Below are 115,343 nucleotides of genomic sequence, written 5' to 3'. Positions count from 1 at the left end.
GATTATTTCGATAAAGAAGGCTTAACCCAGGACGAGAAGGATAAGCTGATGGAAGAAACCCTTCAGAAAATGGGCGAAAGTCTAGAAGGGACCGACAACGCCGAAAAAACCCTGTTTACGTTCCACCAGCGCGGACTAAGTGGCCAGCCGGTGGGCGGGGTAATTATTACGCCACTCAAAAATCCGATGTCGGATGATGCCTATGTGGGCTTATTCAACACGGCCAACGTGGCCCAGGCCAGCGGCCACGGTGTTCTTCCGGCCCTGGCGGGAATCGATACGGGCGGCAAGCTGGGCGGATCCGGGAAGGAACTGGAAGCGGCCGCCAATTACCAGCAAGGCTTTTTAACGTACGTGGATCGGCTGATTTTGCTTCAGGTGCTTCGGATCGCCAAGCGGATCAACGGCTGGCCGGAAGAAATGGATTTTGATATCCGCAATATTTCGCTGTATACCTACGATGTAACGCCCAGCGGAAGCGGGCAAAACCCGAATTCGGGTAAAAAATCCACCGACGAAAACGACGAAGAAGATGCTGTTTAACGATACGAAAACGGTCGGCGACGAAGGCGGCCTGAAAGAATACCTGGGCGGGATCCACAAAACGATGGAGTGGAAAACCTGGAAGCCCTTCGTGGCCGGAGCGGAACTCACCTATCTAATCCCAGCCATCGGCCAGGAATTGTACGATCTGCTGGCCGGATCGGAAAATCTGAACCCGCTTCAGCTGGAGCTAAAGCACAAGCTGAAAATGGCGCTGGCCTGGTATACGTACCTGGATGCCATGCCTTCGCTGATCACGGTTACGGGCGAAGGCGGTATGGTCATGAATTCCGTGCCGAATACCCAGGCCATGCCCAAATGGCTCTACGTGGCCACGACGAAAAGCCACCAGGATAAGGCCGAACGCTACCTGGAAGCGGCCCTGGCCTGGCTGGAGCAAAACGCCGATGGCTTTGAAACCTGGAAGGGGTCGGAAGCCTACACGATCCAGAAAAGCCAGCTGATCAGTTCGGCCAGTGAAGCCACCAAATACTTTCCGCCGATTCAGAAAAGCCGCCGGTTGTACCTGTCGATCCGGGAGTATTTCAACCTGGCCGAAGAAGAATACATCCGGCCGGTGCTGGGCGCGGCTTTGTACGATGCCCTGAAGGCGAAGCTGGCGGGGGCTGAACTGCCTACGTACGCGGAAATTGAAGTGCTAAACCTGGCGCGGAAAGCGGTGGTTCACTACGGCTTCAGCCTGAAAATTCCGTACCTGAACCTGAACACGGATTTACGGCTGGTATCGGAAACCGATGGGATCGTAAACGAAAACGCCCTAACCGGCGAACGCCTGAACCAGATCCGTAGCGATGCCCTGGCAAAAGGAGAGCAGAAAGCCGCCGAATTGCGGAACTACCTGAACGCGAACGCTTCGGCGACTCAGCTGGCGCTGTATTTCAATTCGCCGTTGTATGTCGCGCCAGCGGCCGGGGGCTACGTTCGGCGGCCGAAGAATGATCCTAAAAACCCCTATTTCGTCTTATGAGCTTTAAAACGTTATTTCTGATCGGGGCGCTGGAAGTGGCGTTCCTGCTGGCCCTGGTGCTGAAGGTGGCCGGGATCCTGAAACTTTCCTGGATCTGGGTGTTATCGCCCGTTTGGCTTCCGATCGCTGGGATCCTGCTGGCGGTGGTTCTGCTGGTGGTCTACCTGGCCGCTGTGGCCCTGATTAGCTTTTGTATTCACTGTTTAAAACCACGTTCAAACCAATGAAACCCCAAGTAACCAGCGGCCCGATCGTGGCCAGCGAAACACAAAAAACCACGGTAACGACCGGCCGTATCGATGCCGCTCCTACGGATGCCCTTCAGGAGAAGAAAGCCCTGGCCCAGCAAGCCATTATGGAAGCGGAAGCCGAGCTTCAGCGGATCCACGAAGAAGAACAGGCCGAAGCCCAGGCCGCTCGCGCCCAGATGTTGGCGGTACGCGAAGGCCATTTGATCGATGCCGAAGGAATTCGCCAACTAGCCCGCCACGAAACCGATGAAGAAGAAAAAAAGAAGCTTCTTAGAATCGCCCGCCAGTCCGAAGAAGAAGCGTATCGAATCGGCGCGGCCCTAGGCCTGGATCAGAAACAGCTGGCCGAAGGACTGGCCGAGCAAAAGCCGAAACAGCCCTTCCTGAAGCGGCCGGTGGTGGCCATGCTTCAGGTGGCCGGGATTCTGCTGGCGATTAGCTTCTGTTACAACCGCTTCAATCAGTTCCACAAGTCGATTCTGAAGCTGAACGAAAGCCTTCCGATGGAACAGCACCTTCAGCCGTACGATCTGACCAGTATTCAGAAGTTCTTTTTTGAAAAGCTGGTGGTGTTTACGGATCTGCCGGTGGCGCTTCTGATTCTGTTTATGATCGTGCCGTTCGTGGGTTTTTATGTCCTACCATTCGTGAAGTCGAAGAAGGACTTTTACACGGAGTTTTACGAAGATCTAACACCGTGGCAACGATCCTTAATCACTACCGCTTTTTGTTTGGGCTTACTGTTTTATCTGGCCTTATCGCATTCAGTCAAACCGTAATCGCGCAAACTTCTAAAAAGGCGGCCGCTTCGGGGCTGGCAAAGAAGGCCAGTGAGAAGCGGCCGCCTGTATTTCCAACCTTTCAAAGTGAAGCCCAGCTTCGCCAGGCCGTATACGATTCGGCGGCTACTTTCGTCGGCAAAACCGAAAAGACGAATCAAAATGATGGGGCGTGGATCGCGGCCATTAACCGCTTTAACCACCTGCCCAAAAACGCCCACTATTGCGCGTCGGCCTTTTATTACGTTCACGCCATCAACGGTGTAAAACTGCCGGTGGTCGGGGTCGGAATGGTGCGTTCCTACTTCAGCCAGGCGAAGAATATCATCTACAAGCGGAACGGGCGGGGAAACCAGCGGATCGGCAAAAAGCCGGGGCGGATGGATGCCGTATCGATTTTCGCCAGCCACGTCGAAGGAATCGCCCAGGATCGGTATGATCCCGATGAAGATGATCGGGTTAAGTGCATCGGCTTCAACACAACCGGGGGCAAAGGCACAAAGGGCGGCTGTTACATCAACTACCGCCGAACCGCCGAAATCAAAATGATCGCCAACTGGATCACGCCGTACTTCACCAGCTTACAATCCACTTCAATATGATCGACTTTTTGCATGATCTGGCCGATCTGCTGTACGTGACGGCCCAGATCAGCCTGGCGCTGGGCTTTCTGTTTGTAATCGCCGTGGCGGCCGTTCTGTGGGCGCTGATCCGGGGCGGATCATCCGATGGCCCGGCTTCCCAATCTTTTCCAATCAGTTCACCTTTTAATCAACCAACCAATGCAAAAGCTTTTAGTCCTACTTCAAAAAATGCCCTTCCTGAAGGGTACGATTGGCGAACTTCTATTCCGATTCATCGCGCCATCCAGCCCGTTCTTCCAGCCGCTAATCAAGGCCGGTGCGGTGCTGGCTGTGCTGGCGGGGGCGCTGGTGTTTGTCAAAGATCAGGGAATTCCGGCCCTGGGCTGGTCGGTTCCCGCCTGGCTTCAGCTGGCGATCGAAATCCTGGGCCTGGTATCGGGAACAATCGCGGTAATGGCCAGCCTGACGCTGGACGAAGAAGCCGTGGCGGATCTAAACGAGAAGAAAGCGAATGATCTGGTTTAACGACCTGATCCAGCTACTTCGCCAGAATGGCCGCCTGATCGGGGCGGCCATTCTGGTCCTGGTGATCGGCGGGGCCGTGGGCTACCTGGCCAGCCAGCGCCAGCTTCAGGCCTGCCAGGCTGAACGGGTGGAACTGCTGAAGGCCGCCACGGCCGCCGAAGCGTTTCGCCAGGCCACGATCTACGGCCAAAAGCTGAAGGAAAAAGATCTTCTACTTCAAGAAAAAGAGAATGAAAACCTGGAACTACGCAAGAAAGCGGCTCTGGATTCTGCTGATCGTTTGTCCCTTATCGAATCTATGCGGGCAGTCAACGGGCGGTATAACGGCAGAAACTGATTCGGCCATTCGCGCCGAATTCCTGGCCAATGCAAAGAAGATTCACGCCGATCTGATTCGGGGCGATTTTGCCCAGCACCAGGCCGAAAAAGCCCAGGCCGATCTTCAGGACTGCAAAGAAGTTTTAACCGCCAGAACGGCCGAAAACGACCAGCTGAAGGACGAAGTGAAGCAATCCCAGCAAACCGCCACGGCCGAAGCCGATCGGCGCAAGAAATACCAGCGCGAAGCCTGGGGCTGGCGCGGCCTAGCCGCCCTAGCCGTATACCTTTTGATCAAATGAAAACGATTCAAATCGATACCAAAACCTTTCAGATGCCCCAAAGCTGGGAAGAATGTACGCCCGAACAGATTCAGGCGCTTCTTCCGCTTCAGCTTCTACAGCCCAGCGACCGGAAAGATGGCGCTTCGGCGGTCATGAAAGACGCGGCCGCCGAAGCGGTGCTGAAGTATTCGGCCGCTAAAGTGCTTTTAGGAGCGCCTTCAACATTGCTGGAGCAATTGACTACGGAACAAAAATGGCGGTTGATGCGGCTGGCGCGGTGGGTGTTTACCACGAAGATCCAGGCGAAGCCCTTCGAGAAATTCACCTTCCAGGGCGTGGATTACTGGCTTCCGGAATCGGGCTTTTCCAATACCAGCGCCATCGAAATCGCAATGGCCAATATTAATTATCTGGCTTATGTCCGGAACGATCTTCCATCCATTCGGGCGGTGTTTCAGTTGGTGGCCACCCTATGCCGCCCGGCCAGGAAAGATGCCCAGGCCTGGCGGAAATCGACCGATTTCAACGGTGATATCCGCCAGGCTTATAACACGATTCACGCCGACGAGAGGGCGAAGCTTTTCCAGGCTCAAAATCTGCCGGTGGGTGTGGTGATGGCCGTGCTTCAGTACTTTGAGTATACGAACAATCGGTTTTTAGAAAACTACAAACTGGCCTACGATCCGGCCGAAGTCGATGAACCACCACTGTATCAGAACGGCGAAGGCCTGATCACGACGTTTATGGATATCGCCAAGCTGGGCGTTTTCGGCGACTTCGATCAGGTATGTAAGCAGAACGGCCACACGGTATGGCTGTTTCTGCGGGATAATAACCTGAAGATCCGGCGAGCAAACGAAAGGGCAGAACAGGCGGCCGAAACCGACTAAAGTAACGCATATAGAACGATAGATAACCTGGATAGTTAGGAAAGCCAGCGGGATCTTCCGGCTGGCTTTTTTGTGTCCTATACGTTGCGCCGTGTCGGTGGGATCTTCGGTGAAAAAACCACGTTCGTATGATCATCGGCGATTTAAAATCGTATATCAACTACTTCAAGGCCTGGGCGGATGCCAGTCCGGAAGTAAAGTTCTTCTGTTTCGGATCGGTGGAAAAAGGAATCGAGTTCGCCCGAAGCCTTCCCGATTTTGATTATCCGTTTGCCTGGCTGGAACAGCCCATTCTTCAGCCCTGGGATAACGGCGCGGGCCATTTGTGCCTTCGCTACAATACCGGCTTTACGATCCTGCAAAAAGCCCCACAAGATGAGAATGAAAAGCAGATCGACGCGTACGCCGAAAGTCTAGCCCTGCTTACGGATCTGATGGGTAAGCTGATGAAAGACAATAACAAAGGGCTGATTCACTTCGACCTGAATTCGCTGAAGATTGAATCGGTGAATCAGCTGTGGATCGATAGCCATTACGGCTTTCGGATGGAAGTACAGCTGGATCTTAACATCAATTCCCGCTTATTCAAATGATTCACCCACTGGCCACCCTGGATTACTTATCGGCGAAGCTGTCGATGAATCCCATCGTAATGAACATCGAAGCGGCTGATCCGGATCTTTATCCGAATCGCTTCGATCTGCGTTATTACTGCCAGGTAATGATTCCTGAATCGTACCTGTCCGGAACCTTTAAACAACTCGTTCGCCTGGAAGCGGCCGAACAGCCGCCCGTACCGGCCGGATCCGGCCTTTTGTACCAGGGCGCTTTCTTCGAGATCCAGAACCAGCTGGATCCACTCTTGGAGCGAACAGCGCCCGAATTCGAGCAAAGCCGGATATCGGTGGCCGATCGCCTGGTGATGCCGTATTACTGCATTCTATCGATCGAAAACGATGGCGTGGAAATCTATTCGGAAACTACGCCGGTTCAGTACGTGGTGAAGGCGGGTATATCGGAAGTCGATTATTCGGAGTACAAAGACCAGTTTTTCAGTGAGTTTGTGGGGAAGGATCGGCGGTTTCTGACCTGGGCAAGTAATCCGAAAACGATTCATCCGGATCATCCCGAATTCCTGTACTTTCTGACCAACTTCAGCCCAGCGCCCCAAACCCTTCGGCTGTATTACCAGGTGATGTACCGGGACTACACCACCGAAGAAGCCCTGGCTTCCAAGCTGGATAATATCTTTCCCTTTACGACCTACTGCGTACCAGTCGGGCCGAAAGCCCTGGGCCTGGATCGGAAGGAAAAGGAATTTTTGTCGTATTCGGTCTGGCTGACGAACGAAAACGATGGGCGGATCAGTGAAGTTCGTTACTACCGGATGGATCAGGATTACCACCGTAACCTTCGGCACGTTGTTTTTGCCAATAGCCTGGGCGGCTTCGATACGCTGTGTTTAACCGGCCAGGCGGAAGAATCGGTTTCGTTTAGTCGAACAATCAGCGAGCGGTACAACGGCTGGGAATTCCTTCCTTCCTACAGTGAACGGGTGATCCATTCGGCTACGGGCGTACGTCAGCTGGTGGTGAATACGGGCTGGCTTTCGCCCGAAGCCCTGCGGTACCTGGAAGATCTGCAACTATCCAAAGAACTGTATTTCGTGACGGATCGGGCGCTTCTGCCGCTTCTGCCGCTGGATGATAAACTAACGGGCCGCATTGATGATGAAGAAATGATCGGCCGCCAGCTGGTATTCCAGTACAGCAACGCCCAGCATAATTATTCCGAATTGCCCGCCGTTTCGGGCCTGTTTCAGCGGGCGACCGGCTGGCGGCCCAAAGCCACGGCCTGTCTGCTGGATAGCTACGGAAAACGGTCGGGAATGCTTCAGGTAACGGTACTGGAGAAGTATTACCTGGACGATGATAAAAAGGTGGTGGGCGTACCGCTGAAGGCCAACGTTCCGGGAACGGAAGGCTACATTCCGCCGATCCTGTCGGATCTGTGCAGTGTAACGCCGTACGTGAACACGCTGATCAGCAAAGCGGGCAGTTACAACAAAACCGGCTGTGTTTCGCCGTTAACGGGCGGCCCGGCCACGATCACGATTCCGGCCGGAACGTATGGATCCGAAGTCAGCCTGGCGGATGCTCAGGCTAAGGCAGAAGCGGCCTGGAACCGGCTGAATACTCAGGCCTACGCCGATCAGTTTGGAACGTGCGTTCTGGAGCCGGAAAAATATACCTGGGACGTTCCGGCGAATCACTGGCACTACCGGGCGGCCAATCCGAAAGCCGTGGCGGTTCAGGGCTTAATCGTGGGCGATACGAATGGCAGTCAGCAAATCGGAAACGCCTGGATGGTGCAACAAGGCCCAGCCCGGCCGTATAAATTCCCGATGAATTCCAATGATCTGGATTTCCCGACTACGTACGCGATCTGGGACCGCTGGCGGATGCTGGTGTACGGCCCGGCGAATACGCTTCGGCGGATCCAGATTTACGTGGATGGTGTTCTGGCGCTGAATTACACGGTCAGAATGAACGGCGATGGTTACGAACAGCTATTCCTGACCGAGCATAACGGCCAAAGCTTCAGTTTAGCCAGCGGCAATAAACTCTACATTGTAAACGATCCGGCCTAATGGAACTTAGCGAGATTTACGACGATCTGGCGGATCTGGTGGAAGAAATCGCCAAAGATGCCATTGAAAATTTTCAGGATCATATTCAGGCGTACGGGCTGGTATTAACCGATGGGCTGAAGCGGGATTTTCAGTACCATATCCTACGAACGGCGACCACCCTGGCGGCCGAAATTGACTTTCGGGGCTACGGACGGTTTAAGGATATGGCGCTAATCCGGTACGGGGCGCATAATGCGCCGGTTGACGCGATGGAATTCTTCGTGGAAAAGATCGGGCTGGATCGCTTCGCCTACATTCACGGCTACAAAGGCCACCAAGTACCCACGGTCAACAACGCCGTCAAGCGCCTGGCCTGGGCGCTGGCCATCGGTCGGCGGAAGGTTCCATCGATCAAACGGGGCTACCGGGGAACCTGGTACAATTCCGGAAAGATGGAAATGATCAAGAACGCCCAGAAACAGCTTTCGTGGCGTTATTCGGAATTGATCGCGCCGTATCTGGCCCGCAAATGGGAAGAAGATCGCCAGGGCTAAAAAAGATCATTTAATGCGGTTGATGTAAGTTCTGAACGCTATTATTTGTCATCTAATAAATAATAGCGTTCAAGTAGATAAGTTGTTAGTTGTCAGTCGTTATGTGTGGTGATTGAACTCCATATTTAATCCTTTTCACCATGAAAAACATGAAGGTAATTTCCGGCTTAATTGTAGGAGTAGTCACTTTGGGACTTCTATCTAGTTGTAGTTCAAAAATTAACTCTGTACCTCCTACGCCTGCCACTTTTAGCAGTTTGTTGAAAACTCATCCACCAGTTTCAGTAACGTACGATGTTAATGCTCCTAGTTTTTTTGCAAAAATGGGGTCAACAAATCAGAAAACCGTACGTGTTCATTTTGTTGTGCCAGCCACAAAAGCGAACAATTAATAACAATAGTAGACTGCTTTTGTGTCCTATGAGGTGTTTGGTTTGGTCCGGATCTTCGGCTTAAACCAAACATTTTTATTTATGGCTTCCCGTAGAATTGACGATCTGGATCCGGTGCTGGCGTACGCTTTTGGCAAAGCAGAAGCCGAATGGCGGATCAAATTTCCGGAATTGTCCCAGCCGTTCCTTACCTGTACGTACCGATCGAAGGAAGAACAAACCGCCCTGTACAATCAGCCCTTTGATAAGAAGGACAATGATGGGGATGGCAAAGTGGATGAAGCGGATGAGAAGGTGACGAACGCGAAAGCGGGTCAATCCGCCCACAACTACCAGCCCAGACTGGCCTTCGATGTGGCCTTCAAAAAGAAGAATGGGCAAGCCGATTGGAATACGGAGTTATTCACGCTGTTTTCCAAACTGGTACTTCAAACAGCCGGAATTACCTGGGGCGGCCATTTTAAGAGCCTGAAGGACGCGCCACATTTTGAGCGAACCGGCTGGGAAAAGCTGGTGAAGAAGTGAAATAAAACCCCCGCTCATTTTTGGGCGGGGGTTTCTTTATTATTGTCTAACCACTCTTTTACGGCTTGCCTAACCAACTCACCGATTGAGATCTTCTCATTTTCGTTTACATCCTTCTCATACTTTATCCGCATAAGCTCTTTGTATATGTCGTCGGGTAGGTCAATGCTGATTTTTCTCATGGCAATTATTTTCTACAAATGTATGGCAATAATCTATGTTAGAAAATATTTCTGTAAATAACATATATTATATAATAAATAATATATAACATTGTGGTGTCTAATCAAACTTTAATTCTTATGACTACACAAATTATTGAATGCTTGTATGACGACAAGGTTATTGAATTCGACTTGTCAGCTGCTAACATGATGGTAAATGCCACGGAAATGGCGAAGGCCTTTGGTGAAAAACCTTCAAATTATTTAGTCACAGATAGGGCAAAAGGTATTATCCAAGCCTGCCTGAGTTTCCAGATTTCTGGAAACTCAGAAGCAGGAAACCCTTTTAATGGGGTTAATTCTGAGGAAAATTTAGTAAGAGTGAACTATCGTCACGGTACATGGATGCACCGTATCGTTGCATTAGATTTTGCGGCCTGGTTGAATCCTAATTTTGCCGTATGGATGTATGTAACGGTTGACCAGCTATTGATGGGAACCGTTCGGGATCGATTAAAGCGAAAGGCTTTTGTCGATGCTAAGATTGCTCGAATTAAGAATAAGATCTATGAAGCCAACCGAAGCGATATGGAAGATCTGGCAAAACTAGAACTGGAGTCGAAAGCCCTTTCGCGTCAGAACACTCAGGAAACGCGCGATCATTACAAACTCTTCCGGGATGAGTTTAAGAACTCTGATAATTAAATAAAAAAGCCCGGTGTTACGAGCACCGGGCTAAAGAATCAAACCGCCACGGCGGACCGTCGAAGTTTTACCCTTTATTGTAATTCAAAATTATGCTTTTGGATATAGAAATCAAAGATCCGATTCTGGTTCATAATCCACATACAGGTCAATTGGTCAATGTGGCACCGCTGTTTGATGCCATGAAAGAGTTTGATGATTCCGTTGTCGGCACCCCTTTTCAGAATATGCAGCTTGCGCTTCGGCAAGCATTTCGGATTATTAACATCATGGGGTATGATCCTGATATCGTTCCGCTGGCTGAATACCGGGATACGAATCACCGGCTGTTCCTTCTGGAAGATATGTTTGAAACAATGGATAGAAAGTCGCCTTAAACCCTTAAATGGCGTCCTACCATAAGAAAATGCTTTCGGCGAAGTTCGTCGGAAGCATTTTTTTTTCAAGGCAAACTATGAATGAATTTGAAGTCAGTCGAATAAAGCTAATCATCGATGGCGACGAAGGCGAAGCCACCCTGAAGGAGCTTCAGGGGGCTATGTCGGAAGTAAACAAAGAGCTTCGACGCATGAAGGAAGCGGGCGAAGAAGGATCCGAAGGCTGGAAGGAACTGAAGAACCTTCAGGCGGATCTGAAAGCCGAAATCAAGGAATTCACTTCCGCCATTGATCTTTCGGATGCTTCCATGCGGGAGCTAAACGCCCGAAGCCGCCAGCTGAACGCCGAACTGAAAGATCTGAAAGTGGGATCGGATGCCTGGATCGACAAAATGAAAGAAGTCGATGGGGTCGATAACCGGATCCGGGAAGTGCGGGAAGAAATGAACGCCCTTCGTACACCGATCGATGACGGAACTACGGCGATGGGCCGGTTTAAGGAAGCCTTCGCGGCCACCTTTGCGGCCTTCAGCCTGGAAAACATCATCGAAGAAGTAATCAGCTTCGGAAAGCAGTCGATTACATCGGCGGCCGAAATGTCCGATGCGATCGCGGATATCGCCAAATCTACGGAAATGGAGATTGAGCAGGTGGAAGGCCTGATGGAAGCCATCGGGAAAATTGACACCCGTACGGCCGTGGAAGATCTGGCGGATATCGCCAAAGTGGCGGGCCAGTTGGGTATCGCCAAAGAGGAAGTTTTAGGCTTCGTGGAATCGATTGATAAAGCCGTGGTGGCGCTGGGCGATGAGTTTACCGGGGGCGCGGAAGAAGTAGCCAGTACAATCGGCGGGCTTCAGAAGCTTTTTAAGGAAACGGCCGATATGAAGCCCGGCGAAGCGATCAACGATATCGGATCGGCTTTAAACTCCCTGGGCGCGGCCGGTTCGGCTACGGCTCCGGTAGTGGCGGATTTTACGGCCCGAATGGGCCAGCTGGGCGATTTAAGCCCACAAATCAGCGAAACGATGGGGTTAGGCGCGGCCCTTCAGGAACTAGGCTTATCGGCTGAAATCGGTGCGGGTGGTCTATCAAACATCCTGCTAACGGCGGCTGTCGATACGGCCACCTTTGCGACTCAGCTGGGAATTTCGGAAGCCGAAATGAAGAAGCTGATCAACACCAACCCGAATAAATTTCTTCAGGATTTAGCGGCCAGTTTGAAGGGCGTTCCGGCCGATGAAGTGGCGAAGCGCCTGGCGGATATGGGTATCAAATCCCAGGAAGCCACGAAGGTAATGTCCTTATTGAAGGATCAGACGGAGCTAGTTACCAAGTACCAAACCCTGGCCAGGGTAGAAATGGAGAAAGGTAAAAGCTTAACCAATGAGTTTAACACCAAAAACGAAACGGCGGCCGCCCAACTGGATAAGATGGGGAAACAGGTGAAAAGCCTGTCGGTGGAGTTAGGCCAGGCGCTTCTTCCGATTGTGATCAAAGCGGGCGCGGGGCTGATTACGTTCGTGAATACCATTCGCGCCATTCCGGCCTTCGTGAATGAAAATAAAGTGGCCATCGGGGCGCTGACCGTGGCGCTGGTGACGTTCAACGCCCAGGCGATTTATACCGAAGCCAATGCCCTACGAATTACGGCCGCTAAAAAATTGCAGACAATCGCAACGGGAGCCGTAACCACGGCACAAACTGCATTAAACGCGGTGATGGCCATGAACCCGATCGGTCTGGTGGTGGCCGCCGTGGCGCTGCTGGTGGCTGGGTTTGCCCTGCTGTACAATAACGTTCAACCGCTTCGGGCGGGAATTGCCGGTGTCTGGGAAGCCCTGAAAGTGGGGTTAAGCCTGGTAAAAGATTTCGGATCGGCTTTAAAAAACCTGGACTTCGCCGGGGCGGCTAAAATCTGGAGTTCGGGCGGTACCAAAATTGCCGAAGCGTACGGAAAGGGCTATTCGGATAAGATCAAATCCGAGCAATCCAAGATCGAAGCCGATCACAAATCCCACGTAGACAAGAAAACCGCCACCAGCAAAGCGGGCGCGGAAAAATCCGCCCAGGATGCCGCCACGGCCAATAAGGGCGGCCTGGCGGGTATGTCGAAGGATAACGCGGGCTATTTGTCGGATGATGAGAAGAAGCGCCGGGATCACGAAAAGAAGCTGGCCGACGATAAGAAGAAAGCCAATCAGGACGCAATTGAAGCGGCTAAAAAGGCCAACATCGCGGCCATTGCGGACGAACAAACGCGCAAAATCGCTCAATTGAAGTTTGAACTGGATCAGGAGAAAAAGAAGATCCAGGAAAGCCAGGCCGATCAAAAGCTGAAGCTGGCGCAATTCACGGCGGCCGATAAAGCGTACGAAACCGGAAAGGCGGCCATCGAAAAAGAGTACCGGGAAAAGAAGGAAAAGGAAGATCGGGAAGCGGCCGATAAACAGAAGAAACTGCTGATCAGCTTAATCGCCGACGAACACGAAAGGAAGCTGGCGGAACTGCAATTCCAGGCCGAAGGGGCAAAGGCCGAAGTGGAACGCACGATTACCGACGAAACCCGGAAAGCCCAGGCGCTGGATCTGATCAATAAAAAGCTTTCCAGCGATATCCAGAAGGAAAACGACGATCAGCGCCAGAAGGAACTTCAGAAGAATACCGAAAAGCGGGAAAAGGAACTGGCGGGCGAACGCCAGCTTTTTGATCTGCAATTCCAGGCCGCCGTGGCGAATGCCGATCTGAACCTAAACCTGGCCAAAAACAACGCCCAGGCGATTTACGAAGCGAAGCTGGATCGACTCACCGCCGAGTACAATTACAACCGTCAGAAGCTTCTGAACGAAGCGGCCGAAGAAAAGGCCAAAAACGCCGAACTGATCGCCGATTCGGATCGACGCGCCCAGGCGGATAAAGCGATCGATGATCGCCTGAAGGCTGAATTGTCGGCGAACGATCTGAATTACGAAAACCAGAAAACGGCGCTAACCCAGGAACGTACGGCCCAACGCCTGGCCAATCAGCAACAGTTTTTTTCAGCCATTGATGGGCTGATGAACGGCGATTACAGCAAGTTTTTGGACTTGCTGAACCTGAAGCTTTCCAACGAACAGGCTAAAAATCAGAAGGCGCTTCAGGACTTTACCGCCAAAGGCCAGGAAACGCTGAAGGTGGCGGGCCAGGTGATCAATACGCTTCAGCAACTCAATCAGAAGTATCTGGATAGTCAGATTGCCAAAATTACAAAGGAGAAGGATAAACAGCTGGCGGCCTGGAAAGAGCAGTACGATAAAGGGGTAATCGATAAGGACACCTATGATAAAAAGGTGGTCGAGATTACCAAAGACACGGAAGCCAAAATCAAAGATGAAAAGCTGAAGGCCTGGAAGCGCGAACAAGCCCTGAATATTACGATGGCGATCGTCAACGGGGCGCAAGCTGCCCTGAAATCGCTGGCCACAATGGGCTGGCCGCTGGGCTTGATTGGGGTAGCGGGTGCGGCAGCGGCCACGGCGATCCAGGTGGGAATGATCAAGAGCCAGAAGCCGCCCACCTTCGCCAAAGGGGGTAAAATCGGCCAGGGCTACTTTAAAAACGCGGGCGTACTTCAGGGCGGCCGCCACGGATCGCGCCCTGGTGAAGCGGGAATTTCGATGATCGACCGGGCAACCGGCCAGGAAGTGGGCGAAGCCGAAGGCGGGGAACCGTTTATGATCCTTTCCAGGGAAACGCGCCGGAATAACGGGCCAATTATCGATATGCTTCTTCACTCCAGTATGCACAAAAACGGCGCGAAGATCTTCCGCGATGGCGGCACCTACGGCGATTATGTTCCCAGATCGCCCAGCTGGCGGAAGTACGAAGATGGTGGGATTTCCTACAATGCGGATGATTACCTGGGCGATACGGGGGCAAATTACGGATCATCGGGCGATGGAACGGCGGGCGTGGAATCGGCTCAGGCCAGCGTGGACGCAACTCAGGAACAGATCGAGCAAAGCCAGGCGCTAATGGAATCGATCGCCGATAATACGGAAGCGACTGCCCTGGCGCTGGCGGAAATCGGCGAATTCCTGGCGGGTAAGTTTACAACCGGCCTGGCGAAACAGTCCGAAGATCTTCAAAAATCGGTGGCTTCCAGTCTGCTACTGATGCGGCTTTCAATGAACGCCCACCACTCCGAACTGATCAAAGAAATATCCGCCCTGCTGGATCAGCTGATCAAAGCCGAACAGGCTGGAAATACGATGGTCGTTCTTACGCTTCGCCAGAAGTTGGATAACCTGGCCGGTTCGATCGGGCAATCAAACGGCTACCTGAACCGGATCGCCGACAAAAATCTAAGTGTATCAACCTTTGTAAACGTGGTGAACCATGTAAACGTGGTGGCCGAAGCCAGCAACTTTAAATAATATGTTTGATATCAGAATTGAAGGGTATTCGGTGGATCTAAAACCGGGTACCCAGATTACCCTGGAAAAGTATAATCCGCTTCTGGACTTTGCCACGGTGCAAGGTTCCAGGGTCAACAGTTTCACACTTCCGGACACGCCCTTGAATCGCCGGGTGCTGGGTTATTTCTATGATCCGCAAGTGGGGTACACCAACCGGCGGTATTACTGTGAAAAGTACGTGGATAGCCAGGTGATCGAACAGGGGTACGTGAAGATCCAGGAATCGGCGGAAGGGGAAACGGTGCTGTACTTTACGCAAAACCTGGGCGAAATCTTCGGCGATCTGCAAGGGCTGGCGCTGTCGGAAATCAACTTCACCCAGCTGGCGCTTCCGGCGCTGAACGTTTCGCCCGCTGATCATCTGGTGGATCCGTATTGTTTGCCATCCATTGAAAACCCTGGCTTCTACGGAAACCAAAGCTTCAGCGGGATCGTCAACAAGTACGATTCGGGAAACGGCTGGTATAATGACGAAGCCAGGGTTCCCCATTTCTTTCTTCGCTGGGTGCTGGAGCAATTTGGCCAGCGGGTGGGCTGGAAGTTTAAAGGGGCGTTTCTGGATGATCCGGATCTTTCGCGGCTGGTGCTGGCGAACCTGTATTCCTTAGATTCCGCCACGGCGATCTTTCCGGCCAACCATTTGCCGGATCTGACGGCGGGCGGGCTTTTGCTGGAGCTTCGGAAGCTGTTTAATTTATTCCTGGATTTCGACGTTCGGCGGAAGGTGCTGGATATCGGCTTCGGGGAAGATGTCTTAAAATCGGCCTGTATAATAGATTGGACGCAAAAAGCGGATCCAGGTCACACCAAAACGCCGGAAATTGTTAACCGGCTGGAATTAGGGTATGAACTGGATGGAAACGATGCCCTAATGAAACCGATCCCGGCCGCAATGGATAAGTACATTACGCCCGAAACGGCCGAAAATGAAGGCGGTTCGGTGCTGTCGATCCGTTCCCGACTTTCGACGTACCTGAAGAATCCAGTTTCAGGCCTGGCCATGTGTAGCCAGCCAGGGATCAGCCCGCTAAACAAGGATAGCCAAAGCCGGGCGCTTCCGAAGCTGTTGTTCTGGAACGGGATGGTTTCGGGCGTACCCACGGCCACCCATACCAGCGGAACGCGAAGCCTGATCTGGAACGGAGAAAATAACCTGGTGGATTCGGGGTATCGGCGCTTTGAACGGTTTAAGGCCGGAACGTTCAAGCTGTCGAAAAATGTGGCTCTTACGCCCGCCGATCTGGCCACGTTTTCCTTCCGGAATAAAGTTCACATTAAAGGGGTAAACTACCTGGTAGGATCGGCGAAGATGAACCTGGCCAAAGATCAGCGGGTCATTCCGGCCCAGCTGGAACTGTGGCGGGTGTAATGGGTATTTTATCGCACTGGCGGGCTGGCCCTCGAACAAGTTGTTCGGGGGCTTTTTTGTAGGGTTTAAACGGGCGTTTTCTATCAGCGAAAACTATCCAATGAAATGTGGTTTGAATCTGGCTATAATTGCGTAAATTAATTCAGTTAAATGCGTTTAATCCTGCATCGCCAAAAATGGCTAATTTTAAGCTTGGAACTCTGCTTATATCACGGTTGAGTTTTAACTCTAAACCGCCGTTGATCCTGATGGCGGTGGAAGATACTTATCCGATCCCTGGCTTCTTTCGCGCGGTGGTACTAATCAATTTTCTGAACGATGATAAAAGTAATTCCCCTGGTGTGGTGGATTTCTGGCCAGTCGAGAAGTTTCAAGAGTCTACCTGGGAGGTAGTTCTTCCACTTGTTGAAATCATAAGTTCCAAAGATTGATGGATCAGCCAACCCACTCCAAAGAAGAAGCTCTAGAATTGCTTCGCTTTTGTCACTCGGAATCGGAGATTCTAGACCTTTTCAAGCTGATATTCATTCAGAGAAGAAGATACAGTTTAGGAGACTACTTAGAACTAGCCCAAGCATTCAATTTTCGGCTATACGTTATTAATAACTAGTGTATGATCTACGCTTATTTACGAGTTTCCACCGACGTACAAACTGTAGAAAATCAACGCTTCCAGATCCTAAAGGCTGCCGATGAAAAGCGCCATCACATTGATCGATGGATCGAAGAAACCGCTTCGGGCGTGAAGGCCGCCCAGGATCGCCAACTGGGCGAATTGCTGGCCAGTTTGAAAAAGGGTGATATCGTTTACGTAACTGAACTTTCCCGCCTGGGACGTTCCCTTCTGGAAATTATGTCTATTCTGAATGAGTGCATGAAGAAGGAAGTATTGGTGATATCCATTAAAGAAGGGTACGAACTAGGAAACACGATATCCAGTAAAGTACTAGCTTTTGCTTTCAGTTTATCGGCCGAGATTGAACGCCAGCTGATCAGTCAACGAACGAAAGAAGCCCTAGAGCGCAGGAAAGCCGAAGGTCAGATATTAGGCCGCCCGGCCGGATCCAAATCGAAGGAAACCAAACTGACCGGGAAGGAAGAAACAATTAGGGAGTTGCTAAAGAATAAAATAAGTCATTCAGCGATCAGCCGAATCCTGGGTGTGAACCGCCAGACCGTGGCGGATTTTATAAAAAATAGACTCTAAAGCTCATTTCTAAACAGTCTTTGACCTTTATCCTAATACATGAAGATTTGACTATTTTAAAATGAGAAACGAGATATTAAATAGCTTCAATAGAGATGTTATGGGGGCTTATTGCGATTTTGTAGAGTGCCTTCAAACTAATGAGGTTGGTGATGGAAAGTTACTAGCAGCTGGAAAGAAAGTAGCGGGTGAATTGTTTCATTTCAGAGAAATGATGCCAAAACCTTATAATGATTTTTATTATCTAAAGAATCTATGTTTAGAATATGCAATTGTAGGTGATGTTTTCAACGTCTTGAAACATCATGAAATTGAAGCCAAGCGTTTCCTCCCTTCAAAAGATCCTAAGCCTAAACATGAGAAATGGATACCTACTCTTAGGTATAGGACTCAAGTACGTGAGCTACTAATTAATAATAAGTATATAGATTCACAGGGGGAATATAGTAGTGATGATAAAGACGTAGCACTACTTTCTGATCGAATACCAAACAAAAGCTTGAATTACAACGTATGGAGAACCATGAATTTTTGGGAATCTGTGTTTAAAAAGCTTGGTTGGATATCAGGTGAAAGACAGTTTATCAATTATTCAGTTGAAGGATTTGTGAGTAGAGAAAATGCTAGAGTGATCTCTTTTAAAGCATCAACTGATTTTAGTACCGAAGTTGAAGTCGTTACACAAAGGTATAACCCCATGTTAGGTACTTTAAACCTCGTACCTAAAGAAGAAAGGGTTTTGGATCGGATTAAATTAACTTATAATGAAGACGGAGCTTTATGGATAGACCCAGGTCAAGAAGGTTTAGAAGTAAGACTAGTTGAAAAAGAAACAGGTAGAATTATATTACCTGATAAAAGCTTAGGAGATATGCACAATCCTCATACGGATGAAAAAAAATAAAAAGAAGGTGGCTAGGAAACCCGGCCACCTTACAGCATTCATCCTATAATTATAAATTGTCTTAAAGGTACGCCCACTTGCTAAAATGTGCGATTCCAGCCGAAAAAACGGCAATGTTTATACTAAGCGGCACCCTGGCCGCCTTTATCTTCCCTGGCCGTCTTAAAGATTTTATCGAACACGTTGATCCGTTCCTTCTTCCTGCGTTCGCTGATGTGTACGTACTTCATTGTAGTTTCTAGCTTGCTGTGTCCCATGTAATCCTTCAGGGTTACCACATCGCCACCTAATTCGATAAACAACGTTCCGAAAGTATGCCTGGCCGTATGCGTTGTCATTTTAAAATCAACGCCAGCCGCTTCGCCAATTTTCGCCAGAAGCCGGTTCGTATACTGATCGCTGTAGGTTTGGAATAGTTTTCCCAACGAGGTAGAAATTAAGGGCCGGGCCATCGGGTGAATCGGGATCCGGATGATCTTCTGAAATTTACGGCTTTTAAATGGCATAATTACCAGCCAATCGCCTTTAATATGCTCATGACCAACGGTTTTAGCGTCTGAAATCCGAAGGCCGGTAAAGCAGCTGAAAAGAAAGTGGCGAAGTACTACCACCCAGCTTTCGGGGGTCTTATTGTCGTTAAACATCTTCAGAAGTATTACCAGCTGATCTTCCGTCAAAACATCAGGATTTGTCTGTGGGTGCGATACTTTAACCACCTTAAAGGGATCATCAAACACGTTTCCATCCGCCAGCGCCCGCTTCACATACGTACGAACGTCTTTGATTGATTTTTCAACGGTACCCACGCCGTTTTCGTAGTGGTTTCTTAAAAACGCTCTGAAGTTTTCCAGTAGCTTCGGCGTTACTTCCATAAACGGAAGCGGTGGCTGATCCGATCCCGCTGGCGCTTTAATCTGTCGTTTGGGGGCTTCCTGCTTCCAGAATACCTTCAGTTTGTTTAACGTGGCGATGTGGCCCGCCCTGGTGTTGGCTTCGATCTTCTTCCGCTTCCAGCGTTCTTTTACTTCGGCTTCCCAGAACCGTAGAAAATCGTTTTTGGACGTAAACGAATGATAATCTTCTAGTAGCTGATCCAGATTCAGCTTTTTCCCCGCCAGGCGATACGATTTGAAGATTTCGTTCACCTTCGCCATTTCGGTTTCGATGATCAGGGTATAATCGTTAAAATCCTTATCGTTTCGGCTTCGGGCGATCAGCTTCCCGGTCTTCTTATCGAAGTGGGTTACTGGCCAGGTAATCTTCAGATTAATTCGTTCAAATTTGCCATCAATGCCCACGTAAATATATAACGTGCTGGTACCGTCTTTTTTCACATAATCATCTTTGATGATCAGCTTCTTAGTGAAATTTTGATGCTCTCCCATACCGGTTAGTAAGGCTCTCCCATTAGGAAATAATTAGGAAAAAAGAGGGGTGATAAAAGCATTAGGAAATGAATTAGGAAATGAAAAAGTGCCTTCACGCGCTGTAAAGGCACTTTTTACCCTGTTTCGTGGTCCCACCGGGAATCGAACCCAGATCTAAAGTTTAGGAAACTTCTATTCTATCCGTTGAACTATGAGACCAGAAAAAACCTGTATGGTTCTGAACGGCCATACAGGTCTGTATTGCAGTATTTACTGCAAAAATGCTTAGAAATCTGCTATTTACCAAAATCCTCGCTGGTGTCAGTTTCCTCTGCCCATTCGCCCAGGGGTACTTCCAGCCAGTTGGGGTAGATGCTGTAATGCTTCTCTTTTACTAAGGTATACAGCAGGTTACGCAGTTCGTCGAGATTTTCGCGCTTCTCGGCCGAAATGAAAACGACGTGTTCAGCTTTTTGCGTCAAATACGTTTTTTTTAAATAATCGAGAGCCGACTGCTTCCGGATCGCTACCGGCAGGTTATCGTCGAAATCATCATCCTGGTGCATCCACTCGTCGCGCGGCTCAAACTGGTCAATTTTGTTGAAAACCAGAATCATTGGTTTTTCACCGGCGGTGTTGCCTACACCAATTTCCGACAAAATATCGTTGACTACACCAATGTGCTCCTCAAACGACGGATGCGACACATCCACCACGTGCAGCAGAATATCCGCTTCGCGCACCTCATCCAGCGTCGATTTAAAGGCTTCGATCAGCGTTGTGGGCAGTTTCCGAATAAACCCGACCGTATCCGTGAGCAGAAACGGAATGTTGCCCAATACCACCTTCCGAACCGTCGAATCAACCGTTGCGAAAAGTTTGTTCTCGGCAAAAACATCGGCTTTCGCCAGCGTCCGCATCAGGGTCGACTTGCCCACGTTTGTGTAACCGACCAGCGCCACGCGCACCAGCCGGTCGCGTTCTTTCCGGCGGGTCACGCTTTGTTTATCAATTTTCTCCAGCTTATCCTTCAAAAACGCAATCCGGTCTTTCACAATCCGGCGGTCCGTTTCGAGTTCTTTTTCACCCGGACCCCGCGTACCCACCCCGGCTTTCATCCGGCTTAAGTGAGTCCACATCCGGGTCAGACGCGGATACATATATTGATATTGAGCCAGTTCGACCTGCAATTTAGCCTGGGCGGTTTGTGCCCGCATCGAGAAAATATTCAGAATCAGCAGACTCCGGTCCAGCACTTTGATGTTCGGCAGAGCCGCTTCGAGGTTCCGCACCTGTGAAGGCGACAGATCGTCGTCAAAAATAACCGTATCAACTGGATTGTCGATAACAAACGTATTGATTTCCTCCAGCTTTCCTTTCCCCACGTAGGTGCGGATATCGGGTCGGTCGAGCTTCTGAATAAACGATTTAACGGTAATGACACCCGATGTTTCGGCCAGAAAAGCCAGCTCTTCCAGATACTCCTGCGTTTTTTCGGCCGACTGTTTTTGCGTTACCAGGGCCACCAGAACCGCGGTTTCGGGCTGTTTGTGTGTTTCGATCATAGATGGAATGGATTTGTAAGGAGCCAAACAAGCCAGGCGTTGCTTACGTAAAATGCACGCAAAAGCCACCCGGACGGGTTTCGACAACCTTAAATTACAAATGAGAATAAGAATTACAACCGTTAGATGAAGAAACGGTTTTTAGCGGAAGCGGAAGGGGCCGTAAACGGCTAACATTTTCATTGGCGTACTACCTTTTAGAGGGCACAAATATATTATATAACTTTTAAAAGAGAAATACCGTTCCCTCAATCTTTCTTTTCCGGTAAAAAACTTTCTGTACATTTGCGGTCTCAAAGCGAAACGCCAATGAATACCGCTGTTATCGCCCTTTAATGGGCCTCTCCATTCTGCTACAACCGTCAGGTCTGACCGACCGATGGTTCTCTTTTCATTTTTCCAGATAATTAGTATTCGGCGCATCCGTCGCCAATCAGCTTTTGTTTCTATGACGAAGTTTTTTCGCCTGTTACTAGCCGCATTGCGCGGTTCTGAAGGCCATTATACGTCTGGTAGCATCAACCGGGCCATTTTCATGCTGTCAGTTCCGATGGTACTGGAAATGGTAATGGAGTCGCTGTTTGCCATTGTAGACGTCTTTTTTGTAGCTAAAATCAGCACCGAAGCCGTGGCTGCGGTCGGCCTGACTGAGTCGGTCTTAACCATTGTTTATTCCGTTGCCATTGGGTTGAGTACGGCGGCCACCGCACTGGTATCCCGGCGGGTGGGCGAAGGCAACGCCCGTGAAGCCGGCAAATCGGTTGCGCAGGTCATTCTGGTATCCGTCGCCGTTGCCTTACTGATCGGTATTCCCGGAGCGGTATTTGCCCCCGATATTCTGCGGGCTATGGGTGGCGACGAACACCTGATTGCCAGCGGTTCGGGCTTTACCCGGCTGATTTTTGCCAGTTCGCCGGTTATCGTTTTGCTCTATACCCTGAGCGGTTGTTTGCGGGGAGCCGGAGATGCCTCTGTGGCCATGCGGTCGCTCTGGATTGCGAATGGGTTCAACATTGTGTTGTGTCCGGTCTTCATTTTCGGCTGGGGTCCCATTCCCGAAATGGGGGTCATTGGTTCGGCCATTGCCACAACAATCGGTCGTTCGGCCGGGGCGTCGTATCAATTGTTTAAGCTGATGCAGAACGGCCGGGGTGTGCAGGTGGATACGGCAGATTTTCGACCCGATACAGCCATTATTCGCAATCTGCTGGGCATTGCCGCCGGTGGAACGGCGCAGTTTCTGGTGGGCTCGGCCAGTTGGGTATTCCTGACGCGCATCCTGTCAACGTTCGGCAGCGACGTTGTAGCGGGCTACACCATTGCCATTCGCATCATGATTTTTACCATTATGCCGTCCTGGGGGATGGCCAACGCGGCCGCTACGCTGGTCGGACAGAACCTGGGTGCCCGGCAACCTGAACGGGCCGAAACGTCGGCCTGGCGGGCGGCTTTCTGCAACATGCTGTTTTTGCTGAGCGTCGGCATTCTGTTTTATATGGGAGCGGCCGAGATCGTCAGTTTTTTCAATCGTGATCCGAAAGTGGTCGACATCGCCGTGCAGTGCCTGCGGATTTTCTGTCTGGGCTACGTCTTTTTTGCCTACGGTATGGTCATCAGTCAGGCGCTGAATGGGGCGGGAGATACACGGACGCCGACGATTATCAACGTGGTGTGTTTCTGGATTATTGAAGTGCCGCTGGCCTATGTGCTGGCCAACTCGCTGGAGTGGGGGCCTTCGGGTGTGTTCTGGTCGGTGGCTTTCAGCGAGTCGTTGCTGGCCGTTATTGCGGTGCTGGTGTTTCGGCGGGGGCGCTGGAAACTGGTGCAGGTGTAACGAAATAAGGGACATCCGTACGCGAATGAAACAGGTAATTGCCGGAAAAGGACGGCAGCGTAAGGCTGATGACTTTCATTAGAATATGATTAGAAATCAAACGCTTGCCCTGTTCCGCTGGTTATCATGACTAGCCATCTGAATTTACCTGTTTCATGCAACGTACATTCACTGTTTCATTGACGCCTGCTTACACCGATCCCCTGATTCATCAACTCCAGTCCATCGATGAGGTGATCAGCCTGTCGCTCCACCGGGGTGGTTCGGTCAAACCGACGGGAGATACCATGACCATCCATGTCCTCAATTCAGGAGCGGACGAGGTTCTGCGTCGCATTGAGCACGTATGCCCGCCCAGTCATTACGCCATCGCCACGGCCGAACTGGCCAGTATGATAAATCCCGAAAAGCATGAGAAGATTCGGCTCGATGTCGACGAAGCTATCTGGGAGGAAATGGAGAGCGGGCTGCGGTATCAGGGTCGTCTGACGGGTAATTTCATAACGCTGATGGCACTGGGTGGCGTCATCTCGGCCGTTGGGCTGGTGTCTGAGCCGGGTCCGCAAACCCTGGCATTTGTGGCCGCTTCCATTATTGCGCCGGGCTTTGAGCCGCTGGCAAAAGTCCCGTTGGGAATTATTCTGAACAACCGCCAAACGGCATTATTTGGGTTGCGTTCGTCGCTGATCGGCTACGGTCTGGTGAGCCTGGGAGCACTGCTCACCTTTTTAATCCTGCAATGGCTGGGGGTTACCAATGTGGACGAATTTACGCATAATCCCGAGGTGGAAGCCATTTCTAATCCGACGGGGAAACACATCACGGTTTCGTTCGGGGGAACACTGGCGGGCTGTATCATTGTAGCGGCTTACCGGCGCAGCGTCATTGCCGGGGCGCTCATTGCGATGGTGGTCATCACGGCGATGGCTATGGTGGGCGTTTCGCTGGCGTGTGGGCGACTGGATTTGGCCTGGGATGGTTTGCAGCGCGTAGGAATCGATGTCGGACTGATTGTTCTGACCGGGATGGTGGTTTTTGGTGCTAAACAGTGGCTGATGCGTCGGCGTAAACCGTTGGTGTAGTTGAAATAAAACCGTTTGAATGACGGGTAATCCCTTGCAAACGAGCGGGTGGTCGCCGAACACTGCAATATTTGACGAAAAACCATACTTTTCCGATGAACCTTCGGTAAAGCCTGATTTTTACAAACTTTTCCATAAACTTGCCGCATTGTTCACAAATTTCGAAAACCCATCCTGCTGTTCTGGGACACATGAAAGATTATATTCGCCCGATTCACCGCCTGCTCGTCGCCAACCGGGGCGAAATCGCTATCCGTATCATGCGGGCTGCCACCGAGTTAGGGATTACTACTGTTGCCGTTTATACGTATGAAGACCGTTACTCGCTTCACCGCTACAAAGCGGATGAAGCCTACCAGATCGGTCGCGACGATGAACCGTTGAAGCCCTACTTAGACATTGAAGGAATTATTCAACTTGCCAAACGAAAAAAAATTGATGCGATTCACCCGGGCTATGGCTTTTTGTCGGAGAACGTGACGCTGGCGCGCCGGTGCCGGGAAGAAGGCATTATTTTCGTGGGGCCGACGCCGGAAGCGATGGACTTGCTGGGGGATAAAGTTCGGGCGAAAAACCTGGCTACCCTGGCTGATGTACCGATGATTCCCGACAGTCGGCAAGATTTGTCGGACTATGCAGTCGCTTTTTCAGAAGCGCAACGGATTGGTTTTCCGGTGATGATCAAAGCCGTGGCCGGTGGGGGAGGACGCGGGATGCGCGTGGTTCGCCAGGAGGAAGATTTTGAAAAGGCATTCAACGAAGCCCGTAACGAAGCGAAAAACGCGTTTGGGGACGATACCATTTTCCTGGAGAAATTCGTGGTCGATCCGAAGCACATTGAGGTGCAGTTGCTGGGCGATACGCACGGGAATATTGTTCACCTCTACGAACGGGATTGCTCGGTACAGCGTCGTTTTCAGAAGGTTGTCGAGGTCGCTCCCTCTTTTGGACTGCGGCAGGCCACCAAGAATAAACTGTACGAATACGCCCTGAAAATTGGTAAGCAAGCCAATTATTCCAACGCCGGGACGGTTGAATTTCTGGTCGATAAAAACGAGAACATTTATTTTATCGAGGTCAATCCACGGATTCAGGTGGAGCACACCATCACGGAAGAAGTAACCGGTATCGACCTGGTGCGGACGCAGATCCTGGTTGCGATGGGATATAAGTTGTCCGACAACGGTATTTACATCAACCACCAGGACGAAATACCGCTGAACGGGTACGCCATTCAGTGCCGGGTAACTACCGAAGACCCGGCCAACAATTTCCGGCCCGACTTTGGTACCATCATTGCCTACCGCAATGCCGCCGGTTTTGGCATCCGGCTCGACGAAGGCAGTTCGTACCCCGGCGTGAAAATTTCACCCTATTTCGATTCGATGATCGTGAAAGTGTCATCGCGGGGCCGTACGCTCCGGGGGGCTACCCAGCGGTTGAGACGCGCCCTGGTGGAGTTCCGGATTCGGGGGGTGAAAACCAATATTCCGTTCCTGCTCAACGTAATTGCTCACCCGATTTTTCAGCAGGGCGAAGCGCGGGTTTCGTTTATCGAGAACCATCCCGAACTGTTTGATCTGCGTAAACCCCAGGACCGTTCGACGCGGGCCCTGAATTATCTGGCCGATGTGATTGTCAACGGGAACCCGGAAGTAAAGGTGAAACCCGGTCCCAAGGATAAATTCCGTACGCCCGTGATTCCGGTGTACGATAAATACGGCGACTGCCCGAAAGGCAATAAAGACCGTTTGACGGAGCTGGGCCGGGAAAAATTCGTGGAGTGGGTTCGTGACCAGAAACCCGTTCTGTATACCGACACGACCTTCCGCGACGGCCACCAGTCGTTGCTGGCCACCCGCGTCCGGACAAAAGACCTGCTGGCGGTAGCCGAAGGGTTTGCCAAAAGCCACCCCGAGCTCTTCTCGATGGAAGTCTGGGGGGGAGCTACGTTCGACGTAGCAATGCGGTTTTTGCACGAAAGTCCGTGGACGCGTTTGCAGAAATTCCGCGAGGCCATGCCCAACATGCTGTTGCAGATGCTGTTCCGGGGCTCAAATGCGGTGGGTTATTCGGCCTACCCCGACAACCTGATCGAGAAATTCGTGGAGAAATCCTGGGAAAACGGCATCGACGTGTTCCGGATTTTCGACTCGCTGAACTGGGTGGAAGCCATGAAGGTGAGCATCCGGGCCGTGCGCGAACGCACCAATGCACTGGCCGAAGCCGCCATCTGCTATACCGGCGATATGCTGGCCCCGGATCAGCAGAAGTACACGCTGCAATATTACCTCGATATGGCCCGCCAACTGGAAGACGAAGGGGCGCATATGTTGGCGATCAAAGACATGGCCGGTTTGCTGAAACCGCTGGCAGCCGAAGTGCTGGTTCGTGAGTTGAAAAAAGCCGTTAACATTCCGATTCACCTGCATACGCACGATACTTCGTCGATTCAGGCGGCCACCTACCTGAAAGCCGTTGATGCGGGGGTTGACGTGATCGATTGTGCGCTGGGTGCCCTGTCGGGCCTGACTTCACAGCCCAACTTCAACTCCGTGGTGGCGATGTTGCAGGGCCACGAGCGCGAAAGTTCAATCAACCTGAATTCGCTGAATGCCTACTCCAATTACTGGGAGGACGTTCGGGAATGGTATTATCCGTTCGAGTCGGGCATGAAAGCCGGTAGTGCGGAGGTGTACCAGAACGAGATTCCCGGCGGGCAATATTCGAACCTCAAGCCGCAGTCCATTGCGCTGGGGCTGGGCGATAAGTTTGAGACGCTGAAGAAGAATTATAGTATTGTCAATCAGATGTTTGGCGATATTGTGAAAGTGACGCCTTCGTCAAAGGTGGTGGGCGATATGGCCCTGTTCATGACCTCAAACAACCTGACCGCCGAGGATGTAGTCAAAAAAGGGGCGTCGCTGTCGTTCCCGGAATCGGTGAAAGGTTTCTTCAAAGGCGAACTGGGGCAGCCCTACGGAGGTTTCCCGCAAGAGCTACAGGAGGTTATTCTGAAGGGCGACGAACCGCTCACCGGGCGTCCGAACGAGAAGCTGCTACCGATTGATTTTGAGGAGGACTTCAAGAAGTTCGAAGAGAAATTTCCGCAGAGTGACGGTTTTCTGGATTACCTCTCGTACCAGATGTATCCGAAAGTGTACGAAGAGTACTACAAAGCCGTTCAGGAGCACGGTGATGTGAGCATCATTCCGACCCCGGCCTTCCTGTACGGTCTGAAGGAAAACGAGGAAATTCTGATCGAGATCGACGAAGGCAAAAATATTCTGGTACGGCTTTCGTACGTGTCAGAACCCGATAGCCACGGTATGCGCACGGTGACGTTCGAACTGAACGGCCAGAGCCGCCAGGTCCAGGTGCGCGACAAGTCACTAAAGGTTGATTTTCAGGCCAATGCCAAAATTAAAAACGAAGGCGATGTAGGGTCACCGTTGCAGGGCCGGTTGACAAGAATCCTGGTGAAGTCGGGCGATAAAGTCAACAAAAACCAGCCGTTATTCGTGATTGAAGCCATGAAAATGGAAAGCATCGTGGCCGCTCCTAAAGCCGGTACCGTCAAACAGGTGGTTTTGAAAGAAGGCACCGTGGTGGAACAGGACGACTGGGTCGTGGAACTGGAATCGTAATCGAAATAATTGAAAAGGGGAGTCAATAGGCTCCCCTTTCATTTTTTGTCCGAATGCCCCAGGGGTTTTTCCGGGTTCACCACATCGCGAACCAGTTGTTTTAGCTCTTTAATCTCGGGGAAACGACCTTCTACTTTTCGGTCAAAAATCTTCTGACCATCAATTTCCACCGAAAACCGTCCGCTGATCTCCGCCGGATGAAGCAGAACACCGTGGATGTCGTCGGTAAAGGTGGTTAGTAATTCCTGCGCCATCCAGGCCGAGCGCATTAACCAGCCGCATTTGGGGCAGTATTCAATGGTGATTGTCGGTTTCATTTTGTTGAGATACTTATTGTTTATGAACATCGCGGAAGCGTAACATCTCGCCCAGTATCTGCTCTTTTTTGTTGTCAAATCCACCCGAAGATTGAACTCCTCCGGATTCTGATAGGTTCCAAACTGCATATTTCACCAGACGATAGGCAGTGCAAATCGTAGAAATACCCCCGCTTCAGGACTTAAGCCCAGCAAGGTGCAGATGCCGTATGGCGGTAAGCAAGGCTTCCATTCTTTTGCTCTAACGCAACGGATTGATTTTCAGATAAAAATTGCAAAAGCCGTTTCTTTCTTTTTACTTGGTTTACCAAACCCTGCTATCATGGAAAATCAACCCTACAACAACCCGACGCCCCCACCGCCTGTTAACTATTTAAGCCCGTCTGATGAACGGATGTGGGGTATGCTGGCTCATTTGAGCGCGCTGGCCGGTTTTATTATTCCTTTTGGGAATGTAGTTGGCCCCATCGTGGTCTGGCAGATCCAGAAAGATAAATCGGCCTATGTTGATTACCACGGCAAAGAGGCACTGAATTTTCAGATTACCATGACCATTGCCTATGGTGTCGCCATTCTGCTGATTGTCCTTTTAATTGGATTTCCCATACTCATTGTACTCGGTTTAATCAGCGTTGTTTTATCCATCCTGGCGGGCGTAAAAGCGAACAACGGCGAGTACTACAAGTATCCGTTTACCTTTCGCTTTATTCGATAATTATTTAAGGTAAAGAGAGTAGTTAGCCATGAAGGTTGTTTCGTATTTTTGTTGTTTTCAACGAAATACCAAGCAAATTTTAAATGACCTCATCTCTTAATGACCTGTATGTCGTTAGGTCTTCTTCCAGCGGTTTGCCTGATAAGCGGTTGCTGAAAGGATTTCAACGTTTCGCTGGCTTCCTGTTCTTCTTATTTCTTATACCCGATCTTACCCAGGCGCAGCAGCCTCCGTGGGGTACCTGGTTTATTGGTACCGTTCAACTTCCTGCCCGCGAACGGGGTTGGGGCGGTTTTGTTGAAGGGCAGTTACGAGCCAATTCGTTGTTTGATGAGTTTAATTATTACGAAGTAAAAGGAGGGGTTAGTTATGACTTAGGCCCCGCATTTTCGGCTATGGTGGCGACTGGCCGGTACCATACTTATAATTTCCGGGATCTGAACGATGGTCCACAGACACTCGAAACCCGGTTATGGGAACAGATAACGATGAGCCAGAACGTTGATCGGCTGAAGTTTGAACACCGCTACCGGATCGAACAGCGCTGGTTTGGCGAATCGACTCCGGAGAACATTACCATTCAGGGACGGTTTCGAAACCGGGTCCGTTACCGCCTGAACATGATGATTCCGTTGAATAATGAATCCATCAAGCCTAAAACCGTCTTTGTTTCGATCTACGACGAACTTTTCCTGAATTATAAAGCCCCGAATCTGGAACGCAACCGGGTTTATGCGGGCTTAGGCTACCAACTCGATCTCAACTGGATTGTACAGGCAGGTTGGGTAAATCAGTATGATCAGGCGCCGGTACGGACCGGAAGCAAGAATAACGTTGTGCTGTCGGTTATGTACCGGTTCCATCGCAAAAACGGCGGGCGGGATCGGCTCCCTTCGCCGATGGACTGATGGCTTAAAACCAGGGCCGACGGACCTTGAAGCTCTTTTTTAAACCGCGAATGAGCAGCAAGGCACCCAGCAAACCGAAAATAATAGCCAGGACGCTGATGTGCAGGACCGCAAAAATGATGGCGACGCCAATCACCGGAATCGACGCCTTGAGTTGCCACGGAATCCGTTGCCACCAGTTGAGTTTTTTGCGGGGTTTCAGCCCGAGCATTTCACGCAGCGTTTTTTTCTGACCGGGCTTAGGTTTTGGCCGGGGCTGCTGAGGCAGTGTGCTATTCGTTTCAGACGAAGCCGTTGAGGAGGAATTGACCAGCGAAGCGCTTGCCTGACGAACCCGTTGCTGAACCGTTGGAACGGGCGGAACGACGGCCGATGAGGCATAGGCTTCGGGCCGATGAGGCTCTGAGTCCGGTTGCTCCGTTAGTAAGTGGGTCCAGTCATCCGCCTGAACAGTGGCGGAGTCGTTGGCCGCTGCCACAGACTGCGGCTTTCCGGCCGAACGGAAGGATTCAACGGGTATCGGCTGGTAGCGTGCGTAGGGACGGTGACAGGAAGCGGCAAACAGGCAACACAGAACGGCTAGCGGAGCAGCGGTACTTTTTCTCATCAGGCTGGGTAAAGATTCAGAATGCAAAACCTTTCTTTAGAACGTAACCAGGCCACCGGTTTATACTTTCTGAGCTAGGAAATATGGTAAAAAAAAGACCTATACGGTTTTTAAAGCCTTACAGGTCTAACAATCAATGGGTTGAAAAGAGGTACTTTTCGTCAGTTATTTCGATGCCGTACCGCTCTGGGGTGCAGTAGCCGGAGCCGCAGGCTGCTGTTGAGCAGGCGTTTGTAAACCCGGAACAGATTTGGTAGCGGCTGCATCCACGTTGGCGCTGTTAATGGTGGCACCAGCCGGATTCCGATCAACGACAATAAAGGTAGAAAGTGTCAGAACCATAATGGCAATGGCCAGTCCCCAGGTGACCTGTTCCAGCAGGTCGGTTGTCTTTTTGACACCCATCAGCTGGTTGGAACCTAGTCCGCCAAATTCACCGGCGAGTCCGCCCCCTTTGGAATTTTGAATCAATACCACCAGAATCAGCAGTACCGTACAGATACAAATTAATACAATTATTGCCGTCAGCATTTTAGTTCGCCCTTGCGGTTATTTTGATATGCGTATTGTTTATAGAAAAGAAGTAACTTACTGATCCCGTGCAGCTTTCAGAGCCGCAATTTTCTCCGCAAAATAAACCTTTTTTTCCGGATTTTTCAACATTAGCTTCATGTAAATGTCAATGGCCCGGTCGGGCTTTCCCTGCCTGGCCAGAATTTTAGCAAAGGCTTCGGTAACGGGAACCCCGGTATTCAGGGGCGTTCGGCGCGTGAGGTCTTCCTGTTCGGCCTGTTCACTGGAGTGCATCCGCGGGCGCTGAATGGACGGTTCGCGCTTGATAAAATCGTCGATGAGCTGCAACTGGAGGTTGCGCTCCGGGTCAGCCGGAGCCGTTTCGGTTTCTTTGGCAACCGTTTCCTGCTTTTCGAGCGTGGTCTGGATTACATTTTCGACCTGAAGTACCTCATCAATAATCGGAAGGGATTTTTCCGGTTCGTCGTTTATGGCCTCTGCCACCTCGGCCTGTTGTTCGTCCGTGGTAATCGCATCGAAGCTGACCGACTTGGCGAAATCAAAAATGGGATTGGAAAAAACGTTCTGGTTTTGTTCGGCTTTCCGTTTAAACAACTCGTAGCTTTCTTTTTTGTAATCGTCGGGAATGGGTACGTGTTTGAGCGATAGCTCGTTGAGACGGCTCAGCAGATTTTCAGACCATTGAAACTCGTTCTCAATCAGTTTCCGCAGGGCATTACGGCTCAGGGCATGGGCAGCCGCTTGCCGAATGTACTCAATGGCGTGACTTTTCTGATGAATCGAAGTCGCTTTTGCAGCCAGCAGATACAGCGACTGACAATACGGAAAAGCCGTCATCGCTTCCTGGAGCGGTTGTATATCAATCGGTAATAACTCCTCCGGATGTGTGACCCAGAAGGAAAAAGTTTCTTTATCCAATTTATTCATTGGAGTGCTATTCGGTAAGGATGGTGGCGCCTGGTCAAATTTAACAAATTGTTACCAGTTTCTGGTTTTCTCAGGGAGTTAAATTCAACGCGTGAACGGGGACAAGCCGGGTTTCAAAAACCGTTATTTTACCAATCGGCGGCCGTTTTGTTGAAAATATCCAGTACGAGCTGGTCCTGAATCTTGGGAAGCAGCCGGGTTTCGTTCTGGGTAAGCGTCTGGTTCGCCGGGAAATCCTGGTAAAAAGAGAAGGGCTGATCAAAGTTCTTCGTTTCGTCTTTCGCATTCGAGAACCGCACCTGAACCGTTACCTGCAAGCGGTTCTGCGCAGCCTGGTCGGAAGCCGTAGCCGCCACCGGCAAGACATCATACCCCGTAATGGAGCCTTCCAGCACGATATCACCGTTGGACGGAACTACTTTAAGGTTGGTGTACCGTTGATAATACTCCTTTAGCCGTTCGGTAAACTGCAAGGTTAAGTTGGCCGGCCCCCCGGCCGCTGAGGTCGTAAAGGTATTGACCGTCACCGTCTTGATCGTCGGATCAAGCGTCGTTCCCGTAAACGAGTATTTTCCGCAGGAAAGCGTGAAGAGTGAAAAACTAAGAAGTAAGAGTAAACTCCAACGCATTATAAAATAATGCTTCACTCTTGACTCTTCACGTTCAACTGAATCAGTCTTCTTCATCGATTTGATACTGTTTAATCTTCCGGTACAGCGTCCGCTCTGAAATGCCAAGGGCCTGAGCCGCGTATTTGCGCTTGTTATTGCTGCGCCGTAACGCCTTGACAATCATTTCTTTCTCCTTCTTCTCCAGCGACAGCGAATCGTCTTCTTCGGTTTCGTGCGTAATGTCCTCCACGGTTACTTCACTGGGCGCATCGCTCGCATCGTAGTCATCAACATCGATCAGGTTGCTGGCGGGCAGCAGACGCGCCACGGCCTTTTCGGGATCGGCCGGAATGAGGTCGCCTGATTGCAACGTTTCAAACAATTCCTTATTGTTTTTCAGGATTTCGTGGCCGTCTTGTTCGTTTTTCAGCACATCCAGCACCAGCCGTTTCAGGTCATTCATATCCCGGCGCATGTCGAACAGTACTTTGTAGAGCAGTTCGCGCTCGGAGAATGAATTGTTGTCGCTGTAAGCTCCCGGCAGCACCATCGGGGCCTGTGGAGTCTGCGACGAAACGGCCGGGAGGTATTTGGTGAGCGTCTCGGCCTCAATGACTTTATTGCTCTCCGATTCGAGAATGGAAATCTGCTCGGCGATATTTTTTAACTGGCGAATGTTACCCGGAAACGGATACCGTAAGAGCATCAGTTTGGCGGCTTCCGATAGCTGGATGGGATTGATCCGGTAGCGTTCAGCAAAGTCGGTTGTAAACTTCCGGAAGAGCAGTTCAATGTCCTCGCCCCGGTCGCGCAGGGGCGGCACAAAAATCGGTACGGTATTGAGCCGGTAATACAAATCTTCCCGAAACTTGCCCTGCTCAACAGCCGCTAGCAGATTGACGTTTGTGGCCGCCACCACCCGAACATCGGTTTTCTGCACTTTGGACGAGCCCACACGGATAAACTCGCCGTTTTCGAGTACCCGCAGCAGCCGGGCCTGGGTACCCATCGGCATTTCGCCGATTTCGTCCAGAAAAATGGTGCCGCCGTTGGTGGTTTCAAAATACCCTTTCCGCTGATCGACAGCCCCCGTAAACGACCCTTTTTCGTGCCCAAATAGCTCTGAATCAATCGTTCCCTCCGGAATGGCTCCGCAGTTGATGGCAATAAACTGGCCGTGCTTGCGACTGCTCAGGCTGTGAATGATTTTCGAAAATGACTCTTTCCCGCTTCCGCTTTCGCCGGTTATTAATACCGTTAAGTCAGTAGCCGCTACCTGAATGGCCACATTGATGGCGTAATTCAGGCCCGGCGCGTTACCGATAATGCCGAACCGCTGCTTAACCGACTGGACTTCTTTTAAATTCATGAGGTATGGAAATGGGAAACACTTACACCGTGGTGCCCAGCAGCGTAGCCGCCGTGCAATCCGTCACCAGGACGTTGACGTATTGGCCTTTCTGGTAATTGCCCTTCGGGAAAACCACCATTTTGTTCTGGTCGTTGCGGCCCGATAAAAACTCGTCCGAACGTTTCGAGGGGCCTTCGATCAACACGCGCTGAATCTTGCCGATGTGCCGCTGGTTGCGTTCGAGCGACATATTGCGTTGCAGGGCGATGATTTCGTTCAGCCGCCGGATTTTAACGTCGTTCGGCACGTCATCGGCGTATTTCCGGGCCGCTGGTGTACCGGGGCGTTCGGAGTAAGCAAACATATAACCGTAATCGTACCGGGCGTATTCCATCAGCGACAGGGTGTCCTGGTGTTCTTCTTCCGTTTCGGAGCAGAAACCCGAAATCATGTCGTGCGAAATACCGCAGTCTTCGCCCAGGATGGCCCGGATGCGATCAATTTTCTGGATGTACCAGGCCCGGTCGTAGGTCCGGTTCATCAGTTTCAGAATCCGGTCGTTACCGCTTTGGGCGGGCAGGTGAATGTATTTGCAGATGTTATCGTATTTCGCCATCGTGTACAGCACCTCGTCGGTGATGTCCTTCGGGTGTGACGTCGAAAACCGCACGCGCAGGTCCGGATCAACCAGGGCCACCCGTTCGAGCAACTGGGCGAAATTGACATTCTCGGTGCCGTCTTCCGAAGCCCATTTGTAGCTATCAACGTTCTGGCCCAGCAGCGTAACTTCTTTGTAGCCAGCCGCCGAAAGCTCCTGCGCTTCACGCACGATGGAATGGGCATCACGGCTGCGTTCGCGGCCCCGGGTGTAGGGCACCACGCAGAAACTGCACATATTGTCGCAACCCCGCATGATGGAAATAAAAGCCGTCACGCCGTTGGAATTCAGGCGGATAGGGGAGATGTCGGCGTAGGTTTCCTCGCGCGACAAAAAGACGTTAACGGCTTTCTGACCCGTTTCGGCTTCTTCCACCAGCTTCGGAATATCGCGGTAGGCATCGGGCCCGGCCACAATGTCCACCATTTTTTCTTCTTCCAGCAGCTTGGCTTTCAGGCGTTCGGCCATGCAGCCCAGCATCCCGACCAGCAGTTCAGGTTTACGTTTCTTGAGGACGTTGAGTTGCTTCAGCCGGTTGCGTACTTTCTGCTCGGCATTGTCGCGGATGGCGCAGGTATTCAGAAAAATAACGTCGGCATCGTCGGCGGTGGCGGTGGTGGCAAACCCGGCATTCCGCATGACCGATGCGACGATTTCGCTGTCTGAAAAATTCATCTGGCAACCGTAGCTCTCAATGTAAAGCCGTTTTTTGCCCACGGCCAGTTCTTCTTCCAACACGCGGGGTTCGTCCGCGCTCACTTTGTCGGCTTCGGTCAGTATGGATAAGGTCTCCGTTATGCGTTCCATAGAATAATCTTGTCAGTTACCAGTCGGATGGGGGCAGGTCCGTCGTTTGCCGGTGAGAGAGCGACTTTGTTCGCCCAATAAACCGTAAATAGAGAACCGGTTTTCAGGCCCGAAAGGATAAACCGTTGACTCATAAAATTAAGTTGCAAAGGTACGAAGATTTTGGGGAACTGTGACAGTTTGTCAGGTAGGAAAGTAGATACGCTAAGTTTCGTCAGAACGGATAGCCAATTCCGAAATTGATAACGAGCGGGTTGGGGCCGCGAAACATCTTATCAAACCGGAATTTGGGCAGGATATACCGTTCGTCAACGACATCGCCGGGCTGTTTCCCTTCTACGATATAGCCGTTTCGATCAGGGGCATAGATGAAATAGCGGGCCGGATCATAGACTTTAATGGCGCCGTCGAACCGGATGATGAAAAATGAAAAGTCGATGCGCAGGCCAATCCCGGTGCCCACGGCAATCTGCTGCACAAAATTGCGGGAAGGATAATCGGTACTCGATTTGCGGAAGAGAAAGTTCTCACCTACCCGGTTTTCATTATCGCGTAAGGTCCACACATTACCGGCATCAACAAAAAAAGCGCCGTTGATGTCGCCACCCAAACGGAATAAATGCGTCCGCAACTCGGCCGATGCTTCGAGCAAAATATCGCCGGGCTGTTCAAAATCGTACCGGAATTGACCGGTTGACTGTTCGGGGTTTCTCCGATCTCTTTTAAACTCTGGAATTAGTCCGTCACTATCTGGGACGGTATAGGGTATTGCCGAACCGGCCCCAAGCCGCCGGGGAAGCCAGGCGCGAACGCTACTGCTACCACCGGCAAAAAACAGCTTTTCGTAGGGAGCCGTTTTATTGCGACCGTAACCATAAACAAGTCCGGTATTAAAGCGAAAAGCCAGGGAGGTTTTGGAACGTAATGGAATATAATGTCGGTAGTCAATATTCCCCCGCAGGTATTTATAATATTGGAGACCGCTTGTATCAGTTGTTTTAAAAATGCTCTGAAGCTGCTGTGGACTAAAGAAGTTTAGTGTTGTCCCGCCTGATTCCAGAGAAAGGCGCAGGAAATTGGCGCGTCGATTTTGGCCCAGTACGTTCGTATTATACGTATAAACAAAACCGATGTTGGAGGCAAAGGAATTTAAAAAGCTGTTCTTTATCGTACTCCCTGCTGCGGCTTGCCTGTTGAGGTAATCCAGGAAAACGGATTCTCCATTAGCGTCTTTATAAATAGTGGCATTTAAGTAGTTAACGTCAGCTATAAAAAAGTTGTACTGATGATTCGTGTTTTTTAACCAGTTGTATGATATAGCGGCTCTTAAAAGCTGGCGCCCGTACTCCGGGCGTTTGGTATAGTTATAGCCTAAGCTTATTTGGGTACGGGGGCTAAGCCGGTTGAATTTAAAACGAACCTTGCCGGGAAATAAAATGTGAGGAAAAATCACGGATGTGTTGAGTCCAAACTCCTGTGAAATTCCGATTGAACTGTTCGGAATAAACCCCGTTGTGGCTTCAATACCGTACCGGACGGATGTTTCAAACGTGCCCAGACCGCCGAAAATGTTGTGAATCCGGAACGACAGATTGCCAAAAGGCCCCGGATACCCCTGCCCCTGGTACAATACGAAAATACCGCCCTCGGTGGTTATTTCGTATTTGTCAATGGGAATCAGACTGATGCGGGTTCGCAACCGGCGGGCGGTGGTATCCAGAAAACTGATGTTGGCAAAACTGAACTGATTCAGCAGAAATAACTGCCGCTGGGTATCCTGGTAATTTTTAAGCCGGTACAGGCTATCAGGCCGCAGGAAAATCCGGCTGTCGAGCAGACGCATGGAATATTGCTGACGACCCAAATAAAACCGCAGGCCGTTGTGCGAAACCGTATCCGCCGAAGCACGGTCTTCGGCACGGAGCACCCGGACCTCCACCTCGCCAATTTTGTAAACCGGGTGGCTGGATTGGCCGGGCGGGTTGACAATCTTAACCCACATATTGAGCCTGCGAGGGGTGAGATCGGTGCTGTCGGTCCGGGCGGTATCCGGATCGAGTACATCCAGCGGAAGCGGAATGTACTGCCGGGTGAAGCTGTAATAACCGTTATTTCGCAACAGTTCCTCAATCCGGATGCGCTCGGCTTCCACTTTATCGGCGTCGTAACGATCGCCCTTTTTGAGCAGAGAAGACCGACTGAGGGTGGCCCGGACGATGGAGTCAACCCGGGGGTCGGCAATCTGATAGGTAATCTGGTTAAGATAAAAGGGTGTATTTTCGGTAATCGAATACGTCACCCGAACCCGCCGTCCCAGTGCCGTAGTGCTGTCAGCGGTATAGGAAACCTTGCCCCGTAAAAAGCCTTTGTTGTACAGAAACCGCTGCATTTTCTGCGCATTGGCTTTGGCATCGGTTTCGTAGTAATAAGCGGGCGGTTCGCCGAGGGAGCGCATCACCCAGTTGCCTTCTTCCACCCGCCGGTTCAGCCGCCCAAGCTGGCGATTATACCGTTTTAGCTGCTTGCGGTGCGATTGGGTGGAGTCGGGCTGGGCAACGAACTGATCGTATTCTTTCCGCTTGGCATCCAGCGCGCGTTGGGCGGCTGCCTTATCGTAGGTGCGGGAACCCAGTTGGTAAACCCAGAGTGAAGGGGTGAGCGGCAAACGAAGAATCCGGCGGTTGGGCCGCTGCGGAATCAGCGCTTCGAGGTCGGCGCTCGGAATGGCTCGATTGCCGCGAACCGTCTGGCTATAGAGCAGATACTGATTTTTTTGTAACTTTTCCGAACTAACGCAGCCTGATAGCCAGACTAGTATACCGGCAAAAAGGAATACCGTGGATGAATTACGCGCTACGAATGTCAGATTACGGCTGATTCTCCGTAATTCGCAATTCATACGCTGACCGGCAACCCGGCTGTAACTCATTTTTTTATTCATGCTTTCAAAATCACTTAGCAAATATATTCAGTCGCTGCACCAGAAAAAATACCGACAGGAACATGCGGCCTTTTTGGTGGAAGGAGCGATCAATGTGCTGGAGCTTTGCGCGTCGGATTATTCCATCGAATTGTTACTGGCAACGGAGTCATTTTACAAAGAAAACGCCCGGCTGCTGGATAAACAACCGGTTCGGCTTGAAATGGTTACCGCCGACGACCTCCGGCGGGTGGGTTCGCTGGTTGCCAACGATGCCTGTCTGGCTGTTGCTAAAACGAAGGAAAACCGCTTTTTAGTGGCCGACGCCGACGAATTTGTGCTGGTGCTGGACGACATCCGTGACCCCGGCAATCTGGGCACCATCCTGCGCATTGCCGACTGGTACGGAATCCGGAAGCTAATCTGCTCGCAGTCAACCGCCGACGTATACAATCCCAAGGTGATCTCGGCCAGCAAAGGATCGTTCACGCGGGTAGAATGGTACTATTGTGACCTGAAGGGGTATCTGAGCGAATTGCCCGAAACGCCGGTATACGGGGCTTTTTTAGACGGTGCCGATGTTCATCGCCAGTCTTTCGGGGCGTCGGGCTACATCGTCATGGGGAACGAAGCCAATGGGATTAGTTCGGAAGTGGAACGGTTTGTTAGCCAGCGGATTACTATTCCGAGATACGGGCAGGCGGAGTCCCTGAACGTGGGCATCGCAACGGCGGTGATCTGCGATAACCTGCGCCGGTCGGTGGGCCATAAATAAAAGTAGCCCTGTTCATGGCAAGGCTACTTTTACTGCTTCTTAACCTAAACTAAATGTACATTATTTCGACAAAAATACGACCGGAGCGCAGCATCACATTTAACCCAGATTGGGGGATTTATACAAACGGAGAGAAGATGTAAATTTGTGAAATGAGGGGATATTTCTACCCCGGAACGGATGAGGACTCGTTGGTGCATTATTTTGCTTTGTCTAAACTGGGTGACGGCCTTCACCCAGGCTATTAAAAGTCTGCCGAGCGGCAATTCCTTTGATTCGCGCGGGCCGGTCATGCACTTTCTGGATCAGATTTCGGTCGACAATGGTTTGTCGCAGAGTGAAGTCTACTGCATATTGAAAGACAGCCGGGGGTATGTCTGGTTTGGCACCCAGGACGGCCTCAACCGCTACGACGGCTACCAGATTACCCACTACAAACACAATCCCTTCGACAGCACGACGATCTCCCACGACCAGATCATGTCGATGTACGAGGATGCCCACGGCAAAATCTGGATCGGCACGGTCAACGGGTTGAACCGGTATGACCCCGTGACGGGGCGGTTCTGGCGTTGCAACGATCTGCTGGAAACCAATCAACGTCGCTTTGGTCTCATTACCGTCAATGCCATCACCGCTGACCGATTCGGAACCCTGTGGCTGGCCACCAGTTCGGGGCTCAAGCGGTTCATAACCCGCGCAAAAGACCGGTATGAAGTGGCGCACTACACCATCGGAAGTGAGGACGACCGCCGGGCGCAGATGGTGAATGCCCTGCTGATTGATCCCCGCGGTATGTTGTGGATCGGAACAGGAAACGGTTTGGCCCAGCTACCCGTTACCAAACCGGGAACCGCCACCTCGCAGCCGGTCACCATCGTGGCTCATACCCTAAAACAACCGTATCAACTGCCCGATGCCTGGGTGAAAACACTGGCCCAGGACAACTACGGAACGATCTGGGTCGGAACGGCCCGGGGAGTGGCCCGCATCAACCCTCCGTTAAAGCAGTCGGAAATGTATCCGGAAATTGATCAGCGGACGGGCGATCAGCCCATCAGTTCGTTACACGTTGATCGGTACGACGTGCTGTGGATTGCAACGGCCCAGAGCGGCATCCTTCGCTACAAACTAGTCAGCGACCAGCATATTCGCTACGTGGACGGGATTCAGGAAGACTTGTTTGGGAAAAAAGGGCTGAAAACCGGGTATATCAACATGATATACGAAGGCCCCGCCCAGCGGGAAGATGTGGTCTGGATTGGCACGCACGACGCGGGCGTGCAGCTTTACAGCCGGTCCAAAAATACGTTTCGGCAATGGCCCGTGATCACCAGCCGACAGCAATCGTCGGCGGCCAGTCTGGTTTTTGCCGTTACGACCGATCATCTGGGCAAACTCTGGATTGGTACGCACGAAGGGCTGATTCAGATCGACCGGCTGACCTCGGCCACGCAACGGTTTCGGGCCAACCCGTCCGATCCGCACAGCATCGGCAGCGACCGGATTCAATGTCTGCTGGAAGACCGCCGGGGCAATTTCTGGGTCGGCACACCGGAAGGATTATACCGTTACGACCGCCAGCGCAACCGATTTGACCGGTATCTGTCGGGAATAGAAAAAGTGATGACGTCGAAAGGCATCGAAAAAGGCGACGGCATTTTGAGTCTGTACGAAGACCGGCAGGGAAATCTGTGGGCGGGAGGCTATTCCAGTTTACGCCGGATCGACGCCAGAACCGGCCAGATTACGGCCTACCGCCATGATCCGAAAGACCCCAACAGCCTGCGGGCGTTTATCGTCTACGCCGTTCAGGAAGACCGGCGCGGCATGATTTGGGTCGGAACGGGTTTTGGCCTGAACAAAATCGATCAGCAAACGGGCAAAATCACCCACTACGAAAACAACCCCCGCGATCCGAACAGCCTCATTGGCGAGCAGGTGATGGGCTTTCTGCGCGACAGCAAAGACCGGTTTTGGGTGTGCAGCAACAAGGGATTGAGCCAACTGGTCTGGGACCAGAGCGGAAAGGAGCGGTTTATCCATTATACCGAGCGCAACGGTTTGCCAAACGAGCTGGTGTATGGCGCCCTGGAAGACGAGCGGGGGCGCATCTGGATGAGCACCAACCTGGGGCTGTCCTGTTTTGATCCGGAAAAGAAACAATTCGAGAATTACGACATCAACGACGGCCTGACCATCAATGAATTCAACATGAATGCCTACCACCGGGCCGCTGATGGCGAAATGTTTTTCGGCGGCATAGGGTCACTGGTGAGTTTTCGGCCGATGCGCATGGTCCGCAACCGGCACCTGCCCCATACGGTACTGACCTCGTTCAAGAAGTTTGAAAAACCGGTCAACGTGGATAGCCTGCTGGCGCAGAAAGGACACATCGAAATCCTGCCCGGTGAGAACTTCTTCTCGTTGTCGTTTGCCGCTCTCGATTACACCAACTCCCACAAAAACCAGTATGCGTACAGGCTGGAGGGGTTTCAGGACGGCTGGATCGACAGTGGCACGCGCCGGTACGTGAGTTTTACGAATCTGAAGCCCGGTGATTACGTCCTGAAAGTTCGCGGTTCCAACAGCGACGGCCTATGGAGTGAAGCGAATATGCTCCGGATTCCCATTACGGTATTGCCGCCCTTCTGGCAAACGTGGTGGTTTCTGGCGCTGCTCGTAGCGGTAATCAGCGGAACCGTCTGGCTGGTTTATAATTACCGCGTTCGGAAGAAAGTAGAACACCTGCTCGAACTGGAGCGGGTGACGCTGGCCGAAAACGAACGCGTTCGGAAAATGGCCGCCCAGGATTTGCACGATGAGTTTGGCAACACGATCACCCGGATTTCGATGCTGACCGAAATCATCAAAAGCAAACTGAACGGCCACGGTGCCGAGATTGGTCCTTTGCTGACCAAAATCAGCGACAACAGCAACCGGCTTTACCAGGGCACCAAGGATTTTATCTGGGCGATTAATCCCGAACACGATAATTTTCTGGAAATCGCCATCCGCCTGAAAGACTTCGGTGACGACGTATTCGACCGAACCGCTGTCACATTCGACGCCATCGGCATTACCGACGATCTGCGGAAAGCCGTGTTACCGATGGGCACGAGCCGCCACCTGATTTTTCTGTTCAAGGAAGCCATGAGCAACACGCTGAAACATTCGCAGGCGACGAGCGCACAGATTCATTTTGCGATGCTCAACCGGCGAATTGAAGTTCGGTGGAAAGATAACGGTATTGGTATTCAGAACAGTAACAAATCGGCGGTCGGGAATGGACTGAACAACATTCGCAGCCGGGCCGAGAAGATTGGCGGCAAGGTGGATATTTTGTCGGTCTATCAGGAGGGTACAACCGTGATGTTCCGAATGGACATCCCGCATATTGGGTGAAACCCGCGATTGCTTCATCAACATTCCTTTCGTAAAGACAATTGCTCCGTTGGTGTAATATCAGGGCCGTATGGCCCGAAAAAGCCGTTATTTAACCTTGCAAACTCTAATGAACACACGTATGAATGGAATTCAACTTATGCGCAATCCGCAGACGATACGAATATGCATTGTGGAGGACGACAACCTGATTCGGGACGGATTTGCGCTGCTGATCAACAGTACCTACGGCTTTAAGATCATCAATACGTATTATCGTTGTGAGGACGCCATCAAAAACATCCATGCCGACGCGCCGGACGTGGTGCTGATGGACATTGAGTTGCCGGGCATGAACGGCATCGAGGGCATCGCCAAAATCAAGAAGCTGCGTCCCAAAACCAACATCATCGTGGTGACGGTGTATGAAAACGACGAGCTGGTGTTTAAAGCCCTGTGCGCCGGAGCGGGCGGCTACCTGACCAAAAATATGCAGCCCGGCCGCCTGCTGGAAGCCATTCGCGATATTCAGGATGGAGGAGCGCCCATGAGCACCAACATCGCCCGGATGGTGGTCGCGTCGTTCCAGAAAAACCGTAATTCTCCGCTGACGGCCCGCGAAACCGAGGTGCTCGAATTGCTGTCAAAAGGCAAGAGCTATACCACCATCGCGGAACAGTTGTTCGTTGATAAGGAAACCATTCGCACACACATTAAAAACATTTACTGGAAACTGGAAGTACACTCCAAGGCCGAAGCCATCGAGAAAGCCATTAAAGAACGGCTGATTTAACCCGCAAAATCCCCTCTTCTGGGGTAGAGTCCCCCGTGAGCCGGGCCTTACTTTTGTCTTGTTGACACAGGGCAGGGCAAAAGCAATGTGCTCATCGACAGGAAAAATAAAACCAGGTTCTGAGCAATCCGGGCCTACTCTATGAGATGAACGTAAGAGGAAAAACCAGCCAGCTTGGCTGGTTTTTTTGTTGGTAAAATCCCCCGCATTGCGTGATATGTTGGCGCGTCCGGTTCTTGACCTTTGTTAAGAAATCTTTACAGAAATCTAACACACAGATCAACAAACCAATGAAATTAAGACTACTATGGGGATTCGTACTGTTGCTTTTGAGCCATCAGTATGGGTTAGCGCAAACCCGAACGGTTTCCGGCACCGTTCGGAGTGCGTCAGACAAAGTACCGATGCCCGGGGTGACAATCGGGATTAAAGGCACCACGCAGGGCGCCAACACCGACGGCAACGGAACCTTCCGGATTACGAACGTGCCGCCGGATGCAACGCTGGTTTTTTCGTTTATCGGCTTTACAACGCAGGAGGTCCCTGTCGGTAATCGCACAAACTTCGATATTCTGCTGGAAGAAGGTACGGCCATTCTCAATGAAGTTGTCGTGACGGCGTCGGCCATTGAGCGGGAGAAAAAGACGCTTGGCTACGCGGTCACCAACGTGAAGGGTGATGAACTGATCCGGGCCAACGAATCGAATATGCTGCGGGCGTTGCAGGGGCGCGTTCCGGGTGTGCAGATTTCGAGCGCATCGGGGGCCGCCGGGGGCGCTACCCGCGTTGTGATCCGGGGGGCGCAGTCGTTCAACGGCAACAACCAGCCGCTGTATGTGGTCGATGGGATCATTGTCAGCAATAACAACACGACTACGCAGATTATCAACGGGAATGGTACGCCATCGGCCATCGGTGGGGGCGACCTGAACAACGGGGTGGACCTTACCAACCGGGCGGCCGATATTGACCCCAACAACATCGAGTCGGTGTCGATCCTGAAAGGGCCAGCCGCAGCCGCGCTCTATGGTTCGCAGGCGGCTTCGGGCGTGATCATCATTACGACCAAAAACCGGAGTAAAGCCGTCACCGACAAGCCGCAGATTAGCCTGAACAGTTCCGTGACGTTCGAAAATCCGCTGCGCCTGCCCGATTTTCAAAACACATATGGAGCCGGTTTTAACGGTGTGTACGACCTGTTTGATGCCGGAAACATTAGCTGGGGACCGAAAATTGAGGGCCAGAACGTACCCGACTGGCATACCTACGGTCTGTATTCGCTCGGGCAGCTTGAAGCACCGGATTCGATTCCGCTGACGGCCAAGCCCAACAACGTCCGAAATTTTTTCAAAACGGGCGTGACTCTCAACAACTCGTTTTCGGTTCGGAACAACAACGGTACGTCAAACTATATTCTGACGGTTTCGGATGTGAACACGAAATCCATGATTCCGAACACCAGCTACCGCCGGACAACCGTGAACGTGGGAGCCGGAACGCGGTTTTTCAACAACAAAGTTTCGGCCAATCTGTCGGCGACCTTCACCCGATCCGGGGGAGATCGGGGGGTGCAGGGGCAGGGTCGGTCGAATATCCTGCAAACAATCTACAACACCCCCCGCGACATCGAGGTGACCGACCAGAAGGATTACAACGACCCCCGCTACAACCTGGAGGGCTATTACCTGGCCGGTTTTCGGAATAATCCGTACTGGCTGCTGGATAACAACCTGCTGAGAGACAACGTAAATCGCTTTTTCGGGAATGCGCAGATTACCTACGACCCGGTGCCGTGGCTGAATGTTACCTACCGGATTGGTACGGATATGTATGCCGATTTGCGGAAACAAACCTTTGCCCAGGGCACAATCGCGAACGTTGGCGGGCGCTATGTGGAGGACAATACCAACTTTCAGAGCCTGCTTTCTGACCTCATCGTTACCGTCAACCGCAACCTGAATCCGGACCTCAATCTGAAAGTGATTCTGGGGCATAACCTTCAGGATTACAACACGACGCGGGGTGTTTATGATGGCCAGCCTCTGGTTGTGCCGGGGTTCTACGACCTCAGTAATGCCAGCACGATTGTCACCACGCGGGTTGATTCGCGCACGCGGCTGTACGGTATTTACGGCGATGCGCAGTTGTCGTACAAAGAATACCTGTTTCTGGACGTAACGGGCCGGAACGATTACTCCTCGACCCTGCCGAAGAAAAACCGTTCGTTCTTTTACCCGGGGGCCAGCGTCAGCTTCATTCCGACCTCGGCTTTTCTAAGTTTAAGGAATACGCCGATCAGTTACGCCAAGGTACGGGCCAACATTGCGCAGGTGGGTAAAGTGGCCAATGCGTATCAGGTGGTACCGGTTTTCACGCGCACATCCATCACCGACGGTTTTCAGGCGTTGTATCAGTTCCCGCTGAACGGAGTGCCGGGCTTCTCGGTCGGCAACATCCGCGGGAATCCGGATTTACGGTCGGAACTGACGACCTCCTGGGAGATCGGAACGGAAATCCTGTTTTTCAATAACCGCTTGGGCATTGATTTCACGTATTACAATTCCAAAAGCGACCAGCAGATTGTAAACGTACCGATTTCGAGTACGTCGGGATTTCTGGCCCAGACGCTGAACGCCGGCGCGATGACCAACAAAGGGATTGAGTTGCTGTTGACCGGAACGCCGGTAAAAACGACGTCGGGTTTTCGCTGGGATGTAGCGTTGAATTTTACCCGTAACCGCAATAAGGTAACCGATTTGTATAACCCGCTGGCACCGGTGAGCCTGGGCGGTCTGGCATCGCCGGGTTTACAGGCGCGTCTGGGCGAACCGTACGGCACCTTCTTCGGGAGCAAAATGCTGCGTGACCCCCAGGGCCGCGTGGTGGTTAATCCGAATACAGGCCGCCCGCTGGCCGATCCGATTTTGCAGGTGCTGGGCAACATTCAGCCCGATTTTTCGGCTGGTTTAAGCAATACGGTTTCGTTTAAGGGCGTGACCTTCAATGTGCTGGTCGATACGCGTCAGGGTGGTAAGTTCTTCTCCCAAACGTCAGCGTTGGGGCAGTTTGGCGGTTTTACGAAAGAAACGACCTATAATGACCGGCAGCCGTTTGTCTACCCCAATTCCGTCATTCAGAATCAGGACGGCACCTTTACGCCCAACACGACGATCAAAACCGACGGCGGTTTCGAATACTGGTCGACGGTGGCCAATTTCGGCGAAAACACGCTTTACGATGCTTCGTTCGTCAAACTCCGGGAAATGAGCCTGAGCTACGCGTTGCCAAAATCGCTGATCGGAAAGACGCCGTTCTCCATCATTCAACTCTCCTTGATTGGCCGGAATCTGCTGCTCTGGACACCCAAATCGCAACCCAACGTGGATCCGGAAGTCAGTTCATTCGGCACGGGCAACAGCCAGGGCTACGAGTTCTTTGCCTATCCTTCGACCCGGAGCTACGGGGCCAGCCTGAAAATTGTGTTATAACCGATTCCGATCTTCTGAAAACATGAAACGAATTTATATAAAGGCCTTGTTAATGAGCCTGTTGCTTGGCCTGAACACCGCTTGCGACAGTGATTATCTGGACATCAATACCGACCCCAACAACCCGACCGTAGCGGATGTCAATCTGGCGTTACCGGCGGGGCAGGCCCAGGTGGCTTTTATTGTCGGGGGGCAACTCAATATTCTGGGCGGGGTTCTGGCGCAGTACTGGACCATACCGAAAGGCGGAAACCAATACCGGAGCTGGGACCAGTACAACATTACCTCATCGACGCTCGACGGCCAGGGCGGGCAGTTTGTCGGTATGTATGCGGGGGCTTTGCAGGATTTCCAGTATGTCATCAACCAGGGCAGCCAGCAGAACGAATGGCGGATGGTTGGCATTTCGAAAATCATGAAAGCGTACGGGTTCGGCATACTGACGGATTTATACGGCGACATTCCCTTTTCCGAAGCCCTGAATGCGGACCTGACCATAACGCCCCGGTACGATGCGCAAAAGGACGTTTACGCGGGTTTGCAAACCCTGTTGGATGAAGCTAAAGCGGATATTGCCAAAAAGCAGGGCCGTTTTCCGGGTACGGCGGATATGCTCTATCAGGCCGCCAACGAAGCGGGTATGGACCGCTGGGTGCGGCTGGCCAATACGCTGAAACTGAAGTTTTACCTGCGGCTCAGTCAGGTCGATCCGGCCACGGCCCGTGCCGGTATTCAGGCGCTTTACGCCAGCAGTGGAACGGCTTTTATGCAGGCGGGCGAGAGTCTTGAGTTTGCCAATGGAACCGTCACCAACTCCGAAAACCCCTTCTGGCAGGCCAACTTTCGTTTGTCTAACAACCTGACGGCCAGCACCACCATTGGCAACTTAATGGCGCCCAACAACGACCCCCGGATGCCGGTTTACTTTCTGGATGCGGATTTACGGACGCCCGAAATCGAGTATGTTTTCACCCCGAACGGTACCACCTCGACCAACACGGCGCAGTATACCTCGTATCCGGGCAAGTATTTTATCGGTCAACGGTTTCTGAACGGAACCATCAACGGCACTTCGGCAGGGAGTGGCGTAACGGCGGCTGATGATAACGCGGCCAAAGCGCGTCCGGTGGTACTGGTGGCCTATGAAGAAAGCCTGCTGCTGCGGGCCGAAGCCGTTGCCCGTGGGTGGGCCGGAACCACCACCGACGATCCGGCCAAACTCTACAACGAAGCCATCACCGCATCGATGGCCCGCTTTGGGGTACAGGCTGGCGATTACCTGACCAAACCCGGTGTCGACTACGCCCGGCAGACCGATAAAATCAGGGCCATTATCACCCAGAAATACCTCGCCTTATACGGTTTGAATGGGGTAGAAGCCTGGTCGGAGCAGCGCCGGACGGGTTTTCCGGCCCCGACGATTCCGGTGGTTAACCTGACGGGAAATCAGTTTATGAAACGGCTGCCCTACGTTGATTCGGAATTGCAGCGAAACCCCAATATTACGGCCACCGGTATTGCTCCCGGCGACGTGCTTACCCCCGTTTGGTGGGATGCTGATTAACGGATAAGGCTTGATTTAAACAAAGGGAACACAAAAAAAAGGTCAAAAACCGGTCTAATTAGGCCGGTTTTTTCTTTATCCGCTCTCTCGACCGTTCATCCAATAGGCGACCCCATTCCGAAATATCACCTCATTTGCGGTACGGCGGGCCTTTACCAATCCGGTACTTTTAGGTCATAAATCGTTTGCCAAATCTGAATCAGAGGTAACGTAAAAGCAACAGAAAACAACTAATACACATGAATCGCGCCCTAAAAATTACCGCCCTTGTTCTCGCTCTGAGCACCCCGGTTTTAGCCGGAACGTCATCCAGTTTCCCCGAACCCGGGGATGAAAAGGAGAAGGCCGCTTCTGCATCACCCAACGTAAGCCGCACCAAATCGATGGGTGTCGCCATCTACCGGTCGATCAACTCGGCCAAGATGAATTTGATGATTGAGAATTACATTGAGGTGCCGTTGTATGTGTCCCTGCGGGACGAAAAAAACGAGGTGCTTCATACCGAGAAGGTAAGCAAACGCCTGAAAAAATACTGGCGGAAGTTTGATATGGAAACGATGAAAGACGGTTTGTACACGTTTGAGATCAGCGATGGGCTGAACAAAGTTACCAAGTCGTTCCGGTTGGAAACCCAAAAGGTTGAGACAAAAGAGCCCGGACGGTTTGTGTCATTGCTGAATTAATAAGGTCCCCGGAATAAAAGTAATCCCCGCTGTTGGAGTCAGTCTGCGCAAAAGAATGCCGCTCTTTTACGCGCTGCTTCTCAGCGGGGAACTGTTTTTTTGAGAGGAAAGAAGGTAGACAAGAGAAAAAACTTTTGTCAACCGATGAATTGCCTCCCGCGCTTTGTCATTTTTCAGTTTGCTCAACCGGCTCCAATGCAATCAGGTCCACAACAATTCTCCACTGGTTCTGGCTGTCTTTTTTCCAGATTCTCAAATAGTTTCCGGCCTGCTTAACGGGTTTTCCGCCCGTCGTTGTCACCACCTGCGAATTACCATATACATACCCTAAATCCCCTGATTCGGCAACGGCCGCATTCAACGGGAAAAAGGCGAGCGTAACGGGCTGCCTGAGCAACTGGTCGATGGCGGTCTGTTCGATATAAGGCTGCTGGTTCATCCGATACAGCCGGGCCTGCGGGGCCAGATGTTGTTTGTAGGTGGTGGCCGCTCCGCTTTTCTCCAGCGTGTTTGCGAACTGTTTATCAAAAGCCAGTAATTCTTCCCGGTTTTGAGTGGTGTCGGCGCTGGTAACGCTCCGAATGCCGGTAGCGGCCCGGATGGTATTAACGGGGGGAGCTGCGGGTGCCGGATGCGAAATACCGATGTCCAGTGCCACTTTCCAGCTATTATCCGCTTGTTTTTTCCAGAGACTCACGTAATGGCCGTAGCCCGTTGGTTTATCCGCCAGCGATTTGGGGCGCCACTCCCAGGGGCCGGTGGTGTAGCCCAGATCACCCGCAGCCGACACATCGGCTGCAACGGGTTGCCAGGTTAATTTCCCGGGGCTGGCCGGACTTTTTTCGAGCGACTCCCGCCCGTTGGTTACTTTGCCTTTTACGAACGTAACCCCATCGGGAGCCAGGTTTGCCAGAAAGGCGGCTTTGGTGGTGCTGTCTTTTGAAAACTGGGCAAATTTCTTCTCGGCATTGACCAGCGTCAGCAGCGGACCCTGCCCGAAAACCGGAACAATCAGTGTAAAAAGCAGCAGCGTAAAGTAGACGGTCTTTGTCATTGTTTGTTATTGATGAATTAGACCTGGCGTGGAATCATCAGGCCATTTCTACATAAACGTGCTCATGCTCGATTCGTTTGCCAATTGTTTGGCATGTTCTTTCCCCAAATACATATCTATCAGATAATGAGCCAGATACAGGACCGGCGTTAGCAAAACGGCGACCACAAATTTATAGATGTAATTGACGATGGCGACCGCCAGAACCTGCGTAAACGACCAGTTGCCGAAAATGTAGAAGGCAATAACCAGAACCACGAAACTATCGACCAGCTGCGAAACCAGCGTCGAACCCGTGGCCCGAAGCCAGATTTTGCGGCTGCCCGTAATCTTTTTCAGCGATTGAAACACTGTCGCATCCAGGATTTGCGCCACCAGAAAAGCCGTGATCGAGCCAATGATGATGCCGAGTCCCTGCCGGAAAATCATGGCGAAGGCGTTGTTGATGTTTACGGGGTTACCAACGGCGTCGGTTTTGTTCACGTCAAGCCAGAATTGCGCGGGCGGGAGCGTGGTGACGAAGTAGATAATCAGGAAGCTGTAGGCAATGAAACCCGCCGTCAGGTAGGATATCTTTTTAACGCCCTGAAAACCGTAGTATTCGTTGATGACATCGGACGTGATGAAAACCGCTGGCCAGATGACCACACCCGCCGTCAGGTTGAAATCCAGCACAAAATCGCCAAACAAATGCAACTGCGCCGGAGCCACATTCAGCAGGGTTTCCGCCGAAAAAATCTTGACCCCGATGATCTCCGCAATGATCGCGTTGGTCAGAAAAACGGCACTCAGAAAAATATACAGGTTGTTTCGTTTGGTAGAAAAAGAAGCCATTCAGGAATTATGAGTTAAGAATTAAGAGTCATCAAGAAGGAGGTGTGAAACGCCAAGACAAGATATAACTCATAACTCTTAACTCATAACTCTTGACTCATTTCCGCCGGCTTTCCAGAAACGTCTCAATTCGGTCGAGGGCGAGTGTCAGATCATCGATGGAAGGCAGGCAGACAATCCGGAAGTGGTCATTGTTGACGTAGTTGAATCCCGTTCCGGCCACGACCAGCACTTTCTGTTCGTCCAGCAAATCGTAAACAAAGTCGTCGTCGCTGGCAATGTGGAACTGCGATAAATCAATTTTTGGGAAAATATACAGCGACCCTTTCGGTTTGACGCACGTTAAGCCGGGAATGGCCGTAATGCGGTTATAGGCGTACTGAATTTGCCGGTAAAGCCGTCCGGTGGGCAGGATCAGGTCGTTAATGCTCTGATAGCCGCCCAGCGCGGTTTGGATGGCGTATTGGGTCGGGACGTTGGCGCAGAGCCGCATACTGGCCAGCAGCGTCAGCCCTTCAATGTAGGATTTGGCCCGGTGTTTGGCTCCGCTCAGAATCAGCCAGCCGCCCCGAAAACCGGCCGCCCGGTAGTTTTTCGACAAACCGCCCATCGAAACACAGAGCGTATCTTCGACCATCGTTGCCATCGGGTGATGAACAGAACCGTCGTACAGGATTTTGTCGTAAATCTCGTCGGCAAACACAATCAACTGGTGCTGCTCGGCAATCCGGGCGATGCCTTTCAGAATGTCTTTGTCGTATACCGCACCGGTCGGATTATTCGGATTAATGACAACAATAGCGCGGGTACGCGACGTGATTTTACGTTCCAGATCGGCCAGATTGGGATTCCAGTCGGCCTGCTCGTCGCAGAGGTAATGCACGGGTTTTCCGCCGGAAAGGGCCACGGAAGCTGTCCAGAGCGGATAATCGGGAGACGGAACCAGCACCTCGTCGCCCTCGTTGAGCAGCGCCTGCATAGTCAGCAGTATTAGCTCGCTGACACCGTTACCGATAAACACATCGTTGATGGCCACCTCTTTGATACCCAGGTTCTGGGTGTAGTGCATCACGGCTTTTCGGGCCGCAAATAACCCCCGCGAATCGGAATAGCCCTGCGCGTTGCGGATATTGAGAATAATGTCGTGAACAATTTCGTCGGGTGCATCAAAACCGAAAGGAGCCGGGTTACCGATGTTCAGTTTGATGATCGTGTAGCCCTGACTTTCAAGATCGAGGGCTTTTTCGTAGACCGGTCCGCGGATTTCGTAGCGCAAGTCATTGAGCCGGTAGGATTTTAAAAAATTCATAGGGGTACTTTTAGGAATAAAATGGGGACAAAGGTAACGTTTTTGGTCAACAGAGCTTCCGGATAGTTAATGAACAAGTAGAGGAAGCCGCGCTGTTAATTGTAACGAGCGGGAGGTGGCGATGCGGGTCGCTCTATCCACCGCGATATGGGGTATGATGCGAGCTTCAACCTGTAAATTCCGTTTCTGACTCATTTGGAAAGACGCTCCTATACCGGCAAGATATCCGATACTGATCCCGCTTTTCAGGGGCATGGTTGTATGGACGATATTAGAGCCAGAGTAAGTTCCCTGAATATCTGTTTCGTAGACAAGTACAAACCCTCCCTTTATATACCATCGTACCGGACCTTGACCCAACGTATAACGGGCCGTAATCGGCAATGCAAGATAGCGTTCGGAGAACGTATATAATCGACTGTCCTTGGCTGTAGGTTCCAGCGGGTTATTGACCACCACAACCCGGCTGCCCTTATAACCGGTATAAAAGACCTCAATGTCTAATGATAATTTCTTCTGGTGAGCAAAGGTAAAAAAGCCGCCTACGGTTGCGGTATAATGCGAACTGTATGGACCATTAGGATTCCAGTACGATTGAAACCGGTCTTCTGCTGCGGCATATTTCCAGGTATTCTGAACAGCCCCGGCCAATAGGCCCATTTCATAGCGAAACCTTTTTTTGACTGGTTTAACGGATTGATCCGGACTGACACAAGCATTGTAATCCTTAACAATTCGCTCAAACTGACTATTGGAACCATAAAAGTTCTGCGGATTCAGCAGGCGTGTGAAGGATGGGTCTTTACACGCTGTCAGGTTAGTCGTTAGCATCAGGAGCGCTAAATTCCCTCGTAGCGGGACAACCGTTTTAGACGGTAAACGAATCGCGTGAGTTAGACGGCCTTCCGGTCGGAACAAGCTATATAAACTGACGTATCCCCGGATTTGCTCGCGCATAAAATACGCTTTTTTTTGTCCCTCTTCTGTGAAGGTAAGGCTGCTAACGGTTTGCTTGTCACCTTCTAGAAAATAGCCGCTTATTTGTTCAGGGGTATATTCCTGAATTGAACTGTCGGGGCCAGTACGAAAATCGATCGTCTGATTATTGCGCTCTCGGATTTCGCCGGTTAGTGTATCCCCCGGTACGGTTATATACCCTTTATTAAAAAATAGTTGTGAATAAGAAGCCCTGGAAAGGAAAAGTAAAAGGCAGGTAATCAAGGCGGTTTTGTAGAAATAGTGCATAAAGATGGTATAGGAGAAGGTAGTAAGGAAAGCGATATGGATAAAATTAGTGGATAGTTACCTGGTTATACAAAAGGTTGATATAATTGCTGGCACGTTAGAAACAGCACAAAAAAGCCGCTGGTGGTCAACCAGCGGCTCTCGTAGAACTTCTATCCGTAGGTTAGACCGTCGCAAACATCGACTTGGCTTTCGCTTCCAGCTGGCTTTCACCCATCAGGAAGGTGTCTACCGCTCGCGCGGCTTCGCGCCCTTCGGAAATGGCCCATACAACTAGTGACTGACCCCGGCGCATATCACCGGCGGCAAACACTTTCGGATTGGTAGTGGTCTGATAATTAACGGCTTTAACATTGCCGCGTTCGTATTCGAGCTCCAGTGCATTGAGCAGACCCTCTTGCTGCGGGTTCACAAAACCAGCCGCCAGGAGCGCCAGTTCGCAATCGATTTCGCGTTCGGAGCCCGGCACTTCCACCATGGCCATTTTGCCATCGACGCTTTGCCATTCCAGATCAACAATGCGCAGGGCCTTCAGATTGCCGTTTTCGTCACCAATGAATGCCTTCGTATTAATCGACCAGTGCCGTTCGCAGCCTTCCTCGTGTGAGGTAGATGTGCGGAGCATCATCGGCCAGTTGGGCCAGGGCGTACTTTCGGCCCGTTCTGCCGGTGGCATCGGCATCAGTTCAATCTGCGTGACAGATTTAGCGCCGTGGCGGTTTGAGGTGCCCACACAGTCGGAACCGGTGTCGCCCCCGCCAATAACCACGACATTTTTGCCCGTTGCCAGAATGTCGCCGTTGGCGTATTTCACCCCCCGGTGATCCACTTCAACCGGTCGCTCGGCTACGCGTTTGTTTTGCTGGCTCAGAAACTCCATCGCAAAGTGAACGCCCTTCAATTCGCGGCCCGGTATGGGCAGATCGCGCGGTACGGTCGAACCGCCCGTCAGCAGAACGGCGTCGAAGTCGGTCAGCAGTTCCTTGGCTTTAATATGTTCACCAACGTTGGTGTTGGTTTTGAAGACGACGCCTTCGGCTTCCATCACGTTCAGCCGACGGTCGATCACCCATTTTTCCAGTTTGAAATCGGGAATACCGTAGCGAAGCAAACCGCCAATCTGGTCGGCCCGCTCAAATACCGTTACGGTATGGCCTGCTTTATTCAATTGGGCGGCAGCCGCCAGACCCGCCGGTCCTGAACCAACGATGGCAACGGTTTTACCGGTCCGTTTTATGCCGTGGTTGGGTTGCACCAGACCGCGCGCAAAAGCAGCTTCCGCAATCGATTTCTCGATAAACTCAATGGCTACCGGCGGTTTGTTGATGCCCAGTACGCAGGACGATTCGCAGGGGGCGGGGCAGATGCGGCCCGTAAATTCCGGGAAGTTGTTGGTCGACGCCAGAATTTCGTAGGCATAGTCCCAGTTCTGTTCGTATACCGCGTCGTTGAACTCCGGGATGATATTGCCCAGCGGACAACCGTTGTGGCAGAAGGGAATGCCGCAATCCATACAACGGGCCGCCTGTTTCTGCGTGTCCTCTTCGGCGTACGGTTTTTCGATTTCCTTGTAATCGTGGACCCGCTCCTGGGCATCGCGCTTCTTAGGCAGTTCGCGGGTGAATTCTAAAAATCCAGTGGGTTTTCCCATGAATGGTAAAGCGTATACGGTTTTTTATGAGCATTGAGATCAAGCTCACACCTTCGTGTAAGCTTGATTCTCTAAAAAATAACGAAAGAAAACGGGTTGGTTTATTGATGAACCACGTCCACAACGATGTCCTGATACACGACGTTTTTGTCGCGGATCTGATCGGTGAGCGAAACCCCCCGGCCGGCCAGCGCCTTGCGGAAGTCACTCGGCATTACCTTCACAAACTGACCGATGAGGTTATCCCAATCCTGAATCAGTTGCAGCGCCACGTTGCTGGTCGTGTACTGGAAGTGTTTTTCAACGTATTCCTTCACGATGGACAGGTCTTCAGCATCCAGTTTTTCCAGGCTAACCATTTCCGGGTTGACTTTGGACGCAAAATCACCTTCTTTGTCCCAGACGTAGGCCACACCACCCGACATACCGGCGGCAAAGTTCCGTCCGACTGAGCCCAGAATAATGGCCAGACCGCCCGTCATGTATTCCAGACCGTGATCGCCGATTCCTTCAACGACGACTTTCGCCCCGGAGTTTCGCACACAGAACCGTTCGCCCGCCATCCCGCGGATGTAAGCTTCGCCGGAGGTCGCGCCGTAGAACGACACGTTACCAACAATGCTGTTCTCTTCCGGTTTGAACGGTGCCATCCGGTCAGGATACACAATCAACTGGGCTCCACAAAGACCTTTGCCGAAATAATCGTTGGCGTCGCCTTCCAGTTCCAGCTTGATACCGTTCGTATTGAAGGCACCAAAGCTCTGACCCGCCGTACCCCGGAACTTGAAATGAATCGTTCCTTCGGGCAAGCCTTTACCCGCGTGAATCTTCGAGATTTCGTTGGACAGGACCGTACCCACGGCGCGGTTAAGGTTGATAATCGGATATTCAGCGTACACCGACTCGCCGTTTTTCAGGGCGGGCTGGGCGGCTTCGAGCAGCGTCCAGTCCAGAATGTCGGCCATGCCGTGGTCCTGATCTTCCTGCTTGAAGTTGGCGACATCGAGGCTGTTAGCGTCTTTGTAGAGAACCGCCGACAGATCAACGCTTTCGTATTTCCAGTGCTTGACATCTTTGCGCATTTCCAGCATCTGCGACTGGCCTACCATCTCGTTTACCGTCCGGAAGCCCAGTTCAGCCATAATCTCACGCATCTCCGTGGCCAGGAACGTAAACATATTTACAACATGCTCGGGCTTGCCCGTGAACAGCGCACGTAGGTCTTTGTTCTGCGTAGCTACCCCGACCGGACACGTATTCAGGTGACACTTCCGCATCATGATACAGCCCACACTGACGAGCGCAGCCGTGGCAACACCAAATTCTTCGGCACCCAGCAGGGCGGCAATCACCAGGTCGCGACCCGTCCGGATTTGCCCGTCGGTCTGCACCGTAACACGGCCCCGGAGTTTGTTGCGAACCAGCGTCTGGTGCGTTTCGGCCAGACCTAACTCCCAGGGCAGACCCGCGTGGCGGATTGAGCTGAGCGGAGAGGCCCCCGTACCGCCGTCGTGACCCGAAATCAGGATGTGATCGGCATGGGCTTTGGCCACCCCGGCGGCAATCGTTCCAACCCCGGCTTCCGACACCAGTTTTACGCTGATGCGGGCTTCGCGGTTGGCGTTTTTGAGGTCGAAAATAAGCTGGGCTAAGTCCTCAATCGAATAAATATCGTGGTGGGGCGGGGGCGAAATCAAGCCTACGCCGGGGGTAGAGTGACGCGTGCGGCCAATCCAGTCATCGACTTTATGACCGGGCAACTGACCACCTTCACCGGGCTTGGCACCCTGCGCCATTTTGATTTGCAGTTCGCGGGCGTTGGTCAGGTAGTGACTGGTCACCCCAAACCGTCCCGAAGCCACCTGCTTGATGGCGGAGTTCATGTTGTCGCCGTTGGCCAGCAGCTGATACCGCAGTTCGTCTTCGCCACCTTCGCCGGAGTTGCTCTTGCCGCCGATGCGGTTCATGGCAATCGCCAGCGTCGTATGAGCTTCCCACGAAATCGAGCCAAAAGACATAGCCCCCGTTGCAAACCGTTTGAAAATGCTCTCAACCGGTTCAACTTCTTCAAGGGGTACCGGATTTCCTTTTTTGAACTTCATCAAACCGCGCAGCGTCAGGGCCTTACGGGTTTGATCGTCGATCAGATTGGTGTATCTTTTATAAATCTGGTAATCGTTTTTCCGGGTAGCCTGTTGCAGCAGGTGAATCGTATCGGGGTTGAAAATGTGCGCTTCCCCCCGTTGTTTCCACTGATACACCCCACCCACTTCCAGACGGTTGGTGAGTTGGTTGTCTTCGGGGAACGCCTGCCGGTGCCGAACCAGAATTTCGCGGCCAATCTGCTCCAGGCCCATACCGCCAATGCGTGAAATCGTGCCCGTGAAGTACCGATCCACCACATCTTTGTTCAGACCCAGACACTCGAAAATCATGGCACCCTGGTAGGATTGCAGGGTTGAGATACCCATTTTCGAGAAGATTTTCAGCAGTTCTTTGTTGACGGCCTTGATGTAGTTCTGGTGCAGTTTTTCAACCGGATAATCGCCCTGAATCATGCCGCGCTCCTTCATGTCGGTGATGGTTTCGAACGCCATGTACGGGTTGACGCCCGAAGCACCGTAACCGATCAGCGTCGCGAAATGGTGGGTTTCCCACACGTCACCGGCTTCGACCAGAATACCGACCTGACCGCGTAATCCCTTGCGAATCAGGTGGTGGTGAATAGCCGACGTAGCCAGCAGCGACGGGATGGGCGCATGATCGGAGTCGATGGCGCGGTCGGAGAGGATGATGATCTCAAAACCGTCTTCGATGGCGTCTTCGGCGTACCGGCAAATCCGTTCCAGTGCCCGTTCCAGCCCCACACCGCCCTGATCGGCGCGGAAGTAGGTATTGATGGTTTTGGCCTGGAAATGATCTTTATCCACAAACCGCAGCTTGTCAAATTCTTCGATGGTCAATACCGGCTGGGTTAATTCAATCAACCGGCAGTGTTCGGGTTCTTCTGCCAGCAAATTGCCGTTAGCCCCCACGAACGAAATCAGCGACATGATAGCCCGCTCCCGAATTGAGTCAATCGGCGGGTTGGTTACCTGCGCAAACAGTTGTTTGAAGTAATTGGCCAGGTGCTGGCTCTGGTCCGACAGAACGGCCAGCGGAGAGTCGGTACCCATTGAACCCAGGGCTTCCAGACCCGTTTCGGCCATCGGCCCCAGAATCATCCGGAGGTCTTCGGACGTATAACCAAATGCCAGCTGACGCTGCGTAATATCCTGTTTCCGCATGTGGCTGAACGTGCGGACGGGTTTCGGCAGGTCGGAGATTTTAATTTTATTTTTGTCGAGCCACTGCTGATACGGTTGCCGTGAGCAGATGTCGGATTTTACTTCTTCGTCGCTGATGATGCGGCCCTGTTCCATATCGACCACGAACATCCGGCCCGGTTGCAGACGGCCTTTTTTGACCACTTTCGCCGGATCAACATCGTTTACCCCGGCTTCGGATGCCATAATCACCACGTCCTCGTCGGTTACCCAGTAGCGTGAAGGGCGCAAACCGTTGCGGTCGAGGGTCGCACCGACAATCTTGCCATCGGTAAAGGAGATCGAAGCCGGACCGTCCCACGGTTCCATAATGGCCGCGTGGTATTCGTAGAACGCATGCCGGGCGGGGTCCATGCTTTCGTTACCGTCCCATGCTTCCGGAATCAGCATCATCATCACGTGTGGCAGCGACCGGCCCGACAGCACCAGCAGTTCGATGGCGTTATCGAGGTTGGCCGAATCCGACTGATTTAGGTTACAGATCGGGCGCAGCATGGCCAGTTCTTCCTTCGTAAACAACTTGGATTCCAGCATGGCTTCCGCCGTTTTCATCCAGTTGACGTTGCCTTTTACGGTATTGATTTCGCCGTTATGGGCAATGTACCGAAACGGCTGCGCAAGTTGCCAGGACGGGAAGGTGTTGGTCGAGAAGCGGGAGTGAACTACGCCGACGGCTGACACCAGTTCTTCGCGCTGCAAATCGGGGAAGTAGTCACGGAGTTGTTTGGTCGTTAACTGACCCTTATACGTAATGACCCGGCTTGAAAGCGACGAATAATAAAAGCTATTTTGCAGACCGGTTACGGTTTCGTTAATAATCCGGCTGCTGTAATTGCGTATAATGTATAATTTCCGTTCAAATTCGTCGGAAGTCAGCGTTTCCGGTTTCCGGATAAACACCTGTTCCATCTGCGGCTCCACCGAGCGCGAACCGTTCCCCAGGTCGGAAGAATCAACCGGAACGACGCGGTAGCCGATCAGTTCAAGGTTCAGCTTTTTAATAGTCCGGTTCAGAATATCGCGGCATTCTTTCCGCAGACGCTCGTCTTTGGGCATGTAAATCATCCCAACGCCGTAGTCACCCGCCGAAGGCAGCGAGAAATTCAGCTTGCGGCATTCATCCACAAATAATTCGTGAGGAATCTGGATCAGAATACCGGCCCCATCACCCGTATTGGTTTCGTAGCCAACCGCACCCCGGTGATCCATGCGCGTGAGCATTGTCAGGGCGTCTTCCACGATCTGGTGCGACTTACGGCCCTTCACGTGTGCGACGAATCCAATTCCACAAGCGTCATGTTCAAACTCAGGCCGGTACAGGCCCTGTTGCGGTGCGTTAGAAGAAGACATCGGCTAAACTTTTTTGTGATTTTAAATATTGAAAAACTGCAAAAAAGATGGTCTATAGGTGGGTTTAAAAAAAAACTATGATTGCTTGATAGACAATACTGTTTTTGCGTTGGAAGTGCAAGTTACATTAAAATATATTTTGTGAAAAGGTGAAAACACGAAATTTCGTTTGTGTGATAAATTTTATGGATTTGGTACAAAATTGTCTTGGTTAGTGAATAATTTTTTGTAAAAATCAGTCTGTAATAAAGAAATGAAAACGTCAATTTTTAATGAATTTTGAATTTTAATCGCTACTATATATATAGTTTTGGTTGAAAAATATAGAATTGAGTAGCGATATGGGCTGAATTGTGATATTACTATAAAACTAAACCTATTTTTGATAAAAAGATTGTTTTTTCGTTGGAATGTGTTACTTTTTTAACCAGAAATTTGAGAAAATACGCATAAAAGTAATTTCTGACTTTAAAATTGAACTTTCATAGAAACAGGCTATTGGTTTACGTGGTTACCGCCGATCCCAACAGCCGTTTCCTCAATCCTACACACTTCAGCCGTAATTTATGACGGCTCATCCCGGGAACCGTAGTCCAGAAGCTGCCCGGCTTCTAAATTCGTCTCCTGTTCAATCCATCCGCACCATGTTGAAAGGTTTTCTTTTAAGTCTCTCTCTGTTGATGGTCATCGGGGTATCGGAGGCACAAACCGTCGCTTCCGGTTCCCGGTATCCATTAACATACAAAAAACGGCAGATTTTGGTCGGAAAGGGGGGCGGATTCACCGGTGCGTCCACGGTTTATTACCTGCTGGAAAACGGCTATCTCTACCGCAAAACCGGAACGGATTCGCTGTTTACGCCCCTGGGAAAACAACCGGCGGCTACCACCCGGCGGCTTTTTAAAGAACTGGAGAACAACTGCCGGATTAAAACCACCCCGTTCGACCACCCGGGAAACACCTATCAGTTTGTGGGCTGGAAGAAAAATGAACGGGAATACCGCGTAACCTGGGGCGCCAGCGGGCAAACCGTGCCGCCCGCGTTCCGTACATTTTACAATTCGTTCATGAAGCTGGTGCCGGCTTCAGGACGAGAAGAGTGAATTATAGCAACAACAAATACATCCATGAAATCATTTTTACTGCCTGTTCTGCTGAGCGGGGCCCTTAGCGTCCTGGCTCAGCCCGGCCCAACCGGTTTTGGGCGAAAACTGAAAACGCAGCCGGCTACGCCCGGTCTGGCCCATCGTCTGAATGCAGAAGTAGCCACGCCTTCGGGCCGGAAAGGCAATTTCCGACTGGCCGTGGGAGCTTCTGTCCCGCAGTTTGATATGCAGCCACTGCGGTTGCGGGTGGTGCGCGACAAAGACACTGATCTGCCGATTTACATCGAAAACCGGGTAAAGCCGACCGCAACGGCCAAAGGAGCCCGGATGAGCGCCCGCGCATCGGCCTTCTCGTTTATGAGCCAGATCAAGGATTTGCTGAAAATCGACAAGCCGGAGGAACAGTTTCGGATTACCAACACCGAAACCGACCACCTGGGGCAGACACACATCCGGATGGCGCAAACGTTTCAGGGCATTCCGGTGTACGGCAGTGAACTGGTGGCGCACCTGACCAACGGAACCGTGACGCTGCTTAACGGGCAGTATAAAGTGGTCAGAAACGCCAACACCACCGCCCGTATTTCGTTGCAGCAAGCGACGGAACGGGCGTTCAGGGATGTTGGAAAAGAATCGGTGGTGCGGACGTTCGGGCAGAATCTGCTGGATTTGAAGCCCTCGCAGGGAGCGTTATGCCTGTACCCGATGGGCGACAAAACAACCCTGGCCTACGAAGTAACCATTCGGCCAAACATGATTGAGCGGTGGCAGTACGTCATCGACGCGCAGACGGGGGAGGTGCTGAATAAATACAACCATACCTGCGGGGTTGACGGGCCGGTAAAGGCGACGGGCAACGACCTGAACGGGATCGCGCAAAACCTGCACAGCTACCAGTCCGGGGCCGGTTATTACATGATTGATGCCTCGCGGGGAATGTTCGACGGCAGTGCTTCCACCATGCCCAAAAAAGCGGTTGGTGCCATTGTGACCCTGGATGCCCGGAATAAACGGGATAAGGACGGCAACATGGATCTTTTTTTCGTAACATCCACCAACAATTCCGACTGGAAGGCGACCGCAATCTCGGCCCACACCAATGCCGGTCTGGCGTATGAATATTATCTGAACGTGCATAAACGCAACTCGCTGAACGGAAAAGGCGGTTCGATTCTGTCGATCATCAACGTGGTGGAAGAGGATGGCAGCGGTATGGATAATGCCTTCTGGAACGGCGGTTACATGGGGTACGGGAACGGTAATAAAGGGTTCAAACCGCTGGCGGGTGGCCTGGATGCGGCCGGTCACGAAATGACGCACGGGGTGATCGAAAATACCGCCAATCTGGTCTATCAGGACCAGTCGGGCGCCATTAACGAGTCGATGGCCGACGTATTTGGCTCCATGATTGACCGGGATGACTGGACGATTGGCGAAGACATTGTCCTGAAAAGTGCCTACCCGACGGGTGCCATGCGCAGCCTGTCGAATCCGAACCAGAATGGACCCAAAGTGCGGGGGTATCAGCCCAAAACGATGGATCAGTTCCTCGTTACGAAAGAAGACAACGGAGGGGTTCACGGCAACAGCGGTATTCCAAACCACGCGTATTACCTGTTTGCGACCAAAATCGGGAAAGACAAAGCCGAGCAGATTTACTACCGGGCGCTGACAAATTACCTGACCCGCACCTCCAAATTCCTGGATCTGCGGCTGGCTGTTATCCGGGCCACCGGCGACCTGTTTGGGGCAGAGGGGGCCGAAGTGAAAGCCGCCAAAGAAGCCCTTGATACCGTCGGCATTGTCGAAAACACCGAGAAGCCGGACGAACCGCAGGATTTGCCCGCCAACAACGGTCAGGATATGCTGATGCTCTACAGCATCGGCGACGAGAAACTCTATACGGCCCCCATGACTACGGGCGACCTGACCCCCCGCATCAAAGCAGGCATCAACCACAAACCGAGTATTACGGACGATGGCAAAGTAGCCTATTACGTTACCGAAGACGGAAGAATCCGGGCGGTGAGCCTGACCGGCGCGGTGGAGGAAGTGGTGGTGTCTGACGAAACAATCTGGGATAACGTAGCCATTTCGCGGGACGGTAAAAAGCTGGCGGCTCTAACGAAGGAGCGCGATGCGTCGATCTGGGTGTATAGTTACGACCTGAAAAAGTGGAAGCAGTTTCCGCTTTACAACCCGACCACGGCCGAGGGCGTGACCACCGGGGAAGTTCAGTATGCCGATTCGTTCGAATGGAACCATACCGGGGAGTTTCTGGTGTATGACGCCTACAACAGCCTGAAAAGTACGGATGGCGAGGATATTAACTATTGGGACGTGGGGTTTATCAGCGTGTGGAACAAAGCGGAGAATACCTTCGACGACGGAAACATCCTGAAACTGTTTTCGAAACTGGAAGAGGGCGAAAGTGTGGGAAACCCGAGCTTCTCGAAAAATTCGCCGGGCATCATTGCTTTTGATTACCTGAATGAGATCGACGAAACCTACAACATTCTGGCGGGCGATCTGGAAACCGGCAAGCTCAGCTCGGTTATCTCGAACGTAACAATTGGCTATCCGGATTATTCCCGGCTCGACGACCGGCTGGTTTTCAATACGCTCAACACCGACGGCGACGTGGAAATGATTGCGATGATTGAAATGAAGGCCGATAAAATTTCGCCTAAAGGAGACGTGAAACCGTTGTACGACAACGCCCGATGGGGCGTCTGGTACGCCACCGGAACGCGGGCCGAAACCGGCAAAACCGCACAGACCATCACGTTCAATGCCATTCCGGATCAGTACGAGGGCGACGGCTCGTTTACGCTGACGGCCACGGCTTCGTCTAAATTACCGGTTAGCTTTGAAGTGGTATCGGGGCCAGCGACAATTGCGGGCAACCGCCTGACGCCCACCAAACCGGGTGTGGTAACGGTCCGCGCTACGCAGGCCGGAAACGAGCAGTATGCCGAGGCTCCACCGGTGGAGCGCAAGTTCAATGTACTGGCCGTTACCGGTACCGAACCAACGTGGGCCGATGCGCTCAAAACGTATCCGAATCCGGTTGGTGCTTCGCTGACGGTGGAGTTGCCGCAGGGTGATTATTTTGAGAGTCTGACGCTTACTACGGCTTCGGGGGCCACGATTATTCAGCAGCCGATCAAAAACCGGATGCACCAGACCACGCTGGACACGAGCCAGTTGCCGTCGGGTTTCTACGTGCTGAAGGTTCAGACGCCCAAAGGTGTGGCGCACCGGAAGGTCGTGAAACCGTAAAAGTCGGCCTGTCTATACCGCAAAAGCCGCTTCTAGACCCGGGAGCGGCTTTTTATAGGAAACCGTTAAATTTCCGTCGTCTCGCCTTCAATCGCCAGATACGTTTCGGGAAAAATCGAACGGGCCTGCACCAGAAACTCGTCGGTTACTTTGTAGCGCGACGAAAAGTGTCCGATCATCAGCCGACCGGCACCGACCTGAGCCGCCGTTAAAGCTGCCTGACGCGCCGTAGAATGGAAATACCGGGCACTCAATTCTTCAAAATCATCCAGAAACGAAGCTTCGTGGTACAGCAAATCCACCCCGCGAATCTGATCAAACATGGCTTCGTTATACCGGGTGTCGGAGCAGAAGGCGTAGGAGCGGGGCGGGGGCGCGGGCAGTGTGTATTCTTCGGCGCTGTACAGCACCTGGCCCTGATCGTCCACAATGTCTTTCCCGTCTTTCAGCAGCCGGTAGTACGCCACCGGCAAATCGGCGGGCAGTTTTTCGGCAATCAGCTTGCGTTTACGGCCTTTTTCCCGGAACAGAAAACCCGTGCAGTCGATGCGGTGTTGCAGCGGAATGGTTTCCACCGTCACGTTCGGATGGTTGAGAATCAGGGCCGGTTGGTGCGGATCGGTTTCCTGAAAATGAATCGGGTAATTCAGTTTGGTATCGGAATACCGAAACTGTACGGTAATGATTTCCCAGAGGCCACGCGGGCCAAACAGCCACAAATCGTCGGTGCGCCCGGACAGGTTCAGGCTCGACAGCAGTGGTACCAGCCCGAAATAGTGGTCGCCGTGGAGGTGACTGATAAAAATGTACTTGAGCCGTCCGGGCCGGAGATGGTTCTCCATCAGACGGTATTGCGTGCCCTCTCCGCAGTCGATCAGAAAGTAATCGCCTTCGATGGTAATTACCTGGGCGGTGGTATGGCGGTTCAGCACGGGCGTTGCCGACCCGCTGCCTAGTATGGTCAGGTTGAATGTCATATTTTTCGTAAACTTGCCACGAATCCGTTCGGTTTCCAAAACTGGATTTATTCTTTCATCAGTATGTTTTTGGTCCGTTTCGGACGAATAAACAGTGCCATCTGAATCGAAACAAACGAACCGATTACCGAGTAGCCAACCGGTTATCAAACGGTGTTAACCCTAAAAACTAACCCACTGTTATTATGCTGCATCTTGGTTTTGTAAGTGCCATTCTGGCGGAATATGATCTGGAGCATGTGCTGCAATTTGCCTCGGAGCAACGCTTCAAATGCGTCGAAGTGATGTGCTGGCCCGCCGATAATGCCGATGCTCGGCGGTATGCGGGTGTTTCGCACATTGATGTGGATAATTTCGATGTCAAGCACATTCAGCAACTGACGCAGAAATACGGCGTTTATATTTCGGGCCTGGGTTATTATCCCAATCCGCTGGACCCCGACCCGGAAAAAGCCGCCTATTACCGTGAGCACATCAAGAAAGTCATTCGGGCAGCCGCCCAGTTGAATATTCCGGTCGTCAATACGTTTATTGGCCGCAATCCGGGGCTGAACATCACCGAAAACCTGAAGCTGTTTGCCCAGCACTGGCCCGCCATCATCAAAGTAGCCGAGGAAAACAACGTGAAGATCGGTATCGAAAACTGCCCGATGTGGTTTACCGACGACGAATGGCCGGGCGGCAAAAACCTGGCAACAACCCCCGCCATCTGGGACCGTATGTTCGAGATCATCCCGTCGCCCATTCTGGGCCTGAACTACGATCCGTCGCATATGATTTTTCAGATGATGAACGAAGTAAAGCCCATTTACGACTACAAAGACCGGCTTCACCACATCCACCTCAAGGACGTGAAAGTATACCGCGACAAACTCGACCGGGTTGGCATCATGGCGAATCCGCTGGAATACCACTCGCCGAAGCTGCCCGGTCTGGGCGACGTGCGTTGGGGGACGTTTTTTGCGGCTCTGACCGACGTGCGGTACCGGGGTCCGGTTTGTATTGAGGTGGAAGACAAAGCCTACGAAGGCAGCGCCGAAGACGTACAAACGGCCATTCTGACGGCCCGCAATTACTTAAGCCAGTTTCTGGTACTTTAAAATCGTTATCGTAACACAGCGTTAATCGGAGTGCTCCCTGATAACCTCTGATGTTCTCTGATTGACGCTGTGTTACAACTCCCAACCCTCAAATCAATGCCAACATTCAAAGCCGCCCTTATTGGAGGGGGCAACATTGCCGACAAAAACCACATTCCTGCCCTGCAAAAACTGGCCGATCAGGTCGAAATCGTGGCCGTTTGCAGCCGCGACGGAATTAAAGCCGGGGCGCTGGCGCAGAAGCACGGTATTCCGCACGCGTTTGACGATGCCGCCAGGATGTACGAGCAGTGCCAGCCGGATCTGGTGGTGATCTCAACGCCGAACAACCTGCATTATCCTTTTGCCATACAGGCGCTCGAAAAAGGCTGTCACGTTTTCTGCGAAAAACCGCCCGCCCTGACTGCCCAACAGGCCCGCGAAATGGCCGATCTGGCTACCCGCAACGGCCTGGTGCTGGCGTATAACCTGCAACTGCGGCAGACGGGTGAATGGGAGTTGATGATGCGCAGCAAAGCCGACGGACAGTTGGGCGAGATTTACCACATCAAGGCTAATTTTCTGCGTCGGCGGGGCATTCCGGGCTGGGGCTATTTTACCGATAAGGCCATGCAGGGGGGCGGGGCGCTGATGGATCTGGGCGTTCATGTGCTTGATCTGGCCCTGTGTGCGCTCGATTACGCCGTTCCCGACCGGATTCTGGCCAATACCTACGACTTTATCGGCAAAACCGGCGGCAAAGGATTGATGGGTTCCTGGAATCCTGAAAAATTTGAGGTGGAAGATGCCTGCATGGCGTACCTGTCGTTTCCGAACAATGCGTCCATTATGCTTTCGTCGTCGTTTGCCCTGAATACGCAGACGGACATTAACCGCAATCTGGAGGTATTTGGCAGTCGGGGAGGGGCTAAATTATTTCCGTTTACGCTCTATACCGAGGTGGCTGGCGAACTGGCAGATGTACACTTTCCGTATCTGGAAGATAGCGATATTCAGCTTAAAAATACGGCGGCTTTTGTGGATGCCTGTCTGGGCAAACCGTCTAACGTCTGCACGGGCGAGCAGGGCGCTATTTTGCAGGAAGTGGTCGAGCGGATTTACGGTTCGGCGCAGAGAACGGAAGTCTGACCTGACTCTCTACAACGGTTTCTATAAAACAGCCCTGAAAATCATGATTTTGTACATGGTTTTCAGGGCTGTTGCTTTATTAGAAGTCGGCCCTTAATCGTCGGAGCTGCCGCCGTATTCGTAGCTGTCGTCGTCTTCGCTGCGGAAATCGTTTTCGAGTTCGTTCATGAAAACGGCGTCAACGGCTTCTTCCACCGTCGGCAGGATGGTCAGATCGGCAATTTTGGCATCGTCCAGGTAGTCAATGACATCATCCCGTTTAGTGACCAGAATGAACAGACCGGATTCGTTGGTGCACTGCCGGTTGATCTTGCGGATAATCGGAATGCCTGCATCTTCAATTTCATCGACGGCGCTAAAATCAACGATAATATTGCTGTAGCCTTCCCGGAACAGGTTTCGGCTGAGCGTTTCAAACGTAGACGGTACTTCTCCGCCGAATACCGTTTCATTGAGGGTAATCAGCGAATACTGCTCGTTTTTTTCAATCGCATAATTCATAGTGGATAGCAATTTTTCCGGTTCAAAAATACGTAACAGTCAGTGAACGGCGGATATTTTCTTCAATGCGGTTATAAATATTGTCGGTTTCGGAGCGAACAAATGATTTACCGGTCACCTTTTCATACAGCTCAATATACCGGTTAGAAATCTGCTCAATCCAGGCGTCATCCATTTCCGGAACGGTTTGACCTTCTTTCCCTTGAAAATGGTTCGCAATCAGCCACTCCCGCACAAATTCCTTGGAAAGCTGCTTTTGCGGAAGGTCCTGCTGCTGATTTTCGGTGTACGAGTCGGCGTAATAATACCGGGACGAATCGGGCGTGTGAATTTCGTCGATCAGGTAAATCTGACCGTTCAGCGAGCCAAATTCATACTTCGTATCCACCAGAATCAGACCCCGTTCGGCGGCCATTTCCGTACCTTTTTTAAACAGCGCCAGGGCGTATTTTTCGAGTTGAACGTATTCGCTTTCCGGAACAATCCCGCGTTCCAGAATCTCTTCCCGCGAAATATCTTCATCGTGCCCTTCGTGCGCCTTAGTTGTGGGCGTAATGATCGGTTCGGGCAATTGATCGGCTTCTTTCAGACCGTCGGGCAAGGCAACCCCGCAGAGCGTGCGGTGTCCTTCACGGTATTGCCGCCAGGCGTGGCCCGCCAGATACCCTCGTACCACCATCTCAACCGGGTACGACTGGCATTTCAGACCCACGCTCACGTTTGGATCGGGGACATCCAGCAACCAGTTTGGTACAATATCGGCGGTGGCTTGCAGAAAATGGGCCGCCGTCTGGTTCAGCACCTGCCCTTTGAACGGAATCGGGCGGGGGAGAACCACATCGAAAGCCGAAATGCGGTCGGTTGCCACCATCACCAGGCGGTCGTCAAAATGGTAAACGTCGCGGACTTTCCCGCGGTAAAAGCCGGTCTGCCCGTCGAAATTGAAAGCGGTTTCCTTGATGGCCTGGGTGGTTTGATTCATTTCTGGACGAAAAAGTGAAAATTTCCGTAAAAGTAAAGAGCCGAACCCATTCCGTTTATAGATGAAGCCGGAAATTATAGCTTCTCGATAACCAGCGCCGACGCACCACCGCCCCCGTGACAGATTCCGACCGCACCGATGCGACCGTTTTGCTGCTCTAGCACACTCGTCAGGGTCGTGACAATCCGGGCACCGGATGCACCCAGCGGATGCCCCAGCGAAACGGCACCGCCGTAGACATTCAGTTTTTCCTGCGGAATTTCCAGTACCTGGCTGCACGCCAGCGGAACCACCGCAAAGGCTTCGTTGATTTCGTAAAAGTCCACCTCGTCGGGTTTCAGACCAGCGCGTTTCAAAGCCGCCGGAATCGCCAGCGTAGGGGCTGTGGTGAAAAAAGCCGGTTCCTGCTCCGCGTCGGCGTAGCCCAGAATCCGGGCCAACGGTTTCAGGCCCAGTTCTTCCGCTTTTTTCAAACTCATCAAGACCAGCGCCGAAGCCCCGTCGTTGATCGTCGATGCGTTGGCGGCCGTCACCGTACCGTCGGGCGAAAAAGCCGGTTTTAGATTCGGGATTTTGTCAAAGAACACATTTTTGTATTCTTCATCTTCGCTAACGGTTACGCTGCCTTTGGGACGCGGAATTTCTACCGGAACCAGCTCGGTTGCAAAGCGGCCGTTTTGGGTGGCTTCGGCGGCCCGCTGGTACGACCGGATGGCAAAGGCATCCTGCGTTTCGCGGCTGATGCCGTACTTCCTGGCGGTCTGGTCGGCAAAGACGCCCATTGCGCACTGATCATACGGATCGACTAAACCGTCTCTGGCCAAGCCGTCAATGAGTTGTGCGTCGCCGTATTTGTAACCAAACCGGGCTTTTGGTACATAATAGGGCGCATTGGACATGCTTTCCATGCCACCGGCCACAATGATGTCGGCCTGCCCCAATTGAATGGTTTGGGCGGCCATAGCGATGGCTTTCGTGCCGGAAGCGCACACTTTGTTGACCGTGGTGCAGCGAACCTGATACGGTAATCCGGCTTTCAAAGCCGCCTGCCGTGCCGGGGCTTGCCCCAGGTTGGCCGACACCACATTGCCCATGATGACTTCTTCCACCTGATCGGGCGAAACACCGGCTTTTTCGTAAGCCGCCCGGATGGCCACCGCGCCCAGTTCGGTTGCGGATAAAGGCGCTAATACTCCCCCGAAACTACCGATGGGTGTACGGACAGCCGAAACAATGACCACTTCATTTATCGTCAGGGTATTCATGGCGGTTTTTGATGTAAACGGGAAATTAATAGGTATTATACTGCTGACGGTTTTTGGAAGCCGATCCCCGTCTGCGTTGATTAATGTACTGAACTTCATTATGCTGCATGGCGTTCAGAATGGATAAAGCCTGTTCTTCGGATAGATTCAGGGAGCGCAACCGACGCAGTAACTCGTCTTTGTTGTCGCCCTGTTGAGGCTGTGTTCCTTTTTCCTGACCCGGTTCCGGGCTTACCTCCGTCTCCTGCTGCGTCTGGCGGGGTTTGGTTCTGGGCTGCTGCGAATGCTTGGTATGCGGTTTACCGGAATACGTCTTTGCAATCAGTTCGTAATTAAACTGGGCGGCTTCCAGGGCCGGAACGGTCGTCAGTGCTTTACGGAACAACGACAGCGCAGTGGCCGAATCGCCCTGTAAAACGGCAATAATGCCCAACTGCACTTCCGCAACAGCCGCCAGCCCCGACTGATTGACCTGCGCCACCAGGCGGTACTGTCGCTGAGCCTGCGCATACTGCCGGAGCTGGAAATAGGAGTGGGCCAGATTCAGGCGGGCCGACGGTTCTACAAACAGCGTGGAGTTGGCCAGCGTGCCATACTGTTCTACGGCGCGTTTGTAATTACCGGCCTGGTAAGCCTTCAGGCCCTCGATCCGGGCAATGTTATCACGCGAAATCCTGTCGAACGAGCGATTGTCATACAGCCAGAGCAATACCGACAAAATCAGGTAGGTCATGTTCAGAATGAAAAGGCGTTCGGCAAAAATAACAACTCTTTCAAACCCTTAAAACGTCGTTTATAGTTTAAACGTTCGGACGGTTATCAGGATATCGATAGCTATCAGAACCAGGGCACCGATCAGAAAGTAATAGTATTTGTTGGTTGTTACCTCCAGTTTCCGCTGATCGATCACCCGGTTTTCCAGGTTTTGTATTGCTGATACCAGGGGCATCAGATCGCCGGACGACGAAGTCAGTTCCAGGTAAGAACCTCGCGTGTCCTGTACAAACTGGCGTAGATAACTGCGATTCAGGCGGGTATGAACAACATCTCCATCGGCATCGCGGAGATTACCTTTCGAGGTGGGAATGGTGCTCCCGTTTTCGGTACCCACACCTACAACAAAGGGCGTAATACCGTACCGGCGTAGTTGTCCGGCCAGGGCCGGATCGCACTCCCCGAAGTCTTCCCCATCGGTTAGCAGCACGAGTACCTTCGTCTGGTTCAGGTCCGACGTTTCGGCCAACTGTTTCTGGAGCGCCAGTTCAACGGCAGAGCAGAAATTGGTGCCTGATTCGGGTACAAGCCGGGTGTTTAGCGACTGGATAAACAGCGCTAACGCACCCTGATCGGTTGTCAGGGGTGCGTGGACGAAGGCTTGTGTGGAGAAAATCAGCAGACCAAAACGGTTGCCGGGGAGGGCTTCGACCAGGTGTTTGAGTTCAAACTTCACTTTTTCCAGGCGTGTTGGCGGAAGGTCGGGGGCATCCATTGACTTCGATAAATCGACGGCGATGTAAATATCTTTGCCCTCGGAAACCAGTTCTTTTTCGACTACACCGAACGAAGGGCCCAGCAATGCAATCAACAGCAGGGTTAAATAACCCGTCCGCAGGAAAAATTTTGGAATGGTCGCCCAGGCTTTGGCCCCCAGCAGGTGAGCGACCCGAAAGGTTCGGAAAAAATAGTATCCGTATAGCAGCAAAAAAGCCGCAATAAACAGATACTCAGTTTGGGACAAGCTATGATTCCAGTTCATGCAAACAACTCCGCAACAGAATACCGACTTGCTCGTGGGGCATCGGTTTGAATCCGTGAAGCTGCGAAAATAGGGGAAATGATCGGTTGCTGGGCGGTTTGCTGAAAATTGCTGAGAAAGTTTTTTGTCAAAATCTTGGCGAAACGGCAGGAATACCTCTATATTTGTGACCCCAACGACGGCAAAGCGCCATTGGGGATTGCAACGGAGAGGTGCCTGAGTGGCCGAAAGGAGCAGTTTGCTAAACTGTCGTACCCCTAAAGGGTACCGCGGGTTCGAATCCCGCCCTCTCCGCAAACCGTATCAACGGGGAGAGGCAGTGGTTTTTAATTTCTTTTTTCGATTAAAAACTGTATCTTTGCACTCTCATAAGTTTTCGGGGTGTAGCGTAGCCCGGTATCGCGCCTGGTTTGGGACCAGGAGGTCGTAGGTTCGAATCCTGCCACCCCGACTAAATTAGTTAAGAGTTATGAATTAAGAATGAAGAGCCAATTGGTCAAAACAACTCTCACTTCTTAACTCATAACTCTTACTTATTTCAGGTCCCGTAGCTCAGCTGGATAGAGCATCTGCCTTCTAAGCAGACGGTCTTTGGTTCGAATCCAAACGGGATCACATTTTTACTTATTGGGGTTGGCTAATTTTGAGGCAAATCTGCTAATATTCAACTGTTAACCCCTTTTTCTTTATTAAACTTAATTTTTTTAGATAAAGTCTAGTAAAGAAATTTCGTCCCCTTTATCAACTATTGTGCTTAGCTTGGTACAGATCAAACCAGGTTAAAAGTGAAGGCAATTACCGATAAGTCAGTAAAATTCCTCCTTCAAAGATTCCAAGGCTACTAGTCCCACGCTGATTTATTTAGTATTCCGATATAATGGTGGACGGTTTAAGTTTTCGACCGGAAAAACCGTTCAACCACATCTATGGAACTCTGATAGACAAAGGGCTGTTTACCGACTCCAAGATTATAAGGGCAGAAGGCAGCGGGAAATTAATGAAACGACAAAGGCTCAACTTGAGCGTCAGCGTTCCCCACTGTTAAAAGTTCCTGAACTGGCTTCTTCGAAAAGACGCATCGCCATCAGACCTGTGCCAACAGCACCACCAGCCCGGAGTGCAGCCGCAATAAAGACGGTCTCAGCAATTTCTTCCCTCGTGGCCCCTGCTTTCACCGCATTATTAATGTGCGACTCAATACAATAGGCACATTGAGTGGTCAGTGCCACCGCTACTGACATCAGTTCCCGGTACTTGACAGGGATCACACCATCGGCTCGCTCAGCCGTGTGTTTAAGGTTCATAAAGGCGGCCGACTCTTTGGGAGCTGCATTGAGCAGGGCATTGGTATACGCTCGGTCTTTGGGAGTTTGGTATTCAGCCATAGGAGACAATAAGGACGGACTTGGTTAAGGGCTTGAAGACAAGGTAGAAAAAAGAAATGAATTTATATTCTTCAGGCCAACCTACGCATTCGCTCTCACCCCTCAAATCCTAATTGACTAAGCGGCTGAAAAATCATTAGTAGTCTACCTGAAGGAATAAGCAGCGAAAAAGGATATGGAAGCTCCATACCCTTAATTCCATACCCTCTCAAGTAAGCTATTTGAATTTTAATAGTCGATAATGCCGAAGTGCCTCACCCTTACCTACTTGCAGGATGTGAAAGCCCGGGGCCAGATGATTACCTGGTTCGATTAATTGTTCAGGCTGCGCCATTTCCAACTCGTAGACTTTCCGCCCCGTCAGGTCATAAAGTATTACGGGCTGCTGTCCCGCATTTTTGATCCGAAACGATTTGGTGAACGGATTGGGATATACCAGTACCTCTTCAGTACCATCCGCACCGAGCCTACCGTAGCCGGGCTGGTGTTGGCCCGAATGTTCAGATTCTGAGGCAGCGTGGCCAGGTTGATCGTCTCGCCGGGCAGGATGGTTTTAATCTCCTGCCGGGTATTGGCGTTGATCAGAATAAAGCTTGTCACCACCAAAGCCGGAGCAATGGCCGTCACCTTGCGGATGCGGTGGTTGGCTTTATCGGCAATGAAGAGGTTACCCGCAGCATCCAGCGTTACACCTGTGGGTTGATTCAGATTGGCGTTGGTGGCTAGTCCACTATCCTCACCGTAACCCGGCGCAACCCCACTACCGGCTACGGTGGCGATCATTCCACTGCGGTCAACCTTCCGAATGCGATAATTATAGGAATCGCTAATGAAGAGGTTACCTTCTACATCGACGGTAATCCCCTCAGGGAAGGTTAAAAGGGCACGGGTGGCCGGGAGTCCATCCCCATTGAAACCATGGGTGCCATTGCCCGCTACGGTTCTAATGATGCCGGTGTGATCTACCTTGAAAACCCGCCCATTATTTGTATCCGAAATGTAGAGATTGCCCCACCCATCCAGCGCAATCGACGCTGGTCTATACAAGCTGGCCTGGGTGGCCGGCCCACCATCGCCACTAAAGCCCTGAGGCCCACTGATGCCGGCAACAGTGGTGATGATACCGTTGGGAGTCACTTTTCGAATGGAATTGGTATTCACATCTGCGATAAAGAGGTTGCCTTGGGCGTCAACGGCCACGCCATAAGGAAGAGATAAACCAGCATTGGTAGCCAGTCCGCCATCACCGCTGAAGCCATCGGTTCCATTGCCAGCCACCGTCGTGATGATCTGAGCATTCAGGCGGGTGGTTCCCAGCCCGAACGTCAGGTAGATGGTTAACAGGGTTAGTAAACCCCTGGGGAGGTAAACAAAGCAATTCATAGAGAAAAGGGTTGGAGTGAGGAAAAGGGCAAACGTATTTTTACTTACAGTCTATATAATTATATTACTTATTCATTGGATTAATAAATGATATTTCCCTGTTGGGACCTACCCGATACGCAAGGAGAGAGAAGTTTGTATTGGGTAAAATTTTGCCGTTCTGATCAATAACCCCAGAGGCAAACTGTATCGAATCAGTCATAGTACTTTACTTCTTCATCAAGGTCAGGATTTTCTTTTAACAGTAAGCAGAATCAAATTACTCTCACTTAAGAAATCTCCGTCGTGAGTTCTTGTTATTAGTAATATGTGAATAATTAATTGTACTATTGGTATTATTAGACCTTTCAGTTTTTCACCTATTCCGGATCAAACCCATGAAACAATTCTTTACCGTTTGGCTGCTGTTAGCGTCAGTTCTGACAACGCGTGCTCAGTCGCCGTGTTTAACATACCCTACGCCGGGGCTGTATTCGTACACCGTTCCGCCGGGCGGCCCCTTTCTGATAGCCATTAGCGTCCGAGGAGCTGATGGTGGTGGTAATGGATCTACATTTAATCGTAAAGGAGGTAGCGGAACTCGTGTCAATGCCAGCTTCTCTGTTCAAAGTGGTGATCAGCTAACCGTCATCGTCGGTCGGGTCGGTGGTTCTGATTTTGATTTTGGCGGGGGCGGGGGCGGATCCGCTGTTATCCTGAATCGAAGTGGCACCCTTAGCCTGTTGGCGGCCGCTGGCGGAGGGGGTGGGGGTAGCTTTTACTACGGGGGTGGGGGTGGACAAGGACTGGGAACGGCTACGGGTGGAGCCGGTGGGAGCTTGACGATGAACTACGCCGGTGGGGGTGGCGGTGGCGGTGGCTTGGAAGGAGCCGGCAGCAGTGGTGCACCCGATGAATCCCCGATTAGAACCGCGGGGGGCGGTAGCCAGGCCCGTTTAACCGCGGTCAGTCCCGGAGGATCCAGTTATTATAATCTCCGCAATGGAGGACCTGGCTTTGGGGGTGGCGGAGGGGGTGGGGGCAGTCCCGCATCCGGCGGGGGTGGTGGCGGTGGCTATGGTGGCGGTACGGGTGGCGGCAGCAATGGCAGCAGCCAGGGTGGGTATTCCTACGTCAGCCCCCTGGGCAGCAGCCCTGAGATCATAGAAGGAACGGCGGGAGACAGTCAACTGCAAAATGGCCTGATCACCTTTGACTTTCCACTTGCCATTACCCAGCAACCCATCAGCAGCAGCACCGTTTGCGCCGGAGCCACCGTCAGTGCTTCGGTGAGTGCCAGCGGTTCGACCCTGACTTATCAATGGCTGAAAGATGGCGCGGTGTTGACCGGCGTCAGTTCGGCTACTACGGCCACACTAACGCTGGAGAAGGTGCAACCGGGTGATGCCGGCAAGTACCGGGTAGTGGTAAAAGGGTTTTGTGGAAGCGACACCTCTTCGGTATTTGCCTTAAGCGTCAATCCGGTTCCGAAGCCCACGCTCAGTAGTAGCGGCCTTATTTCCTGCGCCAACCCTAGCGTAACACTAACGGCCGGAGGAGGAAATACGTATAGTTTCACAGGACCTGGTATCATCAGCCAGGATGCCAGCAACGGGACCGCGCTGGTAGATGCGGCTGGTCTTTACTCGGTCATCGTTACCGGTCCGGGCGGCTGCACGGCCAGCGCTCAGACCAATGTGGAAATCAAAAGTAGCTGCGTGACGGGCTTTGAGTTGATCCACACGACCAGCGGCCAGGTGCTCAGAACGCTCTCGGAGGGCGAACTCATCAACCTGGCTACATTGCCCACCGATCAGTTAACCATCCGAGCCACCACCTCTCCAGGCGCGGTGGGTTCGGTGGTGTTTTCCCTCAGCGGGAATATGACCTACACCAGGACCGAATCAGCGGCTCCTTACAGTTTGTTCGGCGATGACCAGGGTAACTACCGTCGCTGGACTCTAAAACCCGGTAGTTATCTGTTGACGGCTACGCCCTATTTGGGAGCCGCCGGAGCCGATCTATCAGGTACGCCCCTGACGCTGAGCTTTCAGATTGTTAACCAGACTCCTACCGGTTCTCCATCCGTCATTAGCTATACTTTAATGAATGCCGATACGGATCAACCCATCAAGGTGCTGACCAACAATGAGATCCTGAACCTGGCAAACTTACCTTCCAACCTGAACATTCGGTCCAATACCAATCCCGCCACTGTGGGCTCGGTGGTGATGATTTTAAACGGTCAGCAAACTCGCAGTCAGACGGAGAACCAGCCACCTTACGCCTTGTTCGGGGACAACATCGGCAACTACAAGGTCTGGACCCCGGCGATAGGCAGTTATACGTTGACGGGGACGGCTTACTCGGGAACCGGGGCCGGTGGTCAAGCGGGCGCTCCATTGGCGATTAGTTTTCGGGTGGTCAATCAGCAGCCTGCCGCTCGGGTGTCAGCGGAAGCAGGTGAGGACCTGGAGGTGAAGTATTTCCCAAATCCGTTTACCGAATCGTTTACGTTGCAGTTGCAGGGCAAGGGTAAACAACCGGCTATGCTTTATGATGCCTACGGCCGTCGAGTGTGGCAGGCTCAGGAAACTCAACCCGAGCAGTTGATTCGGCTGGGTAACGATCTGGCTCCCGGAATGTATCTTTTGCAGGTGGGTCAGGGCGAGACGGCCAGGCGCTACCGACTGGTTAAAACCAAGTAGGCTGAGGAAAGAGGGTATTGATTCATGTGGAATCATCCCGAAGGTGGATGACTCTATTTTAAACGCGAAAACCTTCCGGGCTTAGTAGTGCGAACAACTAACCGGAAGGTTTTCTTATGTCCAGGGACTCCCTAAGAATCGGCGTCTGTGCCGACCAAGTTAAGTCACAAGCTCATTATTTTAAGTTCCAGCATGGCGAATGAATGCCGTGCAACGACATCTTTTGATGGGTGAGAACAAGCTAGCCCGGTTAGTTATTGCCTTCTTGACGGATCGTCTGAAAGGAATGAATGGTTTATACTTTTTCAAAAACCAGCCGGTAGTGCTCCATCGTTTCCTGTTGAAAACATACCCGGTTGGGGCTCACCCGGAAAACGGCAATCAGATCCCGGAACGCTTTGTTTGTTAACAGACGGGGTAACAACGAAGCATAAAGGGCATATTTTTTCCAGTGAAAAGCTCGAAACCGTTTACGCCATTGCCCGATGGTTTCGATGTAATCCAGACGGCCGCTGCTTTGAGAGATCAGTTTAAAATGAGGCTGGGCATTCCGAATTACCTGCTCCGCACCATAGGGTAACCAGGAACCCGGAAACTGCGCAACCATCAGGGCCAGTGCGTAGGCAGGCGAGTCCTTGGGGGCGTTCAGACTGACCTCTTCCAGCGGAATCATGTTTTTGCCAAACACCATTGTTTGCATGTAAAATCGGCCACCGACGGGTAGTAACGCCGACAGGTTCCTGAAAAAGTCGGCGTAAACCGCATCCTGCTGTCCGGCTTTGTACTGCTCTATCGAACAGAAATGTTCCAGTCCGCCAATGCAGGTGATCGCATCAAACGTGCCGTAATCAGCCGGAGTTATCAACCGGCAATCTTTCACTTCTACGTCCAGCCCATTCTCGACGCAGGCAGCCGCCTGAGCCGAAGACAAGGTTACGCCCCGGCCCAGCGCCCCCTGCTTTTTGATGTAGGTAAGAAACGGGCCCCAACCGCAGCCCATGTCCAGGACTTTTGTGCCTTTTCCGATGCGCAGACTGTCGGCAATGAAACGATGTTTTTGCTGCTGAGCCTGTTCCAGCGTTAAGGCAAAATTGCCGTTGTACATTGCCCCGCTATAGTCGCCGGTCTGCCCGATGCTCAGGCGGAAAATTTGATCAATTGTCGAGTAAGTAAACTCTAAATCTTTTTGGGAAGCCATATTTTCAGGGGTTAAGGGAAGAGGGTTAAGATGCTGACACCTCCGACGGCCGACCTAATTTTTTCAGCAGCCGGTAATGCGAATGTAAGGCCGAAGCAAACGACGGGTTTTCCAGATAGGGCAAATTAAAATCATGGGCGGTTTGCTTCACAATTTCCGTAAGGGCCGGATAATGAATGTGACAGACTTTAGGAAACAAGTGGTGTTCGATCTGGCGGTTGAGCCCTCCGCAGAAAAAGGCCGCTACTGCCGAGCGGGGCGCAAAATTAGCCGTTGTCCGCAACTGGTGAACCGCCCAGGCCTCCTGGATTCCTACCCCTTCAATGGGAACCGGAAACGCAGTGCCTTCCACCACATGCGCCAACTGGAAAACCAACCCTAAAATCAGACCTTCTACCAGGTGGATGGCCAAAAAACCGGTTAGTATTTGCCACCAGGCCAGATCCAGAACCAAATAAGGAAGCAGCAGAAAGAAAAAATAATAGGCGGCTTTGGATATAAACAGCATAAAGTATTGCTTCCGGGGATGCACAGAGTTGTCATGCTGACCAATTTGCCGTTTAAAGAACTTTAAGTAATCCTTCCGGAATACCCAGGAGAGCGAGGCTAACGAATACAAAGCAAAGGCATACCAGTGCTGATAGCGTTGCCAGGGCCGGAGCGGTTCGTCGGTATCGACCCGAATTAAGCCCGGTGCAATTTCAATGTCTTCATCATGCCCCGGAATATTGGTATAGGTGTGGTGGACCATATTATGCGTAATTTTCCAGACATACGGATTGGCCCCCAGCAGATAAAAAGTGTCACCCAGAAGTTTATTCACCCAGCTATGAGACGAAAAAGCGCCATGCAGGGCATCATGGGAAACATTAAAGCCAATGAAAGCGGCAAGGGCACCTAAGCCCGCAGCCAGGGCCAGCATGGTCCAGGGACCGAATTGGTTGGATAAAATTAAGCCATAAAGCAGCAGATAACCTCCTAAGAAAAGGCCAGCCTTGATCCACATGGGGCCATTGGCGTGGGGGGAAAGTCCCTGCTCTTTAAAGTGGGCATCGACGCGTTGGCGCAGTGTAGCAAAGAAGGAGGACCGTGTTGTATTAACAAATTTAAGTTGCATAAAGAAAGTCAATTAGGATAGCAGGCCGACTTACTTCCGTTTGCGCCGTATAGATACGATTAAGCGCCTTGTAAGTCAATCCGGAAAGGGATTGTGATGAACGTATTTCGGCTGAAGGCCGTCAGCTTCACGCGTGTATGTAACTCACCCGCCCGCATTTTCTCGGTGATGGCTGGCAGGGCTCCGGAGTTTATCCACGAGCAGGATAATAGCTAATCGCCATTTTCGGCCATCGGGACCAGCGGTTTTGCGGATAGTCTACCGCAACGGAATGATTTTTGAGATATGGCGCTTGAATTCAGGCCATAAACCGATTAACCGGATTGTCTGTCTATAGAAGTTGAAGTGAACCAGACAAAAGGGGGTGAAAAATGTACAGGTGGGTTGATGTAAGAGGTTAAAGGAAACGGCGTCTGGCGGCCATCGCCGAACGATACTGCACTTCGAGGGGTTCTGAAAAGGGAGTTAGACGGTGAAGCGTTCTGCTAAGACGCTGTGAAAGGAGATATAGACTTACAACGTGGTAAGCTACTCACTTAGTTCATAAGCGGTCATTTATTATTTTATGGATGGGCCGGTTGGCTGAGGTCAGGCCAGGGTTGTATTCTTCTTCAACAAGGCCTGGGCCAATAGGTAAGAAAGTTTTCTAAACAGCTTTCCTGGCAAAAGGTTTATCAAGAACGTTCCATTTTTCAGCCAGACCAATTCTCTATCTATCATGACGGCAGATGAATTCACGACGATAATTTTATTTGCCGGTTTTAATGAGGTAAGCTTACCGCAGGGTGCGCAGTTGGTCGATATGCAGATCGACGGGTACCAGGTCAGTCTGGTATTCAAAGCCACAGGGTCGGCCGCTACTGAATACCGCCAGTTTTACGTGGCCTTCAACTCCGGCCCAACCGATTACAGTCAGGGTGTTTTGCGGCTTTTAGAAAAAATTGAATTTTCCGACGGAACCTCAACGGCTATGATTTATGAGGTGTATCCCTATGATGAAAGTCTGTAAAACCGTCCTCTGATGAAGGGATACATCCAGTTACTTCGTAGATTCGCCGGCAGAGGGGAAAGGTTCAGTTAGTAGCCACGTTTCAGGACTTACAATGATCAGGAAAGAAATACCGTGATTAATCGCCCGGATATTCATTCTCTCCGGTGCTCTGAAAACAGCCCAGTCGAAAGCCGGGATGGATTTATTACCTTGCGGTATGACAACCCTGTACACAAATGGTAATCGGTTTGGGGTTTGTAAAACATACGAAAAGCGTTAGCTACCTCGCGTACACCCGGGATCGGCCGACCGCGATAAAAGAAAGAGATTATGGCAGTATATACGAAGAGTTTTTTGCACCACGGAGTTCGGTGTAAAGTCTCCGCCGAAATTGATACCACCTGCACCGTGCTGGCGTTTGTCGATGGAGAAGAGGTCTACTCACGGCATCAGGTTTATAAGTCTGAACTAGAGAGCTATCTGGTAACGGCCATGAAGCTGGTAGAGGTTGAAGCAGAACGTAAAAATCCTCTTGGTACGGAGGTGGACGAAACACAGCGGATGCTCCTGCGCCTGGGTTTTGTCGAACCTGGTAAGCCGAAAAGATAATCGGAGCGCCACCCCCGGCCGGCTTTTCGCGCTCGTTAACCATTTCCGCATACCGCCCGGCATTGGCAGCTCCGGTAGGATAAGTCCACTTTCCTCAACGATGGCTGGCCTAACCCAGGTTCCGTTTTATCTCCCAGTTAAAGTTGCGCCCGAAACAACTGTCCTGAGCCAATTCACAGTGAGGCAGGATGTCAGCGCCTGCATTCTGACAGACGTAATAGGTAAAAAATCAAAATTGCCCAGCCGCAAAGCGCACTGGGCAATCACCCTAACTCAATTACTCGAATAACGTTTGCTTTCGTTCACACATGAATCATACCACAGGTGAAAAAAACAAGTAAGCGGCACAAAACCGGCCCAATTGCAGAAATTGGCCGGAAAGGAACCGCCATAGTAGGGACTTTAAGGGCTTAATACTCGCTGGTATTGCTCCTGTAATGCCTGAAGACTGCTATTTACAGATTGGCCATCAAATGCTTCCAGCGGTAAATTAATCCACTGGCCTTCATCAACCACAAAAGCGGATAGAAGCCGATAACCGGCCGCCACAAAACTGTTGAGTACATCAAAATGACCTTCCAGGTCGGAGCAGTAAAGGTTATGCGTGTACACCGCTCCAGATGCAGATAGGGAGGAAAAGATCAGCCACATAAGAATACACGTTAACGACAACAGCACTCCTATGGCTAACGATCAGAAACAGCCTTATTCTTAAAGTCTTATTGAATGGGATTTAAATCGTTTGTTTGTTCAGGATTAGTTGATCTGAAAACCGCTTCTTCCTGAGTTGTTACATAAAAAGAGGGGGTCCACCGGCGCATCTGATGCGTAGTGTATGACTGCGTATACAGGTATCGTTAATGAATATTTTCCTGTTCGCTTTGAGAGCGTATAGGAATCCAAAATAGCCGCCACTTTTACAATTACCTGATTAAAGCCGATGGGCTGACTGCCCACGCGGGCGGAAGGCGGGGTTTACCTAGTTGCGCAAATTGGTCTGATAAAAAAGTGTTATTAATCCCAAAATCGGGTTGTCTTCGTTTGCCGGTTCCGAAAAACCTTTCTGGAGCCTGGGGCTGATTGTTTGCAGGTTGTCCATCTGGCTGGCAGTTAAAGCCTTGTAACCCATCGACCAGTCCGGAAAAGATCTTTTATGAATGGTTCTGCTGTAAAGCTTTGTTATATTCCGATGTCGGTCGTCCTGACTGATTGTTGTATATAACGCTTTTACCTTTTCTTCTGGTCCTTCTAAAGCCTGAATGATACTACCGTTAAAGTAAAGCAGGATACCGGTAATCCCTAGCTCACTGTTGTTTTTACGGCTCTGTTGCAGAATAGCCCCTAGTTCGTCAGGAGAGAACAAACCGTTTGAAGAACTCAAATAAACAATGCAATATTCCATGATAAAGTGAATGTATTTGAAACCAACACGGCAAAGAAGGTGCCGGTTTTTTGATTTTTTAAGTTTCAGTGTGCTTTGAAGTTGGATGGCAACTAACGTATGGGCAAAAAAGAACCTTTATTCCATCGGGTGGCATCTCGAAAACCGTTATTCGGGCTGGGGGCGGAAGTGGGTCGCGTAGAAAAGCTGAAGCAATCCTAAGACGACATTATCACTATACATGATTGTTGATTGCCGCCCGTTTTGCATAATAATCAACTCCTTAATTTTGTCGATCTCCGTGGTAGATACGGACTTGAAACCCATCGACCATTCGGAAAAAGCCCTTTTCCGGATCGGATGGCTCAATACCGTAGAGATGTGCCCGTGCCTTGGGTCCTGGCAAATGGTTTCATAAAGTGCTTTGACGCGTTCTTTCGGTCCTTCCAGCGCTTGAACAATACTACCATCCGCGTATAAGAGAATACCGGTAATGCCCAGTTTCAGGTTATTTTCTCTGCTCGTCTGGAGAATATCCTGTATGGTTTCATCGGTAAGCAAATCTTTTGAGTGACTCATATAAACGATACAATAGTCCATAATCGAAAGGGTTAAGCCGTCAACAAAAGGATATTAAGCGGGATGCTTCGGTAGCATCCCTCTATTCTCCTAATGCAACCTAATAACCTTACTTGAAAAGGTTGGTTTGTGTGGACTAATTTTTAGTAAGAAAAAAAGCCTGGCCTGCTGGCAAGGCCCTGGAACGTTTTAAACAATCGATAGAGGGCCAGTGAATAGGCCGGATGGGCAACGGCAACTTCTAAAGCAGATGGACAAACTTCAGCACAGGCCAAAACCGTGGAAGATGACACGAATCGGTTGCGGAGAGGCTTAAAAAAATAAAGTACTAAAAACACCGCTTCAACTATCGGCGCAGAAAAGTAGCTTGTTTGAAACGAATGGGCTTAAAGTGGAGCCTAACCAGGAGCGATAAACCTGGCACGAGCAGGTTCAATGGCAGGCGTTGCCACCATCAGGAGGGGATTGTTAAATCAATATGCCGGCAATGCAGGCAACACCCGTAAAAGCCATAAAGACTAAGACGGCCCAGGAAGCATACTCGCTAGTGGTAGAAGTTTTATGGCGCATCGGTTCGTAGGTTAAAGTTGCAGTGGTTAACAGACACACAAAGGTAACCCAAATCCGAATAGTTTTGTCTGGTAAATAGAGGATTAACGGAAGCTTAACCGGTATTAAAAAGGGATTAAAATCTGCGCAAACAGATCCCGACAGAACCTGCCGGGACTGTAAGCGCGGAAACGTGTAATTAATCAGTGAGTATACAGGTAGCGTACTCAACTGATTTTTGGCAAATTTAAAGGGGGGTTATCAGACTATACTAACCGATTAATCACTCCTGTAAAGCTGAAAACGGCAGAAAGGCCGCAAATTCCTACTTAAGACGACGCAAACCTGCCTGACCTGACCGAATGAACGGCTTTCAGGAGACCGGCGGGGAGCTTTAGTAGTAAACCGCGCAGCGTTTGTCAACGGGCCGGAACGAACAGGAATGCTTTTGCGACAAGGCGAGAAGCTTATTACTCATCATCAAACCGATTGGGATGCAGGCAGTTCGTCCAGTAGGAAACAATGGCCTCTAACTGCTGTTTGATTTCCTTTGTACTGCTCTTTTTTTCAAAGAAGCCCTGGATGGTTAGCTCATAGGCCTCTTCTACCCATTGTTTATAGGCTGGATGCGTGAAAAAGATGAAAGGAATAGACCGCTTTTTTAATTCTTTGTCCTGCTCAATCTGCCGACGGAGTTCCAGACCACTCATGTTTTTCATGATTACTTCCGAAATAATCAGAAAAGGGCGCTCATCGGTCGTACGCAGGAAATCAATTGCTTTCTCTCCATTGTTGAAAAATAAAATGGGAGAATTCGGGGCAATGCTTTCCAGTATCGGTTTAAGAATAAATTGGTCCTCTTCATCATCATCGATAAAAACGATGGGGCCACCTACTTCCATACAGATTAAATTGATGTGGTATAGCTGGAAAACGTGCGGATCTGGCGAAGTGTTTTAGTGGTAAGTCTAATTCGAGTATGTGGTGCCGATCAGAGCCTTTGATGGGAGGGGGTAGCCGCAATGTCAAGCCAGTACTGCCAGGTTACAGCCACAAAATGCCTCAGTTCCTCCAGACTCGCGGGTTTTACAATATACGAATTAGCCCCAGCCTGGTAACATAAGCTGGCGTCGGTATCGGAATCCGACTCACTGACAATGATCGTGGGAATAGGTCGCAGTTGCCGGTTGCGTTTAATGTAGTGTAACATCTTTATCCCATCGGGTTCGGGCATGATGAGGTCCAGGACAATTAAATCAGGCACCATTGCCACGTCTTTTTCCAGCAAGTCCAGCAATTTGCGGCTATCAGGGAAAAACTCCAGTTCCCAATCGGGCCGTTTATCAGCGGATATTCGCTTAACCACATTACAATAATCCGGGTTGTCATCAATGATCCAGATTCGTCTTCTACGAGCCATGAGCATTCGGTTAGGGATAACGAGGTGCCGGTAAAGATAAACAATCACAGGAATGTAAGGGAAAAGACAATATTTTTCACTCTGAAAGACTATTGAGTGGGAATCGGGTAGCAGAGCAGGGTAGACTGCGGCAGCGACATTAATCATCGCATAGGGTCCTGTTGCGTTTTGTCCGGTTTGGGCAGGAGGTTAACCCTCGGCACTTTTTTGTATAAACGCCAAGCGTTATAGGGCAAATCGAAGACCGCGCGGAAACTTCACCGTCCTTCAATAGTTTTATCGAAAGCAATAGGATATCTTTGATAAATTTGAATAACTATTGCTTAACGTTTAACTTAATCTGGATTCAAATCTGAGAAATTAAGTCAGTTTATCTATGGAAAATCAGGATTTTGAGGTATTGGTCATTGATGATGATCAGCCTACGTACGATCTATTAGTCCGAATAGGTAACGAACTGTTTCCGCAAGCCCATTTCGTCTGGCAGGCTTCTTATGATCAGACCGTTCGGTATCTGGACGATCAATCTACCATCCCTCCCCATATTGTACTGTTAGATATTGATTTACGGCAAGCCGTCGATGGACTGGATTTGTTACCACAACTGCGTACCCGTTTCAAGGGAAAAACGCCAGTGGTTATGCTGAGCGTTTCGGACTCAAACGATAAAATAAACCGGGCCTATGAACGCGGAGCCATTGCTTTCACCAGAAAACCGGATGACCTGCAAGGGTGGAGAAATTATATGACCCTTTTGAAGGCGTACTGGTATGAAACCACGCTCTTACCGCGCAGCACCCCACCGCCCACGCATTTGCTCAATTACTTATAAGAGACCGCCCTGCAACGGAAGAGCATCTGCTCCCTGATCTGGTATTCCCTTTGGCTTTGCTCAGGCATTAAATAACCATTCGATTAGTATAACGTTAACTTCCATAACGCTCCTCTGGCCTGTTTCGCTTACTCGTTTTTCTGACAGATACTGCCGCACCTGATACACCGGAACCGCAGGATGCAAAGTAACGTTTCCCGATCTGTCTGATACCTCATTGAAATTACCGTATGTCTTTTCGACAACCCGTTCCAGGTACCATCCGCAGCTATCATTTTAAGGAAAATGTATACCCGTTTCCCGTGGAATCGGTGTTGGAATCTGACCCAGGGCCGGTCGGGTTACAAATCACTGCCACAGTGGGTTATTTACTGACGGGTTCATCCAGTAAAGCTCCTCAATCGGAACTGACACTCCATTACGTAAAACAGGACGACGGGAGTTATGTCGCCCGCGACACCATTACGCTCCTGGTGCCCGGCCCGGCTTTTCTCAGCGGTGCCATTAAGCTGCGTGATCCGCTCGGCGAAGTCATGACGCTTCCGGTACATATCGACACAATGCTGACCGTTGACGATTCACCGATCCTGTTTAACGAAATAGAGCCCGGCACTGAAGCCTTTGCTATCGTGAAGATTGCTCAATATGGCACCGATACGCCCGTTGTTGTGTCCATTGAGGGGTCTGCTTATTTTACCCTGGCTCCGGGCAGAACGGCTCCTGCCTTAACGACAACGCTGACGTTAACGCCAATGTATAGCGGCACTTACATTTACGTCCGTTACGCGCCCGAAAAAATAGGTCGCCATATGGCAACTCTACAGGTTCATACGCCTTACCGTCAGGAGTTTATCCTGTTGGAAGGCCGCTCGATCTGGCTGTCAGGCTGGTATCGGATGCCCCAACGGCTTGCATTTCGGACGATGCTGGAAGTTCAGGATCGTTTACCCTTCGTCACAAAAGCGCAAAAGGCGGGAATTGGTGCGGCTCTTGGGCTGGCAGTGCTGGCAACCGGCTATCTGTACCGGTGCGAACTGATTCCCAGCCTATGCCAATCGGAAACCGTACAAACGAATACCGCTACTTTGAACAGTGGGTTGGCCGGTGTCGACAGCAGCCAGACAGAAAAATACGGGATTGGTGAAGCTATCCCGCTGTCGCTCCCCAAAAGTGAAGAATATCCCTGGATTGGTAGTGGCGACAACGCTGGTGAGACTCCAAAACCGTCAGATAGCCTGACGGCCCGACCAAACCGCCGAGGGCGTATGCTGCCCCCGACCAAACCGGTTGACACCATAGACAAGGATAGTATTCCGGCAGCGGTGCCGCGTCCTGCGGAGCCGGTGATTCGCGCAGCGCAGGATAGCGTTTCGGCCATTAAACCACCTAAGCGCAAACGGCGTTCGCTTTATCCCGTAAAAGCATTGGCTACGGCTATTCAGGAAAGCGATCTTGAGAAGGAACTGAACCGGAAAACCAACAGATTGCCTTGATCGCACCTCCACCCAAACGGTCCTCAAGTGACGACAAATCGGGGCGGCCTGGAAGCCGTGTTCTGAGCGGAGGGCATGAACGGGCTTGTTTCTGATTTTGTTATATACGTACAAACTCATACCACTTATGAAAATCATTCAGGGGATACTACTGAGTGTTCTGTTTCTGGTCGGTTGTACGCCCGCCCAGACCCAGGATACTACGCCGGTTAAACTTCCGGCTCTGAAACCCGGCGAAGCCGTAGCGACGTTTGCCGGTGGTTGTTTCTGGGCGCAGGAAGAAGGCTTCGATCAGCTTCGCGGGGTTCGGGAGGTAATTTCGGGGTATGCGGGGGGGCATGTCAAAAATCCGACCTACAAACAAGTGGGAACCGATGAAACCGGTCATGCTGAATCCGTGCAGGTCTATTATGATCCGAAGGTGATCAGTTACAATGAGTTGCTTGAAGCGTTTTTTGCGGGTCATGATCCGACTACGCTCAACCGGCAGGGACCCGATGTGGGCCGGGATTATCGCTCCGTTGCTTTTTACCGTACTCCTGAAGAAAAACGAGCTATTGAAGCCGCTATCCAGCGAACCAACGCTTCCGGGCATTATAAAAATCCGGTGGTGACAGAAGTGCTGCTGTTCAGGGCGTTTTATCCGGCGGAGACGTATCATCAGAATTACTGCAAGCTGCACCCGAATCAACCATACATCCGGAGCGTTTCCATGCCTAAAATTGAAAAGCTGCGCAAGGCCATGAAGGGTAAACTCAAAAATGAAGGTCAGTACACTACCCTATAATGTCGCCACAACGGGTTTAGCCGGTTCAGGAACTTCAGCCTAGGCTTGGCCATTGGGGGAGGATGAGTCAGTCGTCTGATTGGTTACAATCAGGAGTTCTGTAACCGTAAGCAAATCCAGTATCTGAACTTTAATCTGGCCAAGCGTATGAAGGTCCAGAAGCTGATTACTGGCAGCATGTTCGTCCATTGTGGTCCGGATGTCTAAAAGCCTTTCCTGAATATCAGAAAGTTTGATTTCCATAAATAAGGGTGAGTGATCACCTGGAAAATGGTTAATTTGGTAATGTGATACCGCCCATTTCCAATTCCCTCAACAGACGATTCGTGGATAAGTCAATTTGACACGGGACTTACGCACAAGCTAGCAGAATTATAAAGAGGGTACAATGGGAAAATTACCCTTTCTGGGATTCGCTTATGCACAAACGATAGTAAAACGGCTTTAACTCAATGGCCAAATTATAAACAAGAGAAGCCTGACCATCTGGCCAGGCTTCTCTTGTTTATAAAGATTGCTTAAAATTCCTCTTCCGGGTCAATCTCTGACGTCAGATCATCAATATCACCTTCGTAGGCCAATGAATTAGAACGGTTTTCAGCCGTGTTGATGGCAGTATGGGTGTCGGTGTACAGCATGGTATCTATCGCTTCGTCGCCGGCCTTGTTGTATGAATCTTCGGCACCTAAGCCCAGATCGGTAAACATGGGAGCGGTGTCAGCTTCCGAAAGGGGCGGTATCTCCTGTGGTTCCTCAGAAGTCTGAGACTCACGGTTATAGTCGGTTCTACGGGAATTGGAATTCACCGATTGTCTGGTCTGATCTTCCATAATGCATGATTTCTGATTTATGGAGATATAACAAGCCGGCCCGCCAATTGTTACCGTGAACAATCGTTTAAGCCTGTTTTACAGGTACCGGAGAATATTTCTGCCCGAAAAGGCGCTGGCTAACTGGCTAAGATATAAGCCCTTCCGACGCGGTTTGTCGATTGCCCGTACGCGAGCCCGCATTTTCAGGAAAACACCGATGGCCATATACAAAAAGAACATGCCGATCAGGATGAACAGCGAAACGGTGTTGGAAATATCCCGGTGAAAAAGAAAGAACAGGACGGTATTCGCCAGCGAAATGGCACACAAAACACCCGTTGCGGCCGCGTGCGACAGGCCGTTGTCAATCATGATGTGGTGCATGTGATTCCGGTCGGCAGAGAACGGCGACCGTCCGGCCATGATCCGGACCAGAAAAACCCGCAGCGTATCGAAAATCGGCACAATCAAAATGACAATGGCAACAATCGGAGCATTGAAGAACGAAGTCGGGTCGAACCGGAACGAATTGTTCAGGTTGATAAACCGTACGGCAAAAAACGATAGCAGGAAGCCGAGAATGAGCGAACCGGTATTGCCCATGAAAATCTTGCTGGTGTGCGAGAAATTAAACCGCAGAAAACCGATCAGGGCGCCCGCCAGCGTAAAGGCCAGACACGCCATGGCAAAGTGATTCGTGAGCAGAAACCAACTGCCAAACGTCAGACTCGCCAGAGTGGAAATACCGCCCGCCAAGCCGTCGATGCCGTCGATGAGGTTAATGGCGTTAATGATCGTGATGAAAATCAGGCAGGTAATCAAGACCGAAAAGACGTCGTTGATGTGATACAGGCCAAAAATACCGTACAGGTAATCAATGCGTAGTTTGCCGAAGAAAATCAGAATCAGCGACGGCAGCACCTGAAAGAAGATTTTCTTGTTCGGGTCAATGCCCACCATATCGTCCTTAATGCCGATGAAAAACAGGATCGACATACCGACAATCGACAGGTTAGTGCGGTAAATATCGGTCTGGTCGATGGCCGGCCAGAGAAAGTAACTGATCAGAATGGCGGCAAAAATGGAAATACCGCCAAAGGTGGGCGTCGCCGTTTTATGGGAACTCCGGTGGCCCGGTTTCTCCATAAGAAATTTCAATTCCGAGATTTTGATGACAACGGGGATCGAAACAACGGCCACAAAACAAGCGACCAGAAACGACAGCATACACTGGTAAAGCCCCAGTTGGAACAGGTCGTCGGCGAGCTTATTTTGAATATAAGAAAGAAGCAATTCAAGATTCATAATGGCTGGTGTGATAATATTGAACTATAAAATCACGATAAGACAGAGTGTAAATGTTACCGCTTTATAGTTTTTGTACAATAAATATTGACTATGCGGCAGATTAATTTATCATGCGGTGCAAAAAACGGCTATTTTTAAAACTTTGGCAATAACTGATCCAATTTTCTCAGTGGTTTCAGAAAGAGTGTAAAAAAGTAAGGACGCAGGCCGTTAATGCGCCATGCCTGACGGTCTTCGCGGTTGGCCCGCCACCGGTGTTTAAGCGTTGCGTTGCTGACTCCGCCCGACCGCATCGCCACCGTCACTTCGGGCAGATACCGGAGCTTGATCTTGTTTTTGTGAATAAACCGCAGCAGAAGTTCGTAATCCGATGAGCTTTTCAGCTGGAGTGTATAGCCGCCCAGTTTCTCATAAACGGACCGCTTGATGAAACAGGTCAGGTGGGGTGGCATCCAGCCCCACAGAAAGGCTCCTTCCTTGTATTCACCGACCTTCCAGTAGCGGTCAATTTTCTCTGTATTCAGCGGATTGACGTAAATAATATCGCCATATACCGCATCGCAGTCGGTGTTTTCAAAAAACCGTACGGATTTCTCAATCACCTGGTTGTGCTTGTAATAATCGTCCGAGTTGATAAAGCCCACGATGTCGCCCGTGGCCAGCCGCAGCCCTTTATTCATGGCATCGTACAGGCCCTTGTCGGGTTCTGAAACAAAACGCGTAATGCGCGAACCGTAAGAGCGAACAATGTCGGCGGTATTGTCTGTTGATTTTCCATCGATCACAATGTATTCGATGTTCGGGTACGTTTGGTTCAGCACCGATTCGATGGTGTCCCGAATGGTGGCCGCGCCATTAAAAACGACCGTTATGATAGTTACTTTCATGCAATTTCGCGTTTTTTAACCCAAACCGCCGGATTACCCTGGTAAATACCGTACGCTTCGAGCGGGCGGGTTGCTACTGAACCGGCCGTCAGAATGGAGTGAGAGGCACAACTGGCACCCGGGCAGACAATCGATTTGACGCCAAGCCAGACGCCATCTTCCAGGTCGATGGGTTTAATGAACAAATCAAACGTTCGGCTCCGGTAGTTGTGATTACCGGTTTCGAGAATGACCCCCTGCGAAATGCAGACGTGGTTGCCGATTGTAACCGGGGCCAGGTTGTCAATCCAGACGTGTTCGCCAATCCAGACGTAATCACCGATGGTCAGTAACCACGGAAACTTGATGTTTACAGCCGGTTTGATGGCGAGTCCCTTACCGATTTTTGCCCCAAAGAGCGTCAGAATCCATTTTTTTACGCTAACGGGTAACGGTAGGTACGAATTGATGGTAACCGAGCTAACCAGAAACCACAGAATGATTTTCCACTTGGGTCCGGGCTTCCACCAGCTATTGTCGTAAATCGACAGGTCAGTGCTGGCCTGGCCGCTCCGCCAGGAGGTCTTTTCCATATTCTGTCTTGAAGAATTCAATAATTGCTTGTTTATCAGTGCCAACGCGGTGGTATACCTCGTAGAGCTTGGCATCCACCAGGAACCGGTACCAGAGTCCCTGCAAAAAATGCCACATCAACCCCGGTCGCCCGTCGATGATGCCCAGCCGCAGAATGTACCGGTACAAAAAGTAGACCACCGGCCGCGTGAAAAGGGGCAGCGACGCATACCGCAGTTTTAAATACCGTTTTCGCTGCTCCTGCGTGCCGAATAACTTCGGTTCAACCCGAATCGACTGGTCAAAGTTATAGCGAATGTTTAAAATATCGATGACTTCCCGAATGGCGTACAGGTTGTGTTTCTGCGTCCACCACGTCAGGTTGTTGAGGTTATGATCCACAATATCGTGCTCGAACTGGATAGAGCGGCCCGTCGAAAGCTTGATGTGTTCGTCCATCCAGGTTTCTTCGCAGATGCCCTGACCGTTGCGCCAGAGCCGGAGCAGCCAGATGGGGTAATAAGCTCCGTGTTTCATCCAGCGGTTCATAAACATAACCCGGCGCTTGACGTAAATACCGCTAACGTCGGTAGGCAGCGTAGTCAGCCGGTTATTGATTTCTGCCGCCAGTTCGGGCATCACATACTCATCGGCGTCCATCCGCATCAGCCACGTCGTCTGAAACGGGGTGTGCCGGATGCCGTAGTTAAACTGCGATGCGTAGTTAACCCAGGGGTTTTGCGCAACCACAGCGCCCATCGACCGGGCGATCTGAACAGTCTGGTCGGTGGAAAAGGAGTCGACAATAAAAATCTGATCGGTGAACGGCAGCAGACTGGCAATGCAACGGCCAATGTGTTTCTCCTCGTTGTTCGTCAGAATAATAACTGAAATGCTACTCATGCGCGGTGCGATTCAGAGCTGAAAACTAAGCTTCTGTACTGATCAAGTAGTTGATTACCAACTACTTTAATGTCGTATTTTGACTGAACAAGCTGCCGGGCGTTTTTCCGGATTGTTTCGGCATAGGAAGCATTATGCAAAAGGCCGTCCAGATTTTTACAAATCGCTTCGGGGTTCAGATCGGTCAGGCAGGCCGCCTGAATCTGACCCACCTGGCGGCCCAGCCCCACCCGGTCGGAAATCAGCGTGGGCACCCCGGCGGCCATGGCTTCCAGAACCGCCATCGACAGCCCCTCGGAATACGACGGCAGTACGAAAACATCCGCGTCGGCCAGGGCCATCTGTTTGGTTTCGCCGGTCAGCATGCCCACCAGTCGGATTTGCTTTTCCAGCCCGTTCTGTTGGATAAACTGCTCAGCCTGCTGCTGATAACCGTCATCCGAACCGGCCAGCACCAGCACGGCATCCGAATGAGAGCGGCAATACGCCCGAAAAGCCGGCAACAGCAAATCCAATCCCTTTTTGATGTTCAAACGGCTCATAAACAGCACGATTCGTTGATCGGATGGGATGTCGAATTTTTTCCGAAACAGGCCGTGCGCGGGTAAATTGGCAAAGTCAGAAACCTGAATACCGTTCGGAATCAGCGCCACCCGAGGATGTTTGTACCCCAGATAACGCTCCACATCCTGCCGCTCGTCTTCGTTTAAAATATGCACCAGATCGGCCCGGGCCAGCAATTTTTTCTGAACCAGAACGTCCATCAGGGCTTTCTTCCAGCGGCTGTGCTTCAAAACCCAGGCATCCAGCACCCCATGAATCGTAACAACTTTTGGAACGGTTTTATTCACCAGAAACGGAACAATGCTGCCGAAATGCCACAGGCCGTGGCAGTGGATAATGTCGTAGCTGGAACTATTTTCTTTCAAATACCGGTATAAATCGAGCGAGACTTCCCGGAAAAACCGGCTGATTACGGGGGTACGCAGACAGGGAATAACCCGGCTGCCTTCCGGGGCCGGATACAGTTTATCGCCGGGTGACATTGGACTCAGAATATCGACCTGGTGGCCTTCCGACACCGCAATCTGCGTATGGTCGTAAATCATCCGGGCCGGTCCGCCGATGGACCAGGTATAAGCACAAATGTGGAGGATTCGCATACGTTGGTTCGAAATAACTAAGTACGGCCCACTTTCACAAATCCGGCCAGCATTTCCCGGGCAACCGTATCGGGCGATAACGTGGCGATGATTTCCGACGAAACCTGTCCCATCGCCTGCCAGTTGGCGTGTCCGTCGATGAAGTGGAGCAGGCAATGGGTTAATTCTTCGGGCCGTAAAGGATCAAAAACATACCCGTTCTGACCGTTTTTTACCAGATCGGGCGCACAGCCGCAGCGGTCCGACACCACAACCGGCATTCCGCAGGCCATGGCTTCGTTGACAACCAGTCCCCAGGGCTCCGACAGGCTGGGCAGTACCAGCACATCGGCCAGCGCCAGCGTCTCGGGCACCCGATACCAGGGCTGATTCGGCAGAATTTTTACGAGATCCTGCGCGCCAAGCCGGTCAATCTGTGCCTGAATGGACCCTTTTTCGGGGCCATCACCGAGCAGGAGTAGCCCCCATTCGGCTGGGTTGCGGGCTTTTTGCCGGGCCTGCTGAAAAGCGTCAATTAAAACCGTCAGGTTCTTCTCGGGTGCCAGCCGACCTACGTAGATAAAATTAGAGCGTTTCAGACCGAGTTGGGTTTGTCTGGCCGTTCGGGTGGGCCGGGCCTGCTCGTACACCTGCCGCAGTTTCGCATTATCAACCACCGCATTCTGGGCCACCAGAATCTGATCCGGACGAACGCCCAGCTGAATCAGGTAGTTGGCTTGTGGAGTACCGAAGCAGAAAAAACCGTTGGCCAGGGCAATGACGCGGCTTTTAATCCATTCTTTGAACCCCGTGCGAGCCTGATCGACCGGGGTCGATTCGGTCTGAATGATGACTTTAATACCGCGGAGTCTGGCAAGCACCATCAGCGCAACCTGGGCCGGGTCATAATAACCCGTCAGCAAAAGGACATCCGGACGGTAAGCACGCATCCGGGCTACCAGCGCCCGGATTTTGGCCGAGGTGCCGACCTGCTCAATGTACGTATCAAAAAGCAGTTCGTAGCTATACTGGTCGGGCAAGTGGTCCGGTTTTCCCAGCAAGGCCCGGGATTGTTCGCTTTGGGCAATTTGCAGGACGTGTACCTCACAATTATAGCCGGAAGCCAGGCGGTGGAGTTCGCTGAACACCGTTGCCTTGTAGTGCGCCCACAAAATATTGTGAACAATCAAAATTTTCATTCCGTGGTTACGGGCCAAACCGTGCCCGGGCGTGTTAGCAGGCAAAGATAGAATACGGTTTAGCAGGAAGGGCCGTTCCTGCCTCGTTTACGTTCATAACGTTTTCGTTTTATTTGTACTCAATACCGGGTTTAGCTAAGCTGGGGAGCCAGTTTAGGGGGGCGGTTCAGCAAGCGGGAGGGGAAAAGATGATCAATGCCAATAAAACGAATCATCATACATAACGGCTGCCAGTGAGCCATTTCGTACGGTCGGCCTACCGAGAACATCTGGACAAACATATAAATGTAAAAATACGCCAGAAAGGTGGAAAGCGGGTCCGGATTATCACGCATGGCTTTCAGGCTATACACCAGCATGGAAAGAATTAAACAGGCGAAAATAACGAAGCCAATAAAGCCGTGATTCACCAGCGCTTCCAGCATCGGAACGTCGAGGTAAACCGATTTATAGCCCTGACCGTACAGAATTACGTGTAAGTGGCCCTCCAGCAGAATGCGTAAATAAAGAAAGCTGGTGGCCCGGTTACTGGCCGACGCGTCCAGTGCGGCAGAGAAGTTATCCGCTGATTTAAGCCCAAACAGCGCATAGATGTTCTCCATATTTCGCTCGACAAAGGCCACTGCGTAACCGTATAAAACCGCATAGAGATCGATATTTTTTCGAATAAAATAGGACACTCCGATGAAGACCAGCCCGAGTACAATCAGGGATGTCGGACGAACCAACTGGCGAAGCACGGATTTTATTTGAGCGGGCCGGACGTTAAAAAAGAGGAATAAGAAAATGATAATCCCCAGTGCCAGAATACTTGACCGAACCTGCGTCAGAACCAGAATCCCCATACTGAAAACCCCCGAAAAAAGCGCAAAAATACGAGCCAGAAAATGCGTTTTAGGTTGCGTTACCCAAATACCGCAGGCCACTACGCAAATCAGGGCGTTGCGGGCAAAAACGTGGGGGTTCCCCGTCCGGTATTCGCCTTCTCCGTATTGAATAGCCGCCCGCGAGCCAATGGTCCAGGTGGGGTCGGTCAGAAGCGCATACACCAGGGCCAGATTGGAAACAACCGCAAACGCTACGGTAATTGGTATAAAAACCTCAATGATGTCGTTCGGGATGTTGATAAGCAGAAATAAAAAGATAAAAATGTACAGATAATACAGCATGTCCTGCGTGTAGGAATCGAAGAACATGGACGGATAAATGTACATTGAGATGATGCAGAAAACCAGAAAGATAACGCCAAACCTTAGCAGAAAAGGATTGCAGCGGTATAACTTTCGGAAGACCGTCGTCGGAACCATGAGGAGATACCCAAGCCCCAGAAAGGCAGCCGTAAATGCCGTACTACCGGGCGCAAGCCCCAGCGATTCTTTAAAGAAAAAGATGAGTGGATAGCCGTTTAGACTGATTAAAATACCGACAACCATCCGCATTAAATCGAGTCTTCGGACCGAGAAGAAATCTAACAAACCACGCATTTTATAAATCGGTTATCATTGAGTACCGGTGGCTGTTTTCTGCTAAACCACCGTGTGATTAAGTGACTAAATTTGTATGGAGCAATTAGTATGCCCGGAGCGCTTTCAAGTCTGGAGATTGTCCATACGCACCGTTACCCATTCTGCCTGTCAGCTTCCGGGTTTAGAACGGAACTAGGCCCTGGCCAATTGTATTTTTCTTATGTATCCGCAAAGATACGGAAAAGAACAGTGAGGACGGAATACCGATCTGCATAATAACGCACCGGCCTGATGAACCGTTTGCGTCGGTTGCTGCTCCCGTAAACGGCTCGGCGTCTTTGTTTTACTTCATATTCCGGGGAATATCGACGTTTTCAATGAACTGGACGGTTTCACGAAGCGTTTCCACGGTTTTTTTTCGCCAGCCTTTCAGGGGTGGTTTAAACGGTTGAAGACCGTATGCGGGTGTAGTGGAACCCAGATTCGCACCTGGATCGAACTGCCGCAGCCGACTCTGATACGCATTCCGCAGTTTCTGGATTGCTGGATAGGCTGAAATCTTAACCCGTGTCTGGGCCTGAAAATACCCTTCCTGATCGACGATACCCTTGTAATTTAAAAAGACGAGGCTGTTTTCGTCCGTCGGCCGTTCATGCAGGTTCCACAGGCCAACGTGCCAGCCGGGATTCTTGGCAATCGTAACGCTCTCGAACAAACCGGGCGTCAGAACCAGCCAAATCTGGTCGGTGTACATTCCCTCGCAGGGCCGGGCAAACGCCCGCTCCGGAACCCGGCTGCTCCACCAGTTCAGAAAACGGGTGGTTTCGGCGGTATGCCGCAGACCGATACAGCCGGAACTGTATAAACCGATGTTCTGAACGTGCTTCTCATCCGGAAAAGCGTTGTCGGTTAACGGCTTGAGCAGGTGGGGTGTCAGCAAAAGCGTCGCGTCGGCATACCGGCTTTGTAAATCCGTCAGCGGTTGATACAGGTAAACGGACGGGTCCAGATAGACCAACCAGGTATCTTCGGCCTGATTCGAGTACAGATATTTGATAAAGAGCGGCTTACAGGCCGCCACAAATTCGGCGGGTGTATATTGCTGCGATAACTGGTCCTGATCAGGAAGCAATAGCGCACTCAATAAAATAACCGGGTACGGTATTGTAAAGCCGGTCGGCAGGTGCGACGGGTCATCGCACAGACCCAGGACGAAGGAGTCCGACGGATGGTGGCGCTGCAAACTTTCACCCAGTGCGAGCGCCTGGGGCAGTTGCCGAATGGTGCAAACGGTCAGAAATGTAATCATGCTTTTCTTACTCAACTAAATCGCCTAAAGCCGCCAGATAAGGCGCATAGTGGTTGGCCTCCTGATCGGCATAGCGGTGATAATTGCCAGCCAGCAACTCCCGAACTACCGGGCCCAGACGCAAAAGCCGTCCGGTCGGCATGGTACTCCGTCGGGCATAATGGTGTAAACGCCGTTCAAACTGCTCCGTACCGGGTGTCCTGGCTGGAATTCGCTGGCGGACTTCGTTGTATAAATCGTTCAGTTCGCGGTGTTTATTCACCAGCGGTTCCAGCTTTTCGGCGTGTGGACGCGAAAACCGATCCTTCAGGCGCACGGCTTTTCCCGCTTCGGGAGGGCGTGTACCTACCTGCTGTTTTTCGTGGGTTCGGTACCGGATCAACGGTTTTTCGTAAAAGTCGATGGTTCCTTTGGCGGCTGCAATCAATCCCAGCCAGCCATCGTAAATGTAATTAGGCAGGGCCGGAATGGGTAACAACAGCGTCAGCAACCGCCGGCGCAGGGCCGAGGCACAGCCCATCACCCGATTTCCGTCCAGCAAAACCTCCATCGCTTCGCCCCGACGCCAGCGTTCCCGAATGGGTGTGGTAAACCGGACGGTATCCCAGAACAACCGACCCGTATCGTTCAGGTTCGCATCGGCAATGACGGCGTTGCTGAAAACCAGTTCAGTTTCCGGGTGCTGAATGAGGTACGCGGAGAGCGTTGCAATTTTTTCGGGCAGCCAATAATCGTCCTGGTCGCAGATGAAAATCAAGTCTCCGCTGCAAAGTGAAAGCGCTTTCTCGAAATTTTTGTTGTAACCTAGCCGGGTTGTATTCCGGATAATCTGCACGGGAAAAGGCGCATCGGCGGCAAATTTTTCCAGGATAATCCGGGTCTGGTCCGTCGAATCATCGTCGCAGACAATAAGCTCGTCCGGCAGTTGGCTCTGGGTCAGCAGGCTTTGCAACTGGGTGCTCAGATAAGCTTCGCCATTATACGTACAAAGCGCCACCGAAATGGTCGGGCGAGTCGGGTTAGATGCTATAGCCATAGGTTGCAAAAATGGGGCGCCAGTAATCGGTTCCGTGAATATCCCAGGCATGGCAGCCAAATGGCAAATGGCCATTGTTGTAGGTGGCAATGGCGCGTTCGGGATAAAACTCCACCGCAAACCGCATGGCCGTCCGGAAATCCGGTATGTTCAGCAGGGGAACATATCGGTTAACTTCAACGCCCCAGAAAATGTCTTCGTTGTACTGGTGGGCGTGAATTTTCTCATAGTTAGCAATCTTTTTCCGGAAAAACCGAATCCATCGCAGTAAGGATGATACTTTCCGCAGCGAAAAGCCGCCGTTTCCAACGCCGTTCAGGGACGTAATTTCGCGGGGTGTAACACCGTCTTCCTTCTTCAAATCCAGCCACAACGCAATCTTTTTTTTGATGGTAAAAGCCGCTTCATCCTTCCAGTCGATGAAATCACGGTCGCGGAGCCAGGGCGCACCGATGTAATCGTACCCTCGGTGGCACCAATCCGTCAGTTCATCCTGAAATACAAACGCATCCAGCTGGTGAATCAGCATATAATCAAAATCCGTGAATGCCTGGTAAAACTCCTCCGATAGCATCAGCCGGTTATACGCCTGAATGTCCTTAAAATACGAATCGTCGAAGGTCCGGACCTGAAGCTGCGGATGCGGGTGGGTCAGGTACGAAACATCCAGCGTCTGGGGCGTTACCAGAATAATCGGGTGTTTGCCCAGAATGTGCAGGCACTGGTTAAGCGAAATTTGTTCATAATCCGTCAGCGACGACTGGTAAACCGGAATGATGACACAGGCCAACTGCGGATTTTTACGGGAATGATTCATTCGTGTGTCAGGACGGTTACCGGTTTTCCAACACCGAAATTAATGCATCAAGCGGAGATTTCAGTGTTCTCCGCACTTTCTGGTAATATAAGGTTTTAGGAGGCTTAATATAGAAACAGGAGTAGGTGCGATACGTTTCGTTTTGGTTATCAAGCAATTGCTGGTGGTAATGTTTAAATAGCGGTATGATATCAGGCCGGTCCTGAAAGGTAAATCGATTCTGATATTTTGAAACTTCTTCCGGTTTATGAACCCCGTAACCGCTGTAATGGAAAAATTGCAGATCCGCCGTGTCGTTTACGCGCCAGATACCGTTTTGCTCCGCGAAAAACCGTTCGTGCAGGTTCCAGTAGGCGGCATTGTAGCCCGGATGCTTTTCAATCCAGACCCGGTCGTAGTAGACGGGGGCAAAGTTGACCCAGTGCTGATCGACGAACAAACCGTTGCAAAGATCAATGCGGCATTCATTCACCAGCCGTTTTTTCCACCACTGCACAAACCGGTTCGATTCCTCGGTTTTTTGCAAACCAATAAAGCCCAGGTTGAATGTGCCCGTATTGAGGTGGTTCAGCTCGTTGGGAATCAGCCAGTCGTTAATTGGTTGGCAGATGTGGGGCGTCAACACCATGTTGTATTCCGACAGATGCTGTTTTAGGTGGGTAAGCGGCTGAAAGACAATAATATCCGGGTCAAAATAAATTACTTCGGTGGCTTCGGGATGGTGTTTGAAAAAGTAGTCAATGTAAAATGGTTTGACAGCCGTATTCAACTCGGTGATGTCGTAACGGTCGCACATACCGGTAAAGTTCTCAATATCAATCTGATCCACTTCCAGCAACGGGTAGTCAGGCAGGAGTGACGACGGTAAATTAGCCCGGTCGAGCTTATCGACAAGGCCGATCACATAATGCCAGTCGGGGTTGGTTTGCCGCAGCGAATCGCCCAGGGTGCGGGCCTGCGCCAGGTAATTGATTGAGCATATTGTAAAAGCCAGCGTCATAGGGAAGATTTTGAATACGTAAAATAGCGCTTCAAGTTAGTGATTGGTTTCTCGATTAGAAACCAGGATAAGGACGCTAATATGATGAGAAGTAGGAAACTACTGACTAGATGAATCCAGAAATTATGCAGCGAAATAGGTGAGAACCGGCTTAATTTATTGAGAATGAGTCCAGTTAGGTAAGTGGAAACAATCATATGGTAAACATAAATTCCGTAGCTGATTTTGCCCATATAAATTAGTGCCGGATTGGTCAGCACCCGTCCGGTTATCCCGCCAAAACCAATAGTAGATTGTGCAACCAAATATAAAGACAAAATAGATAGAATAATCCGTTGAAATAGGCGCAGAGAACTGGTGTGCGGTTGCGTCAGGATGAACAGAAAGCAGACCAGTGCCAGCAAGGTCGCCCAGCGTAACTGCCGTCGGAAGGTGGGAATCTTCTCGGGCTGCTCAACCAGGATGTAGCTCCACAGGGCCCCAATTCCAAACGAATCAAGGCAGGTCAACGTCAGAATCCCCTGTGAATGGCTGGTTAAGCCCCACCAGATGCGGGTAGCGAGTCCGAGAAAAATGGTGAAAATAATCACGCGCCGAAGCTGCAAACGCGGGGTAAGCAACACCACAAAGGGCCAGACCAGATAAAACTGTTCTTCGACCGACAGCGTCCAGAAGGGCGACAGCAAATCCGCCCAGTTATCGGTCTGGTGCAGCAGAATGTTATAGGCGTAGAGGTAGTAGTAAGCCGGGGAGTTGCTGATGTCCGATTTGTCGGGCAGGACAAAATAAACAAACGTTAGGAACAGGTAGTATACCGGAAAAATACGCAGAGCCCGCCGGACAATAAAATTCCTGTAAATAGCCGACGGAGTTGTTTGGCCCGCCAGCATCTGGTTCCGGTTCTGAATCAGAATTTGAGTGATCAGAAAACCGCTGAGTACGAAAAACAGCGTCACCCCAATGGCCCCGTTTGGCGTTTTATTAATCAGCGCATCCTGCGGAAACCAGTGGTAAATCAGCACCAGCGTGACGGCAAAGGCCCGTAACGCATCCAATTGGGGCAAATAGCCGGCTGGTTTGCTCACCATCATATCAGGCTGTTGTTGCGGTCAACTGGTCTACAATTGACAAAAAGGAACGCATGCTTTTTTCGGAAGAATGCCTTTCGATCACTTTCTGCCGAAGCGTTTGGCCCATCGCCCGACGCAGGGCCTGGTCGTTGATGAGCGCGCCGATCTGGTCGGCCATTGCCACTGTGTCGAGATACGGAACGACAAAACCGCCGTCTGTTTCGACTAGTTCGGGAGCGCCCCCGGCCTTGTCAAAACAAACCACGGGCGTCTCGCTCAAAGCGGCTTCCAATACCACAAGGGGGTAAGGATCTTCGCGGGAACAAAGTGCAAAAATATCAAATCGCGTGGTATACCGGAACACGTCGGGCGTAGGCTCGATAAACAGTACCCGGTTGCTCAGTCCGGCTTTTTGTAAGTCCAGCGTCAAGTCTTCGTACAATTCGTTGCGCGGCATACCCACCCAGACAAAATACACCGGTACGGTCGGGTGCTGACTGATCACCTGCCTGGCAATGACGTTGAACAGATCGTTACCTTTTCGCCACTCGGCATTGCCGCACCCCCCAACGATGATGGCATTTTCGGGAATGCCCTGTTGAAGCAGCAGGTCGGGCAATTGACGTGCCTGCTCAATTTTTTGCAGAAGGCCCGGAATATCAATCAGTTGAAACGTGCTGATGCGGGATGCATCAAAGCCGTAGGCATCCACGTAATGGTGGGCAACCGCTCGGGAAACCGCAATGAGCCGGTCGGTATGATCCAGCAGGAAGCGCAGGTTTTCGGGTTGCGTATACATACGGATGGCTAATTCCAGTTCATGCGCAAACAAAATAGTCGGTACTGGTTTTACCCATTCGAAAATTTGCCGGTAAAGGCTCGAATTGGTAACGGTATTGACCAGCACCAGGCCAATATTCTGCGATCGAAGGTCTTCTTCAAAGGCCCGCCAACGCTCTTGCTCGATCCGCCGATGCAGCCACTGACCAATGCGCAGCCGGTAAAGCTGTTTGTCGATTCGGCGGCCGTACAATTGCCGGACCGGTTCGGGCCACTTGGTTACACCAGTCAGTTTTTGATAGTCGGTTTCCAGCGGGCCACCCGCCCCCAGCAGCAAGTGGGTCGGAATGTTTCGTTGCTTCAGCATCTTGAGCAACTGCAATAATACCAACTGTGCGCCGGCCCGGTTGGCATCGTGGCCGATAAAAAGAATCTTTTTCAATACACTTTATGGCTCGGTACCGGTTTTTTTTCGGCGGGGTTACCCATGTAGACGCCCCAGGGCTCGGTGGATTTAATCACCGCAGCGGCCATCCCTACCAGCGTTCCTTCGGCAATGTGCAGGTAATCGCGAATGGTGCTGTTGACCCCGAAAAAGCAATAGGAATCGACAACGCAATGGCCCGACAACACGACGTGGGACGTAAAAAACACGTGATCCCTGATCTGGCCGTGGTGCCCGATGTGGTTGCCGCTCCACAACACTACGTTGTTACCAATCGTGGTAAAAGGCTGAATTGTATTATCCTCCAGAATAAAGCAGTTCTCGCCAATTTCGTTGTTGAACAGCGTGGCCTTGGAACTAATGTAGGAAATAAACTGATACCCTTTGGCTTTGGCGTCGAGGTACACTTTTTCGCGGTTTTTATTCATTTTCCGGCCCGTCATGGGGGCGAAAAACTTAAATTCCTGCGGGGGGTAAATCGTTTCTACCGTTTCGAAGGGCACCACCGGAAGTCCTTTGAATTCCACCTCTTTCAGGTATTCCTGATTGACCGTGAAGGCAACTACCTCGTGCTCGGAGTCGTGTGTCAGGTAGAAATGCGCCAGTTCGGCTGTATCCAGAACACCAAAAATAACAACCTTTGCCATGTGTGTGGGAGTTAATCTTGAATGAGTGAATGAGCGAATGAATCAATACCTCTGCCAGAGACAGGCTTTCTGCGGAGCTGTTGACTCATTCGCTCATTCACCCATTCACTCATTCAAAATTAAACCAGTTCAAATTCTCCCAGCATCTTCTGCACCGTCGGGACGTCGTTGAACATCAGGACATCGGCAATGGAGAGCCAGGGGACAAAGTCATTCTGAAACTGCGGATATTCGACCCGCTTCGACTGAATAAAAAATAACTCGATGCCTGCGTCGGTAAACCGTTGCCGGTCGTAGAGTTCCATACCGCCGATTGGGTTAATGTAGCGATCGGCCTTTTCCTGGCGACAAATGTCCAGAATCCGCTCCTGAGCTTTGAGATCACTATTATGATAACGATCTGACGATGGAATAATCTTCGTCTGAATACCGAGATAGTCATTAATGAACACGAAACTACCACGAATCAGGTCGGCAATCGTACGAACTTCCAAGTTTACAATTTTTTCCAGTAAGGGGTAGACCGTTGTGTAAAAAGGAGCTTTCCGATAACTCTGACCGATGGTTTGCAGGAGTTTGGACCGCCATTTGGGGTCGTCGCTCAGGTCGATGTCGGCAATGAGCCTGTTCTGGCTGGCATCTTTGAGCGGAACCGTGATCAGGTGGTCTTTGCCGTTCACCAGAATGCGGTTTCGGTTGATCCAGCCCCGGTTTATGAACGCAACGTCATCGTAGAAGATAAACGTATCAACGGCATTCATCAGTTGCAGGTAGCCGATGTAGGGCAGGAAATAAGGCTGCATGATGGCAATGGTCATATCCGTTGACGGGTTTACTTTAGCTTGCGTAAATAATAATCTTCACCGGGCACAATCAGGTGCGTCATGGTGGTATCCGTGCCCAGGCGCAGGTCACCTGGCTGCGGTTTGATAACGTTTTTCGAGAAAAACAGGTAATCGGCTTCCTTCGGAATCGGCTGAACCCCTTTTTCGAACGGATTGATCGCAATCAGCCGCCGGGTCAGGTTTTTACCATAAAGCGGGTATTCAAAGTCATCATTGATGGTGCCCAGCGCCACCGTCGCATTCTCGGGAACCAGTTCGTCAAACCGTTTGTAGGGCACGTAACTGTCGGGCCGGAACATCATCTGCATATACATCCGTTCCGACTGGAAAGCCGAGGGGCGTCCATATGCCGGAAGCGGCAGGCAACGCTCATTCAGGAAAACCGTCAGCAGCGCCGACAGACAGCCGGTTCCGATTACCAGACCCACGTACAATTTAAGCACAACCCGACCCGGCTGCTGAACGCGAAACCAGCGGTTGGTAAACAGAAGCGGCAGAAATAAAGAGCCCAGCAAACCGGTTTCAATAAAATACCGGCCTTTAAACGGGTCGTACGGGGCGGAATAGGAGAGGGCCAGGAAATGCAGCGTAAAGGCGATGGCTAAAAAGAAGTGTGCCTTCGAGCGCATGGCTCCGATTAATGACAGGAAAACCAGCGGCAGAATCAGACTGAAACCGATGATGCCCCAGTACGGGTTGGCGTTGTAAAATTCAAACCGTCGGCTGAAAACGAAGGGGAAAATGGAAAAGTCGGTTTCTTCGTCCAGCCGCATTTTCGTGACTTCCTCCAGTTTAACCAGCGGTTTCCGCATGGCGATATTCAGGTCGAGGCCCCACTGCGTATTGCGTAAACCGTCGAGGTTGATGTGATCGTAGCCGTACCGGATGACATTCCGGCTGCCCTGTTTGAACAGGTTGCTCAGCGGCCCGGCCCGTTCAATCGACTGGTGACGGAGTGCCGTCGGCGGACCGATGGGATGGCCGAACACTTCAATGTTCTTGAGGTAACCCGTTGGCAGCATCCATAGACACACGCCAACCACAAAGGCAGGCACGGCATATTTCAGTCGGTCCACGAAAATAGAGAGGGTCGGCGCCCAGAATACCGTATAGATCATGATGACAAACATCGACGGTAACAGGAGCGTAAACGTAATTTTGTGCCCGTATGCAATACCAAAGGCCATGCCGGCCAGATACAGAAACCGATTGTCGCGAGCAACCGGTGTTCCGGATTCCCGGTAAGCAAACAGGAAGTAAATAAAGCTTCCCATGTAAGCCGTGAGCACAATATCCGTTTCGGTTGTGACGGCCTGCATCAGAAAATCGGGCAGCAGTGCGTAGCAGATGGCGGCAAAAAAGCTGGCTGAGAGGTTTCGGCCAATTCGCTGGGAAATCCCGAAAACCGCCACAATTGCCATCCAGTATGACAGGTGGTGTACTAGCTTGAAAGCGTTTTCGAAGCGGCCCGTGATCAGGAACGAATAGATCTGGATGGTGCAGACACTTTTGGGATAGGTGTCCATGTTCCAGTTCGTACCGCCAAAATGCCGCATGGTGCCGCGCTGGATGTACTGTATCACGCGGTTGAGGTGGCCGGTCATGCTATCCCATTCGTTGGGGGGCGTCAGTAGAGCCAGCAGAAGGTTGGTAACAGCAATAATGCCCAGCGTTGCCAGCATCACGGCAAATAACACCTTCAGATAAACCGACAGGGAACGGTACCAGTGGCCGAAGGTTTCCTGCCGTTCGCGGATCAATCGGCCAGCCGACCAGCGTTTCTGGTGAACCAATTTGCCAAAAGCAAACCGTAAAACCGTCGCCGTCAGAAAAACCGAGATGGCCCAGACCGGTGTTGAAGCCGTCTGGTATAGGGCCGACAGGCAGAAGCCCGTCAGAATGATGCTTCCGGTAAAGAGGATAAAAGAAACCAGCAGCCACTCGGTCAGCGACCGGCGGCTTATACCGGCTGCGGTGTTGCCGATGTAAAGGACAAACAGGGCAAACGTAAGCAGGTAAATTAGTGTCAAGACCTATAGTAGTTTATTAACAATCGTACAAACCTGATCAATTACCTCTTCCTCCAGATCGGGATACATGGGCAGACAAAGCACCCGAAGCGCAATATCCTCCGAAATGGGGCAGGGTTGAGTGCTTTTCAGGAACGGCAAGGTATTCAGGGAAGGATAGAAATACCGTCGGGGGTTGACCTGTATCTGTTCCAGGGCGGTTTTGACCTCCAGCAACTTCGCTTCCGACTCAAGTACAATCGGATAATAGGCATAATTGTACGAAATGCCGGGCTGAATAACGGGCCGCTGTAACCGAGCCGTATTCAGCTTGGTATCATACAGGGCAAACCGATGTTTGCGGGCTTCGATCAGTTCGGGCACTTTGGGGAGCGTACACAACCCCATAGCCGCATGAAATTCCGAGTTTTTTCCGTTAATACCGATGTCGATGTAATCGTCAAAGCGGTGGCCGAAACTACGATACAGGTTGAGCTTTTCGGTTACTTCCGGATCGTGGGAAACCACCAGACCACCTTCGACGGTATGAAAGACCTTCGTAGCGTGGAAGCTACAGGTGCTGATGTCGCCGTAGGCCAGGGCCGATTTGCCTTTGTAGGTAACGCCGAACGAATGAGCGCCGTCGTAAATAACTTTCAGGTTGTGTTTTCTTGCCAGCGCTTCAATGGCATCAATCTGGCAGAGGTTGCCGTAAACGTGGGTAGCCAGAATGGCTTCCGTGTTCTCGGTAATCAGCGCTTCGATTTTGTCCGGATCGATCGTGAAATCTTCGGCGCGAACGTCGGCAAAAACCGGGGTGCAGTTTTCCCACAGAATGGCGTGCGTACTGGCGCAGTACGAAAAAGGCGTGGTGATGATCTCTTTTGTGAGTCCCAGCGCCTTGATGGCCATTTGCAGCACGATGGTTCCGTTGCTGCAAAAATGCAGGTGCTCAATGCCGAGGTAACTCTTTAGCTCCTCTTCCAGTTGCCGGACAAGCGGACCGTTATTGGTCAGGTGAACACGTTCCCAGATTCCCTCCAGATGTTTGACATATTCTTCGAGGGGCGGCAGATATGATTTGGTGATGTTAATCATTCAGAATGTTTTCCTCAATCATTTCGGTGTGGAATGATAATTGGGGCCGTACGTAACCCGGCCATTTGCCGTACCAGGCTACGCCCTCGCGGTAATCGGCAACGTCAAAGATAAGCCCTTCTTCCATATTGTACAGCGGAGTGACGGTATCTTTTACGATCATCATCGAAACGTTGTACGTACCGTCGTTCAGGAAATGACCCGGAACCAGGCACTCACCCGCAATGATTCCTTTGGAATAAGGTTGTGACAAACTTCCGACGTTGAAAATACATTCGCCGGTCATCGAATTCAGGTGCAGGCTCAGGTTCAGGTTGGCCCGGTCCATGAGGTTCCAGTATTCAAACCGGATGCGGAACGGTGTGCGAACGTCAATAAAAAGCTGGCCGTCAACGTACTCAGGTACAATCTCAATCTTCTTGATTCGCACCAGATCATTACCGGGGGCTTCTTCGGGGGTGCTCCACTCGCGCAAAAGCTTGGTTTTTGAAACTTTGCTCATGTACGAAGCAATCACCTGATTGGTTTCGCCCTGTTCGATGAGCTGGCCGCGTTCGAAGTATAAGGACTTGTTGCAGAGCGCCTGCACCGCCGTCATGTTATGGCTGACAAACAGAATGGTCCGACCGGTGGCCGACACATCCCGCATTTTGCCCAGGCTTTTTTTCTGGAATTCGGCGTCACCCACCGCCAGTACTTCGTCGATGATCAGAATTTCGGGATCGAGGTGGGCCGCAATGGCAAAACCCAGCCGTACGTACATCCCCGACGAATACCGTTTGACGGGGGTATCGAGAAACTTTTCAATGCCGCCAAAATCGACAATGGCATCAAACTGCTTCCGGATTTCTTCGCGGGTCATGCCCAGAATGGCTCCGTTGAGGAAGATGTTTTCGCGACCCGTCAGTTCAGGGTGAAAACCCGTTCCAACTTCCAGCAGGCTCGCAATACGGCCCCGGATGTGGATGCGGCCGGAGGTGGGTTCGGTAATTTTGCTGAGCACTTTCAGTAGGGTGGATTTCCCGGCCCCGTTGTGACCAACAATACCAATCCGGTCACCCTGCTCAATGGAAAAGTTCACATCCCGGAGCGCCCAGAACTCCTCGTGCTCGATGTGTTCCAGTTCCTGGGTCTTCTTACCTTTAAAGATTTTACCGAATTGATCGGACAAGGCATCCTTGATACTCGAACTTTTCTTGCCGCGTTTATGGTCGATGATGTATCGTTTGCTGATGCCTTCTGCTGTAATGACCGCCATAGCTTATGGATTGCCGGTTGTTTAATCGTTAATGATCCATTCGTAATAAAAGGGGCGTAGGGCGCTTTAATACCAGGACTGAAAACCAGCAACTTAAATTATATTTCGTCTACAAAAGTGTTTTCCCGTTTCCGGAAGAAATAGATGGCGATGAATAAAAACAGGGCCACTATGATGACCGAATTGATAACGCTGCCGGGCTTGAAAAAAGCATTCTCGCCCAATAACGACCATTTGAAGCCGTCGATAATACCGACCATCGGGTTCAGATAATACAACGGATGCCACCACTCACCGGAATTTCCTTCGACCAGCCGGCTACTGTAAGCAATTGGGCAGGCGTAAAAGCCAATTTGAACGATAAACGGAATGAGTTGCCCAATGTCCCGGAACCTGACGTTCAATACCGCAAAGATAAGACCAAAAGCAAACGATGCCAGTAGCGCCAGCAGGATAAAGAAGGGAAGAAACAGAATGTGCCAGTCGGGCCAGAATTGATACCAGATGGCCAGAACAATAAACAAACCCAGCGAAACCAGGAAGTCGATGAAGCTGACGACCGATGAACTGAGCGGCATGATAAGCCGGGGAAAGTATACTTTGGTTACCAGGTTGGCGTTGGCCGTGATGCTGGTGCTGATCTGGGTAAAGGCATTCGAAAAAAACGTCCAGATGGTCAGACCGGCCAGAATCATCAGCGGGTAGGGAATGCCCGGATCACCTTTGAGTTTGGCTACTTTGCTGAACACGAAAAACATGATCAGCATGGTAATCAACGGACGGATCAGACTCCAGGAGGTGCCCAGAACCGTCTGCTTATAGCGAACGGAAATGTCGCGTACCGATAAAATATAAAGTAATTCCCGATTTCTCCACAGATCGCGCCAGTAATGTCTTTCTGACCGACCCGCTTCAATAACCACTTCGTGTGTTTTCACAGATTTGTTTTAACGAAAAGTGAACAGAGGACAAGAAACTAACTAACGGGAACTAAGGAAGAGGCTGGCAGGCGGTTTTCCTTAGTTCCCGTTACAGACTAATTAGCTCTGCATGATACTTTGGTACGTTACTTTCAGGAAGATCGCAATTAGCCCCAGCATTAGCCCCAGCACCAGCCCGGTTTTCATGGCAAACGGTTGGTGGCTTTCCTTGAACAACGGGAGCGCTACGGGTTCGACAATCGTAAACAGCGGAGCTTCTTTGATCAGACTTAACTTCAGGTTATCAACGCTCTGAACCGTCGAATAATACATTTGCTGGAGGAACGACGAGTTCCGGGTCAATTTCGTTTGCTGCAATTGGCCTTCGGCTACAACAATCTGCTGGTTTTGGTCAATGTACCGGGCCAGACTGGCATCATTTCGACCCAACACAACCCGGAGCGAATCCAGGCGACGGTCCATCAGCTTCAGCATTTCGTTGGTTTTCTTGTTCTGCTTTTGCGTGTAATCTTCCTGCACGGTTTCCAGCAGCGTTTCCACCCATACCTTCGCCAGATGCTCCGCGTGCTGCCCCGTCCGGAGCGTTAGAAACGACGACTTCCGGTCGAGCTGAGCAATGCTTGTTTCGCCCTTGATGCGGTTGAAAACGCCATCCAGTGCTTTATTCTCGATGCGTGTGAACGTTTTCGGGTCTTTCCCACGGACAAACCGGAAGTTGCGCAGCGTGTCGTCTTCTTCCCATTCATCATCCCGAATACCACCGTGCTGAATGTAATAATTAATCATCAGGTCTTTGTGCACCGTATCATTCGCAATACCCAGTGTATCAACCTCTTTCAGCAGGGAGCGGGTAATGATTGGGCGTGAAACGACGTAATACAGGAAGTTTTCACCTGTAAAGATGTTTGCTTCCGGCGCACCTCCGCCCAGCCCGAACATGCTGGCCAGACCACCCAGATCACCCATAGCACCGGTGGAAGAGCCACCGCCGAGGTTGAATGTGATGTAGGCCGTGTAGGTTGGACGGGTATCCTGATTCAAATCAATGATAAAACCAATAACCCCACCGAGAACCATAAAGATGGCAATCAGTTTCCAGCTACGAACAACCTGGTTTTTAAATACGATAAACCGGTTGACCACCTCCTTCGGAGAGATTTGATCGGGTGGCAGGCCGTTATTGTCCTGTTTTCTTGAATCGATTGTTTCCATAATAAAAAGCTTGACCGATATTAATTGGCTAATGCTCTAAAAGACAGTACGGCAACGATCAGCGTCATAACTGAGCCCAACACTCCGGTTGTACTTTGGATAATCTGCAAAGGAGTCAACTCGCCTTTCGTTGATTGCGGAACAATGATTTCCGAACCGGGTTCAACACGGGGGTAAACGTTGAAGAATGCAAACCGGCGTGTGCGGTCCGCCGAACCGTTGGCATACACCACATAAGCACGTTTCCGGGCCGAACGGCTGGTGAAACCACCGGCCTGTGAAATATAATCCTGGAACGATTGGCCCCGGCGGTATTTCGCCGTAGTAGGCAGCAGAACTTCTCCGCCAACGCGTACGGTTTCCAGTTGCTTCGGAATCCGCAATTCATCACCTTCCTGCAAAATCATATCTTCCATCGAGCCGGGATCGTTCATGATTTTTTCAAGATTAATCCCGATAAGCTGCTGGGTATTCTGATTCGCTGCCTCGGGCCGTACCACGGCTTTGGGGCTGTCATCGGCCAGTTCCTGGATGGTTTGCTGGCGAATTTCCTTTTCCGCTTCGCTCAGACGAATTTCCCGAACAAGCGTGGCACCCGGCACATATGCGAACGGTGTCAGCCCACCCGCCATTTTCACCAGATCCGAAATTCGCTGATCTTTCGTAACCACAGGGTATTCGCCCGGCATCACGACTTCACCCTCTACGGTTACAAACGTTTGTATCCGGTAGTTGGGCGACCGCCGTACGATAACCTGATCATACGGATAGAGCATGAACTTGCTGTCGGTCGATTTGATGGTTAGATCACGGTCTACGTTGAATCGGTAAATTTCCGAAACCTGGGCCGACTTGGAATTTACTTCCACATCTTTTTTGCGCCGAACAATCTCAATCTGGGCAGCCGCAGCCGATTCCTTGAGGCCGCCCGCCCGCAGAATCAGGTCTTCGAGCGTCATATTGGCTACATACGGTGTTGCCTCAATGGGCGTGATCACCTCGCCGGTAATGCTGATGTCGGCAAACTCGGCCATCTCGAACCGGGACGGAATAATGACCTGATCTTCGCGTTGCAACTGAACGTCCGGTTGCGCACCGTTGATGATATCCGCCAAATTTAAGGATATATTGTCGATTGCCATATCCTCACGGGTACGAACAATCTGGATGCGGCCCGTGAACGCGTCGCCTTTTAGGCCCTCCGCGCTGGCAATCAGTTGTCTGAGCGTTTTGTTCTGGTCGAGTGAATAAACACCCGGCCGGAATACGGCGCCCTGAATACCCACCTGGTTTTCGAACCGAACCAGCACGGCTTCCACCGAAACCTGATCACCGTCTTCCATCGGGAACGTTGGAAACTCTGTTTCCACTACGTCGATCATCTTCAGTTCCCGCTTGGTAAACCGGGTTACCTTGATGCGGGCTTTGTAGGCATTGCTGGTAAAGCCGCCGGCTAATTCGAGCAGACGGGCCATCGGCTCGCCGGGCAGCATTTCAAAAATGTTGTTGCGCCGGGTCGATCCGGTGATCTCCACGTGTGCTTTGTACGTGGTAAAACGGATGTTGTCGTTATCCTGGAGCCGGACGTCATTCCGCTGCACGCCAGTGGTCAGGAAGTCGTATAAGTCGAGGGACGCGACTACCCGGTTGTTGCGGATCACCTGTACATTCCGGAACGAACCAATTTCGCTGGGGCCACCGGCCTGATAAATCACGTTCATGGCCGTTGAGAGCGACGAAACCGTGTAGGTTCCCGGACGAATGGCCTCGCCCGTCACTGTTACCCGGATGCTGCGAATATCGCCCAGGGTTACTACCATGTAGGTGTTGGCCGGACCGTATGAACCGCTTTTCAAACCAACATAAATTTTTGACAGGCGTTCCAGAATACGGCTTTTGGCCTGCTCGATGGTCAAACCCGCTACATGAATTGGGCCAACCCGCTGAATGTATATAAAACCGTCGGGGTTAACGACAGTCGGATAAGTTGCTTCCGAATAGCCGTAGATGTTGATGTTCAGTTCATCGTTCGGACCCACTACGTACCCTTTTGGGGTTGCGATGTTGAGGTTTGGCTGGAAGGTATTTCCGTTGGCCGGATCGTTGAAAAGCTGATAACCGAATAATTTGCGACGTTGAGCGGCCAGCTCCCGTTCGCGTTGCAGTTCCTGTTCCGTTTTGAGCTGCGTATTGTCCACATCTCCAAGCGGCTCGTCGGTGGCGCCAACCCCTTCAGCACCGTTGGCGTCGATTCCGGCCCCCGTTTGCTGACCTTGCTGGCCTTGTTGCCCTTGCTGAGCGGTACCCGTACCCTGTCCGGCCTGTCCGCGGCCGCCTTGCTGGTTAGCACCCTGTTGGCCTGCACCGGTTTGTCCGGCCTGCCCGCGCGTTCCCTGTTGCGTAGCGCCTGGAAGCGTTCCCTGCGTTTGACCGCGGGGCGTTGTACCGGTTTGTCCCGGAAGCTGACCCCCGGGGGCCTGTCCCGGGCGGGGTACACCGGCTGGAAGTGTGGCGGGGGCAGATGTAGGGGCCGAGGGAGCCTGAATAACCTGAGCAGTTGCCTGCAAGCCCGTGCAGATCAGCACGACACCGAGAAGCGTTTTGCGGAAAAATTGCATCGAAGAGAAGGCGAAAAATTTTGAGCTAAAAAAATGGTATTGTGGAGATTTTTGCATATTTTTAAGAATGTGTACGGCCGTTCCTGGACGCTCAATCTCAGTCACATTATGTTTACTAACGGTAATAAAACGTGTATTGATGTAATTTAACGCACTTTGCGCTACAAAGTAAACGAACTTTTACTACTTTTTAAACATTTTCTTTTTAAAGACTAAAATTTCATATTTTGCGAACATCCGTCACACAATCCGTGCCGGTTTTTGCCAGGAAAAGCATTTTTTTTGAAGCATCCCAAATAAAAATCCGTTTAATAGTCATCTAATGGACAGTAATCAACAATACACCGAAGACAGCATTCGATCTCTCGACTGGCGTGAGCATATTCGGCTTCGGCCCGGTATGTACATTGGTAAACTGGGCGATGGTTCGGCCGCTGATGACGGTATTTATGTTTTGATCAAAGAAGTCATCGACAACTGCATCGATGAACACGTGATGGGCAACGGTAAGCTGATCGAAATTAAAGTAACCGACCACCGCGTGGAAGTACGGGATTACGGCCGCGGTATTCCGCTGGGTAAAGTGGTCGATGTGGTTTCCAAAATCAATACCGGTGGGAAATATGATTCCGGGGCCTTTCAGAAATCGGTCGGTCTGAACGGGGTCGGTACCAAAGCCGTTAACGCCTTATCCGCGTTTTTCCGGGTGCAGTCGTACCGGGATGGCAAAACCGTCTGGGCCGAATTCGAACGCGGTGTGCTGGTGCGTCAGGGTGAGGATACCTCCAATCAGCGCAATGGTACGCTGGTAATTTTTGAACCGGACAACACGGTGTTCAAGAACTTCCATTACATCCCGCAGTTTCTGGAAAACATGATCTGGAATTACTGCTACCTCAACGCCGGGTTAACCATTAATTTCAACGGTCAGAAATACGTCTCGCAGAATGGTCTGCTCGATCTGTTGCGGAATAAAACCGACGAGGAAGCGCTGCGGTATCCAATTATTCACCTCAAAGGCGGGGATATTGAAATTGCGCTGACGCACGGCAACCAGTACGGCGAAGAATATTATTCGTTTGTGAACGGTCAGTATACCACACAGGGCGGCACCCACCTGGCTGCTTTGCGCGAAGCCTTTGTCAAAACCGTCCGTGAATACTTCAAAAAGGAGTACGATGCCTCCGATATCCGGGCGTCGATCATTGCCGCCATCAGCATTCGGGTGCAGGAGCCAGTGTTTGAATCACAGACCAAGACCAAACTGGGCTCGATCAACATGGCACCCGACGAAAACAGCCCCAGTGTTCGGTCGTTTGTCATCGACTTTGTAAAAAGCCAGCTCGACGACTTCCTGCACATGCACCAGGATACGCGGGATGCCCTCAAGAAGCGGATCGAACAGTCGGAACGGGAACGGAAAGAACTGGCCGGAATTAAGAAACTGGCGAATGATCGGGCCAAGAAAGCCAATCTGCATAACAAAAAACTCCGCGATTGCCGCAACCACCTGCCCGACCTGAAAGCCGATGATCGCTATAATACCACGCTGTTCATTACGGAAGGGGACTCGGCCAGCGGTTCGATTACCAAATCCCGGAACGTGCAGACCCAGGCGGTATTCAGCCTTCGCGGGAAACCGTTGAACTGCTTCGGGCTGACCAAGAAAGTAGTGTATGAAAACGAGGAGTTTAACCTGCTGCAACACGCGCTCGACATTGAAGACG

Annotated in this window: 98 protein-coding genes and 4 tRNA genes (2 of these 102 cut by a window edge); 46 read left to right on the top strand and 56 right to left on the bottom strand. The window is 51.3% G+C overall.

What is annotated here, in order from left to right:
- From LX87_RS25795 to LX87_RS25700, 20 genes are all read left to right on the top strand, one after another.
- Positions 1–543, top strand: partial view of a phage portal family protein gene (locus LX87_RS25795; RefSeq protein ID WP_111631189.1) — the 3' end only. Its footprint begins 780 nt before the window's first position; only the last 543 of its 1,323 coding nucleotides appear in the window; the start codon falls outside the window, past its left edge; it ends in the stop codon at positions 541–543.
- Positions 533–1,531, top strand: coding sequence for a DUF6712 family protein (locus tag LX87_RS25790; protein ID WP_111631188.1), 999 nt, complete (start codon positions 533–535; stop codon positions 1,529–1,531). The genes LX87_RS25795 and LX87_RS25790 overlap by 11 nt, the downstream gene beginning before the upstream one ends.
- Positions 1,528–1,758, top strand: coding sequence for a hypothetical protein (locus tag LX87_RS25785; RefSeq protein WP_111631187.1), 231 nt, complete (start codon positions 1,528–1,530; stop codon positions 1,756–1,758). The genes LX87_RS25790 and LX87_RS25785 overlap by 4 nt, the downstream gene beginning before the upstream one ends.
- Entirely contained in the window at positions 1,755–2,561 is an 807-nt protein-coding gene (locus LX87_RS25780; protein WP_111631186.1) for a hypothetical protein, read from the top strand. The genes LX87_RS25785 and LX87_RS25780 overlap by 4 nt, the downstream gene beginning before the upstream one ends.
- Positions 2,480–3,163, top strand: coding sequence for a hypothetical protein (locus LX87_RS25775; protein ID WP_146624557.1), 684 nt, complete (start codon positions 2,480–2,482; stop codon positions 3,161–3,163). The genes LX87_RS25780 and LX87_RS25775 overlap by 82 nt, the downstream gene beginning before the upstream one ends.
- Before the next feature lie 180 nt (positions 3,164–3,343).
- Positions 3,344–3,670 (top strand): hypothetical protein, encoded by a 327-nt coding sequence (locus LX87_RS25770; RefSeq protein WP_146624556.1) that lies wholly within the window; start codon positions 3,344–3,346, stop codon positions 3,668–3,670.
- Positions 3,657–4,007 carry a hypothetical protein gene (locus tag LX87_RS28655; RefSeq protein WP_146624555.1) on the top strand — a complete coding sequence of 117 codons (351 nt, stop codon included), beginning with the start codon at positions 3,657–3,659 and terminating at the stop codon, positions 4,005–4,007. Before LX87_RS25770 ends, LX87_RS28655 begins: the two co-directional genes overlap by 14 nt.
- The gene (locus tag LX87_RS25765) at positions 3,901–4,290 is read left to right on the top strand and encodes a hypothetical protein (RefSeq protein WP_111631183.1); all 390 of its coding nucleotides are present in this window, start codon (positions 3,901–3,903) and stop codon (positions 4,288–4,290) included. Before LX87_RS28655 ends, LX87_RS25765 begins: the two co-directional genes overlap by 107 nt.
- Positions 4,287–5,162, top strand: coding sequence for a hypothetical protein (locus LX87_RS25760; protein ID WP_111631182.1), 876 nt, complete (start codon positions 4,287–4,289; stop codon positions 5,160–5,162). The genes LX87_RS25765 and LX87_RS25760 overlap by 4 nt, the downstream gene beginning before the upstream one ends.
- 128 nt (positions 5,163–5,290) lie before the next feature.
- Positions 5,291–5,755, top strand: coding sequence for a hypothetical protein (locus LX87_RS25755; RefSeq protein WP_111631181.1), 465 nt, complete (start codon positions 5,291–5,293; stop codon positions 5,753–5,755).
- On the top strand, positions 5,752–7,812 hold the full coding sequence (locus LX87_RS25750; protein WP_111631180.1) for a DUF5977 domain-containing protein: 2,061 nt from the start codon (positions 5,752–5,754) through the stop codon (positions 7,810–7,812). Before LX87_RS25755 ends, LX87_RS25750 begins: the two co-directional genes overlap by 4 nt.
- The gene (locus LX87_RS25745; RefSeq protein ID WP_111631179.1) at positions 7,812–8,348 is read left to right on the top strand and encodes a hypothetical protein; all 537 of its coding nucleotides are present in this window, start codon (positions 7,812–7,814) and stop codon (positions 8,346–8,348) included. Before LX87_RS25750 ends, LX87_RS25745 begins: the two co-directional genes overlap by 1 nt.
- A gap of 473 nt (positions 8,349–8,821) precedes the next feature.
- Complete coding sequence (locus LX87_RS25740; RefSeq protein ID WP_111631178.1) at positions 8,822–9,265, top strand: M15 family metallopeptidase; 444 nt, start codon at positions 8,822–8,824, stop codon at positions 9,263–9,265.
- A gap of 302 nt (positions 9,266–9,567) precedes the next feature.
- A complete protein-coding gene (locus tag LX87_RS25735) occupies positions 9,568–10,134 on the top strand; it encodes a KilA-N domain-containing protein (protein ID WP_111631177.1) in 567 nt (188 codons plus the stop codon).
- A gap of 92 nt (positions 10,135–10,226) precedes the next feature.
- Positions 10,227–10,511 (top strand): hypothetical protein, encoded by a 285-nt coding sequence (locus LX87_RS25730; RefSeq protein ID WP_111631176.1) that lies wholly within the window; start codon positions 10,227–10,229, stop codon positions 10,509–10,511.
- 77 nt (positions 10,512–10,588) lie between these two features.
- Positions 10,589–14,926 carry a phage tail tape measure protein gene (locus LX87_RS25725; protein WP_170139457.1) on the top strand — a complete coding sequence of 1,446 codons (4,338 nt, stop codon included), beginning with the start codon at positions 10,589–10,591 and terminating at the stop codon, positions 14,924–14,926.
- A 1-nt stretch (position 14,927) separates the two neighbouring features.
- Complete coding sequence (locus tag LX87_RS25720) at positions 14,928–16,337, top strand: hypothetical protein (protein WP_111631174.1); 1,410 nt, start codon at positions 14,928–14,930, stop codon at positions 16,335–16,337.
- 128 nt (positions 16,338–16,465) lie between these two features.
- Positions 16,466–16,768, top strand: a complete 303-nt coding sequence (locus LX87_RS25715) for a hypothetical protein (protein WP_146624553.1) — start codon at positions 16,466–16,468, stop codon at positions 16,766–16,768.
- Between the two features lie 182 nt (positions 16,769–16,950).
- Complete coding sequence (locus LX87_RS25705; RefSeq protein WP_111631171.1) at positions 16,951–17,544, top strand: master DNA invertase Mpi family serine-type recombinase; 594 nt, start codon at positions 16,951–16,953, stop codon at positions 17,542–17,544.
- Positions 17,545–17,605: 61 nt separating this feature from the next.
- Positions 17,606–18,448 (top strand): hypothetical protein, encoded by an 843-nt coding sequence (locus LX87_RS25700; RefSeq protein WP_111631170.1) that lies wholly within the window; start codon positions 17,606–17,608, stop codon positions 18,446–18,448.
- A gap of 122 nt (positions 18,449–18,570) precedes the next feature.
- Here the strand turns inward: LX87_RS25700 and LX87_RS25695 are convergent, their stop codons facing one another.
- The 3 genes from LX87_RS25695 to hflX all read right to left on the bottom strand — a co-directional run bounded on the left by LX87_RS25695 (position 18,571) and on the right by hflX (position 21,380).
- Positions 18,571–19,833: a site-specific integrase gene (locus LX87_RS25695; RefSeq protein ID WP_111631169.1), complete on the bottom strand. Its 1,263-nt coding sequence runs from the start codon at positions 19,831–19,833 to the stop codon at positions 18,571–18,573.
- Between the two features lie 129 nt (positions 19,834–19,962).
- A tRNA-Arg gene (locus LX87_RS25690) sits at positions 19,963–20,034 on the bottom strand.
- A gap of 77 nt (positions 20,035–20,111) precedes the next feature.
- Positions 20,112–21,380: a GTPase HflX gene (gene hflX, locus LX87_RS25685; protein WP_111631168.1), complete on the bottom strand. Its 1,269-nt coding sequence runs from the start codon at positions 21,378–21,380 to the stop codon at positions 20,112–20,114.
- Between the two features lie 448 nt (positions 21,381–21,828).
- On the opposite strand from hflX, the gene LX87_RS25680 reads away from it, so the two are divergent.
- From LX87_RS25680 to LX87_RS25670, 3 genes are all read left to right on the top strand, one after another.
- Positions 21,829–23,214 carry an MATE family efflux transporter gene (locus LX87_RS25680; protein ID WP_111631167.1) on the top strand — a complete coding sequence of 462 codons (1,386 nt, stop codon included), beginning with the start codon at positions 21,829–21,831 and terminating at the stop codon, positions 23,212–23,214.
- A 155-nt stretch (positions 23,215–23,369) separates the two neighbouring features.
- The gene (locus LX87_RS25675) at positions 23,370–24,296 is read left to right on the top strand and encodes a DUF389 domain-containing protein (RefSeq protein ID WP_111631166.1); all 927 of its coding nucleotides are present in this window, start codon (positions 23,370–23,372) and stop codon (positions 24,294–24,296) included.
- Positions 24,297–24,487: 191 nt separating this feature from the next.
- Positions 24,488–27,943 carry a pyruvate carboxylase gene (locus tag LX87_RS25670; RefSeq protein WP_111631165.1) on the top strand — a complete coding sequence of 1,152 codons (3,456 nt, stop codon included), beginning with the start codon at positions 24,488–24,490 and terminating at the stop codon, positions 27,941–27,943.
- A gap of 38 nt (positions 27,944–27,981) precedes the next feature.
- Here the strand turns inward: LX87_RS25670 and LX87_RS25665 are convergent, their stop codons facing one another.
- Positions 27,982–28,260: an Rdx family protein gene (locus tag LX87_RS25665; RefSeq protein WP_111631164.1), complete on the bottom strand. Its 279-nt coding sequence runs from the start codon at positions 28,258–28,260 to the stop codon at positions 27,982–27,984.
- Between the two features lie 322 nt (positions 28,261–28,582).
- On the opposite strand from LX87_RS25665, the gene LX87_RS25655 reads away from it, so the two are divergent.
- Together LX87_RS25655 and LX87_RS25650 are read left to right on the top strand one after the other, a co-directional pair.
- On the top strand, positions 28,583–28,975 hold the full coding sequence (locus LX87_RS25655) for a DUF4870 domain-containing protein (RefSeq protein WP_111631278.1): 393 nt from the start codon (positions 28,583–28,585) through the stop codon (positions 28,973–28,975).
- A gap of 83 nt (positions 28,976–29,058) precedes the next feature.
- On the top strand, positions 29,059–29,883 hold the full coding sequence (locus LX87_RS25650) for a DUF2490 domain-containing protein (RefSeq protein WP_111631163.1): 825 nt from the start codon (positions 29,059–29,061) through the stop codon (positions 29,881–29,883).
- Positions 29,884–29,887: 4 nt separating this feature from the next.
- Here LX87_RS25650 and LX87_RS25645 read toward each other — a convergent pair whose 3' ends face one another.
- From LX87_RS25645 to tamL, 7 genes are all read right to left on the bottom strand, one after another.
- Positions 29,888–30,490 carry a hypothetical protein gene (locus tag LX87_RS25645; protein ID WP_111631162.1) on the bottom strand — a complete coding sequence of 201 codons (603 nt, stop codon included), beginning with the start codon at positions 30,488–30,490 and terminating at the stop codon, positions 29,888–29,890.
- Positions 30,491–30,655: 165 nt separating this feature from the next.
- Positions 30,656–31,021 carry a preprotein translocase subunit SecG gene (gene secG / locus LX87_RS25640; protein WP_111631161.1) on the bottom strand — a complete coding sequence of 122 codons (366 nt, stop codon included), beginning with the start codon at positions 31,019–31,021 and terminating at the stop codon, positions 30,656–30,658.
- A gap of 57 nt (positions 31,022–31,078) precedes the next feature.
- Positions 31,079–31,951, bottom strand: coding sequence for a DUF8458 domain-containing protein (locus LX87_RS25635; RefSeq protein ID WP_111631160.1), 873 nt, complete (start codon positions 31,949–31,951; stop codon positions 31,079–31,081).
- 128 nt (positions 31,952–32,079) lie between these two features.
- Entirely contained in the window at positions 32,080–32,580 is a 501-nt protein-coding gene (locus LX87_RS25630) for an LptE family protein (RefSeq protein WP_229310824.1), read from the bottom strand.
- A gap of 43 nt (positions 32,581–32,623) precedes the next feature.
- Positions 32,624–33,931 (bottom strand): sigma-54 interaction domain-containing protein, encoded by a 1,308-nt coding sequence (locus LX87_RS25625; protein WP_111631158.1) that lies wholly within the window; start codon positions 33,929–33,931, stop codon positions 32,624–32,626.
- A gap of 22 nt (positions 33,932–33,953) precedes the next feature.
- Positions 33,954–35,378, bottom strand: coding sequence for a tRNA (N6-isopentenyl adenosine(37)-C2)-methylthiotransferase MiaB (miaB, locus tag LX87_RS25620; RefSeq protein WP_111631157.1), 1,425 nt, complete (start codon positions 35,376–35,378; stop codon positions 33,954–33,956).
- Positions 35,379–35,592: 214 nt separating this feature from the next.
- Positions 35,593–38,319 carry a translocation and assembly module lipoprotein TamL gene (tamL, locus tag LX87_RS25615; RefSeq protein ID WP_229310823.1) on the bottom strand — a complete coding sequence of 909 codons (2,727 nt, stop codon included), beginning with the start codon at positions 38,317–38,319 and terminating at the stop codon, positions 35,593–35,595.
- Between tamL and LX87_RS25610 the strand changes: the two genes are divergently transcribed.
- The 6 genes from LX87_RS25610 to LX87_RS25585 all read left to right on the top strand — a co-directional run bounded on the left by LX87_RS25610 (position 38,318) and on the right by LX87_RS25585 (position 48,985).
- A complete protein-coding gene (locus LX87_RS25610) occupies positions 38,318–39,073 on the top strand; it encodes an RNA methyltransferase (protein ID WP_111631156.1) in 756 nt (251 codons plus the stop codon). The genes tamL and LX87_RS25610 overlap by 2 nt on opposite strands.
- A gap of 180 nt (positions 39,074–39,253) precedes the next feature.
- Complete coding sequence (locus LX87_RS25605) at positions 39,254–42,478, top strand: ligand-binding sensor domain-containing protein (protein ID WP_111631155.1); 3,225 nt, start codon at positions 39,254–39,256, stop codon at positions 42,476–42,478.
- Between the two features lie 121 nt (positions 42,479–42,599).
- Positions 42,600–43,250, top strand: coding sequence for a response regulator (locus LX87_RS25600; RefSeq protein ID WP_111631154.1), 651 nt, complete (start codon positions 42,600–42,602; stop codon positions 43,248–43,250).
- Positions 43,251–43,540: 290 nt separating this feature from the next.
- Complete coding sequence (locus LX87_RS25595) at positions 43,541–46,738, top strand: SusC/RagA family TonB-linked outer membrane protein (protein WP_111631153.1); 3,198 nt, start codon at positions 43,541–43,543, stop codon at positions 46,736–46,738.
- Positions 46,739–46,760: 22 nt separating this feature from the next.
- A complete protein-coding gene (locus tag LX87_RS25590) occupies positions 46,761–48,302 on the top strand; it encodes a SusD/RagB family nutrient-binding outer membrane lipoprotein (RefSeq protein WP_111631152.1) in 1,542 nt (513 codons plus the stop codon).
- 239 nt (positions 48,303–48,541) lie between these two features.
- Positions 48,542–48,985, top strand: a complete 444-nt coding sequence (locus tag LX87_RS25585) for a hypothetical protein (protein ID WP_111631151.1) — start codon at positions 48,542–48,544, stop codon at positions 48,983–48,985.
- Positions 48,986–49,151: 166 nt separating this feature from the next.
- Here LX87_RS25585 and LX87_RS25580 read toward each other — a convergent pair whose 3' ends face one another.
- From LX87_RS25580 to gltB, 6 genes are all read right to left on the bottom strand, one after another.
- A complete protein-coding gene (locus LX87_RS25580; RefSeq protein WP_111631150.1) occupies positions 49,152–50,039 on the bottom strand; it encodes a YybH family protein in 888 nt (295 codons plus the stop codon).
- A 48-nt stretch (positions 50,040–50,087) separates the two neighbouring features.
- Positions 50,088–50,873, bottom strand: coding sequence for a queuosine precursor transporter (locus tag LX87_RS25575; protein WP_111631149.1), 786 nt, complete (start codon positions 50,871–50,873; stop codon positions 50,088–50,090).
- Between the two features lie 97 nt (positions 50,874–50,970).
- Positions 50,971–52,182 carry a pyridoxal phosphate-dependent aminotransferase gene (locus LX87_RS25570; RefSeq protein ID WP_111631148.1) on the bottom strand — a complete coding sequence of 404 codons (1,212 nt, stop codon included), beginning with the start codon at positions 52,180–52,182 and terminating at the stop codon, positions 50,971–50,973.
- A gap of 66 nt (positions 52,183–52,248) precedes the next feature.
- A complete protein-coding gene (locus LX87_RS25565) occupies positions 52,249–53,427 on the bottom strand; it encodes a porin family protein (RefSeq protein WP_111631147.1) in 1,179 nt (392 codons plus the stop codon).
- Between the two features lie 163 nt (positions 53,428–53,590).
- Positions 53,591–55,078 carry a glutamate synthase subunit beta gene (locus tag LX87_RS25560; protein WP_111631146.1) on the bottom strand — a complete coding sequence of 496 codons (1,488 nt, stop codon included), beginning with the start codon at positions 55,076–55,078 and terminating at the stop codon, positions 53,591–53,593.
- A gap of 101 nt (positions 55,079–55,179) precedes the next feature.
- Positions 55,180–59,754 carry a glutamate synthase large subunit gene (gltB, locus tag LX87_RS25555; protein ID WP_111631145.1) on the bottom strand — a complete coding sequence of 1,525 codons (4,575 nt, stop codon included), beginning with the start codon at positions 59,752–59,754 and terminating at the stop codon, positions 55,180–55,182.
- Positions 59,755–60,398: 644 nt separating this feature from the next.
- On the opposite strand from gltB, the gene LX87_RS25550 reads away from it, so the two are divergent.
- Both LX87_RS25550 and LX87_RS25545 read left to right on the top strand, forming a co-directional pair.
- Positions 60,399–60,857: a hypothetical protein gene (locus LX87_RS25550; protein ID WP_229310822.1), complete on the top strand. Its 459-nt coding sequence runs from the start codon at positions 60,399–60,401 to the stop codon at positions 60,855–60,857.
- Between the two features lie 24 nt (positions 60,858–60,881).
- On the top strand, positions 60,882–64,142 hold the full coding sequence (locus tag LX87_RS25545; RefSeq protein WP_111631144.1) for a M4 family metallopeptidase: 3,261 nt from the start codon (positions 60,882–60,884) through the stop codon (positions 64,140–64,142).
- 65 nt (positions 64,143–64,207) lie between these two features.
- Here the strand turns inward: LX87_RS25545 and LX87_RS25540 are convergent, their stop codons facing one another.
- A complete protein-coding gene (locus tag LX87_RS25540; protein WP_111631275.1) occupies positions 64,208–65,119 on the bottom strand; it encodes a ribonuclease Z in 912 nt (303 codons plus the stop codon).
- A 185-nt stretch (positions 65,120–65,304) separates the two neighbouring features.
- Between LX87_RS25540 and LX87_RS25535 the strand changes: the two genes are divergently transcribed.
- Together LX87_RS25535 and LX87_RS25530 are read left to right on the top strand one after the other, a co-directional pair.
- Positions 65,305–66,219, top strand: coding sequence for a sugar phosphate isomerase/epimerase family protein (locus LX87_RS25535; RefSeq protein ID WP_111631143.1), 915 nt, complete (start codon positions 65,305–65,307; stop codon positions 66,217–66,219).
- 96 nt (positions 66,220–66,315) lie between these two features.
- On the top strand, positions 66,316–67,347 hold the full coding sequence (locus LX87_RS25530; RefSeq protein WP_111631142.1) for a Gfo/Idh/MocA family protein: 1,032 nt from the start codon (positions 66,316–66,318) through the stop codon (positions 67,345–67,347).
- 93 nt (positions 67,348–67,440) lie between these two features.
- Here LX87_RS25530 and LX87_RS25525 read toward each other — a convergent pair whose 3' ends face one another.
- The 5 genes from LX87_RS25525 to LX87_RS25505 all read right to left on the bottom strand — a co-directional run bounded on the left by LX87_RS25525 (position 67,441) and on the right by LX87_RS25505 (position 71,833).
- Positions 67,441–67,848, bottom strand: coding sequence for an STAS domain-containing protein (locus tag LX87_RS25525; RefSeq protein ID WP_111631141.1), 408 nt, complete (start codon positions 67,846–67,848; stop codon positions 67,441–67,443).
- 22 nt (positions 67,849–67,870) lie between these two features.
- Entirely contained in the window at positions 67,871–68,830 is a 960-nt protein-coding gene (locus tag LX87_RS25520) for a phosphoribosylaminoimidazolesuccinocarboxamide synthase (RefSeq protein ID WP_111631140.1), read from the bottom strand.
- Positions 68,831–68,904: 74 nt separating this feature from the next.
- Entirely contained in the window at positions 68,905–70,080 is a 1,176-nt protein-coding gene (locus LX87_RS25515; protein ID WP_111631274.1) for a thiolase family protein, read from the bottom strand.
- A 40-nt stretch (positions 70,081–70,120) separates the two neighbouring features.
- Positions 70,121–70,828: a tetratricopeptide repeat protein gene (locus tag LX87_RS25510; protein WP_111631139.1), complete on the bottom strand. Its 708-nt coding sequence runs from the start codon at positions 70,826–70,828 to the stop codon at positions 70,121–70,123.
- Positions 70,829–70,888: 60 nt separating this feature from the next.
- Positions 70,889–71,833 carry a vWA domain-containing protein gene (locus tag LX87_RS25505; RefSeq protein ID WP_170139456.1) on the bottom strand — a complete coding sequence of 315 codons (945 nt, stop codon included), beginning with the start codon at positions 71,831–71,833 and terminating at the stop codon, positions 70,889–70,891.
- Positions 71,834–72,057: 224 nt separating this feature from the next.
- Here LX87_RS25505 and LX87_RS25500 point away from each other — a divergent pair.
- The 3 genes from LX87_RS25500 to LX87_RS25490 all read left to right on the top strand — a co-directional run bounded on the left by LX87_RS25500 (position 72,058) and on the right by LX87_RS25490 (position 72,466).
- A tRNA-Ser gene (locus LX87_RS25500) sits at positions 72,058–72,145 on the top strand.
- 83 nt (positions 72,146–72,228) lie between these two features.
- A tRNA-Pro gene (locus tag LX87_RS25495) sits at positions 72,229–72,302 on the top strand.
- A gap of 90 nt (positions 72,303–72,392) precedes the next feature.
- Positions 72,393–72,466 (top strand) — tRNA-Arg (locus tag LX87_RS25490).
- A gap of 410 nt (positions 72,467–72,876) precedes the next feature.
- Here the strand turns inward: LX87_RS25490 and LX87_RS25485 are convergent.
- The 3 genes from LX87_RS25485 to LX87_RS25475 form a co-directional block, all read right to left on the bottom strand.
- A complete protein-coding gene (locus tag LX87_RS25485; protein WP_111631137.1) occupies positions 72,877–73,236 on the bottom strand; it encodes a carboxymuconolactone decarboxylase family protein in 360 nt (119 codons plus the stop codon).
- Between the two features lie 217 nt (positions 73,237–73,453).
- Positions 73,454–73,612, bottom strand: a complete 159-nt coding sequence (locus LX87_RS29420; RefSeq protein WP_374755148.1) for a T9SS type A sorting domain-containing protein — start codon at positions 73,610–73,612, stop codon at positions 73,454–73,456.
- Complete coding sequence (locus LX87_RS25475; RefSeq protein ID WP_111631135.1) at positions 73,612–74,619, bottom strand: NHL domain-containing protein; 1,008 nt, start codon at positions 74,617–74,619, stop codon at positions 73,612–73,614. The genes LX87_RS29420 and LX87_RS25475 overlap by 1 nt, the downstream gene beginning before the upstream one ends.
- Positions 74,620–74,996: 377 nt before the next feature.
- Between LX87_RS25475 and LX87_RS29305 the strand changes: the two genes are divergently transcribed.
- Entirely contained in the window at positions 74,997–77,306 is a 2,310-nt protein-coding gene (locus tag LX87_RS29305; RefSeq protein WP_111631134.1) for a T9SS type A sorting domain-containing protein, read from the top strand.
- A gap of 295 nt (positions 77,307–77,601) precedes the next feature.
- On the opposite strand, the gene LX87_RS25465 is transcribed toward LX87_RS29305, so the two are convergent.
- Together LX87_RS25465 and LX87_RS25460 are read right to left on the bottom strand one after the other, a co-directional pair.
- On the bottom strand, positions 77,602–78,504 hold the full coding sequence (locus LX87_RS25465) for an SAM-dependent methyltransferase (RefSeq protein ID WP_111631133.1): 903 nt from the start codon (positions 78,502–78,504) through the stop codon (positions 77,602–77,604).
- A gap of 25 nt (positions 78,505–78,529) precedes the next feature.
- A complete protein-coding gene (locus LX87_RS25460; protein ID WP_111631273.1) occupies positions 78,530–79,621 on the bottom strand; it encodes a fatty acid desaturase family protein in 1,092 nt (363 codons plus the stop codon).
- A 93-nt stretch (positions 79,622–79,714) separates the two neighbouring features.
- Between LX87_RS25460 and LX87_RS29300 the strand changes: the two genes are divergently transcribed.
- From LX87_RS29300 to LX87_RS25450, 3 genes are all read left to right on the top strand, one after another.
- Positions 79,715–79,837 (top strand): hypothetical protein, encoded by a 123-nt coding sequence (locus LX87_RS29300; RefSeq protein ID WP_262511106.1) that lies wholly within the window; start codon positions 79,715–79,717, stop codon positions 79,835–79,837.
- Between the two features lie 502 nt (positions 79,838–80,339).
- Positions 80,340–80,630 carry a hypothetical protein gene (locus tag LX87_RS25455; RefSeq protein ID WP_111631132.1) on the top strand — a complete coding sequence of 97 codons (291 nt, stop codon included), beginning with the start codon at positions 80,340–80,342 and terminating at the stop codon, positions 80,628–80,630.
- Between the two features lie 312 nt (positions 80,631–80,942).
- Positions 80,943–81,221, top strand: a complete 279-nt coding sequence (locus LX87_RS25450; RefSeq protein WP_111631131.1) for a hypothetical protein — start codon at positions 80,943–80,945, stop codon at positions 81,219–81,221.
- Positions 81,222–81,623: 402 nt separating this feature from the next.
- Here the strand turns inward: LX87_RS25450 and LX87_RS28630 are convergent, their stop codons facing one another.
- From LX87_RS28630 to LX87_RS25430, 5 genes are all read right to left on the bottom strand, one after another.
- Positions 81,624–81,872: a hypothetical protein gene (locus tag LX87_RS28630; RefSeq protein WP_146624552.1), complete on the bottom strand. Its 249-nt coding sequence runs from the start codon at positions 81,870–81,872 to the stop codon at positions 81,624–81,626.
- 328 nt (positions 81,873–82,200) lie between these two features.
- On the bottom strand, positions 82,201–82,623 hold the full coding sequence (locus LX87_RS29295; RefSeq protein WP_111631130.1) for a BLUF domain-containing protein: 423 nt from the start codon (positions 82,621–82,623) through the stop codon (positions 82,201–82,203).
- A gap of 147 nt (positions 82,624–82,770) precedes the next feature.
- Positions 82,771–83,202 (bottom strand): BLUF domain-containing protein, encoded by a 432-nt coding sequence (locus LX87_RS25440; RefSeq protein ID WP_111631129.1) that lies wholly within the window; start codon positions 83,200–83,202, stop codon positions 82,771–82,773.
- Positions 83,203–84,200: 998 nt separating this feature from the next.
- On the bottom strand, positions 84,201–84,632 hold the full coding sequence (locus tag LX87_RS25435; RefSeq protein WP_111631128.1) for a response regulator: 432 nt from the start codon (positions 84,630–84,632) through the stop codon (positions 84,201–84,203).
- 89 nt (positions 84,633–84,721) lie between these two features.
- Positions 84,722–85,150, bottom strand: a complete 429-nt coding sequence (locus tag LX87_RS25430; protein WP_170139455.1) for a response regulator — start codon at positions 85,148–85,150, stop codon at positions 84,722–84,724.
- A 376-nt stretch (positions 85,151–85,526) separates the two neighbouring features.
- On the opposite strand from LX87_RS25430, the gene LX87_RS25425 reads away from it, so the two are divergent.
- The 3 genes from LX87_RS25425 to msrA all read left to right on the top strand — a co-directional run bounded on the left by LX87_RS25425 (position 85,527) and on the right by msrA (position 88,262).
- Positions 85,527–85,982: a response regulator gene (locus tag LX87_RS25425; protein ID WP_111631126.1), complete on the top strand. Its 456-nt coding sequence runs from the start codon at positions 85,527–85,529 to the stop codon at positions 85,980–85,982.
- Between the two features lie 230 nt (positions 85,983–86,212).
- A complete protein-coding gene (locus tag LX87_RS25420; RefSeq protein ID WP_111631125.1) occupies positions 86,213–87,475 on the top strand; it encodes a hypothetical protein in 1,263 nt (420 codons plus the stop codon).
- A gap of 127 nt (positions 87,476–87,602) precedes the next feature.
- Positions 87,603–88,262 carry a peptide-methionine (S)-S-oxide reductase MsrA gene (gene msrA / locus LX87_RS25415; protein WP_111631124.1) on the top strand — a complete coding sequence of 220 codons (660 nt, stop codon included), beginning with the start codon at positions 87,603–87,605 and terminating at the stop codon, positions 88,260–88,262.
- 39 nt (positions 88,263–88,301) lie between these two features.
- Here msrA and LX87_RS25410 read toward each other — a convergent pair whose 3' ends face one another.
- From LX87_RS25410 to LX87_RS25300, 23 genes are all read right to left on the bottom strand, one after another.
- Positions 88,302–88,505, bottom strand: coding sequence for a hypothetical protein (locus tag LX87_RS25410; RefSeq protein ID WP_111631123.1), 204 nt, complete (start codon positions 88,503–88,505; stop codon positions 88,302–88,304).
- Positions 88,506–88,780: 275 nt separating this feature from the next.
- Positions 88,781–89,092, bottom strand: coding sequence for a hypothetical protein (locus tag LX87_RS28625; RefSeq protein ID WP_146624551.1), 312 nt, complete (start codon positions 89,090–89,092; stop codon positions 88,781–88,783).
- 78 nt (positions 89,093–89,170) lie between these two features.
- Positions 89,171–90,379: a glycosyltransferase family 4 protein gene (locus LX87_RS25400; RefSeq protein ID WP_111631121.1), complete on the bottom strand. Its 1,209-nt coding sequence runs from the start codon at positions 90,377–90,379 to the stop codon at positions 89,171–89,173.
- A gap of 137 nt (positions 90,380–90,516) precedes the next feature.
- Entirely contained in the window at positions 90,517–91,269 is a 753-nt protein-coding gene (locus LX87_RS25395) for a glycosyltransferase family 2 protein (protein WP_111631120.1), read from the bottom strand.
- Positions 91,266–91,841, bottom strand: a complete 576-nt coding sequence (locus LX87_RS25390) for a WcaF family extracellular polysaccharide biosynthesis acetyltransferase (RefSeq protein WP_111631119.1) — start codon at positions 91,839–91,841, stop codon at positions 91,266–91,268. The genes LX87_RS25395 and LX87_RS25390 overlap by 4 nt, the downstream gene beginning before the upstream one ends.
- Positions 91,801–92,724 (bottom strand): glycosyltransferase family 2 protein, encoded by a 924-nt coding sequence (locus LX87_RS25385; protein WP_111631118.1) that lies wholly within the window; start codon positions 92,722–92,724, stop codon positions 91,801–91,803. The genes LX87_RS25390 and LX87_RS25385 overlap by 41 nt, the downstream gene beginning before the upstream one ends.
- Positions 92,721–93,887, bottom strand: coding sequence for a glycosyltransferase (locus LX87_RS25380; RefSeq protein ID WP_111631117.1), 1,167 nt, complete (start codon positions 93,885–93,887; stop codon positions 92,721–92,723). The genes LX87_RS25385 and LX87_RS25380 overlap by 4 nt, the downstream gene beginning before the upstream one ends.
- A gap of 17 nt (positions 93,888–93,904) precedes the next feature.
- The gene (locus LX87_RS25375; protein ID WP_111631116.1) at positions 93,905–95,065 is read right to left on the bottom strand and encodes a glycosyltransferase family 4 protein; all 1,161 of its coding nucleotides are present in this window, start codon (positions 95,063–95,065) and stop codon (positions 93,905–93,907) included.
- 131 nt (positions 95,066–95,196) lie between these two features.
- Positions 95,197–96,549, bottom strand: coding sequence for an O-antigen ligase family protein (locus tag LX87_RS25370; RefSeq protein WP_111631115.1), 1,353 nt, complete (start codon positions 96,547–96,549; stop codon positions 95,197–95,199).
- A gap of 325 nt (positions 96,550–96,874) precedes the next feature.
- Entirely contained in the window at positions 96,875–97,840 is a 966-nt protein-coding gene (locus LX87_RS25365) for a hypothetical protein (protein WP_111631114.1), read from the bottom strand.
- A gap of 7 nt (positions 97,841–97,847) precedes the next feature.
- Positions 97,848–98,876: a glycosyltransferase family 2 protein gene (locus tag LX87_RS25360; RefSeq protein WP_111631113.1), complete on the bottom strand. Its 1,029-nt coding sequence runs from the start codon at positions 98,874–98,876 to the stop codon at positions 97,848–97,850.
- A complete protein-coding gene (locus LX87_RS25355; RefSeq protein WP_111631112.1) occupies positions 98,860–99,693 on the bottom strand; it encodes a DUF5672 family protein in 834 nt (277 codons plus the stop codon). Before LX87_RS25355 ends, LX87_RS25360 begins: the two co-directional genes overlap by 17 nt.
- A 16-nt stretch (positions 99,694–99,709) precedes the next feature.
- Positions 99,710–100,693 (bottom strand): glycosyltransferase family protein, encoded by a 984-nt coding sequence (locus LX87_RS25350; protein WP_111631111.1) that lies wholly within the window; start codon positions 100,691–100,693, stop codon positions 99,710–99,712.
- The gene (locus tag LX87_RS25345) at positions 100,690–101,757 is read right to left on the bottom strand and encodes an acyltransferase family protein (RefSeq protein WP_111631272.1); all 1,068 of its coding nucleotides are present in this window, start codon (positions 101,755–101,757) and stop codon (positions 100,690–100,692) included. Before LX87_RS25345 ends, LX87_RS25350 begins: the two co-directional genes overlap by 4 nt.
- 28 nt (positions 101,758–101,785) lie before the next feature.
- Positions 101,786–102,985 (bottom strand): glycosyltransferase family 4 protein, encoded by a 1,200-nt coding sequence (locus LX87_RS25340; RefSeq protein WP_111631110.1) that lies wholly within the window; start codon positions 102,983–102,985, stop codon positions 101,786–101,788.
- Entirely contained in the window at positions 102,982–103,635 is a 654-nt protein-coding gene (locus LX87_RS25335) for an acetyltransferase (RefSeq protein WP_111631109.1), read from the bottom strand. The genes LX87_RS25340 and LX87_RS25335 overlap by 4 nt, the downstream gene beginning before the upstream one ends.
- A gap of 119 nt (positions 103,636–103,754) precedes the next feature.
- A complete protein-coding gene (locus tag LX87_RS25330) occupies positions 103,755–104,453 on the bottom strand; it encodes a WbqC family protein (RefSeq protein ID WP_111631108.1) in 699 nt (232 codons plus the stop codon).
- Between the two features lie 14 nt (positions 104,454–104,467).
- Entirely contained in the window at positions 104,468–106,510 is a 2,043-nt protein-coding gene (locus LX87_RS25325; protein ID WP_111631107.1) for an ArnT family glycosyltransferase, read from the bottom strand.
- 3 nt (positions 106,511–106,513) lie between these two features.
- Positions 106,514–107,587: a DegT/DnrJ/EryC1/StrS family aminotransferase gene (locus LX87_RS25320; protein WP_111631106.1), complete on the bottom strand. Its 1,074-nt coding sequence runs from the start codon at positions 107,585–107,587 to the stop codon at positions 106,514–106,516.
- Positions 107,580–108,845, bottom strand: coding sequence for an ABC transporter ATP-binding protein (locus LX87_RS25315; RefSeq protein ID WP_111631105.1), 1,266 nt, complete (start codon positions 108,843–108,845; stop codon positions 107,580–107,582). Before LX87_RS25315 ends, LX87_RS25320 begins: the two co-directional genes overlap by 8 nt.
- 98 nt (positions 108,846–108,943) lie before the next feature.
- Positions 108,944–109,783, bottom strand: coding sequence for an ABC transporter permease (locus tag LX87_RS25310; protein ID WP_111631104.1), 840 nt, complete (start codon positions 109,781–109,783; stop codon positions 108,944–108,946).
- A 102-nt stretch (positions 109,784–109,885) separates the two neighbouring features.
- Positions 109,886–110,998, bottom strand: a complete 1,113-nt coding sequence (locus LX87_RS25305) for a hypothetical protein (protein ID WP_111631103.1) — start codon at positions 110,996–110,998, stop codon at positions 109,886–109,888.
- A gap of 20 nt (positions 110,999–111,018) precedes the next feature.
- Positions 111,019–113,616 carry a polysaccharide biosynthesis/export family protein gene (locus LX87_RS25300; RefSeq protein ID WP_229310820.1) on the bottom strand — a complete coding sequence of 866 codons (2,598 nt, stop codon included), beginning with the start codon at positions 113,614–113,616 and terminating at the stop codon, positions 111,019–111,021.
- Positions 113,617–113,938: 322 nt separating this feature from the next.
- Between LX87_RS25300 and LX87_RS25295 the strand changes: the two genes are divergently transcribed.
- Positions 113,939–115,343, top strand: partial view of a DNA topoisomerase IV subunit B gene (locus LX87_RS25295; RefSeq protein WP_111631101.1) — the 5' portion only. The gene runs 482 nt beyond the window's last position; only the first 1,405 of its 1,887 coding nucleotides appear in the window; it begins with the start codon at positions 113,939–113,941; its stop codon lies off the right edge, out of view.

It is taken from the genome of Larkinella arboricola (assembly GCF_003259745.1).
Lineage (GTDB): Bacteria > Bacteroidota > Bacteroidia > Cytophagales > Spirosomataceae > Larkinella > Larkinella arboricola.
The sequence above is the reverse complement of the archived record's forward strand: the minus strand, read 5'-3'. Positions and strand labels throughout refer to the sequence as shown.

Excerpts from the sequence above, each read along its gene's own strand:
- LX87_RS25790 (WP_111631188.1), top strand. The coding sequence starts at position 533 with ATGCTGTTTAACGATACGAAAACGGTCGGCGACGAAGGCGGCCTGAAA.
- LX87_RS25785 (WP_111631187.1), top strand. The coding sequence starts at position 1,528 with ATGAGCTTTAAAACGTTATTTCTGATCGGGGCGCTGGAAGTGGCGTTC.
- LX87_RS25780 (WP_111631186.1), top strand. The coding sequence starts at position 1,755 with ATGAAACCCCAAGTAACCAGCGGCCCGATCGTGGCCAGCGAAACACAA.
- LX87_RS25770 (WP_146624556.1), top strand. The coding sequence starts at position 3,344 with ATGCAAAAGCTTTTAGTCCTACTTCAAAAAATGCCCTTCCTGAAGGGT.
- LX87_RS28655 (WP_146624555.1), top strand. The coding sequence starts at position 3,657 with ATGATCTGGTTTAACGACCTGATCCAGCTACTTCGCCAGAATGGCCGC.
- LX87_RS25765 (WP_111631183.1), top strand. The coding sequence starts at position 3,901 with ATGAAAACCTGGAACTACGCAAGAAAGCGGCTCTGGATTCTGCTGATC.
- LX87_RS25760 (WP_111631182.1), top strand. The coding sequence starts at position 4,287 with ATGAAAACGATTCAAATCGATACCAAAACCTTTCAGATGCCCCAAAGC.
- LX87_RS25755 (WP_111631181.1), top strand. The coding sequence starts at position 5,291 with ATGATCATCGGCGATTTAAAATCGTATATCAACTACTTCAAGGCCTGG.
- LX87_RS25750 (WP_111631180.1), top strand. The coding sequence starts at position 5,752 with ATGATTCACCCACTGGCCACCCTGGATTACTTATCGGCGAAGCTGTCG.
- LX87_RS25745 (WP_111631179.1), top strand. The coding sequence starts at position 7,812 with ATGGAACTTAGCGAGATTTACGACGATCTGGCGGATCTGGTGGAAGAA.
- LX87_RS25740 (WP_111631178.1), top strand. The coding sequence starts at position 8,822 with ATGGCTTCCCGTAGAATTGACGATCTGGATCCGGTGCTGGCGTACGCT.
- LX87_RS25735 (WP_111631177.1), top strand. The coding sequence starts at position 9,568 with ATGACTACACAAATTATTGAATGCTTGTATGACGACAAGGTTATTGAA.
- LX87_RS25730 (WP_111631176.1), top strand. The coding sequence starts at position 10,227 with ATGCTTTTGGATATAGAAATCAAAGATCCGATTCTGGTTCATAATCCA.
- LX87_RS25725 (WP_170139457.1), top strand. The coding sequence starts at position 10,589 with ATGAATGAATTTGAAGTCAGTCGAATAAAGCTAATCATCGATGGCGAC.
- LX87_RS25720 (WP_111631174.1), top strand. The coding sequence starts at position 14,928 with ATGTTTGATATCAGAATTGAAGGGTATTCGGTGGATCTAAAACCGGGT.
- LX87_RS25705 (WP_111631171.1), top strand. The coding sequence starts at position 16,951 with ATGATCTACGCTTATTTACGAGTTTCCACCGACGTACAAACTGTAGAA.
- LX87_RS25700 (WP_111631170.1), top strand. The coding sequence starts at position 17,606 with ATGAGAAACGAGATATTAAATAGCTTCAATAGAGATGTTATGGGGGCT.
- LX87_RS25695 (WP_111631169.1), bottom strand. The coding sequence starts at position 19,833 with ATGGGAGAGCATCAAAATTTCACTAAGAAGCTGATCATCAAAGATGAT.
- hflX (WP_111631168.1), bottom strand. The coding sequence starts at position 21,380 with ATGATCGAAACACACAAACAGCCCGAAACCGCGGTTCTGGTGGCCCTG.
- LX87_RS25680 (WP_111631167.1), top strand. The coding sequence starts at position 21,829 with ATGACGAAGTTTTTTCGCCTGTTACTAGCCGCATTGCGCGGTTCTGAA.
- LX87_RS25675 (WP_111631166.1), top strand. The coding sequence starts at position 23,370 with ATGCAACGTACATTCACTGTTTCATTGACGCCTGCTTACACCGATCCC.
- LX87_RS25670 (WP_111631165.1), top strand. The coding sequence starts at position 24,488 with ATGAAAGATTATATTCGCCCGATTCACCGCCTGCTCGTCGCCAACCGG.
- LX87_RS25665 (WP_111631164.1), bottom strand. The coding sequence starts at position 28,260 with ATGAAACCGACAATCACCATTGAATACTGCCCCAAATGCGGCTGGTTA.
- LX87_RS25655 (WP_111631278.1), top strand. The coding sequence starts at position 28,583 with ATGGAAAATCAACCCTACAACAACCCGACGCCCCCACCGCCTGTTAAC.
- LX87_RS25650 (WP_111631163.1), top strand. The coding sequence starts at position 29,059 with ATGACCTCATCTCTTAATGACCTGTATGTCGTTAGGTCTTCTTCCAGC.
- LX87_RS25645 (WP_111631162.1), bottom strand. The coding sequence starts at position 30,490 with ATGAGAAAAAGTACCGCTGCTCCGCTAGCCGTTCTGTGTTGCCTGTTT.
- secG (WP_111631161.1), bottom strand. The coding sequence starts at position 31,021 with ATGCTGACGGCAATAATTGTATTAATTTGTATCTGTACGGTACTGCTG.
- LX87_RS25635 (WP_111631160.1), bottom strand. The coding sequence starts at position 31,951 with ATGAATAAATTGGATAAAGAAACTTTTTCCTTCTGGGTCACACATCCG.
- LX87_RS25630 (WP_229310824.1), bottom strand. The coding sequence starts at position 32,580 with ATGCGTTGGAGTTTACTCTTACTTCTTAGTTTTTCACTCTTCACGCTT.
- LX87_RS25625 (WP_111631158.1), bottom strand. The coding sequence starts at position 33,931 with ATGAATTTAAAAGAAGTCCAGTCGGTTAAGCAGCGGTTCGGCATTATC.
- miaB (WP_111631157.1), bottom strand. The coding sequence starts at position 35,378 with ATGGAACGCATAACGGAGACCTTATCCATACTGACCGAAGCCGACAAA.
- LX87_RS25610 (WP_111631156.1), top strand. The coding sequence starts at position 38,318 with ATGCTTTCAAAATCACTTAGCAAATATATTCAGTCGCTGCACCAGAAA.
- tamL (WP_229310823.1), bottom strand. The coding sequence starts at position 38,319 with ATGAATAAAAAAATGAGTTACAGCCGGGTTGCCGGTCAGCGTATGAAT.
- LX87_RS25605 (WP_111631155.1), top strand. The coding sequence starts at position 39,254 with ATGAGGACTCGTTGGTGCATTATTTTGCTTTGTCTAAACTGGGTGACG.
- LX87_RS25600 (WP_111631154.1), top strand. The coding sequence starts at position 42,600 with ATGAATGGAATTCAACTTATGCGCAATCCGCAGACGATACGAATATGC.
- LX87_RS25595 (WP_111631153.1), top strand. The coding sequence starts at position 43,541 with ATGAAATTAAGACTACTATGGGGATTCGTACTGTTGCTTTTGAGCCAT.
- LX87_RS25590 (WP_111631152.1), top strand. The coding sequence starts at position 46,761 with ATGAAACGAATTTATATAAAGGCCTTGTTAATGAGCCTGTTGCTTGGC.
- LX87_RS25585 (WP_111631151.1), top strand. The coding sequence starts at position 48,542 with ATGAATCGCGCCCTAAAAATTACCGCCCTTGTTCTCGCTCTGAGCACC.
- LX87_RS25580 (WP_111631150.1), bottom strand. The coding sequence starts at position 50,039 with ATGACAAAGACCGTCTACTTTACGCTGCTGCTTTTTACACTGATTGTT.
- LX87_RS25575 (WP_111631149.1), bottom strand. The coding sequence starts at position 50,873 with ATGGCTTCTTTTTCTACCAAACGAAACAACCTGTATATTTTTCTGAGT.
- LX87_RS25570 (WP_111631148.1), bottom strand. The coding sequence starts at position 52,182 with ATGAATTTTTTAAAATCCTACCGGCTCAATGACTTGCGCTACGAAATC.
- LX87_RS25565 (WP_111631147.1), bottom strand. The coding sequence starts at position 53,427 with ATGCACTATTTCTACAAAACCGCCTTGATTACCTGCCTTTTACTTTTC.
- LX87_RS25560 (WP_111631146.1), bottom strand. The coding sequence starts at position 55,078 with ATGGGAAAACCCACTGGATTTTTAGAATTCACCCGCGAACTGCCTAAG.
- gltB (WP_111631145.1), bottom strand. The coding sequence starts at position 59,754 with ATGTCTTCTTCTAACGCACCGCAACAGGGCCTGTACCGGCCTGAGTTT.
- LX87_RS25550 (WP_229310822.1), top strand. The coding sequence starts at position 60,399 with ATGTTGAAAGGTTTTCTTTTAAGTCTCTCTCTGTTGATGGTCATCGGG.
- LX87_RS25545 (WP_111631144.1), top strand. The coding sequence starts at position 60,882 with ATGAAATCATTTTTACTGCCTGTTCTGCTGAGCGGGGCCCTTAGCGTC.
- LX87_RS25540 (WP_111631275.1), bottom strand. The coding sequence starts at position 65,119 with ATGACATTCAACCTGACCATACTAGGCAGCGGGTCGGCAACGCCCGTG.
- LX87_RS25535 (WP_111631143.1), top strand. The coding sequence starts at position 65,305 with ATGCTGCATCTTGGTTTTGTAAGTGCCATTCTGGCGGAATATGATCTG.
- LX87_RS25530 (WP_111631142.1), top strand. The coding sequence starts at position 66,316 with ATGCCAACATTCAAAGCCGCCCTTATTGGAGGGGGCAACATTGCCGAC.
- LX87_RS25525 (WP_111631141.1), bottom strand. The coding sequence starts at position 67,848 with ATGAATTATGCGATTGAAAAAAACGAGCAGTATTCGCTGATTACCCTC.
- LX87_RS25520 (WP_111631140.1), bottom strand. The coding sequence starts at position 68,830 with ATGAATCAAACCACCCAGGCCATCAAGGAAACCGCTTTCAATTTCGAC.
- LX87_RS25510 (WP_111631139.1), bottom strand. The coding sequence starts at position 70,828 with ATGACCTACCTGATTTTGTCGGTATTGCTCTGGCTGTATGACAATCGC.
- LX87_RS25485 (WP_111631137.1), bottom strand. The coding sequence starts at position 73,236 with ATGGCTGAATACCAAACTCCCAAAGACCGAGCGTATACCAATGCCCTG.
- LX87_RS25475 (WP_111631135.1), bottom strand. The coding sequence starts at position 74,619 with ATGAATTGCTTTGTTTACCTCCCCAGGGGTTTACTAACCCTGTTAACC.
- LX87_RS29305 (WP_111631134.1), top strand. The coding sequence starts at position 74,997 with ATGAAACAATTCTTTACCGTTTGGCTGCTGTTAGCGTCAGTTCTGACA.
- LX87_RS25465 (WP_111631133.1), bottom strand. The coding sequence starts at position 78,504 with ATGGCTTCCCAAAAAGATTTAGAGTTTACTTACTCGACAATTGATCAA.
- LX87_RS25460 (WP_111631273.1), bottom strand. The coding sequence starts at position 79,621 with ATGCAACTTAAATTTGTTAATACAACACGGTCCTCCTTCTTTGCTACA.
- LX87_RS25455 (WP_111631132.1), top strand. The coding sequence starts at position 80,340 with ATGACGGCAGATGAATTCACGACGATAATTTTATTTGCCGGTTTTAAT.
- LX87_RS25450 (WP_111631131.1), top strand. The coding sequence starts at position 80,943 with ATGGCAGTATATACGAAGAGTTTTTTGCACCACGGAGTTCGGTGTAAA.
- LX87_RS28630 (WP_146624552.1), bottom strand. The coding sequence starts at position 81,872 with ATGTGGCTGATCTTTTCCTCCCTATCTGCATCTGGAGCGGTGTACACG.
- LX87_RS29295 (WP_111631130.1), bottom strand. The coding sequence starts at position 82,623 with ATGGAATATTGCATTGTTTATTTGAGTTCTTCAAACGGTTTGTTCTCT.
- LX87_RS25440 (WP_111631129.1), bottom strand. The coding sequence starts at position 83,202 with ATGGACTATTGTATCGTTTATATGAGTCACTCAAAAGATTTGCTTACC.
- LX87_RS25435 (WP_111631128.1), bottom strand. The coding sequence starts at position 84,632 with ATGGAAGTAGGTGGCCCCATCGTTTTTATCGATGATGATGAAGAGGAC.
- LX87_RS25430 (WP_170139455.1), bottom strand. The coding sequence starts at position 85,150 with ATGGCTCGTAGAAGACGAATCTGGATCATTGATGACAACCCGGATTAT.
- LX87_RS25425 (WP_111631126.1), top strand. The coding sequence starts at position 85,527 with ATGGAAAATCAGGATTTTGAGGTATTGGTCATTGATGATGATCAGCCT.
- LX87_RS25420 (WP_111631125.1), top strand. The coding sequence starts at position 86,213 with ATGTCTTTTCGACAACCCGTTCCAGGTACCATCCGCAGCTATCATTTT.
- msrA (WP_111631124.1), top strand. The coding sequence starts at position 87,603 with ATGAAAATCATTCAGGGGATACTACTGAGTGTTCTGTTTCTGGTCGGT.
- LX87_RS25410 (WP_111631123.1), bottom strand. The coding sequence starts at position 88,505 with ATGGAAATCAAACTTTCTGATATTCAGGAAAGGCTTTTAGACATCCGG.
- LX87_RS28625 (WP_146624551.1), bottom strand. The coding sequence starts at position 89,092 with ATGGAAGATCAGACCAGACAATCGGTGAATTCCAATTCCCGTAGAACC.
- LX87_RS25400 (WP_111631121.1), bottom strand. The coding sequence starts at position 90,379 with ATGAATCTTGAATTGCTTCTTTCTTATATTCAAAATAAGCTCGCCGAC.
- LX87_RS25395 (WP_111631120.1), bottom strand. The coding sequence starts at position 91,269 with ATGAAAGTAACTATCATAACGGTCGTTTTTAATGGCGCGGCCACCATT.
- LX87_RS25390 (WP_111631119.1), bottom strand. The coding sequence starts at position 91,841 with ATGGAAAAGACCTCCTGGCGGAGCGGCCAGGCCAGCACTGACCTGTCG.
- LX87_RS25385 (WP_111631118.1), bottom strand. The coding sequence starts at position 92,724 with ATGAGTAGCATTTCAGTTATTATTCTGACGAACAACGAGGAGAAACAC.
- LX87_RS25380 (WP_111631117.1), bottom strand. The coding sequence starts at position 93,887 with ATGCGAATCCTCCACATTTGTGCTTATACCTGGTCCATCGGCGGACCG.
- LX87_RS25375 (WP_111631116.1), bottom strand. The coding sequence starts at position 95,065 with ATGAAAATTTTGATTGTTCACAATATTTTGTGGGCGCACTACAAGGCA.
- LX87_RS25370 (WP_111631115.1), bottom strand. The coding sequence starts at position 96,549 with ATGCGTGGTTTGTTAGATTTCTTCTCGGTCCGAAGACTCGATTTAATG.
- LX87_RS25365 (WP_111631114.1), bottom strand. The coding sequence starts at position 97,840 with ATGATTACATTTCTGACCGTTTGCACCATTCGGCAACTGCCCCAGGCG.
- LX87_RS25360 (WP_111631113.1), bottom strand. The coding sequence starts at position 98,876 with ATGGCTATAGCATCTAACCCGACTCGCCCGACCATTTCGGTGGCGCTT.
- LX87_RS25355 (WP_111631112.1), bottom strand. The coding sequence starts at position 99,693 with ATGAATCATTCCCGTAAAAATCCGCAGTTGGCCTGTGTCATCATTCCG.
- LX87_RS25350 (WP_111631111.1), bottom strand. The coding sequence starts at position 100,693 with ATGACGCTGGCTTTTACAATATGCTCAATCAATTACCTGGCGCAGGCC.
- LX87_RS25335 (WP_111631109.1), bottom strand. The coding sequence starts at position 103,635 with ATGGCAAAGGTTGTTATTTTTGGTGTTCTGGATACAGCCGAACTGGCG.
- LX87_RS25330 (WP_111631108.1), bottom strand. The coding sequence starts at position 104,453 with ATGACCATTGCCATCATGCAGCCTTATTTCCTGCCCTACATCGGCTAC.
- LX87_RS25320 (WP_111631106.1), bottom strand. The coding sequence starts at position 107,587 with ATGATTAACATCACCAAATCATATCTGCCGCCCCTCGAAGAATATGTC.
- LX87_RS25315 (WP_111631105.1), bottom strand. The coding sequence starts at position 108,845 with ATGGCGGTCATTACAGCAGAAGGCATCAGCAAACGATACATCATCGAC.
- LX87_RS25305 (WP_111631103.1), bottom strand. The coding sequence starts at position 110,998 with ATGGAAACAATCGATTCAAGAAAACAGGACAATAACGGCCTGCCACCC.
- LX87_RS25300 (WP_229310820.1), bottom strand. The coding sequence starts at position 113,616 with ATGCAATTTTTCCGCAAAACGCTTCTCGGTGTCGTGCTGATCTGCACG.